This window comes from Marinobacter sp. UBA2688 (genome assembly GCF_002352785.1).
GTDB lineage: Bacteria > Pseudomonadota > Gammaproteobacteria > Pseudomonadales > Oleiphilaceae > Marinobacter > Marinobacter salarius.
Window position 1 is genome coordinate 110,747 of the sequence record NZ_DELU01000027.1, and the last position, 115,343, is coordinate 226,089.

At 57.5% G+C, this 115,343-nt stretch carries 100 protein-coding genes, 1 tRNA gene and 1 pseudogene (1 of these 102 cut by a window edge); 70 read left to right on the top strand and 32 right to left on the bottom strand.

Annotation, left to right across the window (positions count from 1 at the left end; genetic code table 11):
- On the bottom strand, window positions 1–271 hold a 271-nt coding region (locus B3M52_RS18335; protein ID WP_286750015.1), incomplete at its 3' end, for a DUF6164 family protein.
- Between the two features lie 99 nt (window positions 272–370).
- Here B3M52_RS18335 and B3M52_RS18340 point away from each other — a divergent pair.
- The 4 genes from B3M52_RS18340 to B3M52_RS18355 are packed head-to-tail and all read left to right on the top strand — an operon-like array spanning window position 371 to window position 4,864.
- Complete coding sequence (locus tag B3M52_RS18340) at window positions 371–1,777, top strand: DUF2868 domain-containing protein (protein ID WP_075196370.1); 1,407 nt, start codon at window positions 371–373, stop codon at window positions 1,775–1,777.
- Entirely contained in the window at window positions 1,774–3,204 is a 1,431-nt protein-coding gene (locus B3M52_RS18345; RefSeq protein ID WP_143743875.1) for a GTPase/DUF3482 domain-containing protein, read from the top strand. The genes B3M52_RS18340 and B3M52_RS18345 overlap by 4 nt, the downstream gene beginning before the upstream one ends.
- Before the next feature lie 50 nt (window positions 3,205–3,254).
- Window positions 3,255–3,650, top strand: coding sequence for an ectoine synthase (locus B3M52_RS18350; RefSeq protein WP_075196372.1), 396 nt, complete (start codon window positions 3,255–3,257; stop codon window positions 3,648–3,650).
- Window positions 3,651–3,661: 11 nt separating this feature from the next.
- Window positions 3,662–4,864 (top strand): CynX/NimT family MFS transporter, encoded by a 1,203-nt coding sequence (locus B3M52_RS18355; RefSeq protein ID WP_075196373.1) that lies wholly within the window; start codon window positions 3,662–3,664, stop codon window positions 4,862–4,864.
- 139 nt (window positions 4,865–5,003) lie between these two features.
- Here B3M52_RS18355 and B3M52_RS18360 read toward each other — a convergent pair whose 3' ends face one another.
- The 9 genes from B3M52_RS18360 to B3M52_RS18400 all read right to left on the bottom strand — a co-directional run bounded on the left by B3M52_RS18360 (window position 5,004) and on the right by B3M52_RS18400 (window position 15,861).
- A complete protein-coding gene (locus B3M52_RS18360) occupies window positions 5,004–6,179 on the bottom strand; it encodes a type III PLP-dependent enzyme (protein ID WP_075196374.1) in 1,176 nt (391 codons plus the stop codon).
- Between the two features lie 152 nt (window positions 6,180–6,331).
- Window positions 6,332–7,150: an ATP-grasp domain-containing protein gene (locus B3M52_RS18365; RefSeq protein ID WP_075196375.1), complete on the bottom strand. Its 819-nt coding sequence runs from the start codon at window positions 7,148–7,150 to the stop codon at window positions 6,332–6,334.
- Window positions 7,151–7,637: 487 nt separating this feature from the next.
- Complete coding sequence (hrpB, locus tag B3M52_RS18370) at window positions 7,638–10,115, bottom strand: ATP-dependent helicase HrpB (RefSeq protein WP_075196376.1); 2,478 nt, start codon at window positions 10,113–10,115, stop codon at window positions 7,638–7,640.
- Window positions 10,116–10,452: 337 nt separating this feature from the next.
- Window positions 10,453–11,664 (bottom strand): YbfB/YjiJ family MFS transporter, encoded by a 1,212-nt coding sequence (locus B3M52_RS18375; protein ID WP_075196377.1) that lies wholly within the window; start codon window positions 11,662–11,664, stop codon window positions 10,453–10,455.
- Between the two features lie 83 nt (window positions 11,665–11,747).
- A complete protein-coding gene (locus B3M52_RS18380; RefSeq protein ID WP_075196378.1) occupies window positions 11,748–12,416 on the bottom strand; it encodes an SCO family protein in 669 nt (222 codons plus the stop codon).
- Between the two features lie 22 nt (window positions 12,417–12,438).
- On the bottom strand, window positions 12,439–13,362 hold the full coding sequence (gene cyoE, locus B3M52_RS18385) for a heme o synthase (RefSeq protein ID WP_036207795.1): 924 nt from the start codon (window positions 13,360–13,362) through the stop codon (window positions 12,439–12,441).
- The gene (locus B3M52_RS18390; RefSeq protein ID WP_369810871.1) at window positions 13,359–14,465 is read right to left on the bottom strand and encodes a COX15/CtaA family protein; all 1,107 of its coding nucleotides are present in this window, start codon (window positions 14,463–14,465) and stop codon (window positions 13,359–13,361) included. The genes cyoE and B3M52_RS18390 overlap by 4 nt, the downstream gene beginning before the upstream one ends.
- Before the next feature lie 24 nt (window positions 14,466–14,489).
- The gene (locus B3M52_RS18395; protein ID WP_051946976.1) at window positions 14,490–15,134 is read right to left on the bottom strand and encodes a hypothetical protein; all 645 of its coding nucleotides are present in this window, start codon (window positions 15,132–15,134) and stop codon (window positions 14,490–14,492) included.
- Window positions 15,121–15,861 (bottom strand): SURF1 family protein, encoded by a 741-nt coding sequence (locus tag B3M52_RS18400; protein ID WP_075196379.1) that lies wholly within the window; start codon window positions 15,859–15,861, stop codon window positions 15,121–15,123. Before B3M52_RS18400 ends, B3M52_RS18395 begins: the two co-directional genes overlap by 14 nt.
- 50 nt (window positions 15,862–15,911) lie before the next feature.
- Between B3M52_RS18400 and B3M52_RS18405 the strand changes: the two genes are divergently transcribed.
- Window positions 15,912–16,115 carry a twin transmembrane helix small protein gene (locus B3M52_RS18405; protein WP_007152938.1) on the top strand — a complete coding sequence of 68 codons (204 nt, stop codon included), beginning with the start codon at window positions 15,912–15,914 and terminating at the stop codon, window positions 16,113–16,115.
- 9 nt (window positions 16,116–16,124) lie between these two features.
- On the opposite strand, the gene B3M52_RS18410 is transcribed toward B3M52_RS18405, so the two are convergent.
- The 3 genes from B3M52_RS18410 to coxB all read right to left on the bottom strand — a co-directional run bounded on the left by B3M52_RS18410 (window position 16,125) and on the right by coxB (window position 19,887).
- Window positions 16,125–17,012: a cytochrome c oxidase subunit 3 gene (locus tag B3M52_RS18410; protein ID WP_075196380.1), complete on the bottom strand. Its 888-nt coding sequence runs from the start codon at window positions 17,010–17,012 to the stop codon at window positions 16,125–16,127.
- Window positions 17,013–17,073: 61 nt separating this feature from the next.
- The gene (gene ctaD / locus B3M52_RS18415) at window positions 17,074–18,660 is read right to left on the bottom strand and encodes a cytochrome c oxidase subunit I (RefSeq protein ID WP_075196381.1); all 1,587 of its coding nucleotides are present in this window, start codon (window positions 18,658–18,660) and stop codon (window positions 17,074–17,076) included.
- Window positions 18,661–18,762: 102 nt separating this feature from the next.
- Window positions 18,763–19,887, bottom strand: coding sequence for a cytochrome c oxidase subunit II (gene coxB, locus B3M52_RS18420; RefSeq protein WP_075196382.1), 1,125 nt, complete (start codon window positions 19,885–19,887; stop codon window positions 18,763–18,765).
- Window positions 19,888–20,150: 263 nt separating this feature from the next.
- Here coxB and B3M52_RS18425 point away from each other — a divergent pair, with 263 nt between their 5' ends.
- The 7 genes from B3M52_RS18425 (at window position 20,151) to B3M52_RS18455 (ending at window position 27,120) form a co-directional block, all read left to right on the top strand.
- Complete coding sequence (locus B3M52_RS18425) at window positions 20,151–21,422, top strand: MATE family efflux transporter (protein WP_197061327.1); 1,272 nt, start codon at window positions 20,151–20,153, stop codon at window positions 21,420–21,422.
- A 201-nt stretch (window positions 21,423–21,623) separates the two neighbouring features.
- Entirely contained in the window at window positions 21,624–22,271 is a 648-nt protein-coding gene (locus B3M52_RS18430) for a hypothetical protein (protein ID WP_036207815.1), read from the top strand.
- 22 nt (window positions 22,272–22,293) lie between these two features.
- Entirely contained in the window at window positions 22,294–22,956 is a 663-nt protein-coding gene (locus tag B3M52_RS18435) for a methylamine utilization protein (protein ID WP_041332744.1), read from the top strand.
- Window positions 22,956–25,331: a putative bifunctional diguanylate cyclase/phosphodiesterase gene (locus B3M52_RS18440; RefSeq protein ID WP_075196384.1), complete on the top strand. Its 2,376-nt coding sequence runs from the start codon at window positions 22,956–22,958 to the stop codon at window positions 25,329–25,331. Before B3M52_RS18435 ends, B3M52_RS18440 begins: the two co-directional genes overlap by 1 nt.
- Window positions 25,328–26,209: a DUF3034 family protein gene (locus B3M52_RS18445; protein WP_036211837.1), complete on the top strand. Its 882-nt coding sequence runs from the start codon at window positions 25,328–25,330 to the stop codon at window positions 26,207–26,209. The genes B3M52_RS18440 and B3M52_RS18445 overlap by 4 nt, the downstream gene beginning before the upstream one ends.
- 17 nt (window positions 26,210–26,226) lie before the next feature.
- Window positions 26,227–26,667 (top strand): group I truncated hemoglobin, encoded by a 441-nt coding sequence (locus B3M52_RS18450; protein ID WP_036211834.1) that lies wholly within the window; start codon window positions 26,227–26,229, stop codon window positions 26,665–26,667.
- A gap of 66 nt (window positions 26,668–26,733) precedes the next feature.
- On the top strand, window positions 26,734–27,120 hold the full coding sequence (locus tag B3M52_RS18455) for a DoxX family protein (RefSeq protein WP_036211832.1): 387 nt from the start codon (window positions 26,734–26,736) through the stop codon (window positions 27,118–27,120).
- 2 nt (window positions 27,121–27,122) lie between these two features.
- On the opposite strand, the gene B3M52_RS18460 is transcribed toward B3M52_RS18455, so the two are convergent.
- Window positions 27,123–28,922, bottom strand: coding sequence for a sensor domain-containing diguanylate cyclase (locus B3M52_RS18460; RefSeq protein ID WP_226909994.1), 1,800 nt, complete (start codon window positions 28,920–28,922; stop codon window positions 27,123–27,125).
- Window positions 28,923–29,082: 160 nt separating this feature from the next.
- On the opposite strand from B3M52_RS18460, the gene B3M52_RS18465 reads away from it, so the two are divergent.
- Window positions 29,083–29,319: a DUF1653 domain-containing protein gene (locus tag B3M52_RS18465; RefSeq protein ID WP_041332743.1), complete on the top strand. Its 237-nt coding sequence runs from the start codon at window positions 29,083–29,085 to the stop codon at window positions 29,317–29,319.
- 106 nt (window positions 29,320–29,425) lie between these two features.
- Complete coding sequence (locus B3M52_RS18470) at window positions 29,426–30,748, top strand: Na+/H+ antiporter family protein (protein ID WP_075196385.1); 1,323 nt, start codon at window positions 29,426–29,428, stop codon at window positions 30,746–30,748.
- A 351-nt stretch (window positions 30,749–31,099) separates the two neighbouring features.
- Here the strand turns inward: B3M52_RS18470 and B3M52_RS18475 are convergent, their stop codons facing one another.
- Both B3M52_RS18475 and prlC read right to left on the bottom strand, forming a co-directional pair.
- Complete coding sequence (locus B3M52_RS18475) at window positions 31,100–31,348, bottom strand: YheV family putative zinc ribbon protein (protein ID WP_007152953.1); 249 nt, start codon at window positions 31,346–31,348, stop codon at window positions 31,100–31,102.
- 61 nt (window positions 31,349–31,409) lie between these two features.
- Entirely contained in the window at window positions 31,410–33,455 is a 2,046-nt protein-coding gene (gene prlC, locus B3M52_RS18480) for an oligopeptidase A (RefSeq protein WP_075196386.1), read from the bottom strand.
- A gap of 207 nt (window positions 33,456–33,662) precedes the next feature.
- Between prlC and B3M52_RS18485 the strand changes: the two genes are divergently transcribed.
- Both B3M52_RS18485 and B3M52_RS18490 read left to right on the top strand, forming a co-directional pair.
- A complete protein-coding gene (locus B3M52_RS18485) occupies window positions 33,663–34,199 on the top strand; it encodes a gamma carbonic anhydrase family protein (RefSeq protein ID WP_075196387.1) in 537 nt (178 codons plus the stop codon).
- A 15-nt stretch (window positions 34,200–34,214) separates the two neighbouring features.
- Window positions 34,215–35,834, top strand: coding sequence for a hypothetical protein (locus B3M52_RS18490; RefSeq protein ID WP_075196388.1), 1,620 nt, complete (start codon window positions 34,215–34,217; stop codon window positions 35,832–35,834).
- A 26-nt stretch (window positions 35,835–35,860) separates the two neighbouring features.
- Here B3M52_RS18490 and B3M52_RS18495 read toward each other — a convergent pair whose 3' ends face one another.
- From B3M52_RS18495 to B3M52_RS18530, 8 genes are all read right to left on the bottom strand, one after another.
- Window positions 35,861–36,178, bottom strand: a complete 318-nt coding sequence (locus B3M52_RS18495) for a PA4642 family protein (RefSeq protein ID WP_075196389.1) — start codon at window positions 36,176–36,178, stop codon at window positions 35,861–35,863.
- Window positions 36,179–36,324: 146 nt separating this feature from the next.
- Window positions 36,325–37,158, bottom strand: coding sequence for a flagellar motor protein MotB (locus B3M52_RS18500; protein ID WP_075196390.1), 834 nt, complete (start codon window positions 37,156–37,158; stop codon window positions 36,325–36,327).
- A gap of 3 nt (window positions 37,159–37,161) precedes the next feature.
- Window positions 37,162–37,935: a MotA/TolQ/ExbB proton channel family protein gene (locus B3M52_RS18505; protein ID WP_075196391.1), complete on the bottom strand. Its 774-nt coding sequence runs from the start codon at window positions 37,933–37,935 to the stop codon at window positions 37,162–37,164.
- An 84-nt stretch (window positions 37,936–38,019) separates the two neighbouring features.
- Window positions 38,020–38,847 carry a shikimate dehydrogenase gene (gene aroE / locus B3M52_RS18510; protein WP_041332733.1) on the bottom strand — a complete coding sequence of 276 codons (828 nt, stop codon included), beginning with the start codon at window positions 38,845–38,847 and terminating at the stop codon, window positions 38,020–38,022.
- On the bottom strand, window positions 38,837–39,778 hold the full coding sequence (hemF, locus tag B3M52_RS18515) for an oxygen-dependent coproporphyrinogen oxidase (RefSeq protein WP_075196392.1): 942 nt from the start codon (window positions 39,776–39,778) through the stop codon (window positions 38,837–38,839). The genes aroE and hemF overlap by 11 nt, the downstream gene beginning before the upstream one ends.
- Window positions 39,779–39,786: 8 nt before the next feature.
- Window positions 39,787–40,362 (bottom strand): L-threonylcarbamoyladenylate synthase, encoded by a 576-nt coding sequence (locus B3M52_RS18520; RefSeq protein WP_075196393.1) that lies wholly within the window; start codon window positions 40,360–40,362, stop codon window positions 39,787–39,789.
- Between the two features lie 26 nt (window positions 40,363–40,388).
- Window positions 40,389–41,555: a DNA-processing protein DprA gene (gene dprA, locus B3M52_RS18525; RefSeq protein ID WP_075196394.1), complete on the bottom strand. Its 1,167-nt coding sequence runs from the start codon at window positions 41,553–41,555 to the stop codon at window positions 40,389–40,391.
- A 132-nt stretch (window positions 41,556–41,687) separates the two neighbouring features.
- Window positions 41,688–42,704, bottom strand: coding sequence for a LysM peptidoglycan-binding domain-containing protein (locus B3M52_RS18530; RefSeq protein ID WP_075196395.1), 1,017 nt, complete (start codon window positions 42,702–42,704; stop codon window positions 41,688–41,690).
- Window positions 42,705–43,078: 374 nt separating this feature from the next.
- Here B3M52_RS18530 and def point away from each other — a divergent pair, with 374 nt between their 5' ends.
- The 9 genes from def (at window position 43,079) to B3M52_RS18575 (ending at window position 54,042) form a co-directional block, all read left to right on the top strand.
- Entirely contained in the window at window positions 43,079–43,582 is a 504-nt protein-coding gene (gene def / locus B3M52_RS18535) for a peptide deformylase (RefSeq protein WP_036211796.1), read from the top strand.
- A gap of 77 nt (window positions 43,583–43,659) precedes the next feature.
- The gene (gene fmt / locus B3M52_RS18540) at window positions 43,660–44,595 is read left to right on the top strand and encodes a methionyl-tRNA formyltransferase (RefSeq protein WP_036211793.1); all 936 of its coding nucleotides are present in this window, start codon (window positions 43,660–43,662) and stop codon (window positions 44,593–44,595) included.
- Window positions 44,596–45,897, top strand: a complete 1,302-nt coding sequence (gene rsmB, locus B3M52_RS18545) for a 16S rRNA (cytosine(967)-C(5))-methyltransferase RsmB (RefSeq protein ID WP_075196396.1) — start codon at window positions 44,596–44,598, stop codon at window positions 45,895–45,897.
- Window positions 45,894–47,297 (top strand): Trk system potassium transporter TrkA, encoded by a 1,404-nt coding sequence (trkA, locus tag B3M52_RS18550; protein ID WP_036211787.1) that lies wholly within the window; start codon window positions 45,894–45,896, stop codon window positions 47,295–47,297. The genes rsmB and trkA overlap by 4 nt, the downstream gene beginning before the upstream one ends.
- A gap of 127 nt (window positions 47,298–47,424) precedes the next feature.
- Window positions 47,425–48,450, top strand: a complete 1,026-nt coding sequence (gene glyQ / locus B3M52_RS18555; RefSeq protein WP_036212087.1) for a glycine--tRNA ligase subunit alpha — start codon at window positions 47,425–47,427, stop codon at window positions 48,448–48,450.
- Window positions 48,451–48,452: 2 nt separating this feature from the next.
- Entirely contained in the window at window positions 48,453–50,540 is a 2,088-nt protein-coding gene (gene glyS / locus B3M52_RS18560) for a glycine--tRNA ligase subunit beta (RefSeq protein WP_075196397.1), read from the top strand.
- 56 nt (window positions 50,541–50,596) lie between these two features.
- Window positions 50,597–50,673, top strand: a tRNA-Pro gene (locus B3M52_RS18565).
- 129 nt (window positions 50,674–50,802) lie between these two features.
- Complete coding sequence (locus B3M52_RS18570) at window positions 50,803–52,383, top strand: hypothetical protein (RefSeq protein ID WP_075196398.1); 1,581 nt, start codon at window positions 50,803–50,805, stop codon at window positions 52,381–52,383.
- Between the two features lie 99 nt (window positions 52,384–52,482).
- Window positions 52,483–54,042: a BCCT family transporter gene (locus B3M52_RS18575; protein ID WP_036211780.1), complete on the top strand. Its 1,560-nt coding sequence runs from the start codon at window positions 52,483–52,485 to the stop codon at window positions 54,040–54,042.
- Here B3M52_RS18575 and B3M52_RS18580 read toward each other — a convergent pair.
- Window positions 54,027–55,835 carry an ABCB family ABC transporter ATP-binding protein/permease gene (locus B3M52_RS18580; RefSeq protein WP_075196399.1) on the bottom strand — a complete coding sequence of 603 codons (1,809 nt, stop codon included), beginning with the start codon at window positions 55,833–55,835 and terminating at the stop codon, window positions 54,027–54,029. The two genes, B3M52_RS18575 and B3M52_RS18580, sit on opposite strands and share 16 nt — an antisense overlap.
- A 257-nt stretch (window positions 55,836–56,092) precedes the next feature.
- Here B3M52_RS18580 and B3M52_RS18585 point away from each other — a divergent pair, with 257 nt between their 5' ends.
- Window positions 56,093–57,838: an ABC transporter transmembrane domain-containing protein gene (locus B3M52_RS18585; RefSeq protein ID WP_075196400.1), complete on the top strand. Its 1,746-nt coding sequence runs from the start codon at window positions 56,093–56,095 to the stop codon at window positions 57,836–57,838.
- Window positions 57,839–57,919: 81 nt separating this feature from the next.
- Entirely contained in the window at window positions 57,920–59,194 is a 1,275-nt protein-coding gene (gene gabT, locus B3M52_RS18590) for a 4-aminobutyrate--2-oxoglutarate transaminase (protein ID WP_007152976.1), read from the top strand.
- 97 nt (window positions 59,195–59,291) lie between these two features.
- Here gabT and B3M52_RS18595 read toward each other — a convergent pair whose 3' ends face one another.
- The gene (locus tag B3M52_RS18595) at window positions 59,292–60,032 is read right to left on the bottom strand and encodes a ParA family protein (protein WP_075196401.1); all 741 of its coding nucleotides are present in this window, start codon (window positions 60,030–60,032) and stop codon (window positions 59,292–59,294) included.
- A 264-nt stretch (window positions 60,033–60,296) separates the two neighbouring features.
- Here B3M52_RS18595 and B3M52_RS18600 point away from each other — a divergent pair, with 264 nt between their 5' ends.
- Together B3M52_RS18600 and B3M52_RS18605 are read left to right on the top strand one after the other, a co-directional pair.
- Entirely contained in the window at window positions 60,297–62,012 is a 1,716-nt protein-coding gene (locus B3M52_RS18600) for a carbohydrate-binding module family 20 domain-containing protein (protein WP_075196402.1), read from the top strand.
- Window positions 62,013–62,175: 163 nt separating this feature from the next.
- A complete protein-coding gene (locus tag B3M52_RS18605; protein WP_075196403.1) occupies window positions 62,176–62,940 on the top strand; it encodes a VC0807 family protein in 765 nt (254 codons plus the stop codon).
- A 118-nt stretch (window positions 62,941–63,058) separates the two neighbouring features.
- On the opposite strand, the gene gyrB is transcribed toward B3M52_RS18605, so the two are convergent.
- The 5 genes from gyrB to dnaA all read right to left on the bottom strand — a co-directional run bounded on the left by gyrB (window position 63,059) and on the right by dnaA (window position 70,726).
- Window positions 63,059–65,473 (bottom strand): DNA topoisomerase (ATP-hydrolyzing) subunit B, encoded by a 2,415-nt coding sequence (gene gyrB / locus B3M52_RS18610; RefSeq protein ID WP_036211765.1) that lies wholly within the window; start codon window positions 65,471–65,473, stop codon window positions 63,059–63,061.
- 72 nt (window positions 65,474–65,545) lie between these two features.
- The gene (recF, locus tag B3M52_RS18615; RefSeq protein ID WP_036211762.1) at window positions 65,546–66,682 is read right to left on the bottom strand and encodes a DNA replication/repair protein RecF; all 1,137 of its coding nucleotides are present in this window, start codon (window positions 66,680–66,682) and stop codon (window positions 65,546–65,548) included.
- Between the two features lie 103 nt (window positions 66,683–66,785).
- Window positions 66,786–68,057, bottom strand: a complete 1,272-nt coding sequence (locus B3M52_RS18620; protein WP_075196404.1) for an ABC1 kinase family protein — start codon at window positions 68,055–68,057, stop codon at window positions 66,786–66,788.
- A gap of 57 nt (window positions 68,058–68,114) precedes the next feature.
- Window positions 68,115–69,218 (bottom strand): DNA polymerase III subunit beta, encoded by a 1,104-nt coding sequence (gene dnaN, locus B3M52_RS18625; protein WP_036211756.1) that lies wholly within the window; start codon window positions 69,216–69,218, stop codon window positions 68,115–68,117.
- Between the two features lie 56 nt (window positions 69,219–69,274).
- Window positions 69,275–70,726, bottom strand: a complete 1,452-nt coding sequence (dnaA, locus tag B3M52_RS18630) for a chromosomal replication initiator protein DnaA (protein WP_036211752.1) — start codon at window positions 70,724–70,726, stop codon at window positions 69,275–69,277.
- A gap of 643 nt (window positions 70,727–71,369) precedes the next feature.
- Here dnaA and rpmH point away from each other — a divergent pair.
- The 8 genes from rpmH (at window position 71,370) to B3M52_RS18670 (ending at window position 79,621) form a co-directional block, all read left to right on the top strand.
- On the top strand, window positions 71,370–71,504 hold the full coding sequence (gene rpmH / locus B3M52_RS18635) for a 50S ribosomal protein L34 (protein ID WP_008172542.1): 135 nt from the start codon (window positions 71,370–71,372) through the stop codon (window positions 71,502–71,504).
- A 15-nt stretch (window positions 71,505–71,519) separates the two neighbouring features.
- Window positions 71,520–71,927 (top strand): ribonuclease P protein component, encoded by a 408-nt coding sequence (rnpA, locus tag B3M52_RS18640; protein WP_075196405.1) that lies wholly within the window; start codon window positions 71,520–71,522, stop codon window positions 71,925–71,927.
- Window positions 71,927–72,220, top strand: a complete 294-nt coding sequence (yidD, locus tag B3M52_RS18645) for a membrane protein insertion efficiency factor YidD (RefSeq protein WP_036211745.1) — start codon at window positions 71,927–71,929, stop codon at window positions 72,218–72,220. Before rnpA ends, yidD begins: the two co-directional genes overlap by 1 nt.
- 4 nt (window positions 72,221–72,224) lie before the next feature.
- Window positions 72,225–73,937 carry a membrane protein insertase YidC gene (gene yidC / locus B3M52_RS18650; protein WP_075196406.1) on the top strand — a complete coding sequence of 571 codons (1,713 nt, stop codon included), beginning with the start codon at window positions 72,225–72,227 and terminating at the stop codon, window positions 73,935–73,937.
- Window positions 73,938–74,034: 97 nt separating this feature from the next.
- A complete protein-coding gene (gene mnmE, locus B3M52_RS18655) occupies window positions 74,035–75,405 on the top strand; it encodes a tRNA uridine-5-carboxymethylaminomethyl(34) synthesis GTPase MnmE (protein ID WP_036211739.1) in 1,371 nt (456 codons plus the stop codon).
- Between the two features lie 157 nt (window positions 75,406–75,562).
- Window positions 75,563–76,336: a tetratricopeptide repeat protein gene (locus tag B3M52_RS18660; protein WP_075196407.1), complete on the top strand. Its 774-nt coding sequence runs from the start codon at window positions 75,563–75,565 to the stop codon at window positions 76,334–76,336.
- 23 nt (window positions 76,337–76,359) lie between these two features.
- Complete coding sequence (locus B3M52_RS18665) at window positions 76,360–78,729, top strand: bifunctional diguanylate cyclase/phosphodiesterase (protein WP_226909993.1); 2,370 nt, start codon at window positions 76,360–76,362, stop codon at window positions 78,727–78,729.
- Between the two features lie 142 nt (window positions 78,730–78,871).
- Entirely contained in the window at window positions 78,872–79,621 is a 750-nt protein-coding gene (locus B3M52_RS18670) for a substrate-binding periplasmic protein (RefSeq protein ID WP_036211737.1), read from the top strand.
- 25 nt (window positions 79,622–79,646) lie between these two features.
- On the opposite strand, the gene B3M52_RS18675 is transcribed toward B3M52_RS18670, so the two are convergent.
- Window positions 79,647–81,467 (bottom strand): acyl-CoA dehydrogenase C-terminal domain-containing protein, encoded by a 1,821-nt coding sequence (locus B3M52_RS18675; protein WP_075196408.1) that lies wholly within the window; start codon window positions 81,465–81,467, stop codon window positions 79,647–79,649.
- Window positions 81,468–81,686: 219 nt separating this feature from the next.
- Between B3M52_RS18675 and B3M52_RS18680 the strand changes: the two genes are divergently transcribed.
- From B3M52_RS18680 to B3M52_RS18835, 33 genes and pseudogenes are all read left to right on the top strand, one after another.
- Window positions 81,687–82,247, top strand: a complete 561-nt coding sequence (locus B3M52_RS18680) for a DUF3833 domain-containing protein (protein ID WP_075196409.1) — start codon at window positions 81,687–81,689, stop codon at window positions 82,245–82,247.
- A gap of 59 nt (window positions 82,248–82,306) precedes the next feature.
- Window positions 82,307–83,401 (top strand): efflux RND transporter periplasmic adaptor subunit, encoded by a 1,095-nt coding sequence (locus B3M52_RS18685; protein WP_075196410.1) that lies wholly within the window; start codon window positions 82,307–82,309, stop codon window positions 83,399–83,401.
- A 3-nt stretch (window positions 83,402–83,404) separates the two neighbouring features.
- The gene (locus B3M52_RS18690) at window positions 83,405–86,554 is read left to right on the top strand and encodes an efflux RND transporter permease subunit (RefSeq protein ID WP_075196411.1); all 3,150 of its coding nucleotides are present in this window, start codon (window positions 83,405–83,407) and stop codon (window positions 86,552–86,554) included.
- Window positions 86,555–86,961: 407 nt separating this feature from the next.
- Window positions 86,962–88,848, top strand: coding sequence for a tRNA uridine-5-carboxymethylaminomethyl(34) synthesis enzyme MnmG (gene mnmG / locus B3M52_RS18695; protein ID WP_041332705.1), 1,887 nt, complete (start codon window positions 86,962–86,964; stop codon window positions 88,846–88,848).
- 8 nt (window positions 88,849–88,856) lie between these two features.
- Window positions 88,857–89,534 carry a 16S rRNA (guanine(527)-N(7))-methyltransferase RsmG gene (gene rsmG, locus B3M52_RS18700; protein ID WP_036211723.1) on the top strand — a complete coding sequence of 226 codons (678 nt, stop codon included), beginning with the start codon at window positions 88,857–88,859 and terminating at the stop codon, window positions 89,532–89,534.
- Complete coding sequence (locus tag B3M52_RS18705) at window positions 89,522–90,316, top strand: ParA family protein (RefSeq protein ID WP_036211720.1); 795 nt, start codon at window positions 89,522–89,524, stop codon at window positions 90,314–90,316. The genes rsmG and B3M52_RS18705 overlap by 13 nt, the downstream gene beginning before the upstream one ends.
- A 51-nt stretch (window positions 90,317–90,367) precedes the next feature.
- Complete coding sequence (locus tag B3M52_RS18710) at window positions 90,368–91,240, top strand: ParB/RepB/Spo0J family partition protein (RefSeq protein ID WP_036212072.1); 873 nt, start codon at window positions 90,368–90,370, stop codon at window positions 91,238–91,240.
- A 313-nt stretch (window positions 91,241–91,553) separates the two neighbouring features.
- Entirely contained in the window at window positions 91,554–91,952 is a 399-nt protein-coding gene (locus B3M52_RS18715; RefSeq protein ID WP_036211717.1) for a F0F1 ATP synthase subunit I, read from the top strand.
- A 19-nt stretch (window positions 91,953–91,971) separates the two neighbouring features.
- On the top strand, window positions 91,972–92,844 hold the full coding sequence (gene atpB, locus B3M52_RS18720) for a F0F1 ATP synthase subunit A (protein ID WP_036211714.1): 873 nt from the start codon (window positions 91,972–91,974) through the stop codon (window positions 92,842–92,844).
- Window positions 92,845–92,917: 73 nt separating this feature from the next.
- A complete protein-coding gene (gene atpE, locus B3M52_RS18725) occupies window positions 92,918–93,175 on the top strand; it encodes a F0F1 ATP synthase subunit C (RefSeq protein WP_012138088.1) in 258 nt (85 codons plus the stop codon).
- 65 nt (window positions 93,176–93,240) lie between these two features.
- Window positions 93,241–93,711, top strand: coding sequence for a F0F1 ATP synthase subunit B (locus B3M52_RS18730; protein WP_036211711.1), 471 nt, complete (start codon window positions 93,241–93,243; stop codon window positions 93,709–93,711).
- Window positions 93,712–93,726: 15 nt separating this feature from the next.
- Window positions 93,727–94,263, top strand: a complete 537-nt coding sequence (locus B3M52_RS18735; RefSeq protein ID WP_007153009.1) for a F0F1 ATP synthase subunit delta — start codon at window positions 93,727–93,729, stop codon at window positions 94,261–94,263.
- 28 nt (window positions 94,264–94,291) lie between these two features.
- Window positions 94,292–95,836, top strand: a complete 1,545-nt coding sequence (gene atpA / locus B3M52_RS18740; protein WP_036211708.1) for a F0F1 ATP synthase subunit alpha — start codon at window positions 94,292–94,294, stop codon at window positions 95,834–95,836.
- 71 nt (window positions 95,837–95,907) lie between these two features.
- A complete protein-coding gene (gene atpG, locus B3M52_RS18745; protein WP_036211705.1) occupies window positions 95,908–96,771 on the top strand; it encodes a F0F1 ATP synthase subunit gamma in 864 nt (287 codons plus the stop codon).
- A gap of 54 nt (window positions 96,772–96,825) precedes the next feature.
- Window positions 96,826–98,220, top strand: coding sequence for a F0F1 ATP synthase subunit beta (gene atpD, locus B3M52_RS18750; RefSeq protein ID WP_036211702.1), 1,395 nt, complete (start codon window positions 96,826–96,828; stop codon window positions 98,218–98,220).
- Between the two features lie 47 nt (window positions 98,221–98,267).
- A complete protein-coding gene (locus B3M52_RS18755; RefSeq protein WP_007153013.1) occupies window positions 98,268–98,690 on the top strand; it encodes a F0F1 ATP synthase subunit epsilon in 423 nt (140 codons plus the stop codon).
- Between the two features lie 142 nt (window positions 98,691–98,832).
- Window positions 98,833–100,197, top strand: a complete 1,365-nt coding sequence (gene glmU / locus B3M52_RS18760; RefSeq protein ID WP_075196412.1) for a bifunctional UDP-N-acetylglucosamine diphosphorylase/glucosamine-1-phosphate N-acetyltransferase GlmU — start codon at window positions 98,833–98,835, stop codon at window positions 100,195–100,197.
- A 34-nt stretch (window positions 100,198–100,231) separates the two neighbouring features.
- On the top strand, window positions 100,232–102,064 hold the full coding sequence (gene glmS / locus B3M52_RS18765) for a glutamine--fructose-6-phosphate transaminase (isomerizing) (protein ID WP_036211699.1): 1,833 nt from the start codon (window positions 100,232–100,234) through the stop codon (window positions 102,062–102,064).
- Window positions 102,065–102,158: 94 nt separating this feature from the next.
- Window positions 102,159–102,743 (top strand): TnsA endonuclease N-terminal domain-containing protein, encoded by a 585-nt coding sequence (locus tag B3M52_RS18770; protein ID WP_143743877.1) that lies wholly within the window; start codon window positions 102,159–102,161, stop codon window positions 102,741–102,743.
- A 15-nt stretch (window positions 102,744–102,758) separates the two neighbouring features.
- Window positions 102,759–102,911: pseudogene (locus B3M52_RS20050) on the top strand (TnsA endonuclease C-terminal domain-containing protein); the annotation flags it as partial.
- A gap of 52 nt (window positions 102,912–102,963) precedes the next feature.
- The gene (locus B3M52_RS18775) at window positions 102,964–103,533 is read left to right on the top strand and encodes a hypothetical protein (protein WP_198324885.1); all 570 of its coding nucleotides are present in this window, start codon (window positions 102,964–102,966) and stop codon (window positions 103,531–103,533) included.
- A 254-nt stretch (window positions 103,534–103,787) separates the two neighbouring features.
- Window positions 103,788–104,276: a hypothetical protein gene (locus tag B3M52_RS18780; RefSeq protein ID WP_226909992.1), complete on the top strand. Its 489-nt coding sequence runs from the start codon at window positions 103,788–103,790 to the stop codon at window positions 104,274–104,276.
- Window positions 104,277–104,302: 26 nt separating this feature from the next.
- A complete protein-coding gene (locus B3M52_RS18785; RefSeq protein ID WP_201296218.1) occupies window positions 104,303–105,046 on the top strand; it encodes a Mu transposase C-terminal domain-containing protein in 744 nt (247 codons plus the stop codon).
- Window positions 105,036–105,518 (top strand): hypothetical protein, encoded by a 483-nt coding sequence (locus B3M52_RS18790; RefSeq protein WP_198324888.1) that lies wholly within the window; start codon window positions 105,036–105,038, stop codon window positions 105,516–105,518. Before B3M52_RS18785 ends, B3M52_RS18790 begins: the two co-directional genes overlap by 11 nt.
- Window positions 105,519–106,115 (top strand): ATP-binding protein, encoded by a 597-nt coding sequence (locus B3M52_RS18795; protein ID WP_198324889.1) that lies wholly within the window; start codon window positions 105,519–105,521, stop codon window positions 106,113–106,115.
- A 40-nt stretch (window positions 106,116–106,155) separates the two neighbouring features.
- The gene (locus tag B3M52_RS18800; RefSeq protein ID WP_286750020.1) at window positions 106,156–106,395 is read left to right on the top strand and encodes a hypothetical protein; all 240 of its coding nucleotides are present in this window, start codon (window positions 106,156–106,158) and stop codon (window positions 106,393–106,395) included.
- A gap of 783 nt (window positions 106,396–107,178) precedes the next feature.
- Window positions 107,179–108,303: an acyl-CoA dehydrogenase family protein gene (locus B3M52_RS18805; RefSeq protein WP_075196414.1), complete on the top strand. Its 1,125-nt coding sequence runs from the start codon at window positions 107,179–107,181 to the stop codon at window positions 108,301–108,303.
- A gap of 13 nt (window positions 108,304–108,316) precedes the next feature.
- The gene (locus B3M52_RS18810; RefSeq protein WP_087148998.1) at window positions 108,317–109,447 is read left to right on the top strand and encodes an iron-containing alcohol dehydrogenase; all 1,131 of its coding nucleotides are present in this window, start codon (window positions 108,317–108,319) and stop codon (window positions 109,445–109,447) included.
- Window positions 109,448–109,471: 24 nt separating this feature from the next.
- Window positions 109,472–110,623, top strand: coding sequence for a CaiB/BaiF CoA transferase family protein (locus B3M52_RS18815; protein WP_075196416.1), 1,152 nt, complete (start codon window positions 109,472–109,474; stop codon window positions 110,621–110,623).
- 103 nt (window positions 110,624–110,726) lie between these two features.
- Window positions 110,727–111,785, top strand: coding sequence for a TRAP transporter substrate-binding protein DctP (dctP, locus tag B3M52_RS18820; protein ID WP_075196417.1), 1,059 nt, complete (start codon window positions 110,727–110,729; stop codon window positions 111,783–111,785).
- Between the two features lie 125 nt (window positions 111,786–111,910).
- Window positions 111,911–112,441: a TRAP transporter small permease subunit gene (locus tag B3M52_RS18825; protein WP_075196418.1), complete on the top strand. Its 531-nt coding sequence runs from the start codon at window positions 111,911–111,913 to the stop codon at window positions 112,439–112,441.
- Window positions 112,434–113,750 (top strand): TRAP transporter large permease, encoded by a 1,317-nt coding sequence (locus tag B3M52_RS18830; RefSeq protein ID WP_075196419.1) that lies wholly within the window; start codon window positions 112,434–112,436, stop codon window positions 113,748–113,750. The genes B3M52_RS18825 and B3M52_RS18830 overlap by 8 nt, the downstream gene beginning before the upstream one ends.
- 77 nt (window positions 113,751–113,827) lie before the next feature.
- A protein-coding gene (locus B3M52_RS18835) for an aldehyde dehydrogenase (NADP(+)) (RefSeq protein WP_075196420.1) crosses the window boundary here: on the top strand, window positions 113,828–115,343 show its 5' portion. 62 nt of this gene lie beyond the right edge of the window; 1,516 of the gene's 1,578 nt are visible here — the first part of the coding sequence; its start codon is at window positions 113,828–113,830; the stop codon falls past the right edge of the window.

Here is a 115,343-nt window from a genome sequence, read left to right on the forward strand (position 1 = left end):
GCCGATGCCAGAATCCGCCGACCCGGCCCGCCGCCAGATCCTCCTCGTAAGCGTCACGCTGACGCTGCAGGCGCTCCTGCTGGTAGGTTTGCAGCAATTCCCGGGCTCGTTGGGCCTCCTCATTGTCGTGGACCCAGAATCCACCCATGCTGATACCCCAGCGACTGGGAGGCGTCTCGTAGTAGGACACGTTGTGCGTCTCGAACAGCTCGCGTATTTCGTCCGCCTCGTCGTCGGGGACGTGACGAAGGTTCATGAGGTGGTTGGTCATGGTAGGTCCGACACCGGTTTATGGGATACCCTTATCATCCTAGACCCTTATCCTAGCATTCCGCGGCGTGTCTCACCGCCCAGTTGATCAGGATACTCGATGCCAGACAGCGCCATTCGACGATTACTGGAGTTCGACAATCAGGTTCAGCGCGACCGCGACCAGAACCCGGTGTTCCTGCACCGGCGGGATCGCCGTTTTGCCCTGGACTGCCACAACCAGGGCGTCAGCCCGGGCCCGGATCGGTGGCTTGAACATGTCAGGCGCCTGTCCCGCCGTGGACCGACCGATGACCCGTTGAAATTCTGGCGAAGGTTGACCACAGGTTTTGCCCTGGCGGGGCTCGTTGCCGGAACGCTGGCCATGCTGGGGCTACTGTTCTACGACGGTGGCCAGCGAATCAATCTGACGGTGATCCTGGCCTTCGTGCTGCTCCAGTGCATCCTCGCTGTGGTTACCACTGTCCAGGCCTTTGCCGGCTGGCAGCCCTGGCGCTGGTTGCTGAGGAAGTTTGCGGTCGCACGCCCCTCGGGCGCCCTGCGAACACTGCAACCACTGTTAATGGCCCGTGCCGCCCATACCGGCGGACTGGCGTTTGGTGTCGCCGGACTGATAACCCTGCTGGTACTGGTGGTGATCCAGGATCTCGCCTTTGGCTGGAGCACCACCCTGAATACCAGCACCGACAGCTACTACCGCATGCTATCCGCCATCGCCACACCCTGGCAGCACCTGTGGCCTGCGGCGATGCCGGACCGCGAACTGGTGGATGCCACCCGGTTCTTCCGCAGCCAGTCTTCCATAACGACCGATCCGGCCCTCTGGGGGAGCTGGTGGCCGTTCGTGGCAATGGTCTGGATGATCTATGTCGTCCTGCCCCGGCTCGCTCTGCTGGTGGTGGCGATCGTTCATCCCCAAATGCGCGCGCGTAAGGCGCTCCGAGCCCATCATGGCTGGGTCGCCCTCCAGTACCGCATGGAGACACCCACCGTGGACACGGGCAATCGCCACAACGACTCCGCCGACCAACCGGATACGACAACGTCTGCGAAATTGCAGCCTATCCCCAGGGCCCAGGCTATTATTCGCTGGGCGGAAGCCGGCAGGCCAGCGCTGCCACAAACCATCATCGCAGGAGACCAGGAGCCCCTCGCCGCCGGCGGTAGCGCCTCGCTCGAGCACGACCATCACATCATCGAACTGGCAAACCAGCGACTGACCGGTGCTCTCACTCCAGCGGCCATTATCGTCACCCGCAGTTGGGAACCACCCACCGGCGAGCTTGCGGATTTTCTACAACAGGCTCGCGAAACATGGCCAAGGCAGACCACCATTGCGCTGGTACCGATGGCAGCTCAACCAGACCAGTCGCCACCGGACCATCAACTCAGCCAGTGGCTGCGGTTTGCGGAGCGTACGGAGGATGAGAGGATGGTGGTCAGCACGCCGATGACAACACCGCCGGATATCCTTATGCACCGCGCACTGCAGGACCAGGACGAATAATGAAAACCCCCGTGTTTGCCGTGGTCGGCCACCCCAACAAGGGCAAATCCAGCATTGTGGCCACGCTGTCCCAGAACGACGCCATTGCCATCGCGCTGGAGCCTGGAACCACCCGTAAACATCAGGCCTATCCGTTGGCTGTCGATGGCAAGACACTGTACACACTGGTGGACACGCCGGGGTTCCAACGCCCCCGGCGTGTACTGGAATGGCTTGAAGCCCACAGCGTGTCTGCCTCTGACCGGGCCGAAACCGTCGAGGCCTTTGTGGTCCAACACCGCCAGGACAACGGCTTTGTCGATGAATGCGAGCTCTTGCAACCGCTCATTGAAGGCGCGGGCATCATCTACGTGGTTGACGGTTCGGTTCCCTACAGCACCCAGCATGAAGCGGAGATGACCATCCTGCGCTGGACCGGCCGGCCGAGCCTCGCCTTGATCAACAGTATTGGTGAAGACGACTACAGCGACACCTGGGCCAGGGCGCTCGGCCAGTTTTTCCAGGTTGTCCGGACCTTTGATGCGGTTCGCGCGCCCTTCGAGCAACACCTCAGCCTGTTGCGAGCCTTTGGGCAACTTGAGCCGGACTGGGAGCAGCCCCTGGACAGCGCGACGGCGTTTCTCTCGGCGCAGAGACGGCAACGCCGCACCCAAGCGGCCACACTCATCGCCCGTAGCCTGGAAGACATGATGTCCTTCCGCGAAAAACGGACACTGACCACACTCCAGACCAGCGAAATCTCCGATCACGACCTGGCCGCACAGTTGCGCAAAAGCTGGTATGACAACCAGAGAAAACGAGAACAGCACCTTCGAATTGCCATTGAGAAGCTCTACGAGCATCACCGTGTACAACGACAGGAAGCGGAACTGGAATGGCACAGTGAACACGACCTGTTCAGCGAAGACAGCCACAAAGCCTGGGGAGTAAACCGCCGCTACCTGGCCACCGCAGGCTTCGGGGCCGGTGCCGTGAGCGGGGCCGGGGTGGATGCGTTGACCCTTGGCCATTCACTGGGCGCCGGAGCCCTGGTAGGCGGGCTGATCGGTGCCGCAGGCAGCTATTTTTACGGCGACCGCCTGGCACTGCCGGTGCTCAATACCGGTGTACTGAAAAATGGGCTCAGGACCGCCACCTTCGGGCCTGTACAAGACAGCCAATTCGGCTATGTTGTATTAGGAAGGGCCGTTAATCACTGGTGGCATATCAGCCACCGAAATCATGCCGGCCGGGAACTGCTGGATCTTGAACCTGCCGATGACCATTGGCTTGAGCAACTCGACCGCAGGCAACGCCGGACCATCCATCAGGCCTTTGAACGTTGCCGGAAAAAGCGCGCCCTGGATGACAAAATGAGGATAGCCTTTATAGCCGCCATCGAGCAGTCGCTGGACGCCTACGACGATTGGCGGTTGAACCGAACCTGACGGGGATGTTTATACTGTAAGGCTGCTCCATCACACAGCGAGGGATAAGTATGAAAATTGTACGAGTTCAGGACATCATCGGCACCGAGCGCGAAGTATCAGGGCCGGGCTGGACCAGCCGCCGCATGCTGTTGAAGAAAGACGGCATGGGCTTTTCATTCCACGAGACCATCATCCCTGCGGGCGCCGAGCTGAACCTCTGGTACAAGCATCACCTTGAAGCTGTATATTGTGTCGCCGGTAACGGCAGCATCTACGACAAGGCCACTGGCGAAACCCACGAGATTTCCGATGGCACGCTTTACGCGCTGGACAAGAACGACCCGCACACGCTGCGTGGTGGCACCGAAGACATGCGACTGATCTGTGCCTTCAACCCGCCCGTCACCGGCCGTGAAGTCCACGACGAAGACGGCGCTTACATCGCGGACACCGGCGACAACTAAGCCCGGCCCCAGTGGCTGACGTTTCAGGCACAACAACACCGCCACCGGCAGCCAAGCTGCTCCCGGTGGCGGTGTTGCTTTGGCTGTCCGGTGTTTACCTGCGCATACCGGTATTGGTTGCACCTCCCCTGGCGCCGTTCATCAGCGACGAGCTCAGCCTGTCCCAGGCACTGACCGGTGCGCTCACCACTCTTCCCATACTGATGCTGGCTGTCGGCTCCATGCCCGGTTCCCTGGCCATCGCACGGATGGGCCCACGCAATACCCTGGCGCTGGCCATGGTGATCATGGTCATCGGTTCCGCCGGTCGTGGTCTGTCACCCGATACCATCACGCTGATGCTGGCAAGTGCCGTTATGGGCCTGGGTGTGGCCATGATGCAGCCCTCCCTGCCGGCACTCCTGCCACGCTGGCTCGAACCCAGACATCTGGCCATCGGCTCTGCCATTTACATGAACGGCATGCTGATGGGCGAATTCATCGGCGCCGGCATCACTCTTCCAGTACTGATGCCATTGATGGACGACAGCTGGCGCGCCACCCTGCTGGCCTGGTCGCTGCCCGCGTTGCTGGTCGCTGCTGCTCTGTTCCTGCCCCGAAGAGAAATGGCCCGACCTGTAAAGAAACCGGCATGGTTACCTGATTGGAAAAACCCACTGACTCTGCGAATTGGCCTGCTGCTGGGCCTGTCAGGCTCCCTGTTCTTCGGCCTTAACGCCTACATGGGCAATATCCTGGAGCAACAAGGCAACTTCGACATGCTGGCGGACGCCTTGTTCTGGTATAACTTCGCCCAGGTGATCGCCTCCCTGGTCATGCTGAAAATGGCGAGATATTGGGTAGGCCTCAAAGGCCCCATCATGGTGATGGCAACCTGCAGCATCCTGGGCACAGTGGGAACGGTCGTCTTCACTGGCTGGTGGTCAATAGCCAGCGCAACGTTTATGAGCTTCACGGCCGGCATTCTGCTGATCCTGCTGGTGGCTTTACCCCCTGTACTGGTGGAATCAAGAGAAACGGGGCGACTCTCAGCAGGAAACTTCCTGGTTGGTTACACGGTGGCGTTTTCTGTTCCCATGATCGGCGGGTTACTGGCCGATTGGGGCAACGACGCCCGATACGCCATTATCTTTATCATCGCCTATTGCGCTCTGGTTCTTCCCCTGACTTTTACCCTGAACCTGAAACGACAAAAGGGCCAACCCGAAAGTTGACCCTCTGTCTGGTGCCATTGATCTATGCTTTGCCGGGCCGCGGGGTGGGGGTATTTTTTCCTTGGAAATGGAACTCGCTTCGCTCAGACACCCATTTCTGGCGGAAAATATACCCCCACCCCACGTCCTTACCGCTGGCTTAGATGTAATAGTCCTTTAACGGGGGGAAACCGTTAAACTCTATGGCACTGTACGTCGTGGTGTAGGCACCGGTGGACAGCCAGTACATGCGGTCGCCGATGGCCAGATTCAGCGGCAACGGATACTTGTGGTGTTCGTACATGATATCGGCGCTGTCGCAGGTTGGGCCTGCAATTACACAGTCCTCGCCTTCGCCGGATTTCTCTGTATAGATCGGGAACTTGATGGATTCATCAAGCGTTTCGATCAAGCCACCGAATTTACCAACATCGGTGAATACCCAACGGTGTAGGGCAGTACGCGATTTACGTGAAATCAGCACCACTTCACTTACCAGAACACCTGCGTTGGAAATCAGCGAGCGGCCCGGTTCGATAATAATCTCCGGCAAATCATCGCCAAAATCCTCATCCAGGAAACGCTTGATCTCTTCCGCGTAGGTTTTCAGGTCATTCGTACGGGTGATGTAGTTGGCCGGGAAGCCGCCGCCCATGTTGATCATCTTCAGTTCGATGCCGTCTTCTTCCTTCAGACGCTCGAAAATCACCTTCACCTTGCCCAGGGCGGCGTCCCACGCGCCGATTTCCCGTTGCTGGGAGCCCACGTGGAAGGACACGCCGTAAGGCACCAGACCCAGATCGCGGGCCAGGATCAGCAAGTCCATGGCCATGTCGGTCTGGCAGCCGAACTTGCGGGACAGCGGCCAGTCAGCGGTCAGGGTGCCTTCGGTCAGGATGCGAACATACACTTTCGAGCCCGGAGCCGCCTTGGCGATGTTGCGCAGGTCCGCTTCCGAATCCGTCGCGTACAGGCGAACACCTCGCTCGTAGAAGGTGCGGATATCCTTGGCCTTCTTGATGGTGTTGCCGTAACTGATGCGGTCGCCCGTCACACCCAGGCCCATGACCTTGTCGAGTTCGTACACCGACGCGATATCAAAGCTGGCGCCCTTGTCCCGCAACATCGTCAGAACCTGCGGGGCAGGGTTGGCCTTCACCGCATAGTAGACGTTGGCATAGGGAAAGCCTTCCACCAGTTCATCGTACTGGCGGTTGATGGTCGCGGTATCAATCACGACGCAGGGCGTGTCCTTGGTATCGGCAAATGCCTTGATACGGGCAAAGGTCTCGGCGTCGTAGTAGTCAGTGATGGTGGCGTTGGCGGACTCGGTCATGGATAGGGTTTCCCTCCAAAGGGCAAACGGGTGGTTCAAACAACATAGGCACCGATCCGGTACCCGTCAATCGCGCGATCATCGGTTCTTTTCCGGGGGCGGGATATGAGCATATCTACCCATAACCACCGTCTGGCCCGTCTGCCCTCAAGTCACACTGCGACTGGCCACAACGGCGCCGGCCCGGTGGGGCCGTTCGGGTCTTCGGGCTCGGCCTGGCGCTGCAGGTAATCCAGAATCGCAGTTTTCAGATCACTACCCTGACCGAGTCCCTGATTGCCGAATAGCCGATTGAACTCGAGCACATAGGGATACCCCTCCACCAGGGCAATATCAAACCCCGCGTGATCCACCTCCAGCTCCCGCGCAAGGCGCAGTGCCAGATCGGTTACCACGGAAGGCACTGGCCCCCGGTCGATGCGCCCACCCTGCGACACGTTATTGTAGAACCCCTGGTCCGCCTGGGTTCGCCAATAGGCGGATACCACTCTGTCCCCGACAATCACCACCCGCACATCCCGATCAATCGGCAGGTATTCCTGGGCATAAAGAACATGGGTCCGCTCGCAATAACGCTGCCAGTCGGCTTTGTTTTCGATTAACCACACACCTTCGCCCATGCTGGCTTTGGGCAGCTTGGCCACGAAGGGCACGACCATGGCATCCCACACCGCCTGCCGTTCCTCCGGACCGTTGGCTTCAATCAGTGTCCACGGAGTGTGTTCAGGTGCGACCGCCTGGAAAGCCCGGGTCATTTCCACCTTGTCGTGGCCGATGCGATAGCTGGCGACACTGGGGAAAACGCGGCATTTCAGCCCGTGTACGAGGGCATTCAGCTGCCAGTATTCCGGGAACAGTACCCAGTCTGCATCTTTAAGCAGTTCTTTGTGGGCCAGGAATTGTTCGGGCTTTAGGGTTTTGGTATTCGGGAAGCCGAGGGTGCGGAATATGTCGAAGGAGACCAGTTTCATTTGGGTTGGGTGCGTGGTTGGGTTGGTCGCATTTTATACAGGTTTGGTTTGGGTGCAATGTTTATTCTTTGCTTTGGCTTTGGGTTGGACTGGGGGTTTAGGGGAGGGGCATGGGGGTGTTTTATTTTTCAAATGAAAATGAACTCGCTTCGCTCAGACACCATTTTCTTTATTGAAAAATAAAACACCCCCATACCCTTAGTTAACGCCAGTTGTCGCGACGATTTACCAGGATTTTGCCTGGGTTGGCATGAAAATCTGATATTGTTTAGACAATGACTATCCAGAGGGGTCTGAAATCAAAGCGCCGCCAAACCCTCGCTTTCCGTAACGACATCACCCTTTGCCAATAGAGCGGGGAGGTGGGGGTATTTTTCCGCCAGGAATGGGTGTCTGAGCGCAGCGAGTTCCATTCCCAAGGAAAAATACCCCCACCTCCCCGATCCCCACAAAGGCCTCAGTCCTACCCAAAGCCAAAGGTAAAGAATCAACGAACAGGGCGCTTCTTAGTCCCCTGACTCGCATCTGCCGTCAGGGGATCTTCCGGCCAGGGGTGCTTGGGATACCGACCGCGCATGTCCTTGCGGACCTCCGGATAGGCGTTCTGCCAGAAGCTTGCCAGGTCGGCCGTGACAGCCAGAGGGCGCTGGGCTGGGGACAGCAGGTGGATCACCACCGGCACTTGGCCTCCGGCAACCGTAGGAGTTTTGGTCCAGCCGAACAGCGCCTGGAGCTTGGCCGCCAATACAGGGCCGTTTTCTGCGGTGTAATCCAGCGCCACGGACTGGCCGGTTGGGATCGTCAAGCGGGTGGGCGCCAGGTCTTCCAGTGCCTGTTGTTGCGGATACTCCAGCAGGCTGGCAAGAGCCTGGCTCAGGTTGAGTTTCTCCAGGTCACGCCAGTGGGTCATCCCTGCCAGGAACGGACCAAGCCAGGTTTCCAGGTTATCTGTCAGCCAGCGCTCGCTGACCGTTGGCCATTCTCCGGGAAAGTACTCTGCCAGCAGGGTGACCCGGGCAAGCCACTGCTCCGCCGCCGGCGTCCATGGCAGGCTCCCAAGGCCCTTCTTGCGCACGGCGGCGAGCAGCCCCTGCTGCACCAGTTCCGGTGACGGGGCCGGCAAGGCTGTTTCCTCCAGCTCCAACTGCCCCAGTTTTCGGACGCGACGGGCCACCACGGTTCCGCGTCGCTCGTCCCAGACCGCCTCCTCGTATTCTTCAATGTGGCCGGACAGGTCCTGTTCCAGCACCGCTGGGGTAACCGGTGCAGCAAGATAAATCGTGGCCTCCCTGGCCTTGCCGTCCAGTTCAGCTGCAACCAGCCACTCATAGCGAGCCAGCCGGTCGTCGCTGCGAAGGGCTGCGCCGCGGCCGTTGCTGAGCTGGTATCGCGGTGCTTCGCCCCGCCGTTTACGGGCAATCCGGTCCGGGTAGGCCTGTGCGAGCACGCGTCCCACCTCATCCTCGGAGGGCATCGCCTGTGGTCGTTCAAGCCCTGCCGCCAGGCGGGACACCGACTTGGTGATCGATATCACCCTGGCGGTATCCACACCCTGTCGCGGGCCAGAACCCCGCAGCATCCTGACCCGTTCCTGCATATCCGCCCCGGCTGATCGGCCCGCCAGATCCCGTTCTTCCAGCAGCGCCGCCAACTCGGCCGCGAGATAGCCATGGCCAATGTCCCGTCCGCGTAGAATCATGTGCGCCAGCCGTGGATGAACGCCCATGTCCCGCGCCGCCTTGCCATGTTCGGTAATGGCGCTGTCGGCATCCAGCATATCCAGCCACTGCAACAACGCCACAGCCTGCTGCCAGTGCGCAGCAGGGGGCGGGTCAATCCAGTCCAGCTGATCCGGCGACCGCGCGCCCCATTGCGCCAGTTCCAGCACCAGGGGTGCCAGGTCCGCTTCCTGTATTTCCGGCGGGGTGAACTCGGCCAGACCAAACTGGGCGGACTCGCTCCACAGCCGGTAACAGGCGCCAGGCTCAATACGCCCGGCCCGTCCCTTGCGCTGCTCCGCAGACGCTTTTGACACCCAGCCCGTCACCAGCCGTGTCATACCGCTGTTGGCATCAAACACCGCCCGGCGTTGTTGACCGCTGTCGATGACGACGCGCACGCCTTCAATGGTGAGACTGGATTCGGCAATAGCCGTGGCCAGAACCACTTTGCGGTAACCTTCGGGCGCCGGCGCGATGGCCCGATCCTGCTCCTCGCTTTTCAGGTTGCCGTACAACGGCGCCACGATCACATCATTGCCTGTCTGGTTCTGAAGCTGACGCTCAACCCGACGAATCTCGCCCGCACCGGGAAGAAACACCAGCAACGACCCACTCTGATCCGCCAGTGCCTCATGAATAACGGACACCACCTGTTCTTCTACCCGGCCATTGCGCGGAATCGGACGATAAGCCACCTCCACAGGGAACGCCCGGCCTTCACTGCTCAGCACCGGCACATCACCCAACAACCGGGCGATGGGTGCGGTATCCAGCGTGGCGGACATCACGATGACCCGCAGGTCCTCCCGCAAGGCCTGGCGGGATTCCCTCACCAACGCCAGCCCAAGATCAGCCTGCAGTGACCGTTCGTGAAACTCATCGAAAATCACAACGGCGTAGTCTTCCAGTGCCGGGTCGTTCTGGATCAGCCGTGTGAGAATACCTTCGGTGACCACTTCTATCACCGTGGCAGACGTCACCTGCGTATCAAGCCGTGTGCGATAACCAACGGTCTGGCCCGGCTTCTCCCCCATCTGCCCGGCCATGTACCTTGCCGCGGACCGGGCTGCCAAACGTCTCGGCTCCAACATCAGGATCTTGCGACCCTCACGCCAGGGAGCATCCATCAGAGCCAGTGGCACCCTGGTGGTTTTACCGGCGCCCGGTGGTGCCTGTAGCAGGATGGTTGTTTGGGACTCCAGGGTGTTCAGGAGGTCCGGGATGATGTTGTTGATTGGGAGCATTTGTTTTTGGCTGTGTTCAGGACTGGTTGGGTTGGGGGAGGGGCGTGGGTGTGTTTTATTTTTCAAATGAAAATGAACTCGCTTTGCTCGGACACCATTTTCTTTATTGAAAAATAAAACACACCCACACCCTTAGGTAACTCGTCGATTTCTCAAAAGCGTACTATGGGCCTGCTCCGGTTTGCACGAGACAGCGATGCTCATACCTCCTCAGACGCGATAACTGTGCGTTACATAAGAGTGGGGTGGTGGGATATTTTATCCGCCAGGAATGGGTGTCTGAGCACAGCGAGTTCCATTCCCAAGGAAAAATATCCCACCACCCCGCTCATGCACCCTAACGATCAGTCCTGCCAGGACATCCAGGCAAAGGCACAAAAAACGCAAACACTGCTCCAAGAGCCAACGCCACCACCCCGATGCCAAAGGCTGTGGTCAGGGTGCCGCCGGCTTCCAGCCATTGCTTGGTGAGCCACGGGCCGGCCATCTGGGTGAAGCCGTAGACCGACACCATTGCCGCTGACAGTCGCGGCCCCTGGTGCGGATGCAGGGCCCGGCCGATGCGTTGGGTGAGCATCACCGTACCCACGAACGTGCTGCCCACCAGGGCGGCACAAACCGCCAGGCCCAAGGCACCAGGCAAGATCACTGCTGCCAGGACGCCAGCAAGCTGTACCACGAAATTCATGCGCAATGCAGGGAGATCGCCGATTTTTGCACCAAGATAGTTCCATATCGAGGGTGACAGGATCGTCGCCACAGCCGCCAGGAACCAGGCGCCATCCAGCAGCCAGTGGTCGGCCGGTAACTGGTCCTTGGCCAGCAATGGCAAGAACGTCATCGGCAGTATGTAACCGAGACCAGCCCCAGCGTAGGAGAGAAACAGGGGCACACTTGCCCGGTCAAACAGGGGCGATTTTCCCGGCGGGGTTTCGCCGTCGCTTTGCGCCCTCACCGGTACGTCCAGTCGGAGTAACCGCGCCGTGGCCCACCAGGCCAGGGGGATGGAAAGCACGACGGCAGGCCACCAGCGTTCAGTCCCCTCAAGCCAGTGGGCGCTGGAGCTGACCAGGCCACTTGATACCAAAAGGCCCAGGCCTACACCAATGTAGAGATGCCCACTGAGCGTAGCGCGGTTGCGCAGCACCAGCCATTCCAGGATCAACGCCGGAGCCTGGACAAAGACAACGCCGTTGGCGATGCCGTTAAACAGGCGGGCGACGGACATGGCCCCAAGGTGGTCAGTCTGTGTCATCGCAAGGGTGGTCAACAGGTGAACCGCGAGGGACGCTGGCAGCAGCATGCGAATGTGGCTGATGGTGTGCCAGCGGATGGCCAGCAAGGCGCCAAGCAGGTAGCCAAGGTAGTTCCAGGTGGCCACCGCAGCACCCTGCCCGGCAGTGATCTGGCCATCGTCCACCAGATACGGCAATAGCGGCGTGTAGATGAAACGGCCCAGGCCGTGGGTGACCAGCAACAGAATGGCACCCGCTACCACGACCAGATAAAGATCCCGCGGCGGTGTGCAGGAAGGGTGGGAATTTGGCATCACAGAACCCCTGGGGAAAGCCGGTAGGCAGTCTAAGTCAGTGGGAGCAGGAAGTCAGCCGAGTCAAAGCGAGGAGCGCAGGGTCATGACTGGGACGCTCGCGGATGATTTTCCCGAGCCCACTCGTAGATCTCACGATAGGCCTCAACCAGGTCTTCCGGCTTGTGGGGAGGCTGAAGCACGGCGGTCATTTCGCCGTCCGGGTTGATCAGTGTGAAATGCCCGCTGTGTTCCACCAACCGTTCGCCATCCACCTGACGTTGGGAGAAAACCGCGTTCATGCTTCTGGCAAGCTCTCTCAGTGTCTCAATGTCGCCAGTCAGGCCGTGAAAGTCGTCGCCGAAAAAGCCCACATAGTCTTTCAGTCTCTGGGGCGTATCGTGTTCCGGGTCGGCGGAAATCAACAGGAACTCCGGCTGCGGTAGCTCCTCCGGTAGCATTTTGTCGGTTTTGCGCAGGGTCGCCATGGCAGCGGGGCAGATGTCCGGGCAATTGGTATAACCAACGAAAGCAAACGTCCATTTGCCCTTCAGGCTGTCCCGGGTGACCGTTTCGCCCTGTTCGTTAAGCAGCTCGAACTCTGCAAGTTTACGACTGTTTTCGTACACGTAGGCGTTGATACTGCTGAGTTCCGGCGGGGGTGAAGGCTGGTCATTTCCGACCAGAAACACCTGCCGTCCAACCACCAGCCCGAAGATCAGCACGACAACCAACAGCAGCAGGATCAGCGTCAGGCGAATCGAACGGTCCATGAAATCTCCGGTAAATCAGCATTCAGAAAAACACAAAGTGGTCGACCAGCAGCACCACAAACAGGGCCATCAGATAGGTGATGGAATATTTGAAGGTGTTGAGCGCAACACGACGGTCATCACCTCTGAGCAACCGTACGGCATACTGCAGGAAACGCAGGCCGAGGGCCAGTGCACCCACCAGATAGATAACGCCAGACATACCGGTGACAAACGGCAGCAGGCTGACAGCAAGCAGCATCAGGGTGTACAGGAGTATATGTAACTCTGTGTACTTGTTGCCATGGGTGACTGGCAGCATGGGAATACCGGCCTTGGCGTATTCTTCCTTGCGATGGATGGCCAGTGCCCAGAAATGCGGTGGCGTCCAGGCGAAGATGATCAGCACCAGCAACAGGGCGTGGCCTTCCACCTGCCCGGTCACCGCGGTCCAGCCCAGCAAAGGCGGCATCGCGCCGGCCAGGCCACCGATAACGATGTTCTGCGGGGTCATACGCTTGAGAAACAGGGTGTAGACGCCCGCATACCCCACCAGTGATGCCAGGGTCAGCCAGGCTGTCAGCGCATTCACCTGCCACACCAGGATGACCATGCCGGCAACCGCCAGCACGGTTGCGAACAGCAGTGCGTCCAGCGGCGAGATTTTCCCGGTGGCGACGGGCCGTTTGCGGGTACGGGCCATGACCGTGTCGATTTTCTGATCCACCACGTGATTGACCACGGCTGCCGCGCCCGCCAGCAGGGCGATGCCCAGGTTACCGTAGAGCATAACCTCCCAACCCGGCACGCCCGGTGTGGCCAGTAGCATGCCTATGACTGAGGTGAGGATCATCATCGCCACCACAGTGGGCTTGGTCAGCTCCAGAAAATCCCGCCAGGAAATGCCCGCGGCAGCGGACTCGTTGGTCGTTCCCTGCGCCGGCAGTGCCTTTACGTGCTCGCTCATGCCGTCACCTCTCGCTCGATTGTTGTTGTAGGTTCTGTTTTCGCTGCCTCTGGCAGGGCCTGTTGATGAAATCGCCAGAGCAGATTGATCACTGCCAGCAAAAGCCCTGCGCCCATCGCGTTGTGCGCCACCGCCACTGACAGGGGTATATGAAACACAATGTTGGCCAGGCCCAGCGCAATCTGCGCAACCAGGGCCACGGCCACCAGCTGCACATGCCACGCCAGTGGTGTTCGCTTTGTCCTGCGCCACAGTAATGCCAGAAAAACCGTGAAGTACGCAAGCACTATCATCGCTCCCAGCCGGTGACTGACATGGATGGCGACACGACCGTCAGCCGTTAGCTGCCCGCCCAGGTAATTCGGCCCCACATGCTGGGTGACATCGAACCCATGCTGGAAGTCCATCTCAGCCGGCCACCATTCGCCCTGGCAGGTGGGCAGGTCAGTACAGGCCACAGCAGCGTAGTTGGCCGCTGTCCAGGCCCCCAGGGCAATTTGCATAACAACCAGCGCCAGACCACCGTATAGCCACGGCCGGAAACGGCGCAACCCGGGGGGCCGGCCTGCGCCGGGTGATTCCCCTTCAGGTTGCGGTCTACGGCGTAGGCGAAGCGTGAGCAGTGTCAGCAGGCTCAGGGTGGTAAAGCCCCCTAACAGGTGCAGGGCAACCACCTGCGGCCAGAGCTTCAGGGTCACTGTCCACATGCCGAAGGCGCCCTGGAGCAGAATGAAGGCAGCAATAAACAGTGGCAACCGAAGCGGCACGCCGTCACGACGATGACGGAACGCGTAGGCCGCCAGGCCAAACACCACCAGCCCCAGCGTGCCGGCGGCGTATCGGTGGATCATTTCAGGCCAGCCTTTTTCCACGTCGACGGGCGTGTCGGGAAAGCGCGCATTGGCGATGGCCATCCGCGACTCATCATGGGGCACCGTCAGAAACCCGTAACAACCGGGCCAGTCCGGACAGCCAAGGCCCGCGTCCACCAATCGGGTCCAGGCCCCAAGCATGATGACGACCACCGCTAGCAGGGTGGCCAGTAGCGACCAGCGCGCCATGAGGTGGGCCGGGCGGGAAAGACGGGGTTGGGTGGTGTTCAACGGGGCATCTCCGGTTACTGATGGTCAGCCGATCTGTGACAGCTTCAACAGGTGTTTCAGATCCTTCAGCATATCCTTTCCCGTGTGTTCGGTGCCGTAGTGCATGATCACGTTACCAAAGGGGTCCACCAGCAGAATCCGTGGCTGGTGCTCCGGGTTGATGCCGGACGGCCATTTCGGAGCGCGGCCCTCCAGGATACTCAGCCGTTCCATGGAGCTGTATTCGTCGCTCCAGCGAGCCGAAAGATCGTCAGGGATAGTGCCGAGCCAGGCCGAACGATTTACCCGGTTAGCATTCTTGCCCAGGGCAATATTGACCTGGCGCGCCAGATACAGAAGCTCTTCACACTCCGAGGCGCATTGCTCGGAAACCACCACCATCATCCATTCGGCGTCGGGTTCGTCAGGGCCAAAGCGGTCGACAAGCGGGTTGCCGCTGGCTCCCTGAAGCTGCATTTGAGCCAGGGGCGCCGGCGGCTGGATCAGCTCGCCATTATTGCTATTGCCGGCAGGATTCAGCCAGCCGGTGTAGTACATGATAGTGGCAAAAATCATCGGGCCGAAACCGATGGCAAACAGTAAAAGGGCGGTTCGCCTGCCGCGGCGTACCTGCTCTGGAGAGACGTTGTCGTCCGGGTCTTTCTGGTCCATGCGCTCAGCCGTTGTCATTGTGATTACGGACTCCTGTTTTGCGATAGCTCGCTACGACCGTCAATATAACCAGCGCGATGGCCAGTGAAAACCATTGCACCGCATATCCATAATGGGTTTGTGGCCCCATCCGGTCTGGAGCCCAGTCGGCGCGGTAGGCGCCAGGTTGCTCCGGCCCGGAAAGCCTGAGTACCAGGCTGGCAACATCATTCTCAATTTCCCGAGCCTGCCCGTGGGACAGCGACTGTGTTCGCTTCGGCCAGCCCGCTTTGTCAGATGGCACGGACTTGAGCACCGGGGGTTCCGGAAACTCACTCAACCGCCCCTTCACACTAAGCTCTCCGGACGGATAACTGACATCGGGCAGTTGATCACGTCGCCGGGGAGCTTGTACCCAACCGCGATTCACAACCACCGGGCGGCCCTGAACCGGGTGGAACAGGGTCAGTACCTCATAGCCCGGCGCGCCATCGCGTGTACGGTTATCGAGGAGCCAGGATACCTCGCTGTAACGGCCGGACAGTGTCACCGGTTGCCCGGCTTCGTGGCCGGCCGCCAGATGTTGCGACCAGCTCAGGTTTACGGCCTGTTGCTGCCACTGTTCAAGCTGGGCCTGTTTCTCTCCTGCTCGCTCCAGCTGCCAGATCCCCAGGCCTAACAGTACCGGCAGAAAGAAGCCGGCGAACACCAACAGGCGCCAATCAAAGTGCCATTGGCGACGAGAACGATCGGTTGGATCAGACATGCTCTGCTATAGTGGGCTCTGGATCTACATTCCCGTTTACAGGATTTCCCATGCTGAAGATTCTCATTGTCGTACTCATGCTGGCCGTTCTGGTGAGCCTGTTCAGCGGTCTGTTCTTCCTGATCCGGGATGGCGGGAAAACGAACCGTGTCCTGAATTCCCTGGCGTTGCGGGTCGCCCTCAGCGTACTGCTGCTGGCAGTCATTCTGATTTCGGTATGGCAAGGGGGCCTGACCCTGAATCCGACCCCCTGACGCGCGTCGTCAGAGCACGTAAACGAAGACGAACAGCCCGAGCCAGACCACATCCACGAAGTGCCAGTACCACGCCGACGCCTCGAAACCAAAGTGGTAATCGCCGGTGAAATGGCCTTTGTGTATGCGGATCAACATGATCGTGAGCATCAGGGTACCCAGTATCACATGGGCGCCGTGAAACCCGGTCAGCATGAAGAAGGTGCTGCCATAAATGCCGGACTGCAGGGTCAGGTTCAGATCCTGATAGGCGTGAGCGTATTCATAGCCCTGGACACACACAAAGATCAGCGCCAGCGCAATGGTGGCGCTCAGCCAGAGTTTGACCTTCTTGCGGTTGTCTTCCTTGAGGGCATGGTGCGCAACCGTAACCGTAAAGGACGACGTCACCAGCAGAATGGTGTTGATCAGTGGCAAACCCCAGGGGCCGATAATGCCTTCCGGTGCCGGGTAGGCGTCGGGGTCAGGATTGTTGATCAGCGGCCATGTCGCCTGGAAACCTTCCCAGAGGATATTGGAACTGCCACGGTCGCCTTCACCGCCAAGCCAGGGCACCGCGAACATCCGGGTGTAGAACAGGGCACCGAAGAAAGCCGCGAAGAACATGACCTCGGAAAAAATGAACCAGCTCATACCCCAGCGGAAGGAACGATCCATCTGTGGGCTGTACAGGCCTGACCGGCTTTCCTTGATGACGGTCCCGAACCATCCAAACAGCATGTAGGCCATGATCAGGGAACCGATCAAGAACATCACCCAGGAGCCGGTGGTGCTCTCACCCTGCTGGCCGTTCACCATAATGGCCGCCGCGCCGTAGAGGGTAACCCCCAGCCCGACGGTGGCGACAATCGGCCACTTGCTCTGTTCCGGAACGTAGTACGTCTGGTTTTCCGCCATGACAATCTCCGATGGCTTATCCGTTATCGTTTGTTGTTGTGGGCGCCAGTCAGCCTCTGTTTCACTTCACTTCCGGCGGCGTGGCAAAGGTGTGGTAGGGCGCCGGAGAGGGCACTGTCCACTCAAGGCCTTCGGCACCGTCCCACGGCTGGGCAGAGGCCTTTTCACCGCCTTTGACGCACTTGACCACAATCACCAGGAACAGGATCTGACTGGCACCAAACATGAATGCGCCAATGCTGGACACCATGTTGAAGTCGGCAAACTGCAGCGCGTAATCCGGAATACGCCGCGGCATACCCGCCAAACCGAGGAAGTGCATCGGGAAGAAGGCCAGGTTCATACCGATGAACGACAGCCAGAAATGCGTCTTGCCCAGTGTTTCGTCGTACATATGGCCGGTCCACTTGGGCAGCCAGAAATACGCCGAGGCAAAGATGCCGAAGATGGCGCCCGGTACCAGTACGTAGTGGAAGTGTGCTACCACGAAGTAGGTATCGTGATACTGGAAGTCAGCCGGTGCAATGGCCAGCATCAGGCCGGAGAAACCGCCGATGGTAAACAGGATGACGAAGGCGACCGCAAACAGCATCGGCGCCTCGAAGGTCAGTGACCCCCGGAACATGGTCGCCACCCAGTTGAACACCTTCACGCCCGTGGGCACGGCAATCAGCATGGTCGCATACATGAAGAACAGCTGACCGGCGATGGGAATGCCGACAGTGAACATATGGTGAGCCCAGACCACAAACGACAGCAGGGCGATGGCGCCCACCGCATATACCATCGAGGCGTAGCCAAACAACGGCTTGCGGGAGAACGCCGGAATAATGTGGGACACCGCCCCGAACGCAGGCAGGATCATGATGTAGACCTCGGGGTGCCCGAAGAACCAGAACACATGCTGGAACAGTACCGGGTCACCACCGCCGGAGGCATCAAAGAAGCTGGTGCCGAAGTTGATGTCCATCAGCATCATGGTGACGACGCCGGCCAGCACCGGCATAACGGCAATCAACAGGAACGCCGTAATCAGCCAGGTCCAGACGAACAGGGGCATCTTCATCAGCGTCATGCCTGGTGCCCGCATGTTCAGGATAGTGGCGATCACGTTGATAGCACCCATGATCGACGACACACCCATGATGTGAACGGCGAAGATAAAGAACGTGGTGCTCGGTGGGCCATAGGTCGTCGACAATGGCGCGTAGAAGGTCCAGCCAAAGTTGGGCGCCCCCCCTTCCATAAACAGCGTGGACACCAGAATCAGGAACGCGCAGGGCAGGAGCCAGAAGCTCCAGTTGTTCATTCGCGGCAGCGCCATGTCCGGGGCACCCACCATCAATGGAATCATCCAGTTCGCCAGGCCAACGAAGGCCGGCATCACCGCACCAAACACCATGATAAGACCGTGCATGGTGGTCATCTGGTTAAAGAATTCCGGCTCAACAATCTGCAGGCCAGGCTGGAACAGTTCCGCCCGGATCACCATGGCCATGGTTCCGCCGAGCAGGAACATCGCAAAACTGAATATCAGGTACATGGACCCGATATCTTTGTGGTTGGTCGTCAGCAGCCACCGAGAAAAGCCCTTTGCGGGGCCGTGGTGATGATCGTCCTGGGCGTGGGTATCTGCAACCGCACTCATGAAAAACCCCCGTTACCGCCGTATATTCAGGCTGGTGATGTCATTAATCTGGCGTCATTGGATAGGGTGGACTGGAGCCTTCGCTCCACCCCACCCGGTTCATCATTCCTGATTCTTGTACTCGAAGACTTCTTTTGGCGTCACCATTTCACCGGTGTCATTACCCCAGGCATTCCGCTCATAGGTGATGACCGCTGCGAGGTCGACTTCGCTCAGCTGACCGCCAAACGCTTGCATGGCGGTGCCGGAAACGCCGTTTACAACAATATCCATATGCGCCTGCATGTCTTCGGTCACGACTTTACTGCCCTTCAGAGCCGGGAATGCTGGCGGCGCACCGCTACCGTCCGCCTGGTGGCAGGCAGCACACGCGCTGGCATAGGCTTTTTCGCCACGTGCCATCAGCTCCTCCAGGGTCCAGTCTTTCTCGGTCAGCTCACGCTCACGCTGGGCCGCCTCCTTCTGCTCAGCCACCCAGGCATCGTATTCGTCCTGAGGCACCGCCTTGACCACCACAGGCATGAAACCGTGCTTTACGCCACACAGCTCGGTGCATTGACCACGATAGATACCGGGCTCGTCGACCCTGGTCCAGGTTTCGTTCACAAAGCCGGGAATGGCGTCCTTTTTCACGCCGAAGGCAGGCACCCACCAGGAGTGGATAACATCATTGGCGGTGACCAACAGGCGGATTTTCGCTCCAACAGGCACTACCATCGGGTTGTCTACTTCGAGCAGGTAGTTCTCGGTTTTCTCGGTGCGGTTGTAGATTTCGTCATCGCTGGTGGTGATATTGGAAAAGTATCCAAAATCATCCTCTATGTAGTCGTATTTCCAGCGCCACTGATAGCCGGTGACCTTGATGTCTACGTCAGCTTCGCTGGTGTCGTACATGTCCACAAGCGTTGCAGTGGCAGGAATCGCCATTACCACCAGAATCACGAGGGGAATGATGGTCCAGAGAATCTCGACCAGGGTATTCTCGTGAAAGTTTGCCGGTTTTCGGCCCGGGGACTTGCGATGGGCGAAGATGGACCAGAACATGACCCCAAACACCACGATGCCGATGACAACGCAGATCCAGAGGATCGTCATGTGAAGGCTGAAGATTTCATTGCTGGTACCGGTGACCCCGGGACTCATGTTCAGCGTCCAGTCCGCCATGGACAACGCTGGCGTCATAAGCCCGCCCAAGAGGACACCTGCCCGCTTAGCGTGCACGCGCATAATACTGTGTCTCCACAGAGTGTTATTCTTGTCGGATTTTGCGTCCAATCCCCCTGTTCCAGACAGTGCTCGCACACACTATCCAGGTCAGGGTGGAAGTCTGCTATGGATAATACACAACCCAGTATAGACACAGATCAAAAAAATGCGAAAGTCCGTCCACCCATAAATGTATTAAAGAAGGAAAGCCTCTCATTCCCATAGAATCCGCTCCGCAACTCGCCACCACCGACCGCAGGCTCTGGGCGCTGGCCTGGCCACTGATGCTCACCAATCTCACTGTGCCGCTGCTGGGGCTTGTGGATACGGCCGTGCTGGGACACCTCGATACACCGGAATATCTGGGGGCTGTCGCGGTGGGCGCAAACCTGTTCAGCATACTCTACTGGACCTTTGGCTTTATGCGCATGGGCACGACGGGGCTGGCTGCCCAGGCCTGGGGCAAACGCGATGAGTTTGCGCAGATTGCCCTGCTGCTACGCTCCGTGTTGCTGGCTATCGGTATCGGCCTGTTGCTGATTCTGTTCCATCAGCCGTTGATCAAACTGGGCCTGACTCTGATGAACCCCAGTGAACGTGTTGCCGCGCTGGCAGCAGAGTACGCCAGCATCCGTATCTGGAGCGCGCCGGCCGTGCTCTGCCAATACACGCTGGTGGGCTGGCTGATAGGCACCCAGTACGCGCGGGGCCCCATGGTCATGCTGATTGTGGCCAACGGGCTCAACATTGTTCTCGATGTGCTCTTTGTGACCGGTTTTGGCTGGAACAGCCGGGGCGTTGCCATGGCCACCGTGATGGCAGAGTACTCGGCGGCCGCCATCGGGTTCTACATGGTGCTGAAACGCATGCCGGACGGCCAGGGGTTTGAGCGGGCGCTGTTCGGGCAGCTGCGGGACTACCTCAGAATATTACAGGTCAACCGGTACATCATGGTGCGCACCATTGCCCTGCTTCTGGTGCTGGCCTTCTTCACCGCACAGGGTGCGCGACAGGGCGACACCATACTGGCCGCCAACGCGGTGCTGATTACCTTTCTACTGATCATTTCCAACGGCCTTGACGGCTTTGCCAATGCCGCCGAGGCACTGATTGGTGAAGCGGTGGGAAGAAACAATCGGCGCCAGTTCAAAAACGTCTTTCGGGTGGCATTCCGGTGGTCGTTGTGGGGTTCCGTGCTGTTTACCGTCGCCTTTGTTCTTGGCGGGCGCTTCCTCATCGGCTTGCTGACCGGTATCGAGGAAGTGCGCGCAACCGCCTGGGACTATCTGCCCTGGCTGTGGATGCTGCCGCTGGCCTCGGTGTGGGGCTTCCTTCTGGATGGCGTGTTTATCGGCGCAACCCGCACACGGGACATGCAGAACACCATGCTGTTTTCGGCGCTGGTGGTCTTCCTCCCGGTCTGGTGGCTGACGACCGGGTGGGGTAATCATGGACTGTGGTTCTCGCTGATCTGCCTGATGCTGGCACGGGCAATTTCCATGGGTTGGCTGTTTTTGAGCCATTCGCGGCACGATCGCTGGTTTTCAGAACAGTGAAGAAGCTTGAAGCCAATCCATGGACAACACGTTCAGGTTTAATGCACACACCACAGCAGCCTGTTAAATCTCGTCTACACTTGTGAGAAAAGGCAGGCATGTTGCGGTAGCCAGCCGCTTCCCCATGCCCCTGACGATCCCATGCGTATAACGGGAGGCGCCTTGCGACCCCATTCCGTTCAGAGACCGGCATCTCCTGAAATGACACCAAAGGTAGTTCTCGACATCATTGATCAGGCCCGACGGCAGGAAGCCCGTTCCGGCACCTTTCTCAAGCAGATGCGGGAAAGGGCGTCGTCGCTGCCTGCCACCATCACCATTGACGGTTACCAACCGGCGACCTGCCTGTTCCAGTTTGCCATTGAGTACATCGAAATGGCGCCACGACTGATTGAGTGCGTGGAAGCCTGTGCGAGAGAAGCCGGCAAGGCCGAGTTGTTTGCGCCTTTTGTAGAGGCTGCCATCGGTTATTTTACTCAACCGTCGGTTCTTCTGGTACGTTATGATGGCCTTGACGGGCTTCTGATCCGAGCCTATCTCTGCCACCGCCTGATGGAGGAAATGTACGAGAACAACCGCTCCACCCGCGCCAGCGAACTGGTCGACGTGGAGGCAACACGGGCAAATCTGCTGGCGCATCAGTTGATCGGCGAACCGTTCGCCAACGAACTGGACCAGTCCATCACCGTCACCGTGTTGCAGATTGCCGGCTCACCGGACTATTACGAACTAAACTTGGACCCGTTCGTAGAACAGACAAGGAACGTTGCATGGGACTGGATGAGACACTATTGGGAAAACCTGCTGGTCCGTAACCACATACGCTTGTCGTTAGGAGCGGGTCTTTAGAAAATACGGATGAACAACATTGATGTACAAGCTGACCGTTACCCTGTTTCTGTTGCTTGCAGGCTCTCTCTGCAACGGCGCCGAGACCAACACCGTACCTCTTCAACTGACCGATAACCTGTCAGGAAAGCCGGTCGCCAATGCCGTGGTGATTCTGGAAAACGGCCTCTCGGAATCCCCCGTAGAAGCTGAGATTGTCCAAAAAAATCGCAACTTTCACCCCCATACGTTGATCATACCCAAGAATTCCAGAGTGGATTTTCCCAACCAGGACAACACTCAGCACCACGTCTACTCATTCTCACCCGCCAAGGCATTCAACATTGAGCTATACGCCGGACGTCCGACGGAACCGGTTGTCTTCGACAAGACCGGTGTGGTGGAAATTGGCTGCAACATCCATGACCACATGCAGGCGTTTATTCTGGTCACCGACAGCGCACCCTCCGGCCGAACCGATGAACAGGGCCGTTTGACGGTTGAGATTCCGCCGTCGGCAGACGATGGGTCCGGTAAGATTGAGCTCCAGATATGGCACCCCCGATTGACAGACAACACCCGTATGGCCCGATTCACCGTTGAGCAACCCTACCCTGCATCACTCGAACTGTCGGTGGAATTGTCCCCGGAACCCGCGAGTGATGACAGGCTGGATGGCCTGCAAGAACGTTTCCGGGAGCTTTGATGGCGGTCGCTAGCCGAATAGGGTTTCGTGGACGTTTGGTGACCGTCATGGTCACCATGGTGGCCATCGTCAGCCTGAGCATCGGTGCACTGTTGATGCTTTACCTGTTCGAGGATGAAAAGGCACGTGCACTTGAGCAATTGAGTCTCGGCGAGCAAGTGGCAGAGGAGGTGCTTGAGCGCCGCACCAGCCTGATTCTTTCCCGGCTGGACGTTGTGATCCGTGATTTTGGCTTTCGCTCTGCCGTCGCCAGCGGAGATCGCGCCACCACAGACAGTGCGCTGACCAATCAGGCCCGAAGGGTGAATGCCGATTTTGCCGTCTTGCTTGGCAGCGACGGGCATATCCTTGCCGACACCGATGGGCTGCCCGATGCGTTTGCCAATAGCCCGCTGGTTACAGAAATGCTCTCCAAGGCGCGACAAACAGGCTTTGCCAGCCAGATGAGCGTTTTCGGTGCGGACGGCTTTGAACTGCTCACCATTCCGGTGGAAGCACCTGGATTAAGGGCATGGCTGATTGCCGGTTTTAACCTCAACAATGATCTTACCGACATTATCGGTCGACTAAGCGGAACCGAGGTGTTGTTCAGGGCCTCCTCTGGTGAGGAAGGCAGTTATCAGATTCTTACCGACCCGGGTTCCATCAACGCATCGAGGCTCGATGAACTGAACAATGCCATGGCCAGGACGTCCGGCGAGGACCAGTTTCTTGAGAGTACACATTACTTCACCCGCATCATAAGCCTGACCGGGGACGAAACGCCGGCCCTGCAGCTGCTGCTCTTAATCAACCGTGAGGCCCGTCTCAGCAACTACTATGAGCGTGCTGTGGAAATTCTTACGCTGGTCAGTGCCGTTCTGGTGCTGGCTGCCCTGATTGCGCTCATTATCGCTCGCAACATGGGGCAACCAGTCCTGCAACTGGCGGACTATGCCAAGGCCATCGGCGATGGCCACACGCCCGCACCTCCCCGTATCCGCGCCGGCGGTGAACTGGCCGAATTACGCAGGGCGCTCGGCGACATGCTGAGCAAACTGCGGGACCGCGAGGAGCAGATACACTACGCCGCCAGCCACGATGAAATTACCGGGCTACCCAATCGAAACGCCTTCCTGTCGCGCCTGCGGGAGCAATTCGACAACCACCGCCCCTGCAGCCTGATGGGCCTGCGCCTCAATGATATTTCTGACGTCAATGACACTCTGGGCCTCGAGTTCGGGGACAAGGTTTTACAGGCGGTGTCGGCCAGGTTGGAGGAAGCACTGCCCGGCAGCTCAGCACTGGCAAGGACCGGAGGCGCCGAATTCCTGATGATGACTGGTCTCCAGCCGCAATCCGAGCTCGATAAACTTGCCACCAGGATCAGCGAAATCGTGGAATCGCCGTTGTTCATCGACAACACTCCGTTCTCCCTTCGCTGCACCATGGTTACGCTGCAGCTACCCCAGGACGCCATCGATACCGACCAGGTTCGCAGGCGCCTGAACCTCACGTTCGAACAGGCACAAAAAAGCCGGCTGCCCGTAACCCATTATCAGCCAGGGCAGGATGAGAACCACCTGAGGGAACTTCAGCTGATCTCTGATCTGCACCACGCCATTGCCAGCAACGGCTTGCATATGAACTACCAGCCCAAACTTGATATGGCGTCTGCCGGCTTTCATCAGGCCGAAGCACTGGTGCGCTGGATTCACCCGGACCTGGGGTTCATCTCGCCGGAAGAATTCATTTTCCTGGCGGAGCAATCCGGCCAGATCACCGAACTGACCCGACACATCCTCCGCCGTGTTGCCAACGATGCTGGCAAGTGGCACGCCGCGGGCCTGAATATTGGTGTTGCCATCAACCTGTCGGCGCTCGACCTGACCCGCCCGGAACTCGCCAAGGAAGTTGCCGAGGCGTTCTCCCAATGGCAGTTACCCATGTCCAGTATCACTCTGGAGGTAACCGAGAGCGCCCTGATGGAGGAACCCGAAACGGCCTTTGAAACCCTGCGGCGCTTACGCCAACTCGGTGTCACACTGTCGGTGGACGACTTTGGCACGGGCTATTCCTCGCTGTCGCAATTGCGCAACCTGCCGGTGCAGGAACTCAAGATCGACAAATCCTTCGTCCTGCGCCTGAATACCGAACCCCAGGACCAGCTCATCGTGCGCTCCACCATAGATATGGCCCATGGCCTGGGGTTGCGGGTTGTCGCGGAAGGAATCGAGAACGCCGAAAGCTGGGCGCTGTTGCGGGACTGGGGCTGCGAGATCGGGCAGGGGTACTTTCTCAGCCGCCCCGTCGCCGCTGGCGACCTGAAGGAGACAGAACAGTCGCTGACGGACCGTCAGCAGGAACTCAGATACGCAGGAGAAACCACGTCATGACACGCTTGGCCAGGGTACTAGGCACCGGTTTACTGGCATTAACGGCATCGGCGAACCTGTTCGCAGACACGGGCAGCAGACTCTGGGCCACCGGTGGGGTAACGTCCATCGGGGGTGCCGCCGGGGGCGGTCTGTCACCCTGGGCCCTGCTTGGCGGTTATGCCAGCGATGAAGAGTGGGGGGGCACGCTGACCCTGTCCCGCGCCGAAACCGACGACTATACCCTGTCGGTGGTCGGGACAGGCGTCACCTGGAACAATCGTGTTGAGCTCACGCTGGCACGCCAGACTCTGGACCTGGATAGCCTGGTGTTCACCCTGAAAAACGGCTTTGGCCTTGAAGAGGACGAACTGGTACAGGACGTTTTCGGGCTCAAAGTGAGACTCGCCGGCGACGCCCTCTACAGCCCCTGGGGGCAATGGTCAGCCGGGCTTCTGCACAAACGCAACCGCGAGTTTACCGTACCCGACGCCATCGGCGCCAAAGATGACAGCGGCACCGATATCTACGTCGGAGGCAGCAAACTCTTCTTCGCGGCGGTGATGGATCGCAATCTGCTGGTCAATGCCACCGTTCGCGGGACCAAGGCCAACCAGGGCGGCCTCCTGGGTTTCGGTGGCGACCGTAACGACAGCTACGAGGCGATGTTTGAAGGCAGTGTCGGGTTGTTTGTGACCCGCCAGTGGCTGGTGGGTACCGAATACCGCCAGAAACCGGACAACCTGGGTTTCGCCACCGAGGACGACTGGTGGGATGTTTTCGTAGCCTGGGTACCCGACCGTCGCTTGTCGGTCACGGCCGCCCTGGTCAATCTTGGTGACGTTGCCACTCTGGAAGACCAGCGCGGTGCCTACCTGTCACTGCAGGCCAGTTTCTGACAACCCGGGAGGATACTATGAAACATTCCGTCATCATCATGGTTCTGCTGCCCCTGCTGGTCCTCTCCGGTTGCCAGTCCATGGTTGAATCCAGTCAACAGAATACTTCTCTCTATCAGCAGCTTGGGGAGCGTTCCGGCATTGCCGATATCGTCGAAGACCTGCTCTACCGGATTGTCGAAGACGAGCGTATCAACGATCAGTTTCGTGGCATTGACGTGCGCCAGTTCCACACCAACCTGACGGACCAACTCTGCGAACTCAGTGGTGGGCCGTGCACCTATTCCGGGCGCGGAATGCGCGAAAGCCACGCCGATATGAACGTGACGGACACCCAATTCAATGCCCTGGCTGAGAACCTCATCCTGGCCATGGAAGAGAACGGCATACCCACGGGTGCGCAGAACCAACTGATCAAAAAACTGGTGCCGCTGTACCCCCAGATCCGCAACCTTTGAGCCGGGCGACAAACCGGTTAAGCTTGCCCGCTGACCAATAAACCTTTCCTGACGGGAGAATAAACCTTGCTCGACAACGCGGATCTGGGAAAACTGATTGTTCGACTGACCCTGGGCGGACTATTGCTGTTTCATGGCATCGCCAAGCTGTTCCATGGCGTGGGCTTCATCGAAGGCCAACTGGCCAGCCATGGGATTCCCGCCTTTTTCGCGTGGGGCGTGTTCATTGGTGAGTTGCTGGCACCATTAATGGTGATCCTGGGCTACCAGACCCGTATCGGCGCCTTACTCATCGCCTTCAACATGCTGGTGGCCATAGCGCTGGTACACAGCCATGAACTGATGACATTGGGCAATCACGGCGGCTGGGCACTGGAGCTGCAGGGTTTCTTCCTGTTCATCGCGGTAGCCGTTATTTTTCTCGGCCCCGGCCGCTACAAGCTGAAAAACTGACGTTAGGAACCGGCGATGGCCTCTGCGCCCGACTCCCGGAATACCATCACCTGGTTACGCCCTGCGCCCTTAGCGGCATACAGGGCCTCATCGGCCCTGCCGATGAGGTCCTCGGGGCGGCTACCCGGTTCCGGCAGGATGGTGGCCACCCCGGCGCTCACCGACAGGTTCAATGGGCTGCTGTGGTCACCAACGTAAACCGATGTGCCCGCCACAGCCACCCGCAAGCGTTCAGCCACATTGGCGGCCCCGGCCTCCGGCGTCGCCGGCAGGAGCACACTGAATTCCTCGCCGCCGTATCGCGCCAGCAAATCTCCTGAGCGCTGGATTTCGGCGGCGCAGACCCACGCGACACTGACCAGGCAATCATCCCCCGCCAGATGGCCAAAGTTGTCGTTCACCCGTTTGAAGTAATCAATATCCAACAGGACCAGGCTCAGGGGATGTCCCTGGCGCAGGGCACGGTGCCATTCTGCCTCCAGTTTTTCGTCAAACTGGCGACGATTGGCAACCCCGGTCAAGCCATCAGTAATGGAAACCGCCTTGAGTTGCTCATTGACTTGCTCCAGCTCTTCCGTACGCGCCTGAACGCGGGCTTCCAACGTCTGGTTGGCTTGCAGCTGGATGTCCAGGGCATGGTCCTGGGCCTCAATCCTGAGGCGGCGCTCAAGGTTGATTCTGTACGCCAGTGCAAACGACATCAAAATGACCTCCAGCGCCACACCCGTCTGGGGTGCAAGCTCTGTTACCGTGCTGGTAGGAATAAGGCCGATTTTACTGATCGACATAACCAGATGCCCGAGCAGTAACGGGGTCCATGCCACCACGTAGAACCCCGCCAATGCCTGGCCCTTGCGCCAGACGACCAGGCCAAGAATCCAGGTAAGGGGAGTGATTACCGCCGCGAATACGCTGATGATGGCTGTAGAGCTCTGGTAAGACCCGAAAAGGCCGTAGACAAGACTGCACCCACTGACCAATGCCACCAATTGCAACACGCGGTAGGACACCCGGCTGTAATTTCGGACGGCGAGAAAGTTCAGTGCAAACATCACCGCAAACAGAATGTTGGCCGATATGGCCGGGGCCGTGAAGTAACGGTTCAGAATCGGCAAATCCGGCCAGAGCCACTGGAACACCAGGCCGTTGAAGTTCAGCAACACCAGTGCAGAAGCAACCACGGTCAACACGTACCACAGATAGGCCTGTTGACGGACGATGACGAATACAAACAGGTTGTACAGGGCCATGGCAATCATGATGCCCAGGAAAACCGCCTGCCAGCCGTAGTCCAGTTGCTCACGCGCCAGAAAGTCCGCCGACTCGACAACCTGGGCCGGGATCTGCACCGCCCCCTCACTCTGAACACGGACATACGCTGTGGTGGGGTCACTGTTCGAAGGTACCGGAAAAACAAAGTTGCGGTGGTAAATCGGGCGGGAGCCGAACTTGCGACTGTCCCCGGTGACATGGCGTTCCACCTGCTCGCCCCCGATATACCAGTAGACCCGCACATCGTCCAACAGGGGATAGCCGATTTCCAGCACCCGGTTAACCGGCTCAGCAGGCACCTCAACTCGTAGCCAATAGGTGCTTTTGGTGAAGCCAAAATTCAGGGTTTGTTTACGGGCAACTGGTTGCCATTGCGCTTCCGCCAGGCCACGGATATCCTCCACATCCGTCTCCGGCCCCGATGCTTCAAACCAGGCAAACGATGCCCTTTCACCGTAGGCAGGGCCCGCGGCCATGGTCAGCGCCAGCAACAGTATCCGCACCAGTCGGCAAACTGAAAAAGTGCTCATAGTGGCCGTGTTACCCGGAACAGGAAAACTCAACTAAACTGTCGATGCCAACAGTCAGTCCCAATGCCTCCTTGCGTTTACTTCTTACCAGTCTAGACGTTTACTGGGAGTAAGTCCGCCTCAAAAATGCGTAGCAATCAACTACGTATGGAGAAACACGATGACCGATAAGAAATCAGAGCTACGCCCTGGCCGCTACCGCCACTACAAAGGCAGGGACTATGACGTTATCGGCGTGGCCCGCCACAGCGAAACCGAGGAACCGATGGTCGTTTATCGCTGCCTGTACGGCGACTACAGCCTATGGGTACGACCATTGGCGATGTTTCAGGAAACCGTGGAAGTCGCTGGCGAGGACGTTCCCCGGTTTACCTACGTGGCTGACGACCACACGTAAACACGATTTTTGACTGCAGCACGCGTTTCCGGCACATTAGCGCGCTTTCCTGAACCGCCCCACCTCCGGGGCGCTGAAAGCCATCCCCGACATCCCGGAGTCTGCCATGAATGCCGTTGTTGCTGCGGTAGCGATCATGCTTGTACTGAGCCTGTGTCGCATCCACGTTGTTGTTGCCCTGATTATCGGTGCCGTTGCCGGCGGCCTGATCAGCGGCTTGTCACTGGACGCCACCATTGCCGCGTTTAACGAGGGCCTGGGAGGCGGCGCAACCGTTGCCCTGTCCTACGCCACCCTCGGTGCCTTCGCCGTTGCCATCGGCAAATCCGGCCTGGCCCATGCCCTGGCGGACAAAGCCCTGAACCTGGTGGGCCGGCAGGACAACGGCAAAGCCGCTGGCGGCATCCGCCTGCTGATCGTTGGCCTGCTACTGGCCATTGCCATGTCGTCCCAGAATATCCTGCCCATTCACATTGCGTTTATTCCTCTGGTTGTACCGCCACTGCTGTATGTGATGGCCAAACTGAACATGGACCGCCGCCTGGTGGCCTGCGTGCTCACGTTCGGCCTGATCACACCCTACATGTTCCTGCCTGTGGGTTTCGGAGGGATTTACCTCAATGAAATCCTGCTGGCGAACGTGGGTGACAACGGCATCGACGCCACCGACCTCAACGTCATGTCCGCCATGGCCTTGCCAGCACTCGGCATGCTCTGTGGACTTCTCGTCGCCGTCTTTTTCAGCTACCGCGGCGACCGACACTACAACCTGGACGCCATCGCCCGCACCGAACGGGTGGATGTGACCTACAACGGCAGCACGCTGCTCATGGCCCTGGTCGCCATCGTGGCGGCGTTCGTGGTTCAACTGTGGTTGGGTTCGATGATCCTCGGGGCGCTGGCTGGCTTTGTACTGTTCAACCTGTCCGGGGTGGTGAAATGGAAAGAAGCCGACGACCTGTTCACCGAAGGCATGAAAATGCTGGCAATGATCGGCTTCATCATGATCGCCGCCTCCGGCTTTGCGGAAGTCATGCGCGAAACCGGTGACATCGCCACTCTGGTGGAGGGCTCCGTCTCTGCCATCGGCGACAACAAAGCCCTGGCCGCCCTGCTGATGCTGGTCGTCGGTCTACTGATCACCATGGGCATCGGTTCATCCTTCTCCACCATCCCCATCATCGCCGCCCTCTACGTGCCACTCGCCCTGGAACTGGGCTTCAGCCCCCTGGCCATCGTGGCCCTGGTCGGCACCGCCGGCGCGCTGGGCGATGCCGGCTCCCCGGCCTCGGACTCCACCCTCGGCCCTACCGCTGGCCTCAACGTCGACGGCCAGCACAACCACATCTGGGATACGGTGGTGCCGACGTTCCTGCACTACAACCTGCCGTTGTTGGGCTTTGGGTGGTTGGCGGCTATGGTTCTTTAGGCTTTTGGAGTTTGCCCTCCTTTTCTAGCCTGGTTGGTGTGGGGGCTGCGAGGGGGCAGGGGGAGTTATTGCTCTTGAAATGGAACTCGCTGCGCTCAGACACCCATTTCTGGCGAGTAAAAATCCCCCTACCCCCTCACGAACGAACCGCGTCAATATCGCCTAGAGAAAGCCGTGAGCTCGACTCGAACGGCGATATCCGTGTGGTTCAAACCGGAGGGTGTTGGGGTGCTTTCTGCCGGGAAAAAGGTGTCTGAGCGCAGCGAGTTCTTTTTCCCAGAAGAAAGCACCACGACGCCGTCCAGGCCTCCAAAACCAGCAGGCTACAACAGGAAGGCAAACTCCAAAGCCTCAATCATCCTTGGAAGAAAAGAACACCACCTGCTTAACGGTATGATCATCTTCGTTGCCGAGCTTGTTCACCCGGGTTTCCAGTTCGGGATTGGTCGGCTCCGGGGTATCAGACACCGCATCCGTGAAACCGCAGGCCACGCACTCGCGAACCTGATCATCGTCGTCGGTGGTAAACATCATGATTTTGTCCATCTCCGCACAACGGGGACAGACAGCGCCGGCGATAAAACGTTTGGGGGTCGCCATGGTTAAAACTCCAACAATTCCAGAACCCGGCCAGCCATAACACTGACCGGGTAATATCGGCTTAAGCCGCGTCTTCGGTGATACCCGTCTGTTTCAGCAGGGCACCCACCTCCGGTTCACGGCCACGGAACGCCTTGAACAGTTCCATCGGTTCCTGGGAACCGCCTTTTTCGAGGATGTTCTGCAGGAACGCCTTGCCGGTTTGCGGATCGAAGATACCCTTCTCCTCGAACAGCGAAAACGCATCCGCCGCCAACACCTCGGCCCATTTGTAGCTGTAATAACCCGCGGCGTACCCTCCCGCAAAGATGTGGGAGAAGCTGTTGGGGAAGCGGTTGAATGACGGTGCTTCCACCACCGCGATCTCGCTACGCACCTTGCGGTGCATATCCAGCGGGTTAGTGGGGGCATCCAGGGTGAATTCCGCGTGCAGGCGGAAATCAAACAGCGAAAACTCCAACTGACGCACCATCGCCATGCCGGACTGGAAGTTCTTGGCCGCCAGCAGCTTTTGCAGCAGGTCGTCCGGCAGCGGCTCACCGGTTTCATGGTGCGAGGCGATCAGGGCCAGGGACTCGGGGTTCCAGCACCAGTTTTCCAGGAACTGGCTGGGCAGCTCTACGGCGTCCCAGGCAACGCCATTGATTCCGGATACGTCCAGCACATCCACCTGGGTGAGCATGTGGTGCAGGCCGTGCCCGAACTCGTGGAACAGCGTGGTGACCTCATCGTGGGTCAGCAGTGACGGCTTGCCGTTCACCGGCGGCGTGAAGTTACAGGTCAGGAAGGCCACCGGCAGTTGCAATTGGCCGCGCAGGTTTCGCCAGCGTACCCGGCAGTCCGCCATCCAGGCGCCGCCACGCTTGCCTTGGCGAGCGTACAGGTCAAGGTAAAACCAGGCCAGGGGCTCGCCATTGCAGCTGATGCAATAGGCGGTCGCGTCCGGGTGCCAGGTTTCTACGTCTGGTTTGGCTTCAATCTGCACGTCGAACAGCTTCTCGGCCACGGCAAACAGGCCCGGGACCACCTTGTCCACCGGGAACCATGGGCGCAGGGTTTCCGGGGAAATGTCGTAGCGTTCCTGGCGCAGTTTTTCACTGTAGTAGCCGATGTCCCACGCCTGCAGGTCGTCAACGCCGTGGGTGTCCCTGGCGAAGGCCTTCAGCTCGGCAAACTCCCGCTCGGCAATGGGTTTGGACTTGGCCGCCAGCTGGTTCAGGAAGTCCAGCACTTCGTCCACATTGCGGGCCATCTTGGTGGCCAGTGAGCGCTCGGCGTAGTTGTCGAATCCGAGCAACTGAGCCATGGCGTGACGACGCTTGAGGATTTCCGCCATCACTGGCGTGTTGTCCCAAGTGCCAGCATCCGGGCCCATGTCGGACGCTCGGGTCACAAAGGCTTCGTAGACTTCACGGCGCAGGTCGCGGTTGTCACCGTAGGTCATCACGGGGTAAAAACTGGGAAAATCCAGGGTGATCACATAGCCGTCCAGATCCTTCTGTTGTGCTGCCTGCCTGGCGCCATCGAGTGCGCTCTCAGGAACACCCGCCAGCTCTTCCACATCGGTGATGTGCTTGAACCAGTGTTGGGTGGCATCCAGAACGTTGTCGCTGAAACGGTTGGAGAGCTCCGACAGCTCCATCGACAGATTGGCGTACTGCTCTTTCTTTTCCTGGGGCAGATCGACGCCACCGAGGTGGAAGTCCCGCAGGGTGTTGTCCACGGATTTACGCTGTGCCTCGCTGAGTTCATTGTACTGGTCGCTTGCTGCCAGCTTCTTGTAAGCCTCGCAGAGCTCAGCATTCTGGCTCAGCTCGGTGCTGTACTCGGTGAGCTTTTCCAGGCAGTTCTTGTACACTTTGCGCAGGTCGTCGCTGTTCATCACACCGTTCAGGTGGGAAATCACCGACCAGGCTCTTTCCAGCCGGTCTTCGGTTGCCTGCATCGGTTGCGCCAGGGTTTCCCAGGTGGGTTCGTCCTGCTGCGCCAGTTGTGAGATTTTCACGCGGTTCTCGCTGAGAATCTGGTCGATTGCCGGTTCCATGTGCTCGGTGCGAACATGGTCAAACTTGGGCAACAGGTCGTCGGTCAATAACGGGTTATTCATAAGTCCCCTTCTCAGCTCCGGGTGTCTGATGTAATTTGAAGTAACTCCAACGCTTGGGGAGTCTCTGGGTGAGGCCTTTCCAAAACTGTGCGGAGCCATGGATGGCGGAGCTCAAGCGCCACATGGATGTGCCTGAGCGTGTTTTGGAAAGGCCTCACCCAGAGACTCCTTCCCCACAAGCAATAATCCATTTCAAGAGTATATGTAATGTCGAATGTACGAACACACAAGGGTAACACGCCACAATTTGGAGAACGCGCCTGGATTGACCCAAGCGCAGTAGTCATCGGGGATGTCCAGACCGGGGATGACGTCTCTATCTGGCCGATGACCGTGGTGCGCGGCGACATGCACAAGATTCGCATCGGCAACCGCTGCAGCATTCAGGATGGGTCGGTGCTGCACATCACTCATGCCAGTGATTATAACCCCGGTGGCTATCCACTTCAGGTCGGGGATGACGTGACCGTTGGCCACAAGGCGCTGCTGCACGGCTGCACCATTGGTAATCGGGTGCTGGTAGGTATGGGTTGCATCATCATGGACGGCGCCGTGGTGGAGGACGAGGTGATTGTCGCTGCTGGCTGCCTGGTGCCGCCGGGCAAAACCCTGGAGTCCGGTTACCTGTACGTTGGGTCACCCTGCAAACAGGCCCGGGCGTTGTCGGATCAGGAAAAGACCTTCTTCAAGTATACCGCAGCCAATTACGTCAAACTCAAGGACGACTATCTCAATGAGGTTTAGTGGAGAGATCCGCCATTGAAGCGACTGTTACTCACCACCATCCTGCTGAACGTTCTGTTTCTGGCGTTGCTGCTGCCTCACTATTCCCAAATGCCCTGGTTGGCTGCGGAAGCCCTGTTGATAAGTGGACTGTTCGCTCTTCTACCTGAAAGCACGGGGAAGCGTGTCGGAGCGGCAACTGTTGGCGCTCTCTTTGGCCTGCTCGCCTTCTTTGCACTGAGTGATGTTCTGGTTCGCCACAGCATCGGGCGACCTTTCAATCTCTATCTCGAGTTGGGCCTTGCCGGTTCGGTGTTTAACCTGTTGCAGAGCAACCTGGGCGTGACGCTGTCGCTGGTGCTGATCGTCATGGCCCTGGCTGTCTTCGTGGGGTTGGGCATCTGCGTGAGCCGGTTGCTCCGGCAGGTTGATGCAAACCGTTCCCGCGCCGCGGCAAGGGCTGTTGCGTCTCTGGGCATCGTCGCCATCGGGGTAACATTCTTACCGCAACCATTCGTAGGCCTGACGGCAGCCCGGGCAGCCACTCAGCAAGTTGAACTGGCCGCTGATACCTATCAGTCAACGGCCTCTTTCCAACAACATTTGATGGATAACCCGGGCGCCAGCCAATCCAGGCCACTGCAGGCGCTTGCTCAAACCGATGTGATCCTGGGGTTCATTGAGTCCTACGGCATATCATCCGTCACCGACCCGCGTTACGGGCGCCTGATCCAGCCTCGCCTCCAACAAATGGAGCAGGTGCTGGCGAACGCCGGCCTGCATATGGTCACGGGCCGCCTGCAATCCCCCGTTCAGGGTGGTCAATCCTGGCTGGCGCATACCACGCTGCTCAGCGGCCAATGGATCGATACCCAACTCGATTACGACACTTTCCTGGCCAGTGACTATCCCACACTGATTGACGATATGGGCGCGACTGGCCATGATTCCGTGGCTGTTATGCCCGCCATTACCCGCGAGTGGCCGGAGGGTCTTGCGTTCGGCTACAACCGCATCTATCACTCCACCTCCATGGGCTATCGTGGACCCGCCCTGAACTGGGTCACCATGCCGGATCAGTACACCTGGTCATGGTTCCAACGCCAGATTCGGGAGCGCGCCGATCATACCCCTGTGTTCGCTGAAGTGGCACTGATCAGCAGCCACGCGCCATGGGTCCCCATACTCCCGGTTCTGGACGATTGGGACAGCATTGGCGATGGAGAAATCTTTAACCGCTGGAAAGATGCCGGCGAAGCACCAGCAAGCCTGTGGCGGGACCCCGAGCGCGTACGCGATCACTACGCCCGCTCGCTGGATTATGCGCTGAACGTGGCCACCGAGTACGCCAAACGTCATGTGGATAACAAGACCCTGCTGGTGCTGACAGGTGACCATCAGGCGGCCCCTTTGATCACCGGCGACAACGCCAGCCGCGACGTCGTTGTTCATGTGATCAGCGCCGACCCCACAATGCTGGCACCGTTTGTTGGCAGCGGTGATCAGGAAGGCTTACGCGGGTTCCGTTGGGGCGCGCGCCCCCACTTGGGTCAACGGGGGCCTTCAATGGCCAGTTTCCGGCCCTTCCTTCATCGGACTTTCAGCGGTCCGCACATTCCGGTAAAAGTATCCGCTTCAGGCTTTATTAAGCAGTAACCCGCAAAGAAGGAGAACGGCGAGATTCAGCTCCCGGCCTCCGCCATTGTTTTTGCGCCGGCTTTGCGAAGTGTCTCAGCGTAAGCGGTGCTACGACGGTGCCGCGACACCAGGTCCAGGATAGTCTCACCATTTTCATCAACTGCGTTGAGATCCCGCCCCGCTTCCACAAAGAAACCGACGAAACGGTCAAAGTCTTCGGCAATCATGGCCTGGTAGGCCTTGATCAGGGCATTGAAGTCAGGATTGATGTTGCTGTCGTAGGGCGTAATGGCCAGGAAGCTCTTTACCCGCTCATCGCTCCATTCCTCACCAATCACTTTCGGTTTGTCAGGTCCGCTCATAATCTCTCTGGCCTTTTCGTTACAGCTTTTTACAGCAAATAGTTACGACAAATGTGTTTGCGTTGGGCTGCACAGTATAAAGATCTAAAAGCGCCGGGGTTATATAAATTCACTATGAGGAGCTTCCCGGCAGGCATATGCGAACTTCACGGGTTAATTTCCACCGGTAACTGATCCGTCTCCACGCTGTCGTCGCATTGCGGGTTGCGGATGGCGATCTCCACTCTTCGGTTCTTGGCCCGGTTCTCCGGGCTGTCGTTGGGCGCCAGCGGGTTGGTTTCCGCCCGGCCCGCCGCGACAACCCGCTCCGCCGGCACCTGACGATTCAGCACCAGCTCGTGAACCACCGACACGGCACGCGCGGCAGACAGGTCCCAGTTAGAGCGATAGCGGCCACTGGCTATCGGGCGGTCATCCGTGTAACCCGCCACCAGAACGTCACCGGTGCAACCAGACAACACCTCTACCACGCGCTCGATGATCGGCACCATTCCCGGCTTGATCGCCGCTTCTCCGGAGCGGAACGTGGCTTCCTCCGAAAACCGGATCACCACCCGGCTTTCATCGTAGTTGACGCTCAATGCCTCCGAAGCCACTTCCGGTTCAAGCTCTTCGATCATTCGGCTGGCCAGATCGATCACACCCGCCGGAATTTTGGTCGGGGCATCCCCCTCCGCGCGTTCATCAATAAATTCGGGCTCGTCGGTCGCCGTCTCCATTGGCTCCGGCAGGGAAACCGTATCCGACTCAATCAATGTCAGCGGCGAGCCCCCCACCGCATCGCCGAGCACCTGGTTGCTGCCGAAGGCCACCGCCATGGAATTGGCCATAGCACGGTATTTTTCAACATCCATTTCGGCGAAGGACAGCAACAGGATAAAAAAGGTCAGCAGCAGGGTGGCCAGATCGGCAAAGGTGACGATCCAGGCCGGGGAGCCACGACCATGCTTCTTCTTTTTAACGGGCTGGCGGACCACCAAAACCTACGCCTCCCGCTCCGGCGCAAGACCGTTGCGCTGCTCCGGCGTTACGAAGGACGACAGCAGTTCGGTCATCACCCGGGGATTCTCGCCGCGCATGATAGTACGCATCGACGTGGTGATCAGTACCTGGTTACGTGCCTCATCTTCGGCCTTGAGCTGCAGCTTGTCGGCCAGGGGCAGGGCGATCAGCTGGGCGATGAAGGCGCCATAGAGCGTGGTCAGCAGGGCGATCGCCATGGCCGGGCCAATGGAGGACGGATCGTCGAGGGTGTTGAGCATCTGCACCAGGCCAACCAGCGTACCCAGCATACCGATGGCCGGAGCGGATTCACCAATACCACGAAATACCCTTTCGGAGACTTCGTAACGCTCAGCCGTCTGTTGGGTTTCCTGGGCCAGAGCTTCTTCAACCAGCTCCGGTGGGTGGCCGTCCACGCACAGATTGATGGCCTTTTGCAGAAACTCGTTTTTGGTGGGGTGGTTTTCCAGGCCCAGGATACCTTCCTTGCGAACGACAAGAGCCAATGTGCCAACTTCGCGGATCAACTCCGCCGGCCGTTCTACGCGGTCCTTGAATGCCGCTGAAAACGCCAGCCTGAAAGCACTCATCACCGAAGGCAGACGAAACTTGATCAGGGTAACGGCAAACGTGCCACCCAGCACAATCGCCAACCCCGGAAGGTTGAAAAAAGTCAGTATCGACGCGTTAGCCAGCATCGCAAGCACGACAATCAGTACGCCTGCCACCAGCCCGACAAGGGTGAGTATATCCATCAGAGACCTTAAATCAGCGATTAATCAGCGATCTTCGGGAACCGTTTGCACCTGCGAAGCATAGCCCATTCATCCGGGTTGGGCTCAGTCGTTTCGCAATTCTTCAATCACCGGACGGGTGTCCGGAGTTTTTCCACGCCATATCCGGAACGACTCCGCCGCCTGTTCCACCAGCATGCCCAGGCCATCGAACACCCGGGTGGCTCCCTGGTCCAGAGCCCACTGGTTGAAGGTGGTGGTCTGCAGAGAATACATCATGTCGTAGATCACCGTGTCGGCACCGATCACACTTGTGGAAACCGGCGGCAAATCTCCCTGCAGGCTGGCACTGGTGCCGTTGATGATAACGTCGAAAGCGTCGGCCGGCTGTTCGAATCCGCAGGCCTCCAGGTGCGTATCGCCGGCCACGGATTCAAAGAAACTGACCAGCCCCTCGGCTTTTGCCAGGGTGCGGTTGGCAATCGTCAGGGCAGCGGGCTCTTCAGCAAGAATCGGCCCCAGAACACCACGAACGGCCCCGCCTGCGCCCAGCACCAGCAGGCGTTTACCCGCCAGGCGAACGCCATGGTTGACCATCAGGTCGGTAACCAATCCTTTGCCATCAGTGTTATCGGCGGTAAGTGAGCCTTTACTGTCTTTGTAGAGTGTGTTCGCCGCACCCGCTCGCTCGGCGCGCTGGGTCCGCAGGTCCGCCAACTGCCAGGCCTGCTCCTTGAAAGGCACGGTGATATTCAACCCTTTGCCACCGCGTTCAAAAAAGCCTTTTACGGTATTCGCGAAATCGTCTTCCGGCGCCTGTATGGCCGTGTATTCCAGCTGCTCGCCGGTCTGGCGGGCAAACAGGCTATGAATGCGGGGGGATTTGCTGTGACTGATCGGATTGCCAACCACCGCATACAGATCATTGTGCATCAGCGCTCTCCAGCCAGTCCCGCCCGGTAAGAAAGTAGTCCGTCAGCCGCGCTTCCTCCGATCCGGGCTCCGGCACGAAGTCGTACTCCCAGCGCACCAGCGGAGGCAGCGACATCAGGATGGATTCGGTACGGCCACCGGACTGCAGGCCAAACAGGGTGCCCCGGTCGTACACCAGGTTGAACTCCACGTAGCGGCCGCGGCGGTACAGCTGGAAATCGCGCTCGCGATCGCCCCACACCATGGCTTTTCGTCGCTCGATAATGGGCTCATAGGCATCGATGAAGCTGTCCCCGACTGACTGCATCAAGGCAAAATCACGGCTGAAATCCCCGGTGTTGTGGTCGTCAAAAAACAACCCTCCCACGCCCCGCGGCTCGTCCCGGTGTTTGAGGTAGAAATAGTTGTCACACCAGTGCTTGTACTCACGATACAGTTGGTCGCCGAAAGGATCACAAGCGGCTTTCGCAACCCGGTGCCAATGGACGCAATCCTCGTCGAAGCCGTAATAGGGCGTAAGGTCATAACCCCCGCCAAACCAATAGACCGGCTCTGCATCCTCGGGGGTCGCAACAAAAAACCGGACGTTGGCGTGGGACGTGGGTACGTAGGGGTTCGAAGGGTGCATGACCAGAGACACCCCCATGGCTTGCCAGGGCGCACCCGCCAGGTGGGGTCTATGCGCGGTGGCTGACGCAGGCATGGTCTCGCCCATCACATGGGAGAAGTTTACACCGCCTTTCTCGAACACCTCGCCATCGGTGATCACCCGGCTGATGCCACCTCCGCCCTCGGGCCGGTCCCAGGCATCGGTTTCAAAAACGCCCTTGCCATCGACCGCAGCCAGCCGTTCGCAGATTCGATCCTGCAGGCCAAGCAGGTATTGTTTCACGGCATTGGTGTCGGGGTGCTGGACAGGGTGCTGAGACATGGGAACTCCTAGCGCAGTTGCTTTCCGCTGACGATATCGATGATACGGCTGGGTTGACGATTACCGCCCAGGTCTCCTGGCACCAGCCAATCCAGTTGGCCCTCGAAGTAACGACGTACCTGCCAGGAGGAACGGGCCGGCTGGCGTCCTGCCGGATTACAGGAGGTTGAAACCAGGGGAAAGCCGACCGCCTCGCACAAGGCGCGCACAACAGGGTGGTCACTGACCCTGACAGCGATGGAGCTGTGATGCCCCCGAACCTGTTGTGGGATTTGCTTGCGGATATCCGGCAGAAGACAGGTAACCGGGCCAGGCCAATGACTCATCGCCTGGCGCTGCTGCTCCTTCGGCAATGGGTCCAACAGGAACCGTATCTGATCAACAGACGCCGCCACAAGGATCAGTCCCTTCTCCATGGGACGCTGCTTGAGCGACAGGACCCGTTCAACGGCGTCCTGATCCCAGGGGTCACAACCCAGCCCCCAGACGGCTTCCGTGGGATAGGCAATGACCCCGCCACCAAGGACGGTGCGGCGGGCGCAATGAAGGTGCCAGTCGGACAAAGGTTGCTGTGGTAATTTCATGAAATCTTCAAGTCTGTAAACGTGGCTCAGCCAATCCGTTGAAACCCTCCCGGCGCAGAATCCACCAATCCCTGTAACTCCAAGAGAAGCAGCGACTGCATCAACTGATCGGCGGGAAGACCGGTCACTGAACACAAATCATCGGTTGACTGCGGATCATACCCTAAAGCCTCCAGCACCGCGATTTCCCGGGAGTCCAGGCCTTCGGGTGCTGGCCTTTTCATGATCACCGAAGAGGAATCGCCCTCGTTCTGACTGGTCCACCAGCCGCCGAGTTCCTCGCAGATATCGTCCACGGTTTCCACCAGCTTCGCACCCTGGCGTATCAGGTGATGGCAGCCCCGTGCCAAAGGATTGTGGACCGAGCCCGGAATCGCAAATACCTCCCGCCCCTGTTCCAGCGCCAGTCGGGCGGTGATCAGGGAGCCGCTTTTGAGTCCCGCCTCTACCACCAGGATACCTCGACTAAGGCCGCTGATAATCCGGTTTCGGCGAGGGAAATGGCCCGCCTTGGCGGAGGTGCCCGGCGGGTATTCGGACACAATCACTCCCTCTCCGGCGATGCGCTCACTGAGCGTGCGGTGGCGGTAGGGGTAAGGCTTATCAACACCATTGCCAATCACGGCGACGGTCGGGAAGCCGGCATCCAGGGCGCCGGCATGGGCGGCGCCGTCCACCCCCAGTGCCAACCCGCTGGTCACCAGCAAGCCTTTTTGGCCGAGCGCCGCGGCAAAGGAACGGGCATGTTCCAGCCCGGCCCGGGTGGCGTTGCGGCTACCCACAATACCGATCTGCTCGCGCCCCAGCAGGGAGCGATCACCGCGCACATAGAGGACCAATGGCCCGTCGTGAATATGCCTGAGAGGCTCGGGGTAGTCGGCATCGGCGATGGTCAGGATAGCCGTGCCGGTCCGCAGGCAATCCCGGTATATGCCGTCGGCGCTGGCGATCACAGGGTGAGCGCTATCCTGGCAACGCCATGCTTCCAGAGCGTTGATCGTTTCCGTCGCCAAACCCAGTGCTTTCAGCGTGGCGGCATTATGGGTCAGGAGTTGCTGAAAATCCGGAATCTGTTCGAGGATCGCCTGCTGGCGACGGGCTCCGAATTTCGGCAGACAGGACAGAAATATCCAGAACCCGTGTTCCGACTGGAACAGGTTCGGGACAGACAGGGGCTCGGTAGAGAGGGGCATGGCATCCTTCCGTGGATCAGGGTTGGGTAATGGGGGCTTGCCTTCCTGGCAGGCCGAGGGTGAATTATGCCATAAAAAAAGGAGCCGGCGATGCGGCTCCCTTATCTACGGACATCTTACGCTGTGGTCCGCTCAGGGATTGGTCACCTTGTCACCAACCGACAACGGACGGGTCGCCTGCAGGATCAGGCCATAGCTCATTTTCTCGTAGGTCTGGAACACCATCATCAGCCCGGCACGCTCGGAGGGCAGCTCAATGGTTTCATTGGTGACCGGATCCCGAACCAGATTGCCACTTTTCAGCACGGCCATGACATTGCCCGGCTTCAGACCTTCCCGTTCACCGCGGTTGATAGCCACCACGTCAAACTGCCCGATCTGGCTGACACCACCATCGACCGAGATCATCTGGGCCTCGATGTCACTGTCGGGAGAGCTGGGCACAAAACTGGTGGTGATGCGACGCTCTTCGCCAACCAGCAGACGGTCCCCGATGCGCACTTCCTCATTGGACTGCTTCAGTCGGAGTGTCAGAACGTCTTTATTCTCGGCAATGACTTCACCGCGGGCAATACTCCGGGCCTCAAGGCCAAGAAACTCGCCGGTTTCCGGATCGCGGAATTCCTTGCTGCGGCGGAAGACGCCCACATTGTCAGCCGGCTTCTCACCACGGGCGTAAATCCGATCACCCGCGCCGGTAATAATCCGGCCGTCCTCGCCTTCCAGCACGTAAGGCGCGCCATTGAGTGCCTCAACGTCAACAATACGCGTGTCGGTCAGGAAACTGCTGATCGCATCCAGGGGAATCGCGGGAATCGGCGTATCGATGGGCTCGGAACGCACTTTTGGTGAAAGCTTCACCACCCGATCACTGGAAACCTTGGTAACACGCGGCTTGCCGTCAATATAGACCAGCGCCAGCTCGTCACCCGGATAGATCAGGTGTGGGTTTGCAACCTGTGGATTCACGTGCCAGATTTCCGGCCAGTACCAGGGGTTATTCAGGAAGCGGGCGGAAATATCCCACAGGGTGTCACCCTTCACGACAGTGTAACGCTCGGGATGATCGGACCTCAGTTCCGGGGCGGCGTGGGCCCAGGAGGTTAGCAGCAGCATGCTTGCTGCCAGAGCGTACAGCAGTTTCCTCATTGTTTAAGTCCTTGATCGCGTGCCTTGAATCGATAGATTCTGTTCTTGGTAAGCAGCCGGTACTCTGCCTTTTATACCACTACTATAGAAGATGTCTCGCAAATTGTGATGTTATCTTTTGTTCTTCCAGTAAATTCTACGCTATGGTCGAAAGCTTTTGACTATCAACTGATCAGTTTGTACTCAATGAGCGAGTTGAGGGATAATAGCACCATAAACGGCAAAAACCCGTTGAAACCGGCTCTTTCATCCCGATCATAATAGTCACGGGATGGAAAAATGCGCAGTACGCTGTCGCATTTCGGAGACAGTATTCACACCGTTACAAAAGATAACGGTGAAAGCCAGAATCAGACACCAAAAGTACGAGCGCCATGATACTAGATATTCTCGAATACCCGGACCCCCGCTTGCGCACCCTTGCCAAGCCAGTGGACGAGGTAACAGACGAGACCCGCAAGCTGATCGACGACATGTTCGAGACCATGTACGATGCGCCCGGCATTGGCCTGGCAGCCACCCAGGTCAATGTACACAAGCAGATCATCGTCATGGATCTGTCCGAAGACAAAAGTGAACCGCGGGTATTCATCAATCCGGAAGTGGAAGTGCTTGATGGCGAGCTTGAGGAGATGCAGGAAGGCTGCCTGTCGGTACCGGGTTTCTACGAGGACGTCTCCCGTATCGAACACTGCATGATCAGGGCTATTGGCCGTGACGGCAAACCCTTTGAGCTGGAAGCCCGTGGCCTGTTGGCGGTATGTATCCAGCATGAGATGGATCACCTCAACGGCAAGCTGTTTGTGGACTACCTGAGTTCACTGAAGCGCACCCGTATTCGCAAGAAACTGGAAAAGCTTCACAAGAAAAGCGCCTGAAGCCGCCAAAACAGCGTAAATCGGGACCGGGTGAAAACCCGGTCTTTTCGTATTCAACGGACCAGGAAGCGATACCCGTGCGACTTGTTTTTGCCGGCACCCCCGAATTCGCAGCCACCGCGCTGAAGGCACTGCTCACGACCCATCATCAGGTGGTTGGCGTTTACTCCCAACCCGACCGGCCCGCTGGCCGTGGCCGCAAACTGACACCCAGCCCGGTCAAACAGGTGGCGGTTGAGGCGGGCATTCCCGTGTTTCAACCAGAGTCCCTGAAATCGCCCGAAGCGCAGGAACAGCTCCGCAGTCTTAACGCAGACGTGATGATCGTCGCTGCCTACGGACTGATTCTGCCGCAGGCGGTGCTGGACCTCCCTCGTCACGGCTGCCTGAACATCCATGCCTCGTTACTGCCTCGCTGGCGCGGTGCCGCGCCTATTCAGCGCGCGATCGCCGCGGGTGACCGGGAAACCGGTATTACCATCATGCAGATGGACGCTGGCCTCGACACCGGCGCAATGTTGCTGAAAGCCATTACCCCAATCGAAGACGCGGATACCGGCGGCAGCCTTCACGACCGTCTGGCTGGCCTGGGTGGCGAAGCCATCGTCAAGTCGCTGGAGCAGCTTGAGAAAGGCGAACTGCAGGGCGAAGTCCAGGACGAGGCTAGGGCTTGCTATGCCCGTAAACTCAGCAAGGAAGAAGGGCATATCGACTGGACCCGGGATGCCCCCGCCATCAGCCGGCTGATTCGTGCCTTTAATCCCTGGCCGGGCACCTACACCGACCTGGACGATCTGCGCATCCGCATTCATCAGGCGGAGATTCTGGACGACACCAGCGACAAACATCCCGGCACGGTGATTCGCCGCGACCGCGAGGGCATCGACATTGCCTGCGGCCTGGAATCCCTGAGGATCACCCGTTTGCAGTTGTCCGGCTCGCGGCCACAATCGGTGAACGACCTGATCAACGGCGGCAAGGACATACTGATGCCCGGCCAGGAGCTGAACTGAATGAGCCAGCAGGGCCAGCCACTGCGGGCGGTTGCTGCCCGGGTTTTGCAATCCGTTGAGAACGGCCAGTCGCTGTCCCAATGCCTGCCCCACGCCATGGGTGATGTGGCAGACAACGAACGACCACCACTACAGGCACTGTGCTACGGCACCTGTCGCTGGTTTCACCGGCTCGATGGCGAGTTACAGGCGCGCCTGAAAAAACCGCTGCGCAAATCCGACCGGGTGGTCCACCACTTGATGCTGGTGGCACTGTTCCAGCTTCGCTTCAGTCAGCAGGCCACCTACGCGATTCTGAATGAAACCGTGGAAGCCTGCCGCGCCCTCGAAAAACCACACCTGACAGGGCTGGTGAACGGCGTTCTTCGGGCTGCGGAGCGGGAAGGGGAGCCGCCCATTGCCGACGAAATCGGTCGTTTCAGCCACCCTCCCTGGATGCTTGAAAAACTGCGCCATAACTGGCCTCACGACTGGCAGGCTATTCTCGAAGCCAACAACACCCAGGCCCCCATGACCCTGCGGGTGAACGCCCTGCGCTTCAGCCGCGACGACTACCTGCAATTACTGTCCGATGCCGGTATCGATGCCAACGCAACCGTGTTTGCGCCCCACGGCATCCAATTGGCCGCCCCGGTGCCGGTGGATCTTCTGCCCTGGTTTTCCGAAGGCGCGGTCAGTGTGCAGGATGAAGCAGCCCAGCTCTGCACCACCCTGATGGACCTGGCGCCCGGCCAACGGGTGTTGGATGCCTGTGCCGCACCGGGAGGCAAAACCTGCGCTATCCTTGAAAGCTGCGGACAACTGGAAGAAGTGGTCGCTATCGACGAATCCGCTGATCGACTGCCACGGGTGCAGGAAAACCTGGAACGGCTGGATCTCGTGGCGACACTGAAACAGGCCGATGCCGCAGATATTGACCAGTGGTGGGACCGGAAGCCGTTCGATCGCATCCTGCTGGACGTTCCCTGCAGCGCCACCGGCGTGATTCGCCGCCATCCGGACATCAAGTTGCTGCGCCGTGAATCAGACATTGTCCCGCTCGCCAGCATTCAGCTGGGTCTGCTGGAGTCGATGTGGCAAGTGCTCGCACCCGGAGGGCGCCTGGTCTATGCCACCTGTTCGGTGTTTCCGCAGGAGAATCACCGTATAATTCGTCGATTCCTGAAGCAGCAGGACGACGCTGCCCTGGTGGAGCCCGATGTCCTTTGGGGGCGCGATATGGAAACAGGCCGCCAGATGCTGCCTGTTCCCGAAAGCCACGATGGATTTTTCTACGCTGTGCTGGAGAAACCCGAACCATGAAAATCCTGATTCTCGGTGCCGGCCAGGTGGGCGGGACCCTGGCAGAAAACCTCGCCAACGAAGCCAACGACATCACCGTGATCGACAGTGACAGTACCCGCCTGCGGGAGCTTCAGGATCGACTGGACATTCGGACTGTCCAGGGCATGGCCTCCTTTCCCACGGTTCTGCGCCAGGCGGGCGCTGAAGATGGTGACATGGTCATCGCCGTGACCAACAGTGACGAGGTCAACATGGTGGCCTGCCAGGTCTCCAAGTTGCTCTACAAAACCCCGACAACCATCTGCCGGGTCAGGGCCAACGCCTACCTGGCAAAACCAGAACTGTTCTACCAGCGGGATCAGAAAAAGGATCTGGACAGCCTGCGGGGTTTCCCCATCGATGTTCTGATCAGCCCGGAGCACCTGGTCACCAAGCACATTACACGACTGATCGAATACCCCGGCGCGCTGCAAGTACTGGAGTTTTCCAAGGGGCTTGTTCAGTTGGTCGCCATTCGGGCGACGGAAGGCGGCCCACTGGTTGGCCACGAGTTGTCGTACCTGCGTAGCCATATGCCCAAAATCGAAACACGGGTCGCCGCCATTTTCAGGAAAGACCGGGCGATCATGCCTCAGGGGGATACGGTGATTGAAGACGGCGACGAGGTCTTCTTCATCGCTGCCTCCGACCATATTCGCTCGGTCATGAGCGAGTTGCAGCCACTGGAAAAACCCTACAAGCGCATCTTCATCTGTGGGGGTGGTAACATTGGCCAGCGCCTGGCCCATACTCTCGAATCCCGCTACCAGGTGAAACTTCTGGAACGGGACCACGAACGTTGCGTGATGCTGTCCGAGAACCTTCGCAAAACCGTGGTGCTGGAGGGCAACGCCGCCAACAAGGACATTCTGCTGGAAGAGAACATCGAAAATACCGATGTTTTCTGTGCAGTCACCAACGATGACGAAGCCAACATCATGGCGTCACTGCTGGCCAAGCGCCTGGGCGCCCGCAAGGTACTGACCCTGATCAACAACCCGGACTACGTTGACCTGATCCAGGGCGGCGACATTGATGTCGCTATTTCGCCCCAGCAAACCACCATTGGCAGCCTGCTTACCCACATTCGCCGCGGGGACGTAGTGAACGTTCACTCACTCCGTAGGGGCGCTGCCGAGGCCATTGAGGCCATCGCCCATGGCGACCACCGGTCCTCCCGGGTAGTGGGTAAGCGGCTTGACGAAATCAACCTGCCGGAAGGCACCACCATCGGCGCCATCGTCCGCCACAGCGAAGTCCTCATTGCCCACGACCACCTGCGGGTACAGCCGGATGACCACGTCATCCTGTTCCTGGTGGACAAGTCGCGGATACGGGATGTGGAGAAACTGTTCCAGGTGGGACTGACGTTCTTCTAGCGCAAAATCAATCTTCTGAACCCAACTTAGAAATACGCGATTGGCAAGCGTATAATGCCCCTTTTTTCCGGAGTGCCCCGGCCAGATGCCCGGGCACCACACACAGACTGACCAGCAGGCAAACGTCGTGACAGACAAGGCAACTTCCGCAAACACGCCGGACATCAAAACCTTCCAGGGCCTGATCCTCGCCCTGCAGAACTTCTGGGCGCAGCACGGCTGCGTGGTCCTCCAGCCACTGGACATGGAAGTGGGTGCCGGCACCTTCCACCCGGCCACCTTCCTGCGCTCCATCGGTCCGGAAACCTGGAACGCCGCCTACGTTCAGCCCAGCCGCCGCCCCACCGATGGCCGCTACGGGGAGAACCCCAACCGCCTGCAACACTACTACCAGTTCCAGGTGGTGCTGAAACCGTCCCCGGACAACATTCAGGAACTGTACCTGGATTCCCTGAAGGCTCTTGGGCTGGACCCACTGGTCCACGATATCCGTTTTGTTGAGGACAACTGGGAATCACCCACCCTCGGCGCCTGGGGCCTGGGTTGGGAAATCTGGCTGAACGGCATGGAAGTAACCCAGTTCACCTACTTCCAGCAGGTGGGTGGCCTGGAATGCTATCCGGTCACCGGCGAGCTCACCTACGGGCTTGAGCGCATTGCCATGTACCTGCAGGGCGTGGACAGCGTCTACGACCTGGTCTGGACCGAAGGCCCGGATGGTGTGGTCACCTACGGCGACGTGTTCCATCAGCAGGAGGTGGAGATGTCCACCTACAACTTCGAGCACGCCGACACCGAGTTCCTGTTTCACAGCTTCGATGTGCACGAACGCGAGAGCGCGCGCCTGATCGAAGCCGGCCTGGCATTGCCCGCCTATGAGCAGGTGCTCAAGGCTTCACACACTTTCAATCTGCTTGACGCCCGCCACGCCATCTCCGTGACCGAGCGCCAACGTTTTATCCTGCGGGTTCGCACCCTGGCCCGGGCCGTTGCCCAGGCGTATTTCGACAGCCGCCGCAAGCTTGGCTTCCCGCTGGCACCGGATGCCCTGCGCAAAGAGGTACTGGCAGCGACCGAGGCCGCCGCCGAAAAGGCGAATGGCAAGAAGGGTAAGAAAGCGAAAAAAGCTCAGCAGGAACAGGGGAACGCATAATCATGGCAAAACAGGATTTTCTGGTCGAACTGGGCACTGAAGAGCTGCCTCCCAAGGCCCTCAAGCCACTGTCGGACGCGTTTACCCGTGGCATTACCAATGGCCTGGAAGAGGCCGGTATTCGGTTCGGCAAGGTGGAAGCCTTTGCTGCACCACGCCGGCTTGCCGTCAGGGTACGGGACCTGGAAGACGCTCAGCCGGACAAACCGGTGGAAAAACGCGGCCCGGCCGTGAAAGCTGCGTTCGACGATTCCGGCAACCCCACCCGGGCACTGACCGGCTTCGCCACCTCCCTGGGCGTGACACCGGACCAGCTTGATACGATGGAAACCGACAAGGGCGCCTGGGTAGTCTATCGCACCATCGAGAAAGGCCGTCCCACCGTTGAACTGATGCCGGAACTGGTAGACCAGTCCCTGGCCGCACTGCCGATTCCAAAACGCATGCGCTGGGGCGCGCACAGAACCGAGTTCGTGCGTCCAGTGCACTGGGCCATCCTGCTGTTCGGCAACAAGGTGATCGACACCCCGATCATGGGGCTGACTCCGGGTAACAAAACCCGCGGTCACCGTTTCCACTGCCCGAAATCATTGATCGTGCCCACGCCCGGCGACTACGAAGTGGTGCTGCGCCAGGAAGGGTATGTGACCGCTGACTTCGCCGAACGCCGCGAGCAGATCCGCGACGGCGTCACCGCCATTGCCAGGAAGGAAGCGGGCGGCCAGGCGGTTATCGATGAAGACCTGCTGGACGAAGTCACCGCCCTCAACGAGTGGCCTGTGCCGCTCATGGGCCGTTTCGAGGAACGCTTCCTGGAAGTTCCCGCCGAGGCACTGATTTCCTCCATGAAGGAACACCAGAAGTACTTTCACGTCGTCTCCGCCGACGGCCGGATGCTGCCGCTGTTCATCACCGTTGCCAACCTGGAAAGCAAGGACCCGCAACAGGTCATTTCCGGCAATGAGAAGGTCATCCGCCCACGCCTGTCCGATGCGGCTTTCTTCTATGACACTGACCGCAAGACCCGGCTGGAAGACCGCATCGACCAACTCAAGCCGATCGTGTTCCAGGACAAGCTGGGCAGCATTTACGACAAGTCCGTGCGGGTGGCCGCACTGGCGAAGAAGATCGCCGACGCCATTGGCAGCGATCCCGTTCTGGCTGAACGCGCTGCCATGCTCGCCAAGACCGACCTGGTCACCGAGATGGTGCTGGAATTCACTGACCTGCAGGGCATCATGGGCCAGTACTACGCCGCCAACGACAGCGAGAACGAAGACGTGGCCAGCGCACTGAACGAGCAGTACATGCCCCGCTTTGCCGGTGACGACCTGCCCGCAACACTGACGGGCTGCGCCGTGGCCATTGCCGACCGCATCGATTCCCTGGTGGGGCTGTTCGGCATTAACCAGCCACCGTCCGGTACCCGTGACCCGTTCGGGCTGCGTCGAGCCTCACTGGGCGTATTGCGCATCATCATCGAGCGGGAGCTGCCACTGGACCTGCAAACCCTGTGCGAGTGGGCGGTAGAGGAACACAACAGCATCACCGAACCGAATGTGGCCAACACAGTGGTGGACTATATGCTCGAGCGGTTCCGTGCGCATTATGAAGAGCAGGGCATCAGTGCCGAAGTCTACCTCGCCGTGCACGCCCGCCGTCCAACACGCCCGCTGGACTTTGACCGCCGGGTGAAAGCCGTGGAAGCCTTCCGCCAGCTACCGGAAGCCCTGGCCCTGGCCGGCGCCAACAAACGGGTGTCCAACATCCTTACCAAGCAGGGTGGCGACAGCATTGGTGAAAGCATCGACAGTGAGTTGTTGCAGGACAAGGCGGAAATAACGCTGGCCGACCAAATTCGCCAGCAAGCCGACAAGGCATTGCCACTGTTTGAAAAAGGCGATTACGCGACGGCCTTGAGCTCTCTCGCCAGCCTGCGGGAGCCGGTGGATAACTTCTTTGATGAAGTCATGGTGATGGCTGACGACGAGGCCGTGCGTAATAACCGCCTGGCCATGCTCAACCTGCTGCGTAACCTGTTCCTGCGGGTGGCGGATATCTCGGTATTACCCACTGCCAGTGGGCAGTGAAAATCATACGGGGGCTGGTAAAAAACCAGCCAATCCGTATAATACCGGCCGTTGATCGGCGTGTGGCGCAGCTTGGTAGCGCACTTCGTTCGGGACGAAGGGGTCGCAGGTTCGAATCCTGCCACGCCGACCATTTTCCCGCATCTCAGTCCCTTCTTTACGACGAAATACTCCCCTTTAAGCGACTCTTTTCTTTCAATTGACATAAAGCTTTCACATTGGACATGTACAACGGTGCTCTCATCCCAACGGAGCAGCAGTAATGTCCGACCAATCCTCCCTTTTGGTAGAGAAGCTCTGGCGACTCAAACGTCGCATCGACAAGGGCCAGTGCCCGAGCGTCGACTTTGTCCATCTCAACGTCTTGCTGAGAGAGCCCAACTACCGCAATGACGTTCTGATGCGTGTGGAAGCCAATGGCACGCCAGAGCTTCAGGCGCTGGCACGCGAGATCATGGCCAACGATGATGGCCGTCCGCTGATGGCCAAGTCCTCGAACCAGAAACTTCAGGCCAGTCCCGTCACGCCGCAAAAAAGACGCGGTTGGTTTGCCCGTCACGCGCTAGTACTGGTTCCCGTCATTGGCACGGTTGTCGCCACGGTCGCCGGTTTTACCGCATTTGAGAATCGCAACGTGCGTATCAGCGCCGACATTACCACAGACACCGTCTGGGAAAGCGGTCATCGATACACCCTTGAAAACACCGTGTTTGTGGAAGGCGCGAACCTGACCATTGAACCCGGCGTAACCATAGAGGGCGAACCCGGTTCCGCCCTGGTTGTCACGTCCAGTGCCAAACTGTTTGCCCGCGGCAGCCGTAACCAACCGGTGGTCTTTACCAGTAGCAAGGAACCCGGAGCACGGGCTCGCGGTGACTGGGGTGGCGTTGTGCTTCTTGGAAAGGCACCGGTGAACGAGCCGAACGCCCGCATTGAAGGCGTACCTGAAAACGACACCCGTGGGCAATTCGGTGGCAGCGACACGCAGCATAGTTGCGGCGTGGTGCAATACACCCGCATTGAATTTGCCGGTTTCGAGGTCTATCAGAACAACGAGCTGAACGGCTTAACCCTGGGTGGCTGTGGCTCCAACACCATCATCCAGAACGTGCAGGTTCACCGTGCTCTGGACGACGGTATCGAAATGTTCGGTGGCACCGTCGACCTGAAAAACATCCTGGTGACCGGTGCTGCCGATGACAGCATCGACTGGGACTGGGGCTGGCGAGGCAGGGTACAGTTTGCCATTATTCAGCAGTACCGGGATGTCGGCGATAACGCCTTTGAGGGCGACAACAACGGTTCCAGCCACTCGGCCGTGCCACGGTCCGAACCCACATTCTACAACGTCACCCTTTATGGCAGCGGCCGTTCCGCCAAAGAACACCGCGCTATTATGCTAAGAGAGGGATCCGGCGGCCACTTCCACAATATGATCATCGACAGTTACGCCATTGAGGCCCTGGATACCAGGGATGAGGTCACCGCGCTGGTGGGCATGAATGCCCTGACGTTCAGCCACAACCTGCTTGCCAACAACGGTAGGTTAGGCAACCTCACCATTGTGAACGAAACCGATGATGACGATTTCGGCTTCAACGAAGAGTTGTGGATACGCAGCCCCGAACTGCAGAACACCGTACAGGTTGAAACCGGCTTGCAACCCTCTGTCACCAGCGAGTCGTCGCCGCATTTCCGCCCCAGAAGCTCAGTGCGCGCCATGACTGCCAAACGGCCTCCGAAAGCCGAATTCTTTGATGAGTCGGCAATGTACCAGGGCGCTGTTAACCCCAGGGCCACATCGACCTGGCTGGATGACTGGACGGCATTTCCGGAATCCTGACGAGCTTACCAATGCCTGGGAGGGTGGCTACCTCCACAAAGGAATGCAGAGGTCTGAACTTTTCTGTACCCTGCGCGGCTCTTCGCGAAAGGAACAACCATGACCTCCCAGACAAACTCCCTGGCTACCGATGAACGGCCGGGCGCTTTCTCCGATAGCGACCCGATCGTTCTGACGCTTACGATTGGCTTCATCCTGCTGTTCGTTGGTGCTTCCATTATTGACAGCAGCGCCGTCGCCACAGCGATTGGCGCCGGATTCACCTGGACGGCAAAGTACCTGGGGTCGTTCTTCCAACTACTCCTGCTGGCAACCTTTTTCATCGCACTTGGAACAGCGGTCAGCAAGGCCGGCAATGCACGGATTGGTGGCCTGGACCGGCCGGAAATCAGCCGTTTTCGCTGGCTTTCAATGATCATGTGTACATTGCTGGCCGGTGGAGGGGTGTTTTTCGCCGCCGGGGAACCGGTCTATCACTTTGTGGTAACACCACCGGCGTTTGATACCGAAGCCGGAACGGCTGCGGCCACCGCTCCCGCCATGGCGCAGTCGTTTACTCACTGGGGCTTCCTTGCCTGGGCCGTGCTCGGCTCGCTGACCGCACTGGTTCTCAGCAGGGCTCACTATGATCAGGGCAAACCGCTGCAGCCGCGAACCCTATTGTATCCGGTGTTTGGTGAGAACGCTGTTCAAGGCAAGCTGGGTGGGGTGATTGACGCCCTTTGCGTCATTGCCGTGGTGGCGGGAACCGTCGGCCCTATCGGTTTCCTGGCAACCCAGGTGAGTTTCGGGCTGCACGAGCTGTTTGGCATCACCGATGGCTATGGCACCCAGCTCGCGGTACTGATCATTCTGGCCGGGGTGTACATGACCTCCGCCATGACCGGCCTGCACAAGGGTATTCAGTTGCTCAGCCGGTTCAACGTGCTCCTCGCCCTGGCCATCGCCGCGGTGATTTTCCTGTTCGGTCCCACACTGTTTCTGGCCAACACCTTTACCCAGTCATTCGGCGAGTACCTGACGTCTTTCATGGCAATGTCGACGATGACCGCTGAAACGGCGCCGGACTGGTGGATGAAATGGTGGACGGTGTTTTTCTTCGCCTGGTTTATTGGTTACACGCCTTTGATGGCAGTGTTTGTGTCGCGAATTTCCCGCGGACGCACGGTTCGTGAAATGATCCTCGCGGTTGCCGTATTGGCACCTATTGCCACCACAATCTGGTTTACGCTGCTGGGTGGCTCGGGGATCTATCACCAGCTGGCCGGCACCTTTGACCTGACCGAAGCGTTGAACAATTTCCGTTTTGACGTCGCCACACTGACCGTGGCCCAGGCGCTGCCAGGAGGCACCTGGATGGCCGCCGCGATACTGCTGCTCACCACCATTTTTGTCGCCACCACCGGCGACTCCATGAGCTATTCCATTGCCATGGTGGGTGCGGGCCATGATGAGCCAAATCCTTGGATCCGGGTATTCTGGGGCGGTGCTATGGCGATGATGGCCGCCATTCTGCTGTATATGGGTTCAGGGCAGATTGGCGTGCTTCAGCAGTTCATTGTGATAACCGCCATACCGGTCTCCTTTGTCATACTGCCATCGCTATGGACAGGGCCGAAAGCGGCTATGGCCATGGCCCGTGATCAGGGGCTTGCCTGACCATCATCACCAGTTCGATGCTGCTGTTCCCAGAGCCTGGCGTAATGCCCCTTCTGGCCCAGCAGCTCGACGTGGTTGCCACTCTCGACAATGCAGCCGCCGTCCATCACCAGAATGGTATCCGCATCGCGCGTCGTCGACAGCCGATGAGCGATAACCAGGGAGGTGCGCTGGCGGCTGACTTCCTTCAAGGCCCCCAGAATCGCCTGTTCAGACAGCGAATCCAGAGAAGATGTGGCTTCGTCCAGAATCAATAACGGTGGGTTCTTGAGAAGTACCCGGGCAATGGCGACCCGCTGTTTCTCGCCGCCGGAAAGTTTAAGCCCCCGCTCACCAACCTGTGTGTTATAGCCATCGGGCAGGCTGTGGATAAACTGTTCCAGGTGCGCCATTCGGGCTGCCCGGTACACCTCTTCCTCGCTGGCATCAGGCCGACCGTAAGCCAGGTTCCGAAAAAGCGTGTCGTTGAACAGCACCGTATCCTGGGGCACCACGCCAATGGCGGAACGCAGGCTGTCCTGGGTGACCTCACGGATATCCTGACCATCGATGGTGATACTGCCCCGGTTCACATCGTAAAACCGGAAAAGCAGGCGGGCGAGGGTCGATTTCCCCGCGCCGCTGGCGCCCACGACGGCTACGGTATGCCCAGCGGGAATAGAGAAACTCACGTTCCGGAGGATCTGACGGTTGGGACGATAACCAAAGTGAACCTGGTCGAAACGAACCTCGCCTTTGTCCACCACCAACGCTTTGGCGTTCGGCGCGTCCTCAATGACCGGTTCGTCGCCGAGCAACCCGAACAGCCGTTCCACATTCACCAGCGCCTGGCGGATCTCCCGATACACGAACCCCAGTGCATTGAGCGGTATAAACAGCTGTAACAGGTAGGCATTAATCATGGTGAAATCCCCCAGGGTGATCTCACCACTGGCGACTTCCTGCACTGCCATGGCCATGATGACGATCATCGCCACACCGATGATCAGGGCCTGGCCCGAGTTCAGGGCGGCCAGCGACAGCCGGTTTTTGAGCCGTGCCTGTTCCCAGTCATCCAGGTCCTTGTCGTAGAGCGCTGCCTCGAAGCGTTCGTTATTGAAATACTTTACGGTCTCGTAGTTGAGCAGGCTGTCTATCGCGCGGGAATTGGACTGGTTGTCCCGGGCATTGGCTTCGCGCACGTATTTCGTGCGCCACTCGGTAACCTTGATGGAAAACACCACATACACCACCACCGCTACCAGGATCGCCAGCACATAGCCCACGTTGAACACCACGAAGAGAATACCGGCCACCATCAGGATTTCGAGGAGGGTGGGGACAATGTTGAAGAGAGTGAAACGCAGTAGGAAGCTGATGCCGTTGGTGCCCCGTTCAATGTCCCGGGCCAGTCCGCCGGTTTTCCGGTCCAGGTGAAAGGACAGCTCCCGGTTGTGCAGATGTTCGAAAACCCGCAGTGACACTCGTCGCATGGCCCGTTCCGCGACTCGGGCGAACACCGCGTCCCGCAATTCGCTGAACAGGGTGCTGCCAAATCGGAGCAGGCCGTAGGCGACGACCAGTATGACCGGTATCCACAGCAGTACCTCGCCGCCCTGATTTTCGTCCAGATAGTCGACGATGTATTTCAGGGCGACCGGTGTAGCCACCGTCGCCAGTTTGGAGAAGATCAGGAACCCCAGTGCCAGCATGACTCGACCACGGAATTCCGCCAGATAGGGCCATAGGCCGGCGATGACTTTCCAGTCGGGTTTGTGGTTGGCGGGGTACTCGTTGTCAGCGTAGGCGCGCACTCGGGTTTCCCTTCAATAACGGAGTAGTCGAGCGCACGAGATGGGACTTGTCTGCCAGGACACGCTGTAAATACGTCCCTGTACGCTCGACAAAAGCCATCCATGGCTTTTGACAGTCCTGGCAGACAAGTCCCACCCCGCACGCTCTTACGTAGCTGTATGATAGGTTCTAATACGAGTAAAAACCGTATTGTTATCGGAGTTTACAGTACCCCTTATCCTGGAGGCACACCATCAACACCCGTCATCGGAAGGCTCTGAAACTGGTTGTCGATTTTATCAGCCCTTACAAAAGGGCTGTTACCGGCGCTCTCGTGGCTCTGGTTATTACAGCCGGCATCACACTTGCCCTGGGTCAGGGCCTACGGATTCTGGTGGACCAGGGCCTTGCCACCCAGTCTCCCGCGATGTTGTCCAAAGCGGTTGGGCTGTTTTTTGTCCTGGTGATTGGTCTCGCCATTGGCTCCTTCGCTCGTTTTTATCTGGTGTCCTGGATTGGCGAAAGGGTGGTGGCGGATATTCGAAAGCAGGTGTTTAACCATCTGATCGACCTTCACCCTGGCTTCTACGAGAAAAACCGAAGCCTGGAAATACAGTCGCGGTTTACCGCTGATACGACAGTGCTGCAATCTGTCATCGGCTCCACGGTCTCCATCGCGCTGCGCAACACCCTGATGCTGGTGGGCGGTCTGATCCTGCTCTTCATAACCAATGCCAAACTTGCCGGTATCATCATCCTCGGCTTCCCACTGGTGATCATTCCCATCCTGATCTATGGTCGCCGTGTGCGTCAGCTGTCCAGGCTGAGCCAGGACCGGGTCGCGGAAGTGGGCAGCTACGTGGGGGAGAACCTCACCCAGATCAAGACGGTGCAGGCGTTCAACCATCAGCCTCATGACCGCCGGTTTTTCTCACAGGTGGCGGAAAATGCCTTCGAGATTGCCCGTGTGAGGATTCGCCAGCGGGCCTGGCTGACCACCATCGCCATTACCCTGGTTATGGGTGCCATTGGCGTGGTGATCTGGATTGGCGGGCTGGATGTGATCTCAGGTCGTACCAGCCCGGGCGAGCTGGCGGCATTTGTATTCTACAGCCTGTTGGTGGGACTGGCCGCCGGCGCCATCAGTGAAGTGATTGGTGAGTTGCAACGCGCAGCCGGGGCAGCGGCGCGGATTTTCGAGCTGCTGCAGACACCCAGTGAAATCCTCAGTGGGGCAAACGCCACCCAGGCTCCGCCCGACCCCCTTCGCGGCGACATCGAGATCAGCAATCTGACCTTTTCCTATCCGGCCCGTCGCGATATCGAGGTTCTGCAAAGCCTTTCACTTCACATCCAGGCAGGCGAAACCGTGGCACTGGTTGGTCCCTCCGGTGCTGGAAAGTCTACGTTGTTCGATCTGCTCTTGAGGTTCTATGACCCCGACACGGGGCAGATTCTTATCGACGGCGTCGACAGTCGTAAGTTAGCGCTTACAGACCTGCGCCAATGCTTTGCGCTGGTGCCACAGAACCCCGCGCTGTTTCACGGCACCATTGCCGACAACATCCGCTACGCCCGCCCGGAGGCCAGCGACACTGCCATGGTGGAGGCCGCCAGGATTGCCCATGCCGATGAGTTTATCCGCAAACTGCCAAAAGGCTATGAAACGCCACTGGGCGATACGGGTCTCGGGCTATCGGGGGGGCAGAAGCAGCGGCTGGCGATTGCCCGCGCACTGCTTGCGGATGCGCCTATACTGTTATTGGATGAGGCGACCAGCGCACTGGATGCAGAAAGCGAACACCTGATCCAGCAAGCCATGCCGGGACTGATGTCCAACCGCACGACATTGGTCATCGCACACCGGCTGGCCACCGTCAGGCACGCCGATCGTATCATTGTGATGGACGCCGGAATTATTCAGGATATCGGCAACCACGATGAACTTGTCGAACGGAATCCGCTGTACCGGAGACTTGCGGAGCTTCAGTTCCGGGAGGACATTGGCGGCCGCAGTACGTAGAAACAACAGGGCCGGGTTTTCAAACCGGGCCATCATTTCGTGTATGCTGACAGTACCAAACCGAATTCGAGGAGAGGCAAAGTGACGAACAAAGAATTGCAGGCACTCAAAGAACGTTATGTCGCGGCCGGTGCTGCCAGCCCCAACGAGCAGTTTGCCGACCATGCGACCAATGCCGAGCTCTGGGATGCCGATGGCAAGCGTATGATCGACTTCGCCGGCGGCATTGGTGTACTGAATATCGGCCATCGTCACCCCAAAGTGGTTGAAGCGGTGAAGGCGCAGTTGGACAAGCTGATGCACACCTGCCAGACCGTCATGCCCTATGAGGGCTATGTGAAGCTGGCGCAGAAGCTCAGTGAAGTGGTTCCGGTAAAGGGCCACGCCAAGGTCATGCTGGCCAACTCCGGCGCAGAAGCCCTGGAAAACGCCATGAAGATCGCCCGCGCGGCGACCGGCAAAACCAATGTGATCTGCTTTGACGGCGGTTATCACGGCCGTACCTTCTACACCATGGCCATGAACGGCAAAGCCGCTCCTTATCAGACCGATTTCGGCCCAATGCCGGGCACCGTCTTTCGCGCCCCCTATCCGGTTCCCTATCACGGTGTCAGTGAGGATGAAGCGCTCCGTGGCCTGAAGATGGCCATGAAGGCCGATTCACCCGCCAGTGACACCGCCGCCATCGTGATTGAGCCGGTATTGGGTGAGGGTGGTTTCTACGCCGCACCAGCCAGCTTCCTCAAAGAGATCCGCAAGATCTGCGATGAGAACGGCATCCTGATGATCGCGGATGAGGTTCAGAGCGGCTTCGGCCGGACTGGCAAGATGTTCGCCATCGAACACAGCGGTGTTGAGCCCGACATGATGACCATGGCCAAGAGTATGGCCGATGGCATGCCGATCTCAGCCATTGTCGGTACCGACAAGGTTATGGACTCGTCCGGCCCGAACTCCCTCGGCGGCACCTACACTGGCAGCCCGACGGCCTGTGCGGCAGCCCTGGCAGTATTTGACGTGTTCAAGGAAGAAGACATTCTGGGCAAGAGTCAGCGCCTGGGTGACACCCTGCGCAAACGCTTTGATCAGTGGCAGGAACAGTTCCCCCACGTGGACAACGTGCGCAACCTCGGGCCCATGGCTGCGATTGAACTGGTCACCGACAAAACCAGCAAGGAACCGCGGGCAGACCTGGCGGCGGCCGTTACCAAGAAAGCCAAGGAAAACGGCCTGATCCTGCTGAGCTGCGGCATGTACGGCAATACCTTGCGTTTCCTGATGCCGGTCACCATCGAGGACAATATTCTTGAGGAAGGCCTGGCGATCGTTGAGCAGGCACTGAAAGAGGTGGGCTAACACCTTCTGGCAGGGTCATTAACACACCTGCCGCTGTATACCGGAACGCTGGTCAGTGTGAAGCTGACCAGCGTTTTTTTTATGGGCTCTATCCGTTCTAGATCAACTTCCTGATTTCCTTCCACAAGCGCCGATAGGCATCGGCAGCTGCGGATGACCGATCCATCAGTTCCACCGGCTGGCCACTCTCACCCATCTTCTCCACCACACTGGCATTGGGAATCAGCGCGTTCAGCCCATTCTCGAGGCGCTGTTTGCGATGGATCACCATCTCGCGATGCAGATTCTTGCGGCGGTCGACGATGGAGAAAAACGGGTGCAGACGACCGGGTTTGAGTTTCTTGTCCTTGGCGAAGGACTGGAGCTGTTGCCAGCTATTCAGAGCGAGCCAGGTCGGAACCACCGGCACGAACACGCCATCGGCGGTTTTCAACACCTGCTCGGACAACCGCGACATCGAGGGCGGGCAATCCAGTACGACCAGGCTGGTTTCCTCCGATAGCGGCGCCAGCCAGTTTTTGAGGGTATTGGCGCTGTCGTCCTTATCCAGCCGGACATCAAGGTTGCGAAAACTGTTATGGGCCGGGATAAAATCGAGGTCAGGGTAGGCGCTGGCCCGAATGAATTTGCCGATGGGGGTCTTGCCATCCATCAGTGCAGCCAGTTTCCGACCCTTGATCTCGTCGGTTCCCGCCAGGTACCAGCTGGCCGCGCCCTGAGGGTCGAGATCCCATAGCAGGGTGGGAATGCCAGCCTGGCTGGCCAGGTAGGCAATGTTTACAGCCGCAGCGGTTTTACCGACACCGCCTTTAAGGCTGTAAAACGCAATGATCTTCATGCTTCCTCCTAAAGCCCCGTCAAAACACCGGCTGCAAGCTTAACCGATCCCACTGGCAGGCGTGTTTCAGTTTAGTGACACGTATTCAGAAGCTACGTAAATATTGCAACTCCTCCCCCTGACTACTCCCCGCAAACTGCCTGAAAGGATGTTTTGGCTAACGATTGAACACTTCATGTTGACGATGGACATCCACAACTGCCGTCAACAGCCGGCAGTGGCCATTGGATCGTCTCCACAACAAATACAAGACAGGAGCACACAATGATCTCCATACAACGCCTGGTAACCGGTGTCAGTCTCGGCCTGACACTTGCGTTGCCCATTAATACCGCCCACGCCGGTACCTTTGTCCATCTGTTCGAATGGAAGTGGAGCGATGTCGCCACTGAATGTGAACAGTTTCTTGGGCCCAAGGGTTACAGCGCCGTTCAGGTGTCACCGCCGCAGGAACACATTCAGGGCAGCGCCTGGTGGACGCGCTATCAACCGGTCAGCTACCAGCTCCAGAGCCGCAGTGGTAACGCCAACCAGTTCGCTAACATGGTTTCGCGCTGCAACGCGGCCGGAGTGGATGTTTACGTGGATGCAGTGATCAACCATACCGCCAATGGTACGGGAACCGGCACCGCCGGGTCCTATTACAGCAGCGATTCCCTGACCTATCCTATCTACAGTGGCAATGATTTCCACGCCGAATGCAGTATCAACGGCTCGGATTACAGTTCGGATGCCTGGCGCGTTCGCAATTGCCGACTCGTCGGCTTACCGGACCTGGATACCGGAAGCGGCTACGTGCGCGACACTCTGGCCGGCTATCTCAATCAGCTCACGTCGCTGGGTGTGAAGGGTATACGGGTGGATGCCGCCAAACATATGTCGCCCGGTGATATCGGCGCCGTCATCAATCAGGCCGGCGGCCCGCTGTACGTATTCCAGGAGGTGATCGACCTGGGTGGCGAAGCCGTCAGTGCCACTGAGTACACGGGTACGTCAGACGTCACCGAGTTCCGCTACAGCGCGTCCATCGGCAACGTCTTCAAGAACCAGCAACTGGCCAACCTCAACGCCTTTGGTGAGAGCTGGGGCTTCCTGTCCGGCGGTGATGCCGTTGTATTCACCGACAACCATGACAACCAACGTGGCCACGGTGCCGGTGGCAGCAATGTGTTGACCTACAAGGATGGTGATCTCTACAACCTGGCCAACGTGTTCATGCTGGGCTGGCCTTATGGCTACCCCAAGGTAATGTCGAGCTACGCATTTTCCAACGGTGACCAGGGCCCTCCAGCCCAAAACGTCTACCAGAACGGCACTGCTCAGTGCGGGTCCGCCTGGGTATGCGAACATCGCTGGGACTCCATTGCCAACATGGTTGCCTTCCGAGCTGAGACCGACGGCCAGGGCGTGAACAGCTGGTGGGACAATGGCAATAACCAGATCGCCTTTAGTCGGGGCAATAAGGGGTTCGTCGCCATCAACCGTGAAGGCAGCACACTGTCACGGACTTTCAACACCGGGCTGGCCGATGGAAACTATCGCAATGTGGCTGGCAACGGTGCCTGCGTAACGGTGCAGAATGGCCAGGTGGCACTGACGGTACCGGCGATGGAGGCAGCGGCACTTCATAGCGGTGCCCCCTGTGACGGAAGCGATCCCAATCCGCCAACAGCAGGGACGGCATCCGTCACCTTCCAGTGCCAGAACGGCACTACCACCATGGGGCAAAGTGTGTACGTTACCGGCAACAACAATGCTTTGGGTAACTGGTCACCTGCCGATGCGGTAAAACTGGATCCAACAGCCTACCCAACCTGGAGTGGGTCGATCAATCTACCAGCGGAGACCTCCATCGAGTGGAAATGCCTGAAGCGCAGCGAAACCGATCCCAGCGCCCAGCAGCAGTGGCAGTCAGGGGATAATAACCTGGTACAGACCGCAGGTGAGGGCACCAGCAGTTCCACTTCCGGTTCTTTCTGAAGCGCATCTGCCACTACCACACCAACTGAAACGGCCCGCGTTAGCGGGCCGGTACCGCCGACCTCGGTTACTCACACTCACGGTTTCATCGTATACTGCCTGACGACTTTTTCGGTATGCTGGATTCCACCGGCATCACTTCCCCGAACGATCAGGCTGATTTATGACCGACCCGGAAATCCAATCTCCACCGACCCACAAGCCAAGGCCCTGGGTTGATCTACTCGTGAGTATCATCATTCCCTCCGTCATTCTGATGAAATTGAGCGGGGATGAATATTTGGGCAGTGTCATGGCCCTGGTCATCGGGCTTGCGTTCCCCCTTGGATGGGGACTGTTCGAGTTGGTGCGCTATCGCAAGTACAACTTTATTGCGGTGCTCGGCATTGTCAGCGTCGGTTTGACCGGCGGTATCGGCCTGATGGAGCTGGATGCCGGCTGGCTGGCGATCAAGGAAGCGGCTGTTCCCGCCGTCATCGGTATTGCCGTGCTTGTTTCAACCCGTACACGCTATCCGCTGGTTAGAACGCTGCTGTACAACCCGTCCGTGCTCAACGTGGACAAGATTCAGGCGGTGCTGAAAGAAAACGGAAGTGAGGAAGAGTTCGAGGCCCGCCTGCTCAAGGCCAGCTATTTCTTCAGCCTGACCTTTCTGTTCTCCTCCATCATGAATTTCGTGCTGGCCAAGTGGATTGTCACCAGCCCGTCCGGAACCCAGGCGTTCAATGAAGAACTGGGCAGGATGACCTTGGTGAGTTATCCCATGATCGCTATTCCCTCGATGATCATGATGATCGCCATTTTCTACTACCTCTGGCGTTCCATTCGCCGGCTCACCGGCTACACCCTTGAGGATGTTATGGCGCCGCACCTTGCGGCCCAGCACGACAACAAGTCGTCTGACACATCCACAGGTAACGGTAGCTGACGCCAGTCAGAAATACTGAATTCCTCTAAATAACTGAATTATAAATAAAAAAGGCGACCACCAGGTCGCCTTTTTCGTATCCCCGGATAACCCGGGTCCGATCAAAAACCCGCCGTGATCACACGTCCAGGTTGGTCACTTCAAGCGCATTACTCTGGATGAACAGGCGCCGTGGCTCGACGTCATCGCCCATCAGGGTGGTGAAGATCTGGTCCGCCGCAATGGCGTCCTCGATGGTGACCTTCATCATGCGACGAGTCTCCGGATCCATGGTGGTTTCCCATAACTGCTCCGGGTTCATCTCACCCAGCCCCTTATAGCGCTGGATGTTCAGGCCGCGTTGGGCTTCCTTCATCAGCCATTCCAGAGCGCCCTCGAATGACAGCACCGCCTGCTTGCGCTCGCCACGCTGGATATAAGCGCCGTCTTCGATCAAGCCGTCCAGTGTCTCACCCATCCTCGCGATGGCCGCGTAAGAGGACGACTCGAAGAACTCATGGCTGAACACGTGGTTATGGGGAATCCCGTGCACATAAATCACCACCTTCGGCAGGTAGAGATTGCGCTCGGTGTCCTTTTCCACCGAGAAGGTGTACTTGGTGCCGGTGCGAGTATCCAGCTGAAGGCCGTCACCCAGGCGAGCCACCCAACGAGCCACTTCTGCCTCTTCCTTCAGGTGTTCCGGCTTCAGGGTCACGTTATCCAGCATTTGTTGGAGTACCTTGGCCGGGTAGGCGCGGGACAGACGATCAATCATCGCCATCACCGCCTGGTAGTCCTTCACCATGGTTTCCAGAGCGGAATCCTTGATAGCCGGCGCTTCCGGATTGACATAGAGCTGGGCGCCTTCCAGGGCGGTCTGTGTCAGATACGCTTCCTTGGCTTTCTCGTCTTTCAGGTACTGCTCCTGCTTGCCACGCTTGACCTTGTACAGCGGCGGCATGGCAATGAACACATGGCCACGCTCAATAATTTCACGCATCTGACGGAACAGGAAGGTGAGTAGCAGCGTACGGATGTGGGAACCGTCCACGTCCGCATCGGTCATGATAATCAGGGAGTGGTAGCGGAGTTTTTCCGGATTGAATTCCTCTCGCCCGATGCCGCAGCCCAGCGCAGTAATGAGCGTACCCACTTCCGCCGAGGACAACATCTTGTCGAAGCGGGCCTTCTCCACGTTCAGGATCTTACCCTTGAGTGGCAGGATGGCCTGTGTCTTCCGATCGCGCCCCTGTTTGGCACTACCACCGGCGGAATCACCCTCCACTATGAACAGTTCGGAAAGAGCGGGGTCTTTTTCCTGACAGTCCGCCAACTTGCCCGGCAGACCGGCAATGTCCAGCGCCCCCTTGCGGCGCGTCATGTCACGGGCCTTGCGGGCCGCTTCACGGGCGCGGGCCGCTTCAATCATCTTGTTGACGATCAGCTTGGCCTCGTTGGGCTGCTCCTGCAGGAAGTCCGCAAAGGATTGATACAACTCCTGCTCAACCGCGGTTTTGACCTCGGAAGAAACCAGCTTGTCCTTGGTCTGGGACGAGAACTTGGGGTCAGGAACCTTCACGCTGATAATAGCCGTCAGACCTTCCCGAGCGTCATCACCGGACGTGCTGACCTTGGCCTTTTTGCCCAGGCCTTCGTGCTCAATATAGTTGTTGAGCGAACGGGTCAGGGCCGCACGGAACCCAGCGAGGTGGGTACCACCGTCGCGCTGCGGGATGTTGTTGGTAAACGTATAGATATTTTCCTGGAAGGCATCGTTCCACTGCATGGCCACTTCCACCGCAATACCGTCTTCACGTTCCTTGATGAAATGAAACACGCGGTTGATCGGTGTCTTGTTGGAGTTCAGGTGCTCAACAAAGGCACGCAGGCCACCCTCGTATTCGAATACCTCTTCCTTGCCACTACGCTCATCCTGCAGGCGGATACGCACACCGCTGTTCAGGAACGCCAGCTCCCGCAGGCGTTTGGCCAAAATATCCCAGTGGAATTCAATGCTGGTAAACGTATCCGGGGATGGAATGAAGTGAACCTTCGTACCACTGGCGTCGGTGTCGCCAACCACATCGAGCGGCGCTTTTGGTACGCCGTTGTTGTAGGTTTGCTCGTAAACCTTGCCATCACGTCGAATGGTCAACGTAAGGGAGGAGGAGAGGGCGTTTACCACCGACACCCCAACACCGTGAAGCCCGCCTGAGACCTTGTAGCTGTTGTCATCAAACTTACCACCGGCATGGAGAACCGTCATGATAACTTCCGCAGCGGAGACACCTTCTTCCTTGTGAAGGTCGACCGGAATACCACGGCCGTTATCCCTGACCGTGACTGATTCGTCCGGATGGATGATCACCCCGATTTCAGAACAGTGCCCAGCCAACGCCTCGTCAATGGAGTTGTCCACCAACTCAAAGACCATGTGATGCAGGCCCGTGCCATCATCAGTGTCACCGATATACATGCCGGGCCGCTTCCGAACGGCATCCAGTCCTTTCAATACCTTGATGCTTGAGGAGTTGTAGTTCGATTCACTCATTAGGGTACTCCTGAAGGGTGATTTCCCGGCGTGAAGCCATTGCCGCTGTTATTTTAGAGCGATGAAAGTGGATCATCCGGGTTCCTGTTCTTCCGTCAATTTGCCATGTTCCACGTGGAACAATCTGTATTCCGGCATGGTGTGCCGCCATAATTCATCCGGCCTGGGCGCCTCTATCGATGTCACAAACACCTGACATCGTAATTCGTAGAGCTTTTGGGCAAGCATGGCCCTGTGGACGACATCCAGCTCCGCATTGATATCGTCCAGCAAAAAGGTAACCTGCTTTCCAAGATCGCTTAGCACCATGCCTTGCGCGATCTTCATCAAAATGACCAACGTCTTTTGCTGGCCCCGGGAGAAGGTCTCCGCCACAGGCCTTCCCTGGTATCGCAAACGGATGTCAGCCCGATTGGGACCGTACAGGGTATGGCCCATTTTCTGTTCCTGCTCCCGGTGGGAACGTAGTACCTCGACCAGGGGTTGGCTGGCGTCCCAGCCCACGTAATAGTCCAGCTTAAGCCCATCAACCCAGGGGGCGTCTATCTCACCGAGTAAACTGTAAAAAGCCTTGGTAAAGAGCCGAAAGGTTTCGTTCCGGGCTTGCGTCAGGCGCTCTGCCAACTCCGTGTACTGGGAATCCCAGACCTTCATCAGAGCGTCATCTATTCTACCATTTCTCAGGATCTGATTCCGCTGTGACGTCACTCTTTGACACTGCTGCCACAACGAAGCAAACGAAGGTTCCACGTGGAACACTGCCCAATCGAGAAACTGCCGGCGTTTTCCGGGTCCGCCGGCAACAATATCAAACACCCCCGGATCGATAACCGAGACGGGCAGATGCCGGGCAAGCGAAGACAGGTTACGAACTGCTTCCCCATCCACTCTAAGCGTGGTTTCTTTAGCGGTCACATCCCTGGAGATGCCCACACGATGGTTAAGCTCTCCAACTGATGATTGTTCCCCTCCCGACATTCCCTGATCCAGGCCACCGAACACCGTCAGTTTGTGTTGGCCGTGGCTAACCACCGCCTGATGTCGACTTACCCGGAATGAGCGGCCAAGCCCCAGGTAGCCAATCGCTTCCAGAACGCTGGTTTTTCCACTGCCGTTGGCGCCATATAACAAATTAATGGAAGGTGAGAAACTGACCGGCGCAGGCGAGAGATTGCGGAAATGTTCCGATTGAAGTTTAACAAGCGCCATAGGTCACGATAGGTTATTAACCAGCAGGAGACGGGGACAAAAAAGGCAGCGTGCCTTACCGACAACGCTGCCCCAGTGTACAAAACCTCGCGGGTGAACGCGATTAATGCAGCATGTTCAACCGCTCGTCCATGAAGACATCCATTTCCGGCGCCAGTATGTGAACGTAACGGTCGAAATACAGGAACTGCTTCAACAAGAGCGCAAACTCTCTTGGAAAATGCAGCCCGTGGCCCTCACCAATCCGTACCATATCCATCAGGATGTTGTTCACGTCATCCTCAGCTTGTTCAGCCTGATACGGCACTTCATCCGGCACCATGGTGTCCATTTGCTGGTAAAGGCGCCGCAGGTCGGCTGCCAGTTCAGCCACCTGAACCTTTTGATGGGTGATACCGATACGAATCATCGCGTCGGCCATGCCTTCAAAATTGCCGACCATGACCGTTGAAATAAAATCGCTGACGGCCTGCCAGGTATCCGGACGGATGCGACCGACAATACCGAAATCAATAAAACCAACCCGGCCGTCTTTCAACACCATCAGATTGCCCGCATGAACATCGGCGTGGAAAAACTCACACTGGGTGAGGCTGGAAAACCAAGTGTTCATTGCCGTAATCAGCGTGCGCTCCGGATCCCGCGCGTAACCCCGGATGCTTTCAAGATCCGTCAGAGGTACACCGTGGAAACGCTCCATGGTAAGAATGCGACGAGTACTGGAGCTTTCGTAGACCCGTGGCACGGTAGCATCTTCATTGTGGGTGTTATGGAGAAATTCCCGGAACACCTTAAGGTTGTTCGCTTCCTTGATGAAGTCGCACTCCTCCAGCATGGTGCGCTGGATTTCCTCCACGATTCCGGACAACGAAGTCCAAGATAGTTTGGGCGCCAGGGTCTCCAGAATTTTCGCGGACAGGTACAGGAAATTGAGATCCGTCAGCAGAATGTTTTCCACACCCGGCTTTTGCACCTTGATCACCACATCCTCACCAGTAACCAGCTTTGCGGCGTGAACCTGTGCAATCGATGCCGACGCCAAAGCCACCGGGTCAATGTCAGAGTAAACGTCTTCGATTGGTCGGCCCAGTTCGTCCCGGATAATTTTCCGGATCACACTGAATGGCAGGCTTGGGGTACGGTCCAGACAGTATTGGAATTCCTCCACGTATTCCTTGGGGAAAAACGTGGGGGAGCTGGCAATAAACTGGCCGAGCTTGATGTAGGTGGCACCCAGGGATTCAAACGTCTGCCTGAGCAACCGCGGCGCGGGCGGGCGGTCGCCCCGCACCCAGTTCACTCCAGCGCGTCCCAACACCGATACGGTCTGACCGATTCGAAAGGCACCCTTGAGGCTGTTCGTCACCGTTCCCATGACTCTCTTCCTTACTGATCCGGTAAATATCTGGCGGCCACAACCAATCCGGCGGACCTACAGCCGCATCGGCATGACGACATAGAGGCAGCGATTGTCGTTCTCGGCCTCAATCAACGCACTGCTATTGGGATTCGCCAGGGTTATCTTGACCTGATCTTCATCCAGCGCGTTCATCACATCCACCAGGTAGCCTACATTAAAGCCAATCTGTAGTGATTCGCCCTGATACTCGACCGGCAGCGCGTCTTCGGCCTGTTCCTGATCCGGGTTGTTGGCAAATACCTGCAACTCGTTGGGCGCCAGGTTCAGGCGTACGCCACGGATGTTTTCATGGGATAGAATGCCGGCGCGCTGGAGTGTGTTCTTGAGGGTAGCGCGATCCGCCAGGACAACTTTATCCCCACCGCGGGGAATTACCCGGTTATAGTCCGGGAACTTGCCTTCGATCAACTTCGAGGTAAAGGTATAGGAGCCTACCGTCGCGCGCAGATGATTGTCTCCGATCACCAGGGTCACCGGGGTTTCCACATCATCCAGCAAGCGCGCCAGTTCCAGCACACCCTTACGCGGCACGATCACCTGGCGGGGTTCCGGGCAGCCGGTGGGCAAATCAAAATGCGCCATGGCCAGGCGATGGCCATCAGTAGCCACGGTGCGAACGTGATCCTTGTCGACTTCCAGCAACAGCCCGTTCAGGTAATAGCGAACATCCTGTTGAGCCATTGCAAAAGCAGTGGCGTCGAACATTCGGCTGAGTTCTTTCTGGGGCAGTTCCAGGCCGAAACTTTCCGCATCATCCTCAACGTTGGGAAAATGCTCCGCCGGCAAGGTCGACAGCGTAAAGTGGCTAGCGCCACAACGCAGATGCAGGCGGTCGCCCTCCAACGCCAACTCGATAGGCGCCTCATCACCCAACGCCCGGCAAATATCAGACAGTTTCCGCGCCGGAACTGTAATGCGGCCAGGCTGGTCAACGTGCACCGGTGACACCCGGCCCACCAGTTCCACTTCCATATTGGTACCAGTCAGCGTGAGGGTATTATCCTCGGCCACCAGCAACACGTTGGAGAGAACGGGCATTGTCTGTTTTCGCTCCACCACACCGGCAATGGACTGAAGGGGGGTGAGCAGAGATTCTCGGCTGATCGTCAGTTTCATGGCACTCAGCATTCTTTTATTGGAAGGTGAATGTGTATTGGCTGCCGCTAACCCGGTCAGGTTGTCAGTAGCCGCATAAAGTTCTGATAATCCTCTCGGATGCCAGGATCCGTTTCCTGCAGCTCTACAATCTTTTTGCAGGCATGCAATACCGTGGTGTGATCACGGCCACCAAACGCATCGCCAATTTCCGGCAGGCTGTGATTGGTCAATTCCTTGGCCAGGGACATGGCAACCTGTCTTGGCCGGGTCACAGTGCGGGTACGCCGTTTTGACAACAAATCGGCCACCTTGATCTTGTAGTACTCCGCCACCGTGCGCTGGATATTATCGATGCTGACCTGCTTTTCATGCAGCGCCAACAGATCCTTGAGGCTTTCCCGGATAAACGGCGGGGTGATCTCCGAACCAGTGAAGTGAGCATTCGCTATCACTAGGCGCAGCGCCCCTTCCAGCTCACGAACGTTCGATCGAATTTTTTGCGCGATGAAAAACGCCGCCTCGCTGCTGAGTTTGACGTTCACCTGCTCCGCCTTTTTCATCAGGATGGCGACCCTGGTCTCCAGCTCCGGTGGCTCTACCATCACGGTCAGGCCCCAGCCGAAACGGGATTTAAGGCGCTCTTCCATATCCACAATTTCTTTCGGAAAGCGGTCACAGGTCACAATAACCTGCTGTCCGCCTTCCAGTAACGCATTGAAAGTGTGGAAGAATTCTTCCTGAGAGCGCTCCTTGCGGGCGAAAAACTGAATATCGTCTATCAACAATGCGTCCACAGAGCGGTAATAGCGCTTGAACTCATTGATGGCGTTTAACTGAAGTGCCTTCACCATATCCGCCACAAAACGCTCGGAGCGAAGATAGGCCACCTTGGCTCTCGGGTTGCGCCGTACAATGTCATTACCAATGGCATGCATCAGGTGGGTCTTACCCAGACCCACACCACCATACAAAAACAGTGGGTTATAAGCTCCACCAGGGTTCTCCGCCACCTGCATCGAGGCCGCCCGGGCCAACTGGTTCGATTTACCCTCCACAAACGTGTCAAAGGTAAAGCCTTCGTTCAGGAAACTCTGGTGCTTGATGTCACCCTCAACCTGAACCGAACGTCGTTCGCTGGTGCTCTTGGCCTTCACCGAAGGCGTGGTCACTGTGGCCGCAACGCCTTTCTCTTCTTCCGTTACCCGGCTACCCGCTTCTTCCTGCTCGGCGGCCACACCACTGACCGCGTTCTCGGAACGGACCACCAGGTCAGATGACCGTGGCGCGGAACCCACCTTCATATCAATCCGAGGTGCCTGGCCACCGTGCAGATCCTTCAGGACTTCTTCAATTCTTCTGAGGTATTTTTCGTTCACCCAGTCCATGACGAACCGATTGGGTGCGAACAGCATCAACTGACCCTCGCGGTGATCCGACTGCAAGGGTCTAAGCCAGGTGTTGAATTGCTGGGCGGGAAACTCGTCCCGGAGTACTTCCAGACACTGATGCCATATGTTGTTCGGCACGACAGTCTTGCCTCCGATGCCTCAGAAATTTCTCGTCACGGATCTCCATGACCCGACGAAAGAGATGACCAAGGATTCTAACCTGAGGGCCTCCCGAGTGAAAGAGCCAAACGCATTTAATAAACAGCCTGTGGAAATTTATTTTCTTTTATTTCAATTTTTTACAGACTTACCTACAGGCTTGTGTACAGAAATATCGTGCATAAAAAGTTACCCACAGACCTGTGTGTACAAAGCGCTCTCAACCCTGTGGACGACACCCCGATGTTCGGTGGATAAATCGCGATCTGAGCAAACCTCCAACTTACCCACATTTCCTGCCTCGGATATACACAGGCCTCATCCCCACTTCTAAACCACTTTATGAACCATCCAATCCACTGTTTCCAAATCAATTCCATCGGTTTTCCACAGAAAAAGGCCTGCCTAATAACAGTAATAATAATCCTTAAAGAGAATACAAAAAGACCTAATGAATTTATTACCTGAACCGTGAATCAGCGGAGATGGAAATAACCCGACACTGGTCTCGAATAACCATTGAATTCCACCGCCACATTGCATAGAATGCCGCTCCTGTTTTGGCTGTTCATTTTCCAGCCAACGATTGAATTTCCAACATCTGTAATGTGAGACCGACACCATGAAAAGAACGTTTCAACCAAGCGTACTGAAGCGTAAGCGCGTTCACGGTTTCCGTGCCCGCATGGCAACCGCCAACGGCCGTAAGGTAATTTCCCGTCGTCGCGCCAAGGGCCGTGCCCGTCTGTCTGCATAAGACATTGACCGCCTGATGAAGGCTTTGACCTTTCCAAAATCGTCCCGGCTGCTCAAGCCATCCGATTACGGCAAAGTCTTCGATGACGTACAGTTAAGGGTTTCGCACCGACATTTCCTGATCCTGGCCACACCCAATACTCTGGGGCACGCCAGGATTGGGTTGGTGTTTTCAAAGAAGAATCTCAAACTGGCTGTACAACGAAACCGCGTTAAACGCCGGGTTCGGGAAACCTTCAGGCACGAACGGGAATACCCTGCCCTGGACATCGTGGTTCTTGGACGGCGAGGATTGACGGAGCTTGATAATGCCGCGCTCAATGCTACCCTGACGGAGCTCTGGGCACGCCTCAGGAAGAAAAACCGCCAGCTCCAGAAACCAACCACATCGGAACTTTCCGGTACCGGCAAAGGAACGGGTTAATGCGCAAACTGCTGCTCCTGCCCATCCGAGTCTACCAGTACGCGATCAGCCCGATGATGGCCAGTCATTGCCGTCACTACCCCACTTGTTCCCAATACGCTGTCGAAGCCATCACCGCCCACGGCGCCATTAGAGGCCTTTTTCTTTCGGTCAAACGTCTAATGAGGTGTCATCCATGGGCAAAAGGCGGGTATGATCCCGTTCCGGGCACTGACGTTCGCACTGAGGTAGTACCTTCCATCTGCTGCGGGCCGGCCAGCCAAACCCATAACGCTAACCAGACCAAACAGTAAGTTTATGGATATTCAACGCATTGTATTATTTGCCGGCCTTGCCATTGTCAGTTACATGATGGTGCTTGCCTGGAATGAAGACTATAACCAGCCGCAGACCCAACCCGCTACGGAACAGGCCAGTACCAGTACCCAGCCTGCATCGACGGATGACATGACTCTCCCGAGCGAGAGCGCCAGTGGCCCGGATACCTCAAGCGAAGAATTCACCACTCCGGAAGGCGATGGCCAGACAATCTCGGCCTCGGAGACATCCTCCGTTTCTGCCAGTGATCAACTCATCACCGTGCGTACCGATGTCTACGAACTCAAGATCGACCGTGTAGGCGGTAATCTGATTGAAAGTTCTTTGTTACAGCACGACCGGTCCCTCGACAGTGAAGAATCACTGAGGGTGTTGACCAATACCAGCAAGCGCACCTACATCATGGAAAGCGGGCTGATTGGCCGCGATGGCATCGACAGCAAACGCAATGGCAGTGCTCCGGTTTACAACACGTCTGCGTCAGAATACGAACTGCAGCAAGGCGAGAATACACTGACGGTCGATCTCACCTTCACCACGGACAACAATGTCGAAGTCACCAAACAGTATCTGTTTAGCCGTGACAGCTATGAGATTGATGTTCGTTATCAGATCAACAACCAGTCCGATAGCGTCTGGCAGGCAAACATGACGGGCAAGATTGTCCGTGATCAGGCACCGGACCCAACCGCACAGAACAGCCTGGGCATACGTGCTTTCCTGGGCATGGTGGTCAGTTCGCCAGAAGATCCTTACGAGAAGTTCGATTTTGACGATCTCTCCGAGAACCCGATCAACCAATCAGTGACCAATGGCTGGTTGGCCTTCCTCCAGCATTACTTCCTGGCTGCCTGGGTGCCCGAACGTGATCAGCCGGCCCAGTTCCAGTCCACTCGTCGTGGCCCGCTCTATGTCATGGGCTTTGTGTATCCCGCGACCGTCGTGGAGCCGGGTCAAACCAGCGAAGTGTCCGCCAAGGCCTATGTCGGTCCCAAGATCATTGAGCGCCTTGAGAACGTTGCCCCGAACCTCGACCGGACGGTTGATTTCGGCTTCCTGTTCTTCATTGCCCTGCCATTGTTCATTATTCTCGACTGGTTCCACGGGCTGGTTGGCAACTGGGGTGTGGCTATCATCCTGCTGACAGTGCTGGTCAAGGCGGTGTTCTTCAAACTGTCGGCGACCAGTTACCGGTCCATGGCAAGAATGCGTGCGGTAGCTCCCCAGCTGACACGGTTGAAAGAACTGTATGGCGACGATCGCCAGCGCATGTCCCAGGAAATGATGGCGTTGTACAAGCGGGAGAAGATAAACCCGTTGGGTGGCTGCCTGCCGATACTGGTGCAGATGCCGGTCTTTATATCCCTGTACTGGGTGCTGTTTGAAAGTGTCCAGTTGAGACATGCTCCCTTCATGCTGTGGATCCAGGATCTGTCGGTCATGGACCCCTATTTCATCCTGCCTATCCTGATGGGTGCCAGCATGATGTTGCAGATGAGTCTGAACCCGACACCACCGGACCCGATGCAGGCGAAGATCATGAAGCTGATGCCGCTGATCTTTACCGTGTTCTTCCTCTGGTTCCCGGCAGGTCTGGTTCTGTACTGGTTGGTCAACAACATCCTGTCCATCAGCCAGCAGTGGTACATTACCCGCAAGATTGAAGCAGAAGTTGCGGCCAAGAAGAGCTGACCGGTCATCCAACGGTTCCAGTGATTGCGGAGGCTCCTTTTGGGAGCCTCTGTTATTTCAGGGGCCCCAATGGGCAAGGGGGAAGGGGAAAGTAACGATGTTTTATGCCACCGATACCATTGCAGCAATTGCCACGGCCCCGGGCCAGTCCGGGGTGGGTATTGTTCGGGTATCTGGCCCGCAGGCAACGGCCATTGCGCGCCAGATGCTGGGGTTCGAGCCCAGGCCGCGTTACGCACACTATGGTCCGTTCCTGGACACTCGGGGGGAACTGATCGACGAAGGTATCGGGCTGTATTTTCCCAATCCCCATTCGTTTACCGGCGAGGATGTGTTTGAGCTCCAGGGCCACGGTGGCACCGTTATTCTCGACCTGCTGTTGAGAACGGTGTGCGAACTTGGGGCTCGCCTGGCCCGGCCCGGAGAATTTTCAGAACGGGCTTTCCTGAACGACAAACTGGACCTGACCCAGGCCGAGGCTATCGCCGACCTGATTGAAAGCAGTTCGGAGCAGGCAGCGCGCTGTGCGGTGCGTTCCCTGCAAGGCGTATTCTCCCGCAGAATTGACGCCCTGGTTGAGGCTGTTACCCACCTACGGATATATGTCGAGGCTGCGATCGATTTCCCGGAAGAGGAAATCGATTTCCTGGCTGACGGCAAAGTGGCGAACGACCTGCAGCTCATTATCCAGGACCTGGATGTTATCCTTGAGGAAGCCCAGCAAGGCACTATTCTACGAGATGGTATGAAGGTGGTGATTGCCGGGCGTCCCAATGCTGGCAAGTCCAGTCTGCTCAATGCCCTGGCGGGACGGGAGGCGGCCATTGTGACCGCAGTTGAAGGCACCACCCGGGATGTGTTGCGCGAACACATCCACATTGATGGCATGCCCCTGCACATCATCGATACCGCCGGCCTGCGGGACAGCCCCGACGAAGTGGAACAGATCGGGATTGCCAGGGCCTGGGACGAGATTCGTCAGGCCGACCGTATATTATTGATGGTAGATGCCACCACCACACCGGAAACTGAACCCCATCAACTGTGGCCAGACTTTATCGACCAGTTACCACCCGGCGCGCCCCTGACCGTCATCCGCAACAAGGTGGACCTGACTGGCGAACCAGCGGGCATCGAGCAACTGGACGCCAGTGCCGCGCCGGTGGTGCGCATTGCGGCCAAGTCAGCGGACGGTCTGGAAGTGCTGCGCGATCATCTGAAGCAGTGTATGGGATTTGCCAGTACCACCGAAGGCGGCTTTATCGCCCGGCGTCGTCACCTGGATGCCCTTGAGCGGGCCCGCGTTTCCCTGCTGCAGGGCGAGGACCAGTTACAGGGCTATGGAGCCGGTGAACTGTTGGCAGAGGACCTTCGTGCTGCCCAGGATTCTTTGGGGGAAATCACTGGTGTAATGACACCTGATGACTTACTGGGGAAAATCTTCAGCAGTTTTTGCATCGGCAAATAAGCCTCAAAAGAAACGGTTTGAACCTGCCTTCTTCCGTGTAAAACTAGTCGCTTCATCGACTGCTGAAAACGGCTAGTGAGTGTAGATGTATCGTCCGTATTCCTGTCTTCTGATTTTGCTCTTTCTAAGCGGATGCGCAAGCGTCGACGGTGATCGCTTGTCCAAGGCGTCGTCGGATTTGCTGGAACGAACCGGGCAGGTGATGAAGAAGATCGTTAACCCGCAAACGCCGAATTCCTACCAACGGGAACAGCGGGCGTTGTTTGAACAGCCGTACATCGACCCGCTGACGGAATACCTTGCGGAGTACCGCGACGATCCATCCCGCGCTTCCGTACTACATAACGTGGAACGGGAACGGGATCTGCGTTGTGAAGCCATTGCAGACGAGTACGCCAATGAGCCGGCGACCAACGCGATGCTTCAGCGCTATCAAGCCGGCTACCGTTACTCATGCCCGGGCGAGGTTGCCGCCTTTGCGGAGCGGGTGAAGCGGCAGCCGTCGACACCGGAACCCGAACCTCGTGCTGAGCCGGAGTCAGCCACGGTAGACGTTGCCGATGAAAGCGGCGTTTCCGACCAGGCCCTGAGTGACTGCTACCTGTTGATGGCCATTCGCAATTACAGTGAAGCCAGAGAGGCCTGCCAGGGTCCGGCTGACAACGGCGACGTGCGCGCGCAGTCCAATATGGCCATTATTTTCCATGCCTTTGAAGACTACGCCAGTGCACGGGTATGGGCCGAAAAGGCGGCGCCTGCCTCTGGCGAAGCCGCGTTTCTGTTGGGCCAGATGTACGCCACCGGACGTGGTGTCGGGCAGGATATGGATCAGGCCGTTTATTGGTACACTGAGGCTGCCAAGCGGGGCCACAAGCAAGCACAGGCAGCGCTGGACCGGCATCTGGAAGACCTCCCTGCCGGAGACACCTGACTCACTGCCCGAGGATATCCGTAATGCCGGGGATACTTCCCAGCCGCCTGACTCGTCGGAAAACCCCGTCCTCACGCCAATCCATCATGTGGATGCTGGGTTTGTTATTGCTGGTGTTTGTTGTCGGAATGCTTCTGTTATCCAGCCTGAATCTCAGTTACTCACGGGATGCCCTCTCCGAGCTTCGGAGGCAACAGATCAATGAGGTGGTGGGTGCAGGACTGTCGCGCATCAATGCCCGTCAATCCGCTTTGGCAAGCTACACCATTACCCTCGCCAACGTTGGTGAGAGTTTCCACGAGATGGTCGAGAGTGGGATGTCCGGTCGTGCTCTGTCTATAGTGCGTGGGAGCCTGGAGCACACCTTGAACGCCCATTTGCAGGATTTCGAGGGAGCGGCGGGTGCCGGGCTCTGGTTTGAGCCGGGCGTGTTGTCAGAAACAGGCACCAGCTATATGCCCTACTTTTTGCAGGGTAGCGACGACAACACACTGACAAGGCTGGATACTGAATCCCGTTTTGACCACTATCGCAACGCTCCCTGGTTCGGTCGCACATTGGAACAGGAGTGGACGGCCGATCCCGACAATTCCGGACACGTGTACTGGTCGCCGGTGTATTTCGATCTCAATACTGAACGCGCGGTGCTGACGCTCGCCAGTCCTATGTACGATCGTGACGGCAACCTGTTGGGCATGGCTACAACTGCTTGGGGCGCTGACCAGATCATCGATGTTGTCAGTCGCATCACCGTCACCCAACACAGTTTCGCGTTCCTGAATGACCGCAACAATCGCAATCTATCGAGCCTCAGTCAGGGGAAAGACACCCGCAGGGAGCAGGCCCTGATTGATGCCATCCTGGCGCTGGATCTTGGTGCTGATGTTGACTCAGCACGGTCCTTGGGCGAGGTCGGGGAACTGACCACTCGAGGCCTCTCAGCGGGCAATGAAGACTATGAGCTTTACTATGCCGCCACCGCTGGGGGCATGGTGTACGGGGCCGGCGTTCCGCGAAATGAGATCAATGCAGTGCTGCTGCCGATGGAGCGCACCAATTACCGGATTCTGGTCGGTACCGTCTCGGCGATGCTGATCCTGAGCCTGTATCTGTTGTACCGGATTATCCAGCTGATTCGTGAATTGCAGGCGTCCTATACCGACGACCTTACCGGTCTCCCGAACCGTGTCCGTTTGTTGCGGGATCTCCAGAACCGCCAGGCAGCCGCGTTGCTGATCATCAATCTGGACCGCTTCAACCAGATCAACAGCTTGTTCGGTAATGTCTGTGGCGACCATGTGCTTTTGGCGGTTGCCACACGATTGACCGCGTTCAGCCGCGATCATAACCGCGAAATTTTTCGGGTATACCGTCTTCCCGGTGACGAATTTGCTGTCCTGGCACCGGCAATGGCGCCGGAAGTGGCTCACCAGCTTGCTGTCCAGGTCCGGCATCTGGTTACTGGCGACCGGGTGTATTGGCAGGAACAGCGCCTGACGGTGGATGTCAGTATCGGCATCGCGCTTCGCAATAACCGGAAGCCGGAAGATGCCGCCGATCAGTTGGTCAGCCAGGCAAAAGTGGCGGTATTACAGGCCCGGGAAACAGGACGCCATCATCTGTTGTATGACCCGGCCGTAGGGGTTGAGGAAAACTACGAAAACAATCTGTACTGGGCCAATCGCCTGAAAGAAGCCATTGACCATGATCGCCTGGTGCCGTGGTTTCAGCCTATCCAGGATAACCAGAGCGGCCGTATCTCCAAGTACGAATGCCTGGTGAGGATGGTGGAGCCGGATGGCAGCGTGATCAGTGCTGGCCGCTTTATGGACATCGCCAATAAACTGCGGCTGAACCGACGAATCACCGAACTGATGATCGAGAAATGTTTTGCTTGTTTTACCGGGCGCGACGACGAGTTTTCGATCAACCTCTCCTACGGTGACATCACCGAGCCGGAGACCGTCGCTCAGATCCTCTCCGCCATCGAAACCTCAGGCATTGGCGATCGCGTTATCTTCGAGATCCTGGAATCGGATGGTATTACCAACTACGACGACATCCGCACGTTCATCGAACAGGTCAAACCCTATGGCTGCCGTATTGCCATCGACGATTTCGGCACTGGCTACTCCAATTTTTCCCACCTGCTGAGCCTGAACGTGGACTTCATCAAGATTGATGGCAGTCTGATTCGCAACCTCCATGAAGATCAAACCGCGTTCCTGGTGACCAGTGGCATCGTCCAGTTCGCCCGCAGTCTGGACATTCAAACGGTGGCGGAATTTGTCCACAACGAGCCGGTTCAGGCAAAGGTAAGGGAGTTAGGGATCGACTTTTCACAGGGCGAGTACGTCAGCATGCCGGTGCCGGCCCCCGGGTCTGCTGACTAGGCAGATGCCGGTTCATTCCATTACGAAAACACACATTTTTATTGTCAAATACCGTGAAAACCTGGGGTAGACTCCGGCGACACAGAGAATGACAGACCGTGACATCAGCTCATGGCGACCACGCATATCAAGGAGATAAACCGTGCGGAACCTGCCAGTGTTCTTACTCGCTGCCCTCGTCTTGATGACGGGTGTTTCCAGCGCCCAGGCTTCAGACAAGCTGTATCTGTATACCGAAAACTTCCCCCCGTACAACATGAGCGCTACCGGCCGGGCGTTCGAGCATAACGGCACCAACATTGATGGTCTGTGCACGGAAATGGTCAAGGCCATCCTGAACAACACCGATCTGGATTACGTGATCAAGCTGCGCAATTGGGATTACGGTTACAACCGGGCACTCAGCAAGCGTAACCACGGTATTTTCTGCACCACCTACACGGAGTCCCGCGCGCCGCGTTTCAAATGGGTTGGCCCGCTGACCCGGAACCTTTGGACCATTTTCGCGCCGGCGGGTACAAACCTGCAGATTGATAACCTTGAGGACGCCAGGGGGCTGCGTTTTGGCGGCTATCGCAATGACGTAATGACCGAATACCTGCTCGAGCGCGGCTACGAGGTGTCCACTCTGGACAGCGATGACCTCAACCCGAAACGCCTGGAGCTCGGCCAGATTGACCTGTGGATCGCAGACCGCCTGGCCGGCCCTTATTTTGCGTCCCAGCAGAACGTTGAGGGGCTGGATCCGGTCTACTCGTTTAACGACACCGAGCTTTTCCTGGCGATCAACCTGGATACGCCGGACGCCACGGTCGAAAAGCTTAACGCCGGGCTTCGAAAGGTTCATGAAACCGGCATGTTTGAGGCCATCGAAACCAAGTACGGCCTGTAAGTTCGTACTACAGGCCGTACTCGCTTCAGTCGGTGAAGGCCATGTGCTCGGGCGCCAGTTGCATCAGGCTTCTTGTCGGGCTCAACATGCAGGTGGCGTGAGCCTGCGCCCGGGGCAGCAGGCGTTCATAGTAGAACTCTGCCGTGGCCAGCTTGGCATGGTAGAAATCTTCCGAGTCGTCACCACTCTTGTCCAGTTTCTCTGAAGCGACCGCCGCCATCCTTGCCCACATGTAGGCCATGGTCACGTAACCGCTGTACATCAGGAAGTCGTTGGCAGCGGAACTCACCACATCGCGGTCCTTGCGGGCGGCCAGCATCAGCCGCACCGTAAGCACATTCCATTGCGCTGTCAGTTTGAGCAACTCCACCGAGAAAGGCCGTACCCGTTTGTCGGTCAGGGTCTTGCGGGCAAAATTGGCGACCTTGAGGGTGAACTCCCTGACCGCCCCGCCCTGAGTCATCAGCAGCACCTTGCGGCCCAGCAGGTCCAGCGCCTGGATACCGGTGGTCCCTTCATAGAGCGTGGCAATGCGGGTGTCGCGGACAATCTGCTCCATGCCGTGCTCGCGGATATAGCCGTGGCCGCCGAACACCTGTACCCCCAGATTGGCGGCTTCGTTGCCCAGCTCGGTCAGGAAGCCTTTCAGAATGGGGGTCAGAAAGCCCAGCCTGTCATCGTAAGCATCCGCTTTCTTCTCATCACCAGCGGTGTGGCCTTCCACCATGTGATCGGCCAGCCGTGCGGCGTAGTACAGCATGGCACGCCCGCCCTCGGCGATGGCTTTCTGGGTCAGCAACATGCGGCGGACATCGGCATGGTGAATCAGGCTGTCGGCCACCTGGTCGGGTTCTTTCTTACCCGACAGGGCGCGCATGGAGCGGCGTTCCCTGGCGTAATCCAGCGCCCACTGGTAGGACAGTTCCGCCGGGCCGACACCCTGGATGGCAGTGCCGATCCGCGCGGTGTTCATGAAGGTGAACATGCAGTTCAACCCTTCGTTCTCCGGGCCGATCAGGAAACCGGTGGCATCGTCGAAGTTCATCACGCAGGTGGCTGAGGCCTTGATCCCCATTTTCTTTTCCAGGCTGCCACAGGTCACGCCATTGGCTTCGCCAACGCCACCGTTCCCGTCGGGCAGGAACTTGGGCACGATGAACAGACTGATGCCCCGGGTGCCTTTCGGGGCATCCGGCAAACGGGCGAGCACAATGTGAACGATGTTCTCGGTCAGATCATGGTCACCGGAGGAAATGAAGATCTTGGTACCGGAGAGCTTGAAGCTGCCGTCTTCCTGAGGGGCCGCTTTGGTTTTCACCTGTCCCAGATCGGTCCCGCACTGGGGTTCGGTCAGGCACATGGTGCCACCCCAGCGGCCTTCGGTCAGCGGCACCAGGTAGGTTTGTTTCTGGTCTTCGCTACCGTGAAGAAAAATGGTATTCATGGCGCCCATCGACAGGCCCGGGTACATGGAGAAGGACCAGTTGGCGGTACCCATCATCTCCTGCTTGAACAGGCCCATGGAGGCCGGCAGTCCCTGCCCGCCGTACTCCTCCGGTGCAGACAGGCCCTGCCATCCGCCCTGCGCGTACTGTTGATAGGCTTCACGATAGCCTTTGGGGGTGATGACTTCGCCGTTATCCAGTTTGCAGCCTTCCTCGTCGCCGCTCTGGTAGAGCGGGCTCAAGACTTCTTCGCAGAATTTGCCGCATTCGTTGAGTATCGCATCGACGATATCAGGAGTGGCGTTCTCACCGGTTTTCAATCGTGTGTAGTGCCCCGGGTAGTCGAAAACCTCGTTGAGCAGGAACTTCATGTCGCGTAGGGGTGCCTTGTACACCGGCATAGCAAATACCTCTGTGGTTCTGTTTCCATTGCCCGATGTTTTACGGCATTGCCGGCGACCTGCCATTGACGGAAACCGCCATGCCCCCTGTCAGAAAGGACAATTGGCTGAAATGACGCGAGCATGGATGTCGACGTTGCCTAATGATCGATAACAACGCTATAGGCGTATTTGAAGGACCGACCATCCGTTCTGAATCGCCAGGGGAGTGTAAATATCATGCAAATATCGATTGGGACCAACAGGATCACTGGTCTGCCCCGCTGTCTCTGGTTATTGTTGGCGACAGTGTTGCTTGCGGGCTGTGCCGGGCCGTCGCTTGAGGATTACAGTGACCGCGGGCCGGTGTTGACGCCCCAGGAATTTTTTACCGGCGAACTTTCTGCCCGGGGTGTGGTCAAGGATTTCTCGGGCGAAGTGATTCGCACTTTCGATGCGGACATTTCCGCCAGTTGGGACAGCACCGGCATCGGCACTCTGAATGAGGAGTTCCGCTTCGACGACGGCGAAGTCCAGACCCGGGTATGGACGCTGACACCCGACAACGGTGCATTGCACGCCGATGCCGGTGATGTGGTGGAGCCGGGCACCATGCGTTGGCAAGGCAATGCCATTAATATGAATTATGTCCTGCGGGTGTCCTATGGCGACGGCACCATTGATGTCCGCATGGATGACTGGATGTACCTGATTACACCGGACACCCTGATTAACCAGACCACCATGACGAAATGGGGGATAGAAGTCGGGGAGATCGTGCTGGTGATCAGCAAACGATAGCCCATGTCGAACCTTCAGCCGGTTGTTGGGGCACAATCAAGCAGACGGATAATGCAATTATGGTTAAGCAATGGTTGATCGCTCTGGTACTCGTGGCTTTGGCCGCCGGGGGGGCATTCTCCTGGCAGCATCTGACCGGGGAGCAGGCGGCGGACGCCCAGCGGGAACGCCCTGCCAGCAAGGTGAATACGGTCACCCCCGAAATGGAGCTGGTCAGTGACACCGTCAGGGCGGTGGGTAGCCTTCGGGCCCGGGATCAGGTGGAACTGACCACCGAAGTCAGCGGTCGTGTCGTTGAAATGAACCTCGATGCGGGAAAGCGGGTCCAGTCCGGTGACCTGTTGCTGCGGCTCGATGATCGTCAGGCCAGCGCCGATCTGCAGGTGGCGGAAGCCACCCTCTCCGACGCCCGTCGCCAGTACGATCGCGCCCGGAAACTCCAGGCCAACAACAGCATATCCCAGTCCCAGGTGGATGAATTGCGCACCGCTGTCGATGTGGCGGAAGCTCAGCGCGAGGCGGCCCGCACCCGCCTCGACAACCACCGTATTGAAGCGCCGTTTGCCGGGGTTATTGGCCTTTCCGATATCAGCCTGGGAACTTATCTCGGTGCAGGCACGTCGGTGGCCACCCTGGATTCCACCACCAGGATGGAACTGGGGTTCGCAATCCCCGAGCGTTTCCTCGGCCAGATTCACACTGGCCAGACCGTGCGGGGCACGTCGCCGGCCTATACCGGGGAAACCTTTGGCGGTGAACTGGTGGAGTTGGGCACGCGAATTGATGAACTGAGCCGAACACTGCCGGTCAGGGCGCTGATCGACAATCCCGATGGCAAGCTCCGGCCTGGGCAGTTCATGTTGGCCACGCTGACACTCCGCGAACGGGAATCCCTGGTCATTCCCGAGCAGGCAGTAATGATTCGCGGTGACGAGAAGTATGTGTTCGTGGCCGAAGACGGTATCGCCCGACGGGTTTCGGTGACCCTGGGGTCCCGGATGCCTGGCCTGGTGGAAATCGTTGACGGACTGTCGCTGGACGAGCAGGTGATTGTAACCGGCCAGGACAGATTGAGCAGTGGCGACAGGATCAGTGTGGTGGAAGGGGAAAACGTGATTCCCGACAACCGCTTTGCCAACTCCCTGGAGTCCTGAACCGTGATCCTGTCTGATGTCTCCATCAAACGCCCTGTCTTTGCGACGGTTCTCAGTCTTCTTATTGTAGTTTTCGGGTTGGCGGCGTTGCTGGGGCTTCCTGTGCGGGAGTATCCGGACATTGACCCACCCGTGGTGTCCATTTCCACGGATTACATCGGCGCCGCCGCCGAAGTGGTGGACACCCAGATCACTCAGGTGGTTGAAGGGGCTATCAGCGGGATTGAAGGTATTCGCTCCATTGAGTCCTCCACCGAACAGGGCGAATCCCGAACCAGTATCGAATTTACCATTTCCCGCAACGTCGACATCGCCGCCAACGATGTGCGCGATGCCGTGTCCCGCATTGCCGATCAGCTGCCCGAAGAGGCTGAGGCGCCGGTCGTCCAGAAGGCCGACTCGGACGCCCGCCCGATGATGTGGGTGACCTTGCGCAGTGACATCTGGGACAGTGCGGAATTGAGCGATTTTGCCGAACGGGTGCTTGCCGACCGACTGTCCGTGCTGGATGGCGTTGCCGACGTACGCATTGGTGGTGAGCGGCGCTACGCCATCCGGGTCTGGCTGGACCGTGAACGGTTGGCCGCGCGGGATATCACCGTGGCCGAAGTCGAGCGCTCACTGAGGGCCAATAACGTTGAACTGCCCGCCGGCTCGGTGGACTCTTCCACCCGTAACTTCACGGTGCGTGCGGAAGGCCGGCTCACCAATGTGGAGCAGTTCCGTGATCTGGTGATTCGTCGCGACGGCAATGATCTTCTGCGCCTCGGCGAGGTGGCCAATGTCCAGATGGGGGTTGAGTCCGATGTCAGCCGACTGCGGGCCAACGGCAAGACTGCAATCGGCATGGGCATCATTCGTCAATCCAAGGCCAACACGGTGGCGGTGTCCGATGCCGTGCGTGCGGAGCTGGAGAAGATACGCGAGACCCTGCCCCCGGAAGTGACTATTGCCGAAAGCTACGACGAGTCGATATTCATCCGCGCGTCGATCAAGGAAGTGGTGTTTACGCTCGCCATTGCGGTGTCCCTGGTCATTCTGGTGATCTTCCTGTTCCTGCGGTCCTGGCGGGCTACCTTGATACCGGCGGTGACCATCCCGGTGGCGGTTATCGGCGCCTTTATCGGGCTGGGCTTCCTCGGTTTCTCCATCAACGTACTGACCCTGCTTGCAGTCATTCTGGCCATTGGTCTGGTGGTGGACGACGCCATCGTCATGCTGGAAAACATCCAGCGCCGGATCGATGAGGGCGAACCGCCACTGCTGGCGTCCTATCGCGGCGCCAAGCAGGTGGCCTTTGCCGTTATTGCCACCACGCTCACCCTGGTGGCGGTGTTTGTGCCGATTTCGTTTATGGGCGGCAACATCGGGCGACTGTTTGCCGAGTTTGGCTTCACCCTGGCGGCGGCGGTGGTGGTGTCCAGCCTGGTGGCGCTCACCCTGGCGCCCATGCTGTGTTCAAAATGGTTGCGACACAGCCCGGAATCGGCGGAAGGACATCGCTTGTGGGCGGCCAGTGAAAAAGTGCTCAATGGCCTGACCCATGGTTACGAACGCATGCTCCGATTCGCCCTCAACCAGCCCGGATTGTTGCTGGGACTTGGGCTTGTCGGGCTTATCGTTGCCACAGCGATTTTTCCAAGATTGCCGCAGGAGTTGGCGCCTACGGAAGACCGGGGCGTGATCATCATGCCGACCAGTGCCCCCCGGGGCTCGACGGTCGAGTTCACCGATCATTACGTGCGTCAGGCGGAGCAGGAACTGTTGCCCTATCTGGAAGACGGTGTCTCCAATCGGTTGTTGTCGATCGTGGGCTTCCGCGACGAAGAGGACAACGCGTTCATGATCATGGGCCTGGTGCCCTGGGAAGACCGTGAGATCAAACAACAGCAGATCACCAGCGAGCTGCGAGGCAAGCTTAGCCAGGTCACAGGTATTCGCGCGATTGCGGTGAACCCACCGGGGCTTGGGCAGCGCGGCTTTGATCAACCAGTGGAATTCGTAGTGGCCGGGCCGGATTACGAAAGTGTGCAGGCCTGGAGCGAGGAAATCGTCGAGCGGGCGAAGGACAACCCGAACCTGCTGAATCTGGACACTGATTTCGAACTGACCCGCCCCGAACTGCGTGTGTCCATCGACCGGGAGCGCGCCGCGGACCTGGATGTCACCATCGAAGATGTGGGCCTGACACTGCAGACCATGCTGGCATCACGGCAAGTCACCACCTACCTGGACCGCGGACGCGAATACGATGTCATCCTCCAGGCCGCGGACGCTGACCGGGCAACGCCGTCGGACCTGGGGCAGATTTTCCTGCGCCCCCGTGAGGGAGGCACCCTGATCCCTCTCCAGGCGCTGGTGTCGGTGGAGGAGATCGGCGCCAATCCCGACCTGAGACGCATCGACCGCTTGCCGGCGGTTGTCATCAGTGCCTCCCTGGCCGATGGCTATGATCTTGGGGCGGCACTGACGTATCTGAACAACCTGGCTGTGGATAACCTGCCGCCGGAGGCGAGGGTAAGCTACAAAGGGCTATCGCGGGAATTCCAGGAATCGTCGTCGGCGATCTACGTCACTTTTGGCCTGGCATTCGTGATTGTCTTCCTGGTGCTGGCTGCCCAGTTCGAAAGCTGGATTCACCCGCTGATCATCATGCTGTCGGTCCCATTGGCGGTTACCGGAGCCCTGCTGGGCCTGTGGTGGGCCGGCATCAGCCTGAATATCTACAGCCAGATCGGCATCATCATGTTGCTGGGGTTGATGGCGAAGAACGGCATATTGATTGTCGAGTTTGCCAACCAGCTCCGGGATAAGGGCTATGAAGTGAGGGACGCGATTTTGGAAGGTGCCAGCCTGCGCTTCCGGCCGGTGTTGATGACCACCATATCCACGGTCTTCGGTGCCGTGCCTTTGGTGCTCGCAACGGGCGCGGGGGCGGAAAGCCGGGCGTCGATCGGTATCGTGATCCTCGGCGGGCTGGTGTTCGCCACCACCCTGACCCTTTTTATTATTCCGGTGCTGTACAACCTGTTGGCACGGTTTGCCAAATCCACCAACGCGATTGCACTGGAGCTTGAACAACAGGCCAGCCAGTCTCCTGGTGGTCGCGGCATGACGGCCGCCCCGCAATCGAAAGAGATGGATCAGTTCTGACGACCGCAGGCAGCACCAAGCTGTGGATAATTTATTGGATAACCTTCGGATAAGCTTTGGTTAGAACAAAAATAAGTTATTTAAAACAAATAGTTAGGCTGAATAATAAGGCGTTATAGGGCACATCTGATATGTGGATAACTTTCTTGAAAAGTTTTCTGAGAAGGTGTCTACAAGCCGCTGATATCTGTCAGATTTCGGTTATCCACTATTCGTGAAACCCTGCGTGAAACCGCGTGTATCGGGTAGGTAGCGCTCGGGGTCTTTCGATAACCCGCCTGTCTGGTTAAAATTTGCACATTCTGACTGCAATTTACCGGGTGAGACGTTATACTCCCCGCCCTGATTTTCAGGCAGTTTCCTGATACCGAGAATTTTTCTGAGTCCCCGTTTGCCGAGGTGATGTTGTGGATTATCCGACCCGTTTCGATGTCATAGTCATTGGTGGTGGCCATGCCGGCACTGAAGCCGCTCTGGCGGCTGCACGCATGGGCTCCCAGACCCTGCTGCTGACCCACAACATCGAGACCCTGGGTCAGATGTCCTGCAACCCCGCCATTGGCGGCATCGGCAAGAGTCATCTGGTCAAGGAAATCGATGCTCTCGGCGGCGCCATGGCGATGGCGACTGACAAGGCGGGCATCCAGTTCCGCGTGCTCAACTCGCGCAAGGGACCGGCAGTACGAGCCACCCGCGCCCAGGCAGACCGGGTGCTGTACAAGGCGGCGATCCGCGAAATCCTCGAGAACCAGCCCAACCTGACGCTGTTCCAGCAGGCTGCTGACGACCTGATTGTGGATGGTGAGCGCATCACCGGCGTGGTGACCCAGTCGGGCATCCGTTTTCGCGCGCCCACGGTGGTGCTGACCACCGGAACCTTCCTTGGCGGTGTTATCCACATCGGCATGCAGCAGCATTCCGGTGGCCGTGCCGGTGACGCACCGGCCAATGCGCTGGCACAGCGTCTGCGGGAACTGCCGTTCAACGTCGGGCGCTTGAAAACCGGCACCCCACCCCGTATCGATGCCCGCAGCGTGGATTTCTCCGTGATGCAGGAGCAATGGGGTGATGACCCGGCGCCGGTGATGTCCTTCCTGGGTTCCCGCAACCAGCATCCTGAACAGGTCTGTTGCTACGTTACCCGCACCACCGAACAAACCCACGACATCATTCGCAGTGGCTTTGACCGGTCGCCCATGTTTGCCGGTAACATCGAAGGCATCGGGCCTCGCTATTGCCCGTCCATCGAGGACAAGGTCAACCGGTTTGCCGACAAGGACTCGCACCAGATTTTCGTGGAGCCGGAAGGGCTGACGACGAATGAGCTGTACCCCAATGGTATCTCCACCAGTCTGCCGTTCGATATTCAGTTGGCGGCTGTGCGCACCATTCCCGGCTTCGAGAATGCCCACATTACGCGGCCTGGCTACGCCATCGAGTACGACTTCCTGAACCCACAGGATCTGCGCCACACGCTGGAAACCAAGTTCATCCAGGGCCTGTACTTTGCGGGCCAGATCAATGGCACTACCGGTTATGAAGAAGCCGGTGCCCAGGGCCTTCTCGCAGGTATCAACGCGGCATTGCGTGCTCAGGACAAGGACGAATGGTACCCCCGCCGTGACGAAGCCTACCTCGGCGTTCTGGTGGACGACCTGATCACCATGGGTACCTCCGAGCCGTACCGTATGTTTACCAGCCGTGCTGAATACCGGCTGATCCTGCGGGAGGACAACGCCGACCTTCGCCTGACGGAAACCGGCCACAAGCTCGGGTTGGTGGATGACCAGCGTTGGCAGGCCTTTAACAGCAAGCGCGAAGCCATCGCCGCAGAACGTCAGCGCCTGGAAACCACGCGCATTCATCCGGGAACATCTGGCGGCGACGCCGCCAACAGCCACCTGCGTCAGCCCATGAACCGAGACCAGACACTCGCAGAGCTGCTGCGGCGCCCGGAAATCAACTATCGCCACATTGCTGACATGGCCGAAGGCCAAGCAGACGACCCGGCGGTGGCGGATCAGGTGGAAATCGAGATCAAGTATGAGGGTTATATCTCCCGCCAGGCGGACGAAATCGAGCGTCTGCGCCGGAATGAAAATACCCGTTTACCGGATGATATTGATTTTGATGCCATTGGTGGCCTGTCCAATGAGATCAAGCAGAAGCTCAAGGAAGTACGGCCGGAAACCGTGGCCCAGGCCTCACGCATCCAGGGCGTGACCCCGGCCGCCATTTCCCAGGTGCTGGTGCATCTCAAGAAGCGCGACCTGCTGCGCAAGCAATCCGCCTGAGTGCGCCCATGAGCGACGCACTCTGGCAACGCCAGCTCACCCAGGGCCTGGCTGACCTCAACCTGGAACTGGACAGCGCCAGCCAGCAACAGTTGCTGGCGTTTCTGGCCCTGCTGAATAAGTGGAACCGGGCCTATAACCTGACGGCTGTACGGGAGCCACGACAGATGGTGTCGCGCCAGTTGTTGGACAGCCTCAGTATCCTGCCATTTGTTACCGCGGACCATCTGCTGGATGTTGGCGCCGGAGGAGGGTTGCCTGGCATCCCCCTCGCAATCACGTTGCCCGAAAGGCGTTTTACCCTACTGGACAGCAACAGCAAGAAAACCCGCTTCCTGACCCAGTGTGTGCTGGAACTCGGCCTGAAGAATGTGGAGATCATTCACGGCCGGGCTGAAAGCTGTGATCCCGCGATCCGATACCAGCAGATCAGCAGTCGAGCGTTTACGGCACTGGATAACCTCGTCAACTGGTGCGGGCATCTGCTTGCGGATGAGGGCGAGTTCCTTGCCATGAAAGGCCAGTTTCCGGATGATGAGGTGGCTGCCCTGCCAGTGGGTTGGCAGGTAACATCCCGACAGTCATTATCGGTACCTGGCTCGGACGGCGACCGGCACCTGCTGGTGATCGGTCGGGATTCCAGCCATCAGAATTTCACGACAGGAGGCGAGTCATGGCGCGTGTGATTGCAGTGACCAATCAAAAAGGCGGTGTGGGTAAAACCACCACCTGCGTCAACCTGGCTGCGTCATTGGCCGCAACCAAGCGCCGCGTGTTACTGGTGGATATGGACCCCCAGGGCAACGCCACCATGGGCAGTGGTGTGGATAAGAATGCCCTGGAGCTCTCCGGCTACGACATGCTCACCAAACGGGCAACGGCAGCCGAGGTGATTTTCCGGGCCGAAGTCTCTGGGTTTGACATATTGCCGGCTAACGGCGACCTGACCGCCGCCGAAGTGGAGCTGATGAACGAAATCGGCCGCGAGCATCGTCTGCGCCTGGCCCTGAACAAGGTTCGGGAGAACTACGACTACATCCTGATCGACTGCCCGCCGTCCCTCAGCCTGCTGACCGTCAATGCGCTGTCAGCGGCGGATACGGTGCTGATTCCCATGCAGTGCGAATACTATGCCCTGGAAGGTCTGGCGGCCTTGATGAACACGGTTGAGCAGATTCAGGAGACCGTCAACCCGGATCTGCAGGTGGAAGGCATCCTGCGCACCATGTATGACCCCCGCAACAGCCTGACTCTGGATGTGTCCAGTCAGCTCAACGAGTTTTTCGGTGACAAGGTCTACCGCGCGGTGATCCCCCGCAACGTGAGGCTGGCGGAGGCCCCCAGCTATGGTATGCCGGCCCTGAAATACGACCGCGCGTCCAAGGGCGCGGTGGCCTATCTGGCCCTGGCTGGTGAGATGGTACGCCGGCATGGATCGCAAAAGACATCCGCGGCTGTTGCCGTGTAAACTACCTCTCCTTTGCACACAGATATTTCATCGGGAAGAATGACAAACACCATGGCGGCGAAGAAACGAGGACTGGGTGAGCGCGGACTGGGCGCTCTGTTGCAGGGCTCCAGGGTCAACCTGGACCAGGAACTGAAGGATCACGATGGTGAGCTCCGGGAAGTTCCGATCGACCTGATCCAGCGTGGCCGGTTCCAGCCTCGCCGTGACATGGATCCGGCGGCCCTGCAGGAACTGGCTGACTCCATTCGCCAGCAGGGCGTGATGCAGCCCGTGGTGGTGCGTCCGATTGCCGAAGGCCGCTTTGAGCTGATCGCCGGCGAGCGCCGCTGGCGAGCCACCCAGATGGCCGAGCTCGACCGCATTCCCGCCATTATCCGCGACGTGCCGGATGATGCCGCTATCGCCATGGCGCTGATTGAGAATATCCAGCGCGAGAACCTCAATCCCATCGAAGAAGCCTTTGCGCTACAACGCCTGCAGGATGAGTTCGGCCTGACCCAGGCTCAGGTCGCGGAAGCGGTGGGTAAGTCCCGTACCACCATCACCAACCTGCTGCGGCTGATCAGCCTGTCGGAAGACGTTCGTGTCATGCTGGAGCACGGTGATCTGGAAATGGGTCATGGTCGGGCCATGCTTACGCTTCAACCCGAGCAGCAGATGCAGGTGGCGCGACAGGTGGTCGCGAAATCCCTGTCAGTGCGGCAGACGGAAGCCCTGGTTCGCCGGGTGCAACAGGAATCGCCGAACCGCAAGAAAGCCAAGGGTGAAGTGGATCCGAACATCCGTGCCCTGCAGGACGACCTGGCCGAGCGACTCGGTGCCCGGGTGTCGATTGACCATGGCCAGCGCGGCAAGGGCAAGCTGGTGATCGAATACACCTCCCTCGACGAACTGGATGGCATTCTGGGCCATATCAAGTAACGTCCCTGGCAGGATTTCCATAGCGCCACTGTTAACAATTTAGTGTTGGCACTCTGCGACCAACGGCGGGGTACCAAAGGTCAGTTTTGACTAGGTACCACTACATATAGTGCTGCCCCTTCATGTTGGTGTCTATTTGTGTCCCTCATGCCCCCCAACGCCAGTTTTTCTGCGTGTTTCGGGGCGGAGCGACCGTTCCGGTTTTGTTGATTCGTGTAGATTGAACACATATAATCTGCGGCGCTTGTATCGGTGCGATTGTCTAATTAATAAACGGCACCGAACCAAAGCGGTGTGGCAACCGGGAAATACCATGACGAAGGCTGAACAGGGTGGCATACAGCGTCCGCCCATCGCACGATGGTTTGTAATAGAAAGTGTGGTATTGGTCGTCGTCAGTCTGGCATTCCTCTTTAAAAGCCAGGTGGCCGGTTATTCAGCACTGTTTGGGGGGCTTATTTTTCTTCTGCCCCACGGTTATTTTGCCTTCAAGGCTTTCCGCTACTCCGGCGCGCGGTCTGCCAGGCAGATCATGAGTTCTTTTTACCAGGGTGAGGCCGGCAAGCTCATCCTGTGCGCCATCCTGTTTACGATGGTGTTCAAATGGATTCCGTCGCTTGATATAGCGGCACTTTTTTTATCATTTGCGATCATGTTGGTCACCAATTGGTTGACTCCGCTCCTAGCGGGCCGCAGAACGCAGCGAAGCTAACAGGACCTGAGAGAACGTTATGGCAGGCAGCGCATCAGAGTATATCCAGCACCACCTCCAGAACCTCACCTACGGTAAACTTCCGGCCGGTTACGAGCGTGCGGACGGTTCGGTGATGTCAGAAGCGGGCTGGACCATGGCCCATAATGCCCGGGAAGCCTCCGATATGGGATTCTGGGCCGTTCACGTGGATTCTCTTGGATGGGCTGTTGCACTGGGCGCCCTGTTCCTGATCCTGTTTCGCATGGCGGCCAAGCGTGCTACCTCTGGTCAGCCCAGCGGCCTTCAGAACTTCGTTGAAATCCTGATCGAGTTTGTTGATACCAGCGTGAAGGAGACCTTCCACGGCCGAAACAAGGTGATTGCACCCCTGTCGCTGACCATCTTCTGCTGGGTCTTCCTGATGAACCTGATGGATCTGGTGCCGGTAGACTTCCTGCCCCAGCTGTTCCACATGATGGGTCTGGAATACATGAAGGTGGTGCCGACCACGGACGTTAACGTCACACTGGGCATGTCGCTCTCCGTGTTCTTCCTGATTATCTACTACAGCATCAAGGTCAAAGGTGTTGGTGGTTTTGTCGGCGAGCTGACCCTGCACCCGTTCTCTTCCGACAACTTCTTTCTCAAAGTACTGCTGGTACCGGTCAACCTGCTGCTGGAAGGCGTGAGCCTGCTGGCCAAGCCCATTTCACTGGCACTGCGTCTGTTCGGTAACCTCTACGCCGGTGAGCTGATCTTTATCCTGATCGCCCTGCTGCCATTCTGGGCACAGTGGGCGCTGTCGGTACCCTGGGCCATTTTCCACATTCTGATCATCACGCTGCAGGCGTTCATCTTTATGATGCTGACGATTGTTTACCTGAGCATGGCTCATGAAGACAGTCATTGATCGGAACCATTAAACCGTAGTTTGAAAACCGAAACCCTTAAACTGAAAACCTAACTGAAAACTGGGAGTTATCATGGAAACTGTAGTTGGAATGACCGCGATTGCCGTTGCACTGCTGATCGGCCTGGGTGCCCTGGGTACTGCTATCGGCTTTGGTATCCTCGGTGGCAAATTCCTGGAAGGCGCCGCGCGTCAGCCGGAAATGACCCCGATGCTGCAGGTTAAAATGTTCATCGTTGCAGGCCTGCTGGACGCCGTAACCATGATCGGTGTTGGTATCGCTCTGTTCTTCACTTTCGCCAACCCGTTTGTCGGCCAGATCGCCGGTTAATCGAGTCGCCGCCGGGGAACTTCCCGGTCTGATGATTCTTTACACAACAGGCGAGAGGTGAAGACGTGAACATTAATTTGACGATGATTGGTCAAGCCATCGCGTTCTTTATCTTTGTCGTGTTCTGCATGAAATATGTGTGGCCGCCGATTATGGCCGCACTGCAGGAGCGTCAAAAGAAGATCGCTGACGGACTGGCTGCCTCAGACCGCGCTGCGCGCGATCTGGAACTGGCTCAGGAAAAGTCAGCTCAGGAACTGCGTGAAGCCAAGCAGCAAGCGGCTGGCCTGATCGAACAGGCCAACAAGCGTGCGGCCCAGATTGTGGAAGCATCGAAAGACGATGCCCGCAAGGAAGGCCAGAAGCTGATTGAGCAGGCCAAGGCCGAAATTGAGCAGGAGCGCAATCAGGCTCGTGACGCGTTGCGTGCGGAAATCGCCGCCATCGCGGTTGCTGGTGCTGAGAAGATCCTGGAAACCTCTGTCGATGCCAACAAGCACAGTGAGATGCTGGACAAGCTGGCAGCAGAACTCTAAACGACGAGGTTCATCATGGCACAACTGAGAACGCTGGCCCGCCCCTACGCAAAGGCAGCATTTTCGGCCGCTCAGGACCAGAAGCAACTGGCTGAATGGTCTGAAGTGCTAACCGTTGCCGGGCAGATTACAGCCAACGAAGACATTCGACAGCTTCTCGCCAGTCCAGGCACCGAAGAGCAGAAGAAGGCAGACATGATTCTGGAGTGCGTTGGAGACAACGTCACAGAGTCGGTTCGCAATTTCTTAATGATTCTGGCGGCCAATCGCCGGTTGAGTCTTCTGCCCGAAATTGCAGCGCTCTTCAACACGTACCGGGCTGACTTTGAGCGTACTGTTGATATTGAAGTCACCTCGGCATATGAGCTGACGGACGAACAACAGCAGAAGCTCGCCCAGGCACTGTCGACCAAACTCGAGCGCCAAGTGTCACTCGCAGCGTCAATGGACAAGTCTTTGATCGGTGGTGTGATTGTACGCACCGGCGACATGGTGATTGACGCATCTGTACGCGGAAAGCTGACCAAACTGGCCGACGCTCTGGGCTCCTGATTTCAGCACAAGGTTTGAGGATAAAGGCATGCAGCAACTGAATCCATCCGAGATCAGTGACATCATCAAGAAGAGAATCGAAAAGCTCGATATTTCTTCCGATGCAAAGAACGAAGGTACGATCCTCTCCGTTTCTGACGGTATCGTACTGATCCACGGTCTCGCCGACGTTATGTACGGTGAGATGATTGAATTTGCCAACGGCATATTCGGTATGGCCCTGAACCTGGAGCGTGACTCCGTGGGCGCGGTTGTACTGGGTGACTACGAAGACCTGGCGGAAGGCCAGAAGGTTCGTTGCACCGGCCGCATCCTGGAAGTACCGGTGGGTCCGGAACTGATGGGCCGTGTGGTTGATGGCTTGGGTAATCCCGTCGATGGCAAAGGCGAACTGGGCACCGATCTGACCTCACCGGTCGAGAAAGTGGCTCCCGGTGTTATCGCTCGTCAATCCGTTGATGAGCCGGTCCAGACCGGTCTGAAAGCCATTGACACCATGGTGCCAATCGGTCGTGGCCAGCGTGAGCTGATCATCGGTGACCGCCAGATCGGTAAGACCGCCGTCGCCATCGACGCGATCATTAACCAGAAAGATTCCGGCATCAAGTGTATCTACGTGGCAGTTGGCCAGAAGCAGTCTTCCATTGCCGCGGTTGTGCGCAAGCTGGAAGAGCATGGCGCTATGGATCACACCATCGTAGTTGCCGCCGGCGCCGCCGATCCTGCAGCGATGCAGTTCCTGGCACCCTACTCCGGCACGTCCATGGGTGAATACTTCCGTGACCGCGGTGAAGACGCCCTGATCATCTATGATGATCTGTCCAAGCAGGCTGTGGCCTATCGCCAGATCTCCCTGCTGCTGCGTCGTCCGCCGGGCCGTGAAGCATACCCGGGTGACGTTTTCTACCTGCACTCCCGTCTGCTGGAGCGTGCGTCCCGGATCAACGCCGAGGAAGTTGAAAAACTGACCAACGGCGAAGTGAAGGGCCAGACCGGTTCCCTGACGGCTCTGCCGATCATCGAGACCCAGGCCGGCGACGTTTCCGCGTTCGTACCGACCAACGTGATCTCGATCACCGACGGCCAGATCTTCCTGGAGACCAACCTGTTCAACTCCGGTATTCGTCCGGCGATGAACGCGGGTGTCTCGGTATCGCGGGTGGGTGGTTCAGCCCAGACCAAGATCATGAAGAAGCTTGGCGGTAACATCCGTCTGGCGCTGGCCCAGTATCGTGAACTGGCCGCTTTCGCACAGTTCGCTTCCGATCTTGACGAAGCGACCCGTAAGCAGCTTGAACACGGTCAGCGGGTAACCGAACTGATGAAGCAGAACCAGTACAGCCCGATGTCCGTGGCTGAAATGGGTACGGTTCTGTTCGCAGCCAACGAAGGCTTCCTGGACGACGTTGATGTCGACAATGTAGTGAAGTTCGAAGCACTGATGCTGGACTGGATGCGGTCCGAGCAGAAAGAACTTCTCGACAAGATCAACGAGAAAGGCGATTACAACGATGAAATCGCCGCGAGCCTGAAAGCTGCACTTGAGAAATTCAAGACCACTCAGAGCTGGTAACGAATGGGCCTGCAACGTGTTGCAGGCCGATTTTAGAGCAATGAGTGTCTAACTTGAGAAGGCAGTGAGTTATGGCCGTCGGAAAAGAAATACGTAACCAGATATCCAGCATCAAGAGCACGCAGAAGATCACCAGCGCCATGGAAATGGTCGCGGCGAGCAAGATGCGTAAGGCTCAGGAACGCATGAAGGCGACACGCCCTTATGCGGAAAAGATGCGTCAGGTTATTGGGCACATTGCCAAGGCGAACGTCCAGTACAAGCACCCGTTCATGGTCGAGCGTGAAGTAAAGCGCGTGGGCTATGTGGTGGTGTCTACGGATCGAGGCCTGTGCGGTGGTCTGAACATCAACCTGTTCAAAGCGCTTGTCCGTGACATGCGAGCGTGGAAGGAGAAAGGGGTAGAGGCTGATCTGTGCGCCATCGGGCAGAAAGGTGCTTCTTTCTTCAGGAGCTACGGCGGTAACGTCGTTGCGGCGCTGACCCATCTGGGGGACAGCCCGAGCTCTGACAAACTCATCGGCAACGTCAAAGTCATGCTGGACGCGTTCTCGGAAGGCAAGATCGACCGTCTTTACCTGGTCAGCAACGAGTTCGAGAACACCATGACCCAGACCCCGCAGGTGGAGCAGATTCTGCCGCTGCCTCCGGGGGAAGACGAGGAAGAGATCAAGAACCAGTGGGATTATCTCTACGAGCCCGATGCCAGGCAGATCCTCGATGGCCTTCTGCCACGTTACATTGAATCCCAGGTGTACCAGGGTGTGGTAGAAAATCTGGCATGTGAACAGGCCGCCCGTATGATCGCCATGAAGAGCGCAACTGATAACGCCGGTGGCATCATCGACGAGCTTCAGTTGGCGTACAACAAGGCGCGTCAGGCAGCCATCACCCAAGAGATTTCGGAGATTGTCAGCGGCGCGGCTTCGGTCTGATCCGCCAACAATCCAACTGGTTTTATTGACTATCTAGATAACGAGGAACCGAGCATGAGTAGCGGACACATCGTTCAGATCATTGGCGCGGTTATCGACGTGGAATTCCCACGTGACTCCGTACCCAACGTATATGACGCACTGCTGCTTGAAGGTGGCGAAACAACTCTGGAAGTCCAGCAGCAGCTGGGCGACGGCATTGTTCGTACCATCGCCATGGGCAGCACCGAGGGTCTCAAGCGAGGCCTGAAAGCAGACAACACCGGTAAGGCCATTTCGGTACCGGTTGGCACCCAGACTCTGGGCCGTATCATGGATGTTCTGGGTCGTCCGATCGACGAACAGGGCGAGATCGGCGAAGACGAGCGCTGGGCAATTCACCGCAAGGCACCGGGCTATGCAGATCAGTCTGCATCTGCCGACCTGCTGGAAACCGGCATCAAGGTTATCGACCTGATCTGCCCGTTCGCCAAGGGTGGTAAGGTTGGCCTGTTCGGTGGTGCTGGTGTTGGTAAGACCGTCAACATGATGGAGCTGATCAACAACATCGCGAAAGAGCACTCCGGTCTCTCCGTATTCGCCGGTGTTGGTGAGCGGACTCGTGAAGGTAACGACTTCTACTACGAAATGAAGGACTCCAACGTCCTTGATAAAGTAGCGATGGTCTACGGCCAGATGAACGAGCCTCCCGGAAACCGTCTGCGTGTGGCCCTGACCGGTCTCACCATGGCTGAGAAGTTTCGTGATGAAGGTCGTGACGTACTGCTGTTCGTCGACAACATCTACCGTTACACCCTGGCGGGTACCGAAGTATCAGCCCTGCTCGGCCGTATGCCGTCCGCGGTAGGTTACCAGCCGACTTTGGCCCAGGAGATGGGTGAGCTGCAGGAGCGGATCACGTCGACCAAGACCGGTTCCATCACGTCTATCCAGGCGGTCTACGTACCGGCGGATGACTTGACTGACCCGTCCCCGGCGACCACCTTCTCCCACCTTGACGCGACCGTGGTACTGAGCCGTGACATCGCCTCCAAGGGTATCTACCCGGCGATCGATCCGCTTGACTCCACCTCTCGCCAGCTGGATCCACTGGTCATCGGTGACGAGCACTACGAAGTGGCTCGTGGCGTGCAGACCAATCTGCAGCGCTACAAGGAGCTGAAAGACATCATCGCCATCCTGGGTATGGACGAGCTGTCAGAAGAAGACAAGCTGACCGTTGCCCGTGCCCGTAAGATCGAGCGTTTTCTGTCCCAGCCGTTCCATGTTGCTGAAGTCTTCACCGGTTCCCCCGGTAAGTACGTTTCCCTGAAGGAAACCATCAGCAGCTTTAAGGGCATTCTCAACGGTGACTATGATGATATGCCTGAGCAGGCGTTCTACATGGTTGGTACCATTGAGGAAGCGGTCGAGAAAGCGAAGGAAATGAAGAGCAAGGCGAAGAAGTAATCTGAGCCTAAAGCGCTTGTTTCCGGATCGATCAGAGAGGCAACAACATGGGTATGACCGTGCATTGTGACGTGGTAAGTGCCGAAACAAAGATCTATTCCGGATTGGTTGAAATGCTGATCGCAGCGGGCTCTGAAGGTGACCTGGGTATTGCCCCGGGTCATACGCCGCTGCTGACCCAGCTTAAGCCGGGTCCTATCCGTATAATCAAGCAGGGCGGAGAGGAGGAGATCCTCTACGTGTCTGGTGGTTATCTGGAAGTTCAGCCGAATCTGGTAACGCTGCTCGCGGACACAGCTGTCCGTGCCAAGGATGTGGACGAAGCAGCGGCGATCGAAGCTCAGCGTGAGGCTGAGAAGGCACTCGCCAACCAAACGGGTGAGTTCGAGTATTCCCGTGCCGCTGCCGAGTTGGCCGAAGCTGTTGCCCAGCTTCGCACCATCCAGCAGCTGCGCAACAAGATGCGTTAAGCATTTCTGTTCGGGACTGCCGATCACCGAAACCGCATCCTGAGTCGCCTGAGAACAGCGAAACGTTGTCAGGCAACCAAGGGTGCGGTTTTTTTGTATTCAGGCATTGAAACTGGCTACCGATCCGGAGCGTGGTAATCGTATGACTCCCCTTCACGTTGTGATTCTGGCCGCCGGCCAGGGTTCAAGAATGAAATCGTCGCTGCCGAAAGTTCTCCACCGGGTGGCTGGCAAGCCCATGCTCCATCACGTTATTGATACCGCCCGCCAATTGGGCGCCTCCGGTATCCATGGCGTCATTGGACATGGTGCGGAGCAGGTTCGGCAGATTACCCCCGCCGAAGATCTCATCTGGGCACTGCAGGAACAGCAACTGGGCACTGGCCACGCGGTTGCTCAGGCCTTGCCGGCTCTGCCGGATGAGGCTCGGGTGTTGATTCTCTATGGCGACGTACCGCTAACCAACGTTGAAACGCTCCAGAACCTGGTCTCTCAAGTAAGTGATCGTTCACTCGCGTTGTTGACCGTGAACCTGGAAACGCCGGATGGTTACGGGCGTATCCTGCGGGATGACAGTGGCAAGGTGCGTGCGATCGTGGAACAGAAGGATGCCACTGACGCCCAGAAACAAATCCGGGAGGTAAATACCGGCATCCTGGCGGTCTCGTCACGCCACTTGAAGGACTGGTTGCCGCAGCTCTCCAATCGTAATGCTCAGGGTGAGTACTACCTGACCGACATCATTGCCATGGCGGCTGATCGCGGTGTGGAAATCGCCGTTGCCCAGCCTGCCAGCGAATACGAAGTCCAGGGCGTTAACAACCGTCTTCAACTTGCCGAACTTGAGCGCTGGGTGCAGCGTCAGGAAGCGGACCGTTTGATGACTGAGGGCGCCACCCTGGCCGACCCTGCCCGTATTGACGTGCGTGGTGAATTGTCGGTGGGCCAGGATGTCCTGATCGATGTTAACGTGGTGTTTGAAGGCAAGGTGTCCCTGGCAGACGGCGTCAGCGTCGGGCCCGGTTGTGTGATACGGGACAGCCAGATTGCGGCTGGTGCGAAAATTGAAGCGCACTCAGTGATCGAGGGTGCGGATGTGGGTGCAGGCGCCAGTATCGGGCCGTTTGCACGTCTCCGGCCGGGTACCCGGCTGGCGGCCAGGACCAAGGTGGGCAACTTTGTCGAAACCAAGAAAGCCGATGTCGGCGAGGGTAGCAAGATCAACCACCTCAGTTACGTTGGCGATACCTCACTTGGCCGTAACGTAAATGTGGGTGCAGGAACCATCACCTGTAATTATGATGGGGTGAACAAGTCCAGAACCGTTATTGGTGATGACGTGTTTGTCGGGTCCAACACTTCACTGGTGGCACCGGTCAGCGTTGCCTCTGGGTCCACCATCGGTGCGGGCTCTACCATCACCCGTGATGTAGCGGAGAGTGAGCTGGCGGTCGCACGAGCTCGCCAGCGCAATATCTCCGGCTGGGAACGGCCGACGAAAAAGTGATTTAAACGATTTACAACGGACAGGTGAGAGCGACATGTGTGGCATTGTAGGTGCGGTATCAGAAAGGGATGTTCAGGGAATTCTTCTCGAAGGCCTGCGCCGTCTGGAATATCGGGGCTACGACTCCGCCGGCATGGCCGTAATTGACGGCAAACAAGCCATCAACCGGGCCCGCGAAGTGGGTAAGGTTGCGGCCCTGGCCGATGCCATCACTGGAAACGGGCTTGAGGGAGCCGCCGGCATTGCCCATACCCGCTGGGCAACCCACGGTGAACCGTCCCAGATCAATGCCCACCCGCATATGTCCGGTGACCGCCTGGCCATTGTCCACAACGGCATTATCGAGAACTACCAGGAGCTACGGGAAGAACTGAAAGCCGAGGGGTTTGAGTTCACCTCCCAGACGGACACCGAAGTCGTTGCGCACCTTATCGAAAAGCAGTTCCGTCTCAGCAACAGCCTTTACGAGGCCGTGAGCACCGCCATTGAACGTTTGCGCGGTGCCTTTGCGCTGGCAGTGATTCATGCCGACGAGCCAGACCATATGGTGGTGTGCCGTGAAGGCAGTCCGTTGGTGGTAGGTGTCGGCATAGGCGAGAATTTCATCGCTTCCGACCAGCTCGCGTTACTGCCTGTCACCGACCGTTTCATGTTCCTCGAAGAAGGGGATATCGCCGATATCCGTCGTGATCACATTGAGATTCATGATCGTAACAAGCAGCTGGTGGAACGCGCGGTTAACCGTTTTGAACACAGCCAGGACGCCGCCGAAAAAGGCGAGTATCGCCACTTCATGCTCAAGGAAATCCATGAGCAGCCGAGGGTCATCCGCGCCACAACGGAAGGCCGGGTTACCAACACCCGTGTGCTGGAACAGGCACTGGGTACCCAGGCTGGCAACCTGCTGGAAGACGTTCGCCATGTTCAGATCATCGCCTGTGGCACCAGTTACCATGCCGGCATGGTGGCACGCTACTGGATAGAGGACCTGGCGGGCGTGCCCTGTTCCGTGGAAGTGGCCTCCGAGTTTCGCTACCGCAAGCATGTGATTCAGCCGGACACCCTGTTCCTGTGTATCTCCCAGTCCGGCGAAACCGCCGACACTCTGGCTGCCCTGCGCCAGGCGAAAAAGGCCGGTTTCCGCGCCGCCATGGCCATTTGCAACGTGCCCGGCAGCTCCCTGGTGCGGGAATCTGACCTGGTGATCATGACCCAGGCCGGCCCGGAAATCGGGGTTGCGTCCACCAAGGCGTTTACCACCCAGTTGACCGCGCTGTTGATCTTCACCCTGGCGCTGGCTCGCCACAACGGCCTGGAAGAGTCGCGCGAAGCAGAAATTGTTGAGGCGATTCGCCTACTACCCAGCCAGGTGGATCAGGTACTGGCACTGGATGGCGATATCGCCGAAATGTCGAAGTCGTTCATGGACAAGAACCACAGTCTGTTCCTGGGTCGTGGCGCCATGTTCCCGGTGGCTCTGGAAGGTGCACTGAAGCTCAAGGAAATTTCCTACATCCATGCCGAAGCCTATCCGGCCGGCGAGCTCAAGCATGGCCCCCTTGCTCTGGTAGACGGGGAGATGCCGGTGGTCACCGTGGCCCCCAACAACGAGTTGCTGGAAAAGCTGAAGTCCAACCTGGAAGAAGTTCGCGCCCGCGGTGGCGAGTTGTTTGTATTTGCCGACCAGGCAGCGGACGTGCGGCCACAGGAGGGTATCCACGTAATGCCGCTGCCGTCGGTACACCCGATCACGTCTCCGATCGTCTACACCGTGCCATTGCAGTTGCTTTCTTATCACGTCGCCGTACTGAAAGGTACCGATGTGGATCAGCCACGCAACCTGGCGAAAAGTGTGACTGTTGAGTAGCGGGCATATACGTAGGCCTGGAGATGTCAGAGGACATTAAAGTTTGATCAAAACAAGCCCCCAGCTATTCTCAACATAGCAGGGGGCTTTTTTCATGACAGATGCCAACAAACCGCTTGATCCAAAACACGAGAAATTGCTGAAAACTCGTGGTCGGGGATCAGGCAAAGATTATGAACCTTTCATCAAGGTTCATGAGCTCAGCAGTTCAGGTGAGAGCGTTCGAATTCGCAGTGCCTCAGTGGGCCGGATTCATCATCTGCTGTCCGGTATAGAACTGCTGGCGTTCCTTGTATTCGATCAGTTCGAGCAAACGATGGGTATCCGCGAACAATACCCCCTGCAGATAGACGATACCCTCGACATCTGTGCTCGACTGGGAATCCGTCATCCCCAGATGCATGGCAGTTTAACGGTGGTTTCAACGGACCTATTAGTCGACTTGTCGTCAGGCAGTCGGTTAGCGATTGCAGTGAAATCTTCGTCGGAGTTATCCAAGCCGCGAGTGATGGAGAAGCTCCAGATTGAAAAAAACTACTGGGAAACTCGTGATATGGAATGGAAGATTTTCACAGAGAGGGAAGTCAATGATGGCATGCGGGAAAACCTTCTGTGGATCCAGCCCTATCTAAGCCTGGATATGTCGGCACATCAAGAGGTGGATTATTCCGATGTGTAGGATCTTTTCTATCGGCTTCAGTCGCGTCCGCGAACCAAGATCACACGGCTTTGTGCGAAGCTCGATGACCAATATGAAGTAGATCGCGGATTTCATTTGAGTATCTTTCGATACGCTGTGGCCCACCGTTTCATAAAAGCACCTCTCAACAACGCATTTCACAGCTGAAAATTTGGAGACCTGGCTCTAAGAGAGCCAGAGTTCGTCACCGAGGTGAACAATGCTTCTTAATCGTGTATTCCGGGATCCTTCGACAGGCAAGCGGTATCGTGTGGTCCTGGAGCACCTCTCAGATTTGATGTTGATCGACGTCGACAGTGACAAAGCCTGGCCTTTCCCAATGTCTGAAGAAGAGTTCCGTTCGGTTGGGTATGATTTCATTTCCGACCCGTACCCGATACCGGGTGTTGACGATGACAGTATTGGCGCTAAAAGGCGTGATGAAGCCTGGGCCGCGATCAGTCCATTGTTGGAACACTATCAATCACTTTTGATTAAGAACGAGCGCAATCGGCTGATCAATGAACTCCTTAAATCAACCGGTAAGCCGAGGTTATATATCACCCGACAGCTTCGTCGCTACTGGCAAAGGGGAATGGCCCCGAATGCCCTGGCACCGGATTATCACAACTGCGGGGCCAAAGGGCGTCCCAGACGTGAGGTGGAGCAAAAGGTTGGCCCAAAACGTACGATTACACCCGGAGTGGGGGTGCCGGTAACAGAGGAAGTTGCGGAGCTTTTTCGAATGGCACTTGATGGCTTTTATCTGACCAACGAAAAGGTCCCCTAGGCTGCTGCGAGGGACAAGGCTGTCGGGCTTTTCAAAGCGCGCTATCCCACCGCAACAGAGAAAAGTATGCCCACGATGAGGCAATTCCGGTACTTTTATGAAACGAATTACAGAAATCTGATGTGGTAAGGACGCGGACTCCAAGCCGCATCTATCAAAAAGATAAACGGGCGTTGACCAGCACGTCAGGCAATCTCAATTTCGGCCCGGGGGCCCGGTATGAAATAGACGCGACCATAGCGGATCTCTACTTGGTGGCAGAGGATGATCCTGCTCCCATCATTGGCCGTCCGGTTTTGTACTTTGTCAAAGATGTATTTAGTCGGATGGTTGTGGGTATGTATGTGGGCCTCGAAAATCCCTCATGGGTTGCTGCGATGGTGGCGCTTAGCAACGCCTTCAGCGATAAAACAACGTACTGCCAGGGTTATGGAATAGCTATCAGTAAAGAAGACTGGCCAAGCTTCGGCCTTCCCGCCTCCATCATGGCTGACCGCGGTGAGCTTCTTTACAAACAAGCGGATGTCTTAGTTAACAAATTCAACATTCAATTGAGCAATTCACGCGCCTATCGCGGTGATGACAAAGCAATCTGTGTGCGATTCTTCAACACTATTCAAAGTAAGTTTCGGCCCTATGTTGGCGGGGTAGTTGAGCCTGTAAATGGGAAAAAGCGTGCCGGGAAGCGCTACGAGCTGGATGCGGAACTGAACCTCTCTGACATTCACGCAAATGTTGATTAATCTGGTCATCATCTACAACACCCAGCATGTTGTTGAAGGTTATGATTTCGCGCCTGATATGCCGACTGAGTTGCCCGCAGTGGCCCGGGGAGCTCTGGAACTGGGGAATTCAAAACCGCACCGGCCAGCTTCGCTCCTGTGACGAAGACTTGGCCCGCATTAATCTCCTGCCCTATGAAAGTGGAACGGTGTCACAGGTTGGCATCACCTTCAAAGGACTTGTGTACACCTGTCAAGAGGCGTTGGCGCAGGGCTGGTTTGATCGGATCCGCCCGAACCGCCCTTCAAGAGTTGAAATCGCTTTTGACCCGCGACGGACTGACACTGTTTACCTGAGACCTGACTCTACATTCGAAAACTACTGGGTATGTGAGTTTTCGGACCGAAGCCGGCGATACAAAGGCATTAGCTTCGTGGAGGCCGCTGGAATGGTGAAAGAGATGAATCGTACCAAAGCCACTGCCAAACAAGAGGAGGATTATCAGAAGCCGGACGCCCTATCCGCGGTTGAGGAGATTGTTTCTAACGCGAAGAAGCGGCAGAAAGCCAGCAAACCATCCCTTACTGACTCTGAGCGACTTCGGGGCATACGGCAGAACCGCGCCACAGAAAAAGAAGTTGAGCGAAATCGCAGCGGAATTAAATCCAAGAATCAATCAAAGCGTGACCGTCCAGCGGATGTAGTGCCGTTCCGCTCAAATAAGACCCAATCAAACGACAGTCTCGATTACCCGGATATGGATGCCTTCCTGGAGGACGATGATGATTAAACTGCCGTTCGCACAGTATAGGCAAGCAGAAATCTGTGAATACGAAGGTCAGCCTCTGATTAATGCCCTGCCTCCCATAAATTCACCACAGGATACGGCTAAGATGCTGGCTCGTTTCCCAAAAGTCGACGAGGCTGAAAAGGCATTGCCAGCCCATATCCGGCGCCATGCAATGATGAGGATTCTTGATCAGTTCCTGTACCCAACGAAATCCCATCTTCAACTAGAGCAAATGATTTCTGGAATGATCCGTCGTGGCTATCTGAGCCGAAATATTGCCGTGCCGGACTATCACCGCAACTTGGATGCCGTTGCCCATACAGATTTCAATGCTATCGTTCGAAATGCCGGAAATGAAGCCCTCGTGAGTTCCATTATCGGGTGTTCCGGTACTGGCAAATCCACCGCGGTAGAGGCAATTCTGAAAACCTACCCGCAAGCGTTTTATCATCCAGAATACCAGCACGCCTAATTGGTCTGGCTGAAAGTGGAGTGCCCTCATGATGGTTCGGTAAAGAATCTGTGCACCAATTTTTTCCGAGCCGTCGATGACGCGCTGGGTACGGACTATCAGGCGCTCTATGTAAAAAGCCGATCCTCAGCGGAGTCCATGCTTGGAGATATCGCCCGCGTTTCAGCCTTACATTCAGTGGGTGTCCTTGTTATTGACGAGATTCAGCATTTGGAAAAATCGCGGTCAGGCGGGGTTGCCAAGATGCTTAACTTCTTCGTGACGCTGACTAACGTTATCAAGGTCCCGGTGCTTTTCATCGGAACGCCCAAGGCATTGGAGCTTTTCCAGCCAACCATGCGGTCGGCGAGGCGAGCGGCGCAATTCGGTAGCTTGGATTGGGGGCGATTTTCACGGGCTGAGAATGAGGGCGCTGATGGAGAGTGGGAGCGATTTTTCAAACGGCTATGGAAACTGCAGTGGTTTGAGCACGCAACTCCCATCAGTCAAGAAATGATGGATCTGTTCTGGGAGTATACTCAGGGAATCGCGCACATTGCCGTTGCCTTTTTACCTCAGCCAGGCGCGGGCTGTTGTCGCCGGGAGGGAAGTGATTGACCAGACTCTTGTAACCAAGGTCTATCAAGAGGAGCTCGCCATGGTTCATCCAATGATCGCTGCGTTGCGAAGCGGGCGTGAGGCAACGATTCTCCAATATGCGGACCTCGATGTGCCGAGGGAATCGATACGTGCTCAAGCTACCCTCCAGGAGGTTCCTTACATTGCCTCGCCCGGAGAGGTTCTGAAGGATTCTGAAACCTCAAAGCAGGATCAACTGATCTCGCTGCTGATTCAAATGGGCATCGGTGAGGACATTGCACCCATTGTCGCAGAGTAAGCCCTGGCAGAACGTCCCGAGGTGAGCCTTTTTGGGTTAGTAGCTCATATCAAAAGTCTTGAAGAGAAGACTCCAGCAACGTTTACACCGAAAGCGAATAAACGAGCAGAGAAAAAAAGACAACCGGTTTATCTTGAAGACGACCTTCGACTGATCAGGGGTGATGATCCTGAAAAAAGCTACCAAAGCTTGAGGAAGAGGGGTGTGGTTATTGAGCTTTCGGCTTACCTTTGAGGGCGCAAGGTGGAATTGACGGGTACCGAGTTTACCATCCATCGTCGCGGGTTGCTGCCCTTCTGTCTACAGCGCGAGTGTTTTGAACAGGTGTAGCTTCTATCATCGGAGCATTCAGGTTTAGCGAAACAGTATGGGCTCTTCTGAGAACAACCTCAGACTAGGTGACGTACTGGCGAATAGCGTCGCCATTAGGGTTTACGTCCAACTCATCCTGGGCATTGATCAAAGTGGTCTGGGGCGTCTATTGATCCGGAAAGCAGAGAGGGATCTCGTGTCCGGCAACTTGTTCGAATTTATTGTGGGATTCAAACGAAGTCGTTAAGTTCAAATTTAAGTTGGTAATCGTCTGCATCAATTACCGACGCAACAAATCCTGCGTTCCCCCAGTGAGAACCGACGCTAACGTACCCAACCGGCTCCAACCGTCAAAATTTAGTTACCTTACGACCGATCGGGTTTTATATTTATATTGACCATCCGGATAGTATGTGTTTTATTGGTCAAAACACGCACTCACTACCAACAAAAAACGTGGGAGAAAGAACGATGCTTGAACGACAGGATTACGAAGAGTTTCGCAAGGCGGTGAGGCGTCTGGCCGAGACCAAAATTCAGCCTCATGCTGCGGACGTTGACGAAAAAAAGCGATTTCCCGAAGAGGCACTTGCGGCATTCAAGGAATTACAACTGATTGCGCTGCCCTTTGATGAAAGTATTGGTGGTCAGTCTGGGGATGTATTGGCCCAATGCATTTGTTTGGAGGAAATCGCCCGTGTCTGTGCCACCTCATCATTAACGCTGATGGTGATCTGGGCCGGGCTTGGTCCGATAGCCTCATTTGGTTCGCCACAGCTGATCGAAGAGGTTATGGAACCGGCCATCAATGGCAATACCGTTGCCTCCATCTGTTTGACCGAAATTCACGGCGGCTCTGATGTTTGGGGTGCTCGCACTCGCGCCCAATACAAGGATGGCCAGTGGGTGATCAATGGCCAGAAACGCTACATCACCAATGCCACCCGCTCCGACTGGTACTCGGTCCTGGCGCGTACCGGTGAAGACAGTTTTGGCGTGTTCGCAGTGCATAAATCTGACCCTGGCCTCTCCTTTGGCAAGCTGGAATCGAAGATGGGTGTAAGGGGCAGCCCCACCGCCGATGTGATTTTCGAAGATTGCCGTGTTGAGGATTACCGGCTACTTGGTGATTCGAGAGAGGGCCGACAGTACATCACTGATTCTCTGGCCTACACCCGACCGTTGATCGGAGCTCAGGCGCTTGGTATTGCCCAAGGGGCGCTTGATGCCTCCATCAAATACGTGAAGGAGCGGGAAGTGTTTGGTCAGCAGGTAGCACGCTTTCAGATGATCCGCGGCACTATTGCCGATTTGGCAACGGAGATCGAAGCTGCCCGCCAACTGCTGTATCGCTCATGTCAAGCGGTTGAAAACGAGGAGCCCGAAGCCCGCACCCTAGCCTCCATGGCCAAGCTATTTTGCAGCAATGTTGCGATGAAAGTGGCCACCGAGTCCGTACAGCTCCATGGCGGTGCCGGTTATCTGACCGATTTCCCCGTCGAGCGCATGATGCGGGACGCGAAAATTACTCAAATATACGAAGGAACCAGCGAGATCCAGAAATTGATCGTCGCTAAAGCCATGCTTTCAGATTAAGGCGAAAACCATGATTGCCCAAATTAACTACCTGACTAATATTCGCTTAGGCGCAGGCGCAATAGCTTCACTGAATGATGAGCTGGCAAATCTGAATGTGAGTAAGCCGTTGATCATCACTGATGCTGGCCTGGTATCCACTGGCCTGCTTGATAAGGCAAAGGCAACTGCCAAGCTTCCGGACAGCGTTGCTATGTATGATGGCACGCCGGCTAACCCAACTGAAGCGGCTGTAGAAGATGCCTTACATGTCTATCGTTGCAACGATTGCGATAGTATTGTTGCGGTCGGCGGCGGTTCCAGTATAGACCTTGCCAAAGCTGTTGCGTTGCTGGCAACCCACGAGCTGCCGCTGCGCCAATATGCAGCGATTAATGGCGGCGTTGCCAGAATCGGCCCAACTGTTCCACTTGTGGCAGTACCAACCACTGCAGGCACTGGCAGCGAAGTAGGCAGGGCGTCCCTGATAACGCTACGCGATGGCCGCAAACTTGGACTTTTATCTCCTTACTTGATCCCAGACTTGGCCATTTGCGACCCGGAACTGACTCGCTCACTTCCGGCCGGGCTAACCGCCGCAACCGGGATGGACGCCATTGCCCACTGCGTTGAAACTTACCTGAGTCCCAAGGTTAATCCGCCGGCCGATGCCATTGCGCTGGACGGCCTGCGCCGAGCTTCGAAGTATCTGATTCGTGCCGTCAACGACGGAACCGATATGGAAGCCCGCAGTGAAATGATGATTGCGGCTCTGGAAGGCGCGCTGGCATTCCAGAAGGGCTTGGGGGGAGTGCACTCCATGTCCCACGCTCTTGGGGGCCTGAAGGAGCTTAAACTTCACCATGGCACCCTGAACGCGGTATTGCTGCCCCCGGTATTGCGTTTTAACCAGAGCCATTGCGGTGACAAATTCGACCACCTCAAGGCCGCCATGGGCCTGCCGGCCGATGCCGATCTGCCAGCTGAATTCGAGCGTCTGAATGCCGAGCTTGGCATGCCAAAGAATCTTCGCGAAATGGGTGTGCCCGACAATGTGCTAGAGGATATGGCCCAGTTTTCCAAGGAAGACCACTCCACCGCCACCAATCCGCGTCCAGCGTCGGCTGAGGACTTCCTCGCCATGCTGAAAGAAACCATGGACTGAAGTTGTGACTGTGAGGAGTCTGATATGACTGGCCAGAATTCGATCCTGAAAGGCACGCGGGTACTGGACCTGACTCGCCTTGCACCAGGCCCATACGGCTCAATGTTGCTGGCGGATATGGGGGCAGAGGTTATTGTTGTTGGCGGCGGTCGCTCCGGCTTACCAATTGACAGCTACCGACGTGGCAAGCGTTTTATAAACCTTGACCTGAAAAGCGAAGAAGGTCTTGATGCCTTCCGCCTGTTGGCTGCCAATGCGGACGTCTTGATGGAAGGTTTTCGTCCTGGTGTTATGCATCGCCTGGGCCTCGGCTATGACGCACTCAGGCAAGACAACCCCAAACTGGTGTACTGCTCGGTGACCGGCTACGGCCAAGATGGTCCACTCGCTCAGGAGGCAGGCCACGACATCAACTATGTTGGTCTTTCTGGCGCCCTTGGTGCCATGGGCCCGCTCGATGGGCCACCAGCACTGCCGCTGAATATTATTGCGGACTTTGCCGCGGGCGGGCTTTACGCTGCCTATTCTATTCTCGGAGCCCTGCTGGAGCGGGAGCGCTCGGGACTAGGCCAGTTCCTGGATGTCGCCATGGTAGATGGCTGTCTTTCCCTGATGACAATGCACTATCCGGACTGGGGTAAACCAGTGCTGCCATCTCGTGGCAAAGGGCTGCTGACCGGAGAGGCTCCTTTCTACCGGTGCTACGTCTGCAACGACGGCAAATACCTAGCGGTCGGGGCTTTGGAAGGCGCATTTTTCACAAATCTGTGGCGGGGGCTGAACCTTGAGCAACCAATGCCAGATCACATGCGTCCGGATACTTGGCCCGCCATGACCGAGCAGTTCGAGCGACTATTCGCCAGCCGGTCCCGGGACGCCTGGGTGAAGCACTTCGAGGGCCGGGATGCCTGCGTTTCACCGGTGTTAGCGCCAGATGAGGTGTTCGAACACCCGCATGTGCAGGCACGATTCCCTGGCAGCGACAGCTACGCTACTCCGGCTATTCCCCACTATTCCCGAACCCCGACCATGCCGGGTGTTACTGGTGGCACGGACGATTCGTATGCGGTCCTCCGAGCGTTAGGCCTGTCAGAAGCGAAGATCAACAAAGCTGTTCCTGAAACCTCGAACGTGACAGGGCTGGAGTGGCCACCGGTTAAACCCAGTCAACCCTGAGGCTGCAGAGCCAAGCCGTCACAACAGCCCATAACAACAAGAACTGGACGGATCACCGTCAGGGTGAACCGGCCAATTACGCAAGACTGAGAGGAGTTCAATAATGAAAACGCTTAAAAACCCTATCAAGGTGGCTATTATTGCCGCCAGCCTAACCCTTGCTGCCGGTAATGCCATGGCCGAGGAAGTAACCTGGAAAATGGCCACGCCCTGGGGCGGCGGTCCCTGGCTGGAGAGGGATGCTAAAGGCTTTGCCAAGAATGTGGAGGACCTTACCGGTGGACGCATAAAAATCAATGTCTTTCCGGGCGGTACGCTTTCCAACCCGCTGAAAGTCACCGAGGCAGTCAACCGCGGTGTTGTTGAGATTGGCCACAACTGGATGGCCTATGACTGGGGCAGGGACCGAACCACTGCGCTGTTTGCTGGCTATGCTGGTTCCCCTACCCCGGAAGGCTATCTGATGTGGCTCTACGAGGGTGGTGGCCTGGAACTTTGGCAAGAGTACCGCGATGAAGAGTTCAATGTGGTGTCTTTCCCCTGCGCGATTATTGGCACGGAAATTTTTCTGCACTCAAATAAGAAAGTTCAGACCCACGAAGACTTCAAGGGTCTGAAGCTTCGCACCTCCGGCGCCTGGGCCGAGATTGCGTCAAACCTTGGTGCTTCCACCATTGTGATGCCTGGAGCCGAGGTATATACGTCGCTTGACCGAGGGGTTATCGACGCCACTGAATGGGGCAGCCCGGAGATCAACAAGCCGACCGGTTTCACGGATATAGCTAAGTATGTGGTCGTACCCGGCATGCACCAGCCCGGCGGCGTCCTTGAGTGCGAAATCAACAAGGACGTCTGGACTGGCCTGTCCGAGGAAGACCAGCAGGCGATCGCCACGGCGGCAAGGCTCTCCATGTATGAAAGCTGGAGTGCCGGTGCCAATGCTGATCTCTCCGCATTCAAGGAGATGACCGAAGGTGACAATGAAATTGTGCACCTTGATCCGGACTTCATGGCGACAATTGAAGAAGCCACGAACAAGTGGGAAGACGAGCAGGCCGAGGACAATAAGTGGTTTGCCAGGGTGCTTAATTCCCTGAGGGACTTCGAGGATCAATTGGCAGTCTGGCCCGAGTATCGCTTTCCCATCGGCGGTAAGCAGTAACGACAGGGTGTTACCCAGGCCTCTATTTCTATGTACGAGGCCCTACGTTGTAAGAGACACGATGCCCCCGGCCCAAGCCAAATTGCTCCCGGGTCGGGGTCATCGGCAGCAACAAGGCATGCATAATGAAAGTTTTCAGCTTCCTCGGAAAAACTGTGGATGCGTTCTCGAAAGCCGCTGCGCTAATCGGTGCATTGCTGATCGTGCCGCTGATCGGCTCGCTGACCTATGAAGTCGTTAGCCGCTATATCCTGAACTCACCAACAGCCTGGGCCTACGAAATGAGCTACATGTTCATGGGCTCAATTTTTCTATTGGGCATGGCGTACGCGCTGAAGGTCCGCCAACACGTCAACGTAGATCTCTTTTATGCCATTATGCCGCCGCGAGGCAAAGCGACCATGGACATGATCGGCCTGGCCATCTTGTTAGTGGCGCTGGTCTGGATTGTTGACGCGTTATTTCTGTATGCGCTGGAGGCCTACGAGTACCAGGAAACCTCCGGAGCTTCAGGCTGGAATCCCTTGATCTGGCCGTTCCGAACCGTCTGGGTTGTCGGGTTCGGTATACTAACCGCGCAAACCGCGGTCGAATTGGTGCGCTCCATTGCCATTCTAATTAAGGGCGACAAAGAGCCGGGGGTGTGGCATGACTGAATACATCGGATTCTGGATGTTCCCGGTTCTCCTGATTTTCCTTCTGGGTGGTTTTCCCATTGCGTTGTCGATGATCTGCACAGCGTTTATCTTTGGTGTTATTCAGTTCGGCGATGCCGCGTCATTCCAGCTGATTTCCCAGATTGACAGCGTGGCGGGCAACTCGGTACTGGCCGCAGTGCCCCTGTTTGTCTTCATGGGAGCCTTCCTGGAGAAAAGCGGTATTGCATCCAAGTTGCTTGAGGCTATTCATATCTGGACATGGCGACTTCCCGGCGGCATGGCTCTTAGCACCATTATCATGGGTGCCATCTTTGCTGCCATCAGCGGAGTGGTAGGCGCCACAGAGGCCGTGATTGGATTGCTAACCGTCCCGGTTATGCTGAAACACGCCTACGACAAACGGCTGATTTCCGGCACCGTGTGCGCCAGTGGGTCGCTGGGCACGGTAATTCCGCCTTCCATCACAGTGATTGTGCTGGGTCCGGTTGCTAATGTTTCGGTGGGTGAGCTGTTTGCCGGTCTGCTGTTGCCTGGCCTGATCATGGCTGTGCTGTTTGGTCTTTACGTGGTTGGTGTTGCTGTTGCCAAACCGGCCATGGCTCCCCGCACTATGGAGGGTGGCCCCAAGTACAGCCTTGGACAGAAACTGCGAATAACTGCAGTAGCGCTAATTCCGCCCTCAATACTTATCTTCGCCGTGCTCGGCAGCATCCTTATGGGTGTTGCTACACCCACGGAGGCAGCTGCATGGGGTGCGCTGGGAGCGGTTGGTTTATCGGCTATCTATCGCACGTTTACCTGGTCCTTGTTTGGCAACGCCCTCATGAAAACCCTGCTAATAACTACAATGATCCTGCTCATCGTTCTGGGCGGCAGTATGTTTGCGGGGGTGTTCTTTGCATCAGGTGGGATGTTGGCAATCCAGACGCTGCTAAACGACCTGGGTATCCCAGCCTGGGGTGTGATTGCATTGATTCTGCTTCTGACATTTGTAGCTGGCTTTGTCCTTGACTTGATTTCGGTGGTGCTGATCGTCATCCCGATTGCCATGCCTCTGGTGCTGAACCTTGGCTTTGACCCGATTTGGTTCTGTATCGCCTTCCTGGTGGTACTGCAAACCAGCTATCTGACTCCACCCATGGCACCGTCAATATTCTATCTTCGAGCGGTGGCGCCGCCGGAGATCACCCTACGGCATATGTACAGCGGAGTTATTCCGTTCATCATCCTCCAGATCATAACGTTGGTGGTGGTGCTGGTATTCCCGGAGCTGGCGACCTGGTTGCCAGATGTGCTGCTGGGTTAAGTGGCCGGAGCTAAAACTTTGGAAATAATCCAACCACCGGTGGCGATCAGCCACCGGAACATACGAAGGAGATCATTATGACTGTATCAGGGCATCAATTGATTGGTCAGACCAGCCACCGGGGCGACCAAGCCGCCCTTGAACCGGTCGACCCGGCTACTGGAAAGCGCCTGGAGCCAGACTTCCCGGGCGCCAGTAGAAAAGATATCGAGCAAGCGTGCAGCTTGGCCCTGGAGGCTTTTGGTGAGTACCGCGAAACTTCTCTGGAAGCACGGGCCAATTTTCTCGAAACCATCGCCACTGAAATTGAGGCCCTTGGCCCTGGGCTGGTTGAGCGGGCGATGCTTGAAACTGGCCTGCCGAAGGGCCGAATTGAAGGCGAACGTGGTCGTACCTGTGGTCAGCTCCGGTTGTTTGCCGCGGTAGTGCGTGCCGGTGAGTGGCTGGATGTCAGGGTGGACCCGGCATTGCCGCATCGCCAGCCAATGCCGCGGCTTGACCTGCGCCAGCGACACATTGCTGTGGGGCCAGTTGCGGTTTTCGGGGCTAGTAATTTCCCGCTAGCGTTCTCGGTCGCGGGTGGCGATACTGCTTCAGCGCTGGCAGCAGGCTGCCCGGTGGTGGTCAAGGGCCACCCTGCCCATCCTGGCACATCGGAATTGGTAGGCCGGGCAATCCAACAAGCGGCCAAAGCCTGTCAGATGCCGAATGGCGTATTTTCACTGTTGTTCGGTGTCGGTAACGAGATCGGCCAGGCTCTGGTGGCGAACCCCTGCATCCAGGCGGTTGGCTTTACAGGCTCGCGGCGTGGCGGGTTAGCCCTGACAGCGATTGCGCAGCAGCGCAGCGTACCGATTCCGGTCTTCGCTGAAATGAGCAGCATTAACCCCGTATTTCTCCTGCCTGAAGCTGTTGCGACCCGGGCTAGCAGTATTGCCAAGGATTTTGCGGCATCCCTTAATATGGGCGCAGGTCAATTCTGCACCAACCCAGGGCTGATAATTGGCTGTCGCGGCAAAGCCCTTGACGCCTTCCAGCAAGCTGCCACGGATGCCGTGGCGCAAGCGGATGCTCAGACCATGCTGACACCGGATATACACGCAGCCTATACGCAGGGCATCGAGCGGTTGTCCGGCCATGCCGCTGTTCAGTGTCTAGCGAGTGGACAGCAAGGCGTAGCCTCCAACACCTGCCAACCCCAGTTGTTTTCCGCCCGAGCCAGCGATTTTCTCACAGATGAAACATTGCAACAGGAGGTTTTTGGGGCCGCGTCCTTGATTATCGAGTGTGAGGGACTGGAGGAGATGCAGCGCGTTGCCGAGAGCCTCGAAGGACAGCTCACAGCCACTCTGCACATGGATGAGGGCGACATGGGGGCTGCGCAATCACTACTCCCAATATTGGAAACGAAGGCTGGCCGGATATTGGTCAATGGCTGGCCGACAGGTGTAGAAGTCTGCCATGCCATGGTTCATGGGGGGCCTTTCCCGGCCACCTCTGATAGCCGCACCACATCGGTAGGCAGCGCGGCTATTCGACGCTTTCTCCGGCCTGTATGTTATCAGAATTTCCCCGACGCCCTGCGCCCGCATG

Coding starts and splice junctions, on each gene's coding strand:
- B3M52_RS18575 (WP_036211780.1), top strand. CDS start 52,483: ATGACCTCCCAGACAAACTCCCTGGCTACCGATGAACGGCCGGGCGCT.
- dprA (WP_075196394.1), bottom strand. CDS start 41,555: ATGCCCCTCTCTACCGAGCCCCTGTCTGTCCCGAACCTGTTCCAGTCG.
- B3M52_RS18785 (WP_201296218.1), top strand. CDS start 104,303: ATGTTGTTGAAGGTTATGATTTCGCGCCTGATATGCCGACTGAGTTGC.
- B3M52_RS18770 (WP_143743877.1), top strand. CDS start 102,159: ATGACAGATGCCAACAAACCGCTTGATCCAAAACACGAGAAATTGCTG.
- B3M52_RS18825 (WP_075196418.1), top strand. CDS start 111,911: ATGAAAGTTTTCAGCTTCCTCGGAAAAACTGTGGATGCGTTCTCGAAA.
- dnaN (WP_036211756.1), bottom strand. CDS start 69,218: ATGAAACTGACGATCAGCCGAGAATCTCTGCTCACCCCCCTTCAGTCC.
- rpmH (WP_008172542.1), top strand. CDS start 71,370: ATGAAAAGAACGTTTCAACCAAGCGTACTGAAGCGTAAGCGCGTTCAC.
- B3M52_RS18460 (WP_226909994.1), bottom strand. CDS start 28,922: ATGAGCACTTTTTCAGTTTGCCGACTGGTGCGGATACTGTTGCTGGCG.
- def (WP_036211796.1), top strand. CDS start 43,079: ATGATACTAGATATTCTCGAATACCCGGACCCCCGCTTGCGCACCCTT.
- mnmE (WP_036211739.1), top strand. CDS start 74,035: ATGTTTTATGCCACCGATACCATTGCAGCAATTGCCACGGCCCCGGGC.
- B3M52_RS18715 (WP_036211717.1), top strand. CDS start 91,554: ATGACGAAGGCTGAACAGGGTGGCATACAGCGTCCGCCCATCGCACGA.
- B3M52_RS18340 (WP_075196370.1), top strand. CDS start 371: ATGCCAGACAGCGCCATTCGACGATTACTGGAGTTCGACAATCAGGTT.
- B3M52_RS18680 (WP_075196409.1), top strand. CDS start 81,687: ATGCAAATATCGATTGGGACCAACAGGATCACTGGTCTGCCCCGCTGT.
- B3M52_RS18435 (WP_041332744.1), top strand. CDS start 22,294: ATGTACAAGCTGACCGTTACCCTGTTTCTGTTGCTTGCAGGCTCTCTC.
- B3M52_RS18495 (WP_075196389.1), bottom strand. CDS start 36,178: ATGAGCGGACCTGACAAACCGAAAGTGATTGGTGAGGAATGGAGCGAT.
- glmU (WP_075196412.1), top strand. CDS start 98,833: ATGACTCCCCTTCACGTTGTGATTCTGGCCGCCGGCCAGGGTTCAAGA.
- B3M52_RS18675 (WP_075196408.1), bottom strand. CDS start 81,467: ATGCCGGTGTACAAGGCACCCCTACGCGACATGAAGTTCCTGCTCAAC.
- B3M52_RS18790 (WP_198324888.1), top strand. CDS start 105,036: ATGATGATTAAACTGCCGTTCGCACAGTATAGGCAAGCAGAAATCTGT.
- B3M52_RS18375 (WP_075196377.1), bottom strand. CDS start 11,664: ATGCCAAATTCCCACCCTTCCTGCACACCGCCGCGGGATCTTTATCTG.
- B3M52_RS18395 (WP_051946976.1), bottom strand. CDS start 15,134: ATGACAACGGCTGAGCGCATGGACCAGAAAGACCCGGACGACAACGTC.
- atpB (WP_036211714.1), top strand. CDS start 91,972: ATGGCAGGCAGCGCATCAGAGTATATCCAGCACCACCTCCAGAACCTC.
- rsmB (WP_075196396.1), top strand. CDS start 44,596: ATGAGCCAGCAGGGCCAGCCACTGCGGGCGGTTGCTGCCCGGGTTTTG.
- B3M52_RS18830 (WP_075196419.1), top strand. CDS start 112,434: ATGACTGAATACATCGGATTCTGGATGTTCCCGGTTCTCCTGATTTTC.
- hrpB (WP_075196376.1), bottom strand. CDS start 10,115: ATGCTCCCAATCAACAACATCATCCCGGACCTCCTGAACACCCTGGAG.
- hemF (WP_075196392.1), bottom strand. CDS start 39,778: ATGTCTCAGCACCCTGTCCAGCACCCCGACACCAATGCCGTGAAACAA.
- B3M52_RS18570 (WP_075196398.1), top strand. CDS start 50,803: ATGTCCGACCAATCCTCCCTTTTGGTAGAGAAGCTCTGGCGACTCAAA.
- B3M52_RS18400 (WP_075196379.1), bottom strand. CDS start 15,861: ATGTCTGATCCAACCGATCGTTCTCGTCGCCAATGGCACTTTGATTGG.
- B3M52_RS18350 (WP_075196372.1), top strand. CDS start 3,255: ATGAAAATTGTACGAGTTCAGGACATCATCGGCACCGAGCGCGAAGTA.
- prlC (WP_075196386.1), bottom strand. CDS start 33,455: ATGAATAACCCGTTATTGACCGACGACCTGTTGCCCAAGTTTGACCAT.
- B3M52_RS18360 (WP_075196374.1), bottom strand. CDS start 6,179: ATGACCGAGTCCGCCAACGCCACCATCACTGACTACTACGACGCCGAG.
- yidC (WP_075196406.1), top strand. CDS start 72,225: ATGGATATTCAACGCATTGTATTATTTGCCGGCCTTGCCATTGTCAGT.
- B3M52_RS18505 (WP_075196391.1), bottom strand. CDS start 37,935: ATGGATATACTCACCCTTGTCGGGCTGGTGGCAGGCGTACTGATTGTC.
- atpA (WP_036211708.1), top strand. CDS start 94,292: ATGCAGCAACTGAATCCATCCGAGATCAGTGACATCATCAAGAAGAGA.
- B3M52_RS18805 (WP_075196414.1), top strand. CDS start 107,179: ATGCTTGAACGACAGGATTACGAAGAGTTTCGCAAGGCGGTGAGGCGT.
- gyrB (WP_036211765.1), bottom strand. CDS start 65,473: ATGAGTGAATCGAACTACAACTCCTCAAGCATCAAGGTATTGAAAGGA.
- B3M52_RS18405 (WP_007152938.1), top strand. CDS start 15,912: ATGCTGAAGATTCTCATTGTCGTACTCATGCTGGCCGTTCTGGTGAGC.
- B3M52_RS18620 (WP_075196404.1), bottom strand. CDS start 68,057: ATGGGAACGGTGACGAACAGCCTCAAGGGTGCCTTTCGAATCGGTCAG.
- B3M52_RS18470 (WP_075196385.1), top strand. CDS start 29,426: ATGAATGCCGTTGTTGCTGCGGTAGCGATCATGCTTGTACTGAGCCTG.
- B3M52_RS18600 (WP_075196402.1), top strand. CDS start 60,297: ATGATCTCCATACAACGCCTGGTAACCGGTGTCAGTCTCGGCCTGACA.
- trkA (WP_036211787.1), top strand. CDS start 45,894: ATGAAAATCCTGATTCTCGGTGCCGGCCAGGTGGGCGGGACCCTGGCA.
- atpG (WP_036211705.1), top strand. CDS start 95,908: ATGGCCGTCGGAAAAGAAATACGTAACCAGATATCCAGCATCAAGAGC.
- B3M52_RS18595 (WP_075196401.1), bottom strand. CDS start 60,032: ATGAAGATCATTGCGTTTTACAGCCTTAAAGGCGGTGTCGGTAAAACC.
- B3M52_RS18605 (WP_075196403.1), top strand. CDS start 62,176: ATGACCGACCCGGAAATCCAATCTCCACCGACCCACAAGCCAAGGCCC.
- B3M52_RS18425 (WP_197061327.1), top strand. CDS start 20,151: ATGCTCACCAATCTCACTGTGCCGCTGCTGGGGCTTGTGGATACGGCC.
- coxB (WP_075196382.1), bottom strand. CDS start 19,887: ATGCGCGTGCACGCTAAGCGGGCAGGTGTCCTCTTGGGCGGGCTTATG.
- ctaD (WP_075196381.1), bottom strand. CDS start 18,660: ATGAGTGCGGTTGCAGATACCCACGCCCAGGACGATCATCACCACGGC.
- aroE (WP_041332733.1), bottom strand. CDS start 38,847: ATGCACAATGATCTGTATGCGGTGGTTGGCAATCCGATCAGTCACAGC.
- B3M52_RS18440 (WP_075196384.1), top strand. CDS start 22,956: ATGGCGGTCGCTAGCCGAATAGGGTTTCGTGGACGTTTGGTGACCGTC.
- B3M52_RS18800 (WP_286750020.1), top strand. CDS start 106,156: ATGGTTCATCCAATGATCGCTGCGTTGCGAAGCGGGCGTGAGGCAACG.
- B3M52_RS18380 (WP_075196378.1), bottom strand. CDS start 12,416: ATGGACCGTTCGATTCGCCTGACGCTGATCCTGCTGCTGTTGGTTGTC.
- B3M52_RS18450 (WP_036211834.1), top strand. CDS start 26,227: ATGAAACATTCCGTCATCATCATGGTTCTGCTGCCCCTGCTGGTCCTC.
- B3M52_RS18475 (WP_007152953.1), bottom strand. CDS start 31,348: ATGGCGACCCCCAAACGTTTTATCGCCGGCGCTGTCTGTCCCCGTTGT.
- B3M52_RS18530 (WP_075196395.1), bottom strand. CDS start 42,704: ATGAGGAAACTGCTGTACGCTCTGGCAGCAAGCATGCTGCTGCTAACC.
- B3M52_RS18465 (WP_041332743.1), top strand. CDS start 29,083: ATGACCGATAAGAAATCAGAGCTACGCCCTGGCCGCTACCGCCACTAC.
- B3M52_RS18445 (WP_036211837.1), top strand. CDS start 25,328: ATGACACGCTTGGCCAGGGTACTAGGCACCGGTTTACTGGCATTAACG.
- B3M52_RS18735 (WP_007153009.1), top strand. CDS start 93,727: ATGGCACAACTGAGAACGCTGGCCCGCCCCTACGCAAAGGCAGCATTT.
- B3M52_RS18705 (WP_036211720.1), top strand. CDS start 89,522: ATGGCGCGTGTGATTGCAGTGACCAATCAAAAAGGCGGTGTGGGTAAA.
- rsmG (WP_036211723.1), top strand. CDS start 88,857: ATGAGCGACGCACTCTGGCAACGCCAGCTCACCCAGGGCCTGGCTGAC.
- B3M52_RS18665 (WP_226909993.1), top strand. CDS start 76,360: ATGCCGGGGATACTTCCCAGCCGCCTGACTCGTCGGAAAACCCCGTCC.
- B3M52_RS18410 (WP_075196380.1), bottom strand. CDS start 17,012: ATGGCGGAAAACCAGACGTACTACGTTCCGGAACAGAGCAAGTGGCCG.
- rnpA (WP_075196405.1), top strand. CDS start 71,520: ATGAAGGCTTTGACCTTTCCAAAATCGTCCCGGCTGCTCAAGCCATCC.
- recF (WP_036211762.1), bottom strand. CDS start 66,682: ATGGCGCTTGTTAAACTTCAATCGGAACATTTCCGCAATCTCTCGCCT.
- B3M52_RS18815 (WP_075196416.1), top strand. CDS start 109,472: ATGACTGGCCAGAATTCGATCCTGAAAGGCACGCGGGTACTGGACCTG.
- atpD (WP_036211702.1), top strand. CDS start 96,826: ATGAGTAGCGGACACATCGTTCAGATCATTGGCGCGGTTATCGACGTG.
- B3M52_RS18430 (WP_036207815.1), top strand. CDS start 21,624: ATGACACCAAAGGTAGTTCTCGACATCATTGATCAGGCCCGACGGCAG.
- yidD (WP_036211745.1), top strand. CDS start 71,927: ATGCGCAAACTGCTGCTCCTGCCCATCCGAGTCTACCAGTACGCGATC.
- B3M52_RS18710 (WP_036212072.1), top strand. CDS start 90,368: ATGGCGGCGAAGAAACGAGGACTGGGTGAGCGCGGACTGGGCGCTCTG.
- dctP (WP_075196417.1), top strand. CDS start 110,727: ATGAAAACGCTTAAAAACCCTATCAAGGTGGCTATTATTGCCGCCAGC.
- B3M52_RS18365 (WP_075196375.1), bottom strand. CDS start 7,150: ATGAAACTGGTCTCCTTCGACATATTCCGCACCCTCGGCTTCCCGAAT.
- cyoE (WP_036207795.1), bottom strand. CDS start 13,362: ATGAGCGAGCACGTAAAGGCACTGCCGGCGCAGGGAACGACCAACGAG.
- B3M52_RS18755 (WP_007153013.1), top strand. CDS start 98,268: ATGGGTATGACCGTGCATTGTGACGTGGTAAGTGCCGAAACAAAGATC.
- glyS (WP_075196397.1), top strand. CDS start 48,453: ATGGCAAAACAGGATTTTCTGGTCGAACTGGGCACTGAAGAGCTGCCT.
- B3M52_RS18775 (WP_198324885.1), top strand. CDS start 102,964: ATGCTTCTTAATCGTGTATTCCGGGATCCTTCGACAGGCAAGCGGTAT.
- atpE (WP_012138088.1), top strand. CDS start 92,918: ATGGAAACTGTAGTTGGAATGACCGCGATTGCCGTTGCACTGCTGATC.
- B3M52_RS18485 (WP_075196387.1), top strand. CDS start 33,663: ATGTCGAATGTACGAACACACAAGGGTAACACGCCACAATTTGGAGAA.
- B3M52_RS18520 (WP_075196393.1), bottom strand. CDS start 40,362: ATGAAATTACCACAGCAACCTTTGTCCGACTGGCACCTTCATTGCGCC.
- B3M52_RS18685 (WP_075196410.1), top strand. CDS start 82,307: ATGGTTAAGCAATGGTTGATCGCTCTGGTACTCGTGGCTTTGGCCGCC.
- glmS (WP_036211699.1), top strand. CDS start 100,232: ATGTGTGGCATTGTAGGTGCGGTATCAGAAAGGGATGTTCAGGGAATT.